At 37.6% G+C, this 115,343-nt stretch carries 120 protein-coding genes, 2 pseudogenes and 3 riboswitches (2 of these 125 cut by a window edge); of the genes and pseudogenes, 89 read left to right on the forward strand and 33 right to left on the reverse strand.

Annotation, left to right across the window (positions count from 1 at the left end):
• Positions 1-1,122, forward strand: partial view of a 23S rRNA (uracil(1939)-C(5))-methyltransferase RlmD gene (gene rlmD, locus C1A05_RS13545; protein WP_102028779.1) — the 3' portion only. It extends 255 nt beyond the left edge of the window; the window shows 1,122 of its 1,377 coding nt (coding positions 256-1,377); the start codon falls outside the window, past its left edge; the stop codon is at positions 1,120-1,122.
• Positions 1,123-1,377: 255 nt separating this feature from the next.
• Positions 1,378-2,178 carry a hypothetical protein gene (locus C1A05_RS13550; protein WP_102028780.1) on the forward strand — a complete coding sequence of 267 codons (801 nt, stop codon included), beginning with the start codon at positions 1,378-1,380 and terminating at the stop codon, positions 2,176-2,178.
• 52 nt (positions 2,179-2,230) lie between these two features.
• Here the strand turns inward: C1A05_RS13550 and C1A05_RS13555 are convergent, their stop codons facing one another.
• Both C1A05_RS13555 and C1A05_RS13560 read right to left on the reverse strand, forming a co-directional pair.
• On the reverse strand, positions 2,231-2,755 hold the full coding sequence (locus tag C1A05_RS13555; protein WP_102028781.1) for a hypothetical protein: 525 nt from the start codon (positions 2,753-2,755) through the stop codon (positions 2,231-2,233).
• Positions 2,756-3,358 (reverse strand): TetR/AcrR family transcriptional regulator, encoded by a 603-nt coding sequence (locus tag C1A05_RS13560; protein ID WP_102028782.1) that lies wholly within the window; start codon positions 3,356-3,358, stop codon positions 2,756-2,758.
• Between the two features lie 304 nt (positions 3,359-3,662).
• Here C1A05_RS13560 and C1A05_RS13565 point away from each other — a divergent pair, with 304 nt between their 5' ends.
• The 10 genes from C1A05_RS13565 (at position 3,663) to C1A05_RS13610 (ending at position 14,582) form a co-directional block, all read left to right on the forward strand.
• Positions 3,663-4,241 (forward strand): hypothetical protein, encoded by a 579-nt coding sequence (locus C1A05_RS13565; protein ID WP_102028783.1) that lies wholly within the window; start codon positions 3,663-3,665, stop codon positions 4,239-4,241.
• 26 nt (positions 4,242-4,267) lie between these two features.
• Positions 4,268-4,957, forward strand: a complete 690-nt coding sequence (locus C1A05_RS13570) for a response regulator transcription factor (protein ID WP_102028784.1) — start codon at positions 4,268-4,270, stop codon at positions 4,955-4,957.
• A 60-nt stretch (positions 4,958-5,017) separates the two neighbouring features.
• Positions 5,018-5,938, forward strand: a complete 921-nt coding sequence (locus C1A05_RS13575) for an ATP-binding cassette domain-containing protein (protein ID WP_102028785.1) — start codon at positions 5,018-5,020, stop codon at positions 5,936-5,938.
• Positions 5,935-6,702, forward strand: a complete 768-nt coding sequence (locus tag C1A05_RS13580) for an ABC transporter permease (RefSeq protein ID WP_102028786.1) — start codon at positions 5,935-5,937, stop codon at positions 6,700-6,702. The genes C1A05_RS13575 and C1A05_RS13580 overlap by 4 nt, the downstream gene beginning before the upstream one ends.
• 24 nt (positions 6,703-6,726) lie before the next feature.
• A complete protein-coding gene (locus C1A05_RS13585; protein WP_102028787.1) occupies positions 6,727-7,629 on the forward strand; it encodes a sensor histidine kinase in 903 nt (300 codons plus the stop codon).
• 137 nt (positions 7,630-7,766) lie between these two features.
• Positions 7,767-8,705, forward strand: coding sequence for an alpha/beta fold hydrolase (locus tag C1A05_RS13590; RefSeq protein ID WP_102028788.1), 939 nt, complete (start codon positions 7,767-7,769; stop codon positions 8,703-8,705).
• A 284-nt stretch (positions 8,706-8,989) separates the two neighbouring features.
• The gene (locus C1A05_RS13595; protein WP_234998546.1) at positions 8,990-11,083 is read left to right on the forward strand and encodes a tetratricopeptide repeat protein; all 2,094 of its coding nucleotides are present in this window, start codon (positions 8,990-8,992) and stop codon (positions 11,081-11,083) included.
• 167 nt (positions 11,084-11,250) lie between these two features.
• Complete coding sequence (locus C1A05_RS13600) at positions 11,251-12,243, forward strand: cation diffusion facilitator family transporter (RefSeq protein WP_102028789.1); 993 nt, start codon at positions 11,251-11,253, stop codon at positions 12,241-12,243.
• 118 nt (positions 12,244-12,361) lie between these two features.
• Positions 12,362-12,469: riboswitch (SAM riboswitch) on the forward strand.
• Between the two features lie 90 nt (positions 12,470-12,559).
• The gene (locus C1A05_RS13605; protein ID WP_102028790.1) at positions 12,560-13,612 is read left to right on the forward strand and encodes an LLM class flavin-dependent oxidoreductase; all 1,053 of its coding nucleotides are present in this window, start codon (positions 12,560-12,562) and stop codon (positions 13,610-13,612) included.
• A gap of 13 nt (positions 13,613-13,625) precedes the next feature.
• A complete protein-coding gene (locus C1A05_RS13610; protein ID WP_102028791.1) occupies positions 13,626-14,582 on the forward strand; it encodes an ATP-grasp domain-containing protein in 957 nt (318 codons plus the stop codon).
• A gap of 84 nt (positions 14,583-14,666) precedes the next feature.
• Here C1A05_RS13610 and C1A05_RS13615 read toward each other — a convergent pair whose 3' ends face one another.
• Together C1A05_RS13615 and C1A05_RS13620 are read right to left on the reverse strand one after the other, a co-directional pair.
• Positions 14,667-15,917: a polysaccharide deacetylase family protein gene (locus C1A05_RS13615; protein ID WP_102028792.1), complete on the reverse strand. Its 1,251-nt coding sequence runs from the start codon at positions 15,915-15,917 to the stop codon at positions 14,667-14,669.
• 34 nt (positions 15,918-15,951) lie between these two features.
• Positions 15,952-16,689, reverse strand: coding sequence for a hypothetical protein (locus tag C1A05_RS13620; RefSeq protein ID WP_102028793.1), 738 nt, complete (start codon positions 16,687-16,689; stop codon positions 15,952-15,954).
• A 299-nt stretch (positions 16,690-16,988) separates the two neighbouring features.
• On the opposite strand from C1A05_RS13620, the gene rlmD (C1A05_RS13625) reads away from it, so the two are divergent.
• The 13 genes from rlmD (C1A05_RS13625) to C1A05_RS13685 all read left to right on the forward strand — a co-directional run bounded on the left by rlmD (C1A05_RS13625) (position 16,989) and on the right by C1A05_RS13685 (position 28,661).
• Positions 16,989-18,380 (forward strand): 23S rRNA (uracil(1939)-C(5))-methyltransferase RlmD, encoded by a 1,392-nt coding sequence (rlmD, locus tag C1A05_RS13625; RefSeq protein ID WP_102028794.1) that lies wholly within the window; start codon positions 16,989-16,991, stop codon positions 18,378-18,380.
• Positions 18,381-18,771: 391 nt separating this feature from the next.
• A complete protein-coding gene (locus tag C1A05_RS13630; protein WP_102028795.1) occupies positions 18,772-19,503 on the forward strand; it encodes an RNA polymerase sigma factor in 732 nt (243 codons plus the stop codon).
• Between the two features lie 17 nt (positions 19,504-19,520).
• On the forward strand, positions 19,521-20,972 hold the full coding sequence (locus tag C1A05_RS13635; RefSeq protein ID WP_102028796.1) for a GyrI-like domain-containing protein: 1,452 nt from the start codon (positions 19,521-19,523) through the stop codon (positions 20,970-20,972).
• A gap of 32 nt (positions 20,973-21,004) precedes the next feature.
• The gene (locus C1A05_RS13640; protein ID WP_102028797.1) at positions 21,005-21,487 is read left to right on the forward strand and encodes a GyrI-like domain-containing protein; all 483 of its coding nucleotides are present in this window, start codon (positions 21,005-21,007) and stop codon (positions 21,485-21,487) included.
• Between the two features lie 34 nt (positions 21,488-21,521).
• A complete protein-coding gene (locus tag C1A05_RS13645) occupies positions 21,522-21,896 on the forward strand; it encodes a VOC family protein (RefSeq protein ID WP_102028798.1) in 375 nt (124 codons plus the stop codon).
• A 110-nt stretch (positions 21,897-22,006) separates the two neighbouring features.
• On the forward strand, positions 22,007-22,486 hold the full coding sequence (locus C1A05_RS13650; protein WP_102028799.1) for a GyrI-like domain-containing protein: 480 nt from the start codon (positions 22,007-22,009) through the stop codon (positions 22,484-22,486).
• A 54-nt stretch (positions 22,487-22,540) separates the two neighbouring features.
• Positions 22,541-22,909: a VOC family protein gene (locus tag C1A05_RS13655; RefSeq protein WP_102028800.1), complete on the forward strand. Its 369-nt coding sequence runs from the start codon at positions 22,541-22,543 to the stop codon at positions 22,907-22,909.
• 367 nt (positions 22,910-23,276) lie between these two features.
• Entirely contained in the window at positions 23,277-23,654 is a 378-nt protein-coding gene (locus C1A05_RS13660; RefSeq protein ID WP_102028801.1) for a hypothetical protein, read from the forward strand.
• On the forward strand, positions 23,641-24,177 hold the full coding sequence (locus C1A05_RS13665) for an RNA polymerase sigma factor (protein ID WP_102028802.1): 537 nt from the start codon (positions 23,641-23,643) through the stop codon (positions 24,175-24,177). The genes C1A05_RS13660 and C1A05_RS13665 overlap by 14 nt, the downstream gene beginning before the upstream one ends.
• The gene (locus tag C1A05_RS13670) at positions 24,170-24,412 is read left to right on the forward strand and encodes a hypothetical protein (RefSeq protein WP_102028803.1); all 243 of its coding nucleotides are present in this window, start codon (positions 24,170-24,172) and stop codon (positions 24,410-24,412) included. The genes C1A05_RS13665 and C1A05_RS13670 overlap by 8 nt, the downstream gene beginning before the upstream one ends.
• A 126-nt stretch (positions 24,413-24,538) precedes the next feature.
• A riboswitch (cobalamin riboswitch) is annotated at positions 24,539-24,732 on the forward strand.
• A gap of 121 nt (positions 24,733-24,853) precedes the next feature.
• Positions 24,854-27,142, forward strand: coding sequence for a ribonucleoside-diphosphate reductase subunit alpha (locus C1A05_RS13675; RefSeq protein ID WP_102028804.1), 2,289 nt, complete (start codon positions 24,854-24,856; stop codon positions 27,140-27,142).
• Positions 27,143-27,162: 20 nt separating this feature from the next.
• A complete protein-coding gene (locus tag C1A05_RS13680) occupies positions 27,163-28,206 on the forward strand; it encodes a ribonucleotide-diphosphate reductase subunit beta (RefSeq protein ID WP_102028805.1) in 1,044 nt (347 codons plus the stop codon).
• Positions 28,207-28,211: 5 nt separating this feature from the next.
• The gene (locus tag C1A05_RS13685) at positions 28,212-28,661 is read left to right on the forward strand and encodes a flavodoxin domain-containing protein (RefSeq protein WP_102028806.1); all 450 of its coding nucleotides are present in this window, start codon (positions 28,212-28,214) and stop codon (positions 28,659-28,661) included.
• 359 nt (positions 28,662-29,020) lie between these two features.
• Here the strand turns inward: C1A05_RS13685 and C1A05_RS13690 are convergent, their stop codons facing one another.
• Positions 29,021-29,497: a glutathione peroxidase gene (locus C1A05_RS13690; protein ID WP_102028807.1), complete on the reverse strand. Its 477-nt coding sequence runs from the start codon at positions 29,495-29,497 to the stop codon at positions 29,021-29,023.
• A 12-nt stretch (positions 29,498-29,509) separates the two neighbouring features.
• Positions 29,510-29,893, reverse strand: coding sequence for an SLAP domain-containing protein (locus C1A05_RS13695; protein WP_102028808.1), 384 nt, complete (start codon positions 29,891-29,893; stop codon positions 29,510-29,512).
• A 200-nt stretch (positions 29,894-30,093) separates the two neighbouring features.
• Between C1A05_RS13695 and C1A05_RS13700 the strand changes: the two genes are divergently transcribed.
• Positions 30,094-30,912, forward strand: a complete 819-nt coding sequence (locus tag C1A05_RS13700; RefSeq protein WP_102028809.1) for an alpha/beta fold hydrolase — start codon at positions 30,094-30,096, stop codon at positions 30,910-30,912.
• A gap of 64 nt (positions 30,913-30,976) precedes the next feature.
• Here the strand turns inward: C1A05_RS13700 and C1A05_RS13705 are convergent, their stop codons facing one another.
• From C1A05_RS13705 to C1A05_RS13715, 3 genes are all read right to left on the reverse strand, one after another.
• Complete coding sequence (locus tag C1A05_RS13705) at positions 30,977-31,843, reverse strand: Cof-type HAD-IIB family hydrolase (RefSeq protein ID WP_102028810.1); 867 nt, start codon at positions 31,841-31,843, stop codon at positions 30,977-30,979.
• Between the two features lie 23 nt (positions 31,844-31,866).
• A complete protein-coding gene (locus C1A05_RS13710; protein ID WP_234998547.1) occupies positions 31,867-32,544 on the reverse strand; it encodes a sensor histidine kinase in 678 nt (225 codons plus the stop codon).
• Between the two features lie 318 nt (positions 32,545-32,862).
• Positions 32,863-33,564 (reverse strand): LytR/AlgR family response regulator transcription factor, encoded by a 702-nt coding sequence (locus C1A05_RS13715; RefSeq protein WP_159462086.1) that lies wholly within the window; start codon positions 33,562-33,564, stop codon positions 32,863-32,865.
• A 178-nt stretch (positions 33,565-33,742) separates the two neighbouring features.
• Here C1A05_RS13715 and C1A05_RS13720 point away from each other — a divergent pair, with 178 nt between their 5' ends.
• The 7 genes from C1A05_RS13720 (at position 33,743) to C1A05_RS13750 (ending at position 40,004) form a co-directional block, all read left to right on the forward strand.
• Positions 33,743-34,483 carry an ABC transporter ATP-binding protein gene (locus C1A05_RS13720; protein WP_102028812.1) on the forward strand — a complete coding sequence of 247 codons (741 nt, stop codon included), beginning with the start codon at positions 33,743-33,745 and terminating at the stop codon, positions 34,481-34,483.
• Positions 34,483-35,637, forward strand: coding sequence for an ABC transporter permease (locus C1A05_RS13725; protein ID WP_234998549.1), 1,155 nt, complete (start codon positions 34,483-34,485; stop codon positions 35,635-35,637). Before C1A05_RS13720 ends, C1A05_RS13725 begins: the two co-directional genes overlap by 1 nt.
• A 100-nt stretch (positions 35,638-35,737) precedes the next feature.
• Positions 35,738-37,132 (forward strand): hypothetical protein, encoded by a 1,395-nt coding sequence (locus tag C1A05_RS13730; RefSeq protein ID WP_102028814.1) that lies wholly within the window; start codon positions 35,738-35,740, stop codon positions 37,130-37,132.
• Between the two features lie 74 nt (positions 37,133-37,206).
• Entirely contained in the window at positions 37,207-37,968 is a 762-nt protein-coding gene (locus C1A05_RS13735) for an SDR family NAD(P)-dependent oxidoreductase (RefSeq protein ID WP_102028815.1), read from the forward strand.
• 58 nt (positions 37,969-38,026) lie between these two features.
• Positions 38,027-38,302 carry a GNAT family N-acetyltransferase gene (locus C1A05_RS13740; RefSeq protein ID WP_102028816.1) on the forward strand — a complete coding sequence of 92 codons (276 nt, stop codon included), beginning with the start codon at positions 38,027-38,029 and terminating at the stop codon, positions 38,300-38,302.
• Positions 38,303-38,456: 154 nt separating this feature from the next.
• The gene (locus tag C1A05_RS13745) at positions 38,457-39,014 is read left to right on the forward strand and encodes a signal peptidase I (protein WP_102028817.1); all 558 of its coding nucleotides are present in this window, start codon (positions 38,457-38,459) and stop codon (positions 39,012-39,014) included.
• A 66-nt stretch (positions 39,015-39,080) separates the two neighbouring features.
• The gene (locus tag C1A05_RS13750) at positions 39,081-40,004 is read left to right on the forward strand and encodes a hypothetical protein (protein WP_102028818.1); all 924 of its coding nucleotides are present in this window, start codon (positions 39,081-39,083) and stop codon (positions 40,002-40,004) included.
• 40 nt (positions 40,005-40,044) lie between these two features.
• On the opposite strand, the gene C1A05_RS13755 is transcribed toward C1A05_RS13750, so the two are convergent.
• Positions 40,045-40,407, reverse strand: coding sequence for a DoxX family protein (locus tag C1A05_RS13755; protein ID WP_102028819.1), 363 nt, complete (start codon positions 40,405-40,407; stop codon positions 40,045-40,047).
• A 166-nt stretch (positions 40,408-40,573) separates the two neighbouring features.
• Here C1A05_RS13755 and C1A05_RS13760 point away from each other — a divergent pair, with 166 nt between their 5' ends.
• The 10 genes from C1A05_RS13760 (at position 40,574) to C1A05_RS13795 (ending at position 49,903) form a co-directional block, all read left to right on the forward strand.
• Entirely contained in the window at positions 40,574-41,503 is a 930-nt protein-coding gene (locus C1A05_RS13760; RefSeq protein WP_102028820.1) for an ABC transporter ATP-binding protein, read from the forward strand.
• Position 41,504: 1 nt separating this feature from the next.
• Positions 41,505-42,614, forward strand: a complete 1,110-nt coding sequence (locus C1A05_RS13765; RefSeq protein WP_234998551.1) for an ABC transporter permease — start codon at positions 41,505-41,507, stop codon at positions 42,612-42,614.
• 391 nt (positions 42,615-43,005) lie between these two features.
• The gene (locus C1A05_RS13770; RefSeq protein WP_102028821.1) at positions 43,006-44,121 is read left to right on the forward strand and encodes an NAD(P)/FAD-dependent oxidoreductase; all 1,116 of its coding nucleotides are present in this window, start codon (positions 43,006-43,008) and stop codon (positions 44,119-44,121) included.
• A gap of 69 nt (positions 44,122-44,190) precedes the next feature.
• Positions 44,191-44,769: a TetR/AcrR family transcriptional regulator gene (locus C1A05_RS13775; protein WP_159462075.1), complete on the forward strand. Its 579-nt coding sequence runs from the start codon at positions 44,191-44,193 to the stop codon at positions 44,767-44,769.
• Between the two features lie 167 nt (positions 44,770-44,936).
• The gene (locus tag C1A05_RS13780) at positions 44,937-47,042 is read left to right on the forward strand and encodes an MMPL family transporter (protein WP_102028823.1); all 2,106 of its coding nucleotides are present in this window, start codon (positions 44,937-44,939) and stop codon (positions 47,040-47,042) included.
• A gap of 118 nt (positions 47,043-47,160) precedes the next feature.
• On the forward strand, positions 47,161-47,307 hold the full coding sequence (locus C1A05_RS18070) for a hypothetical protein (protein ID WP_159462076.1): 147 nt from the start codon (positions 47,161-47,163) through the stop codon (positions 47,305-47,307).
• Positions 47,304-47,447 (forward strand): hypothetical protein, encoded by a 144-nt coding sequence (locus tag C1A05_RS18075; protein WP_159462077.1) that lies wholly within the window; start codon positions 47,304-47,306, stop codon positions 47,445-47,447. Before C1A05_RS18070 ends, C1A05_RS18075 begins: the two co-directional genes overlap by 4 nt.
• A gap of 91 nt (positions 47,448-47,538) precedes the next feature.
• A complete protein-coding gene (gene pepV / locus C1A05_RS13785; protein WP_102028824.1) occupies positions 47,539-48,942 on the forward strand; it encodes a dipeptidase PepV in 1,404 nt (467 codons plus the stop codon).
• 197 nt (positions 48,943-49,139) lie between these two features.
• Positions 49,140-49,433, forward strand: a complete 294-nt coding sequence (locus C1A05_RS13790; protein ID WP_102028825.1) for a hypothetical protein — start codon at positions 49,140-49,142, stop codon at positions 49,431-49,433.
• Positions 49,433-49,903, forward strand: coding sequence for a spore coat protein (locus C1A05_RS13795; RefSeq protein WP_102028826.1), 471 nt, complete (start codon positions 49,433-49,435; stop codon positions 49,901-49,903). Before C1A05_RS13790 ends, C1A05_RS13795 begins: the two co-directional genes overlap by 1 nt.
• Before the next feature lie 115 nt (positions 49,904-50,018).
• Here the strand turns inward: C1A05_RS13795 and C1A05_RS18080 are convergent, their stop codons facing one another.
• Both C1A05_RS18080 and C1A05_RS13800 read right to left on the reverse strand, forming a co-directional pair.
• Positions 50,019-50,192: a hypothetical protein gene (locus C1A05_RS18080; RefSeq protein ID WP_159462078.1), complete on the reverse strand. Its 174-nt coding sequence runs from the start codon at positions 50,190-50,192 to the stop codon at positions 50,019-50,021.
• Between the two features lie 2 nt (positions 50,193-50,194).
• On the reverse strand, positions 50,195-51,031 hold the full coding sequence (locus C1A05_RS13800; protein ID WP_102028827.1) for a hypothetical protein: 837 nt from the start codon (positions 51,029-51,031) through the stop codon (positions 50,195-50,197).
• A gap of 389 nt (positions 51,032-51,420) precedes the next feature.
• Here C1A05_RS13800 and C1A05_RS13805 point away from each other — a divergent pair, with 389 nt between their 5' ends.
• Entirely contained in the window at positions 51,421-51,864 is a 444-nt protein-coding gene (locus C1A05_RS13805) for a VanZ family protein (protein ID WP_159462079.1), read from the forward strand.
• A 29-nt stretch (positions 51,865-51,893) separates the two neighbouring features.
• On the opposite strand, the gene C1A05_RS13810 is transcribed toward C1A05_RS13805, so the two are convergent.
• Both C1A05_RS13810 and C1A05_RS13815 read right to left on the reverse strand, forming a co-directional pair.
• Entirely contained in the window at positions 51,894-52,223 is a 330-nt protein-coding gene (locus C1A05_RS13810) for a helix-turn-helix domain-containing protein (RefSeq protein WP_102028829.1), read from the reverse strand.
• Positions 52,224-52,347: 124 nt separating this feature from the next.
• Positions 52,348-52,479, reverse strand: a complete 132-nt coding sequence (locus C1A05_RS13815; protein WP_102028830.1) for an anti-repressor SinI family protein — start codon at positions 52,477-52,479, stop codon at positions 52,348-52,350.
• Positions 52,480-52,507: 28 nt separating this feature from the next.
• Positions 52,508-52,639: riboswitch (cyclic di-GMP riboswitch) on the reverse strand.
• Between the two features lie 370 nt (positions 52,640-53,009).
• Between C1A05_RS13815 and C1A05_RS13820 the strand changes: the two genes are divergently transcribed.
• Positions 53,010-53,933, forward strand: a complete 924-nt coding sequence (locus C1A05_RS13820; protein WP_102028831.1) for a DMT family transporter — start codon at positions 53,010-53,012, stop codon at positions 53,931-53,933.
• A gap of 104 nt (positions 53,934-54,037) precedes the next feature.
• On the opposite strand, the gene mreBH is transcribed toward C1A05_RS13820, so the two are convergent.
• Together mreBH and C1A05_RS13830 are read right to left on the reverse strand one after the other, a co-directional pair.
• Positions 54,038-55,045, reverse strand: a complete 1,008-nt coding sequence (gene mreBH, locus C1A05_RS13825; RefSeq protein ID WP_102028832.1) for a rod-share determining protein MreBH — start codon at positions 55,043-55,045, stop codon at positions 54,038-54,040.
• Between the two features lie 122 nt (positions 55,046-55,167).
• A complete protein-coding gene (locus tag C1A05_RS13830) occupies positions 55,168-55,299 on the reverse strand; it encodes a DUF2639 domain-containing protein (protein ID WP_102028833.1) in 132 nt (43 codons plus the stop codon).
• 278 nt (positions 55,300-55,577) lie between these two features.
• On the opposite strand from C1A05_RS13830, the gene C1A05_RS13835 reads away from it, so the two are divergent.
• The 10 genes from C1A05_RS13835 (at position 55,578) to C1A05_RS13880 (ending at position 63,405) form a co-directional block, all read left to right on the forward strand.
• On the forward strand, positions 55,578-56,297 hold the full coding sequence (locus C1A05_RS13835; RefSeq protein WP_102028834.1) for a YkgJ family cysteine cluster protein: 720 nt from the start codon (positions 55,578-55,580) through the stop codon (positions 56,295-56,297).
• A 45-nt stretch (positions 56,298-56,342) separates the two neighbouring features.
• The gene (locus C1A05_RS13840) at positions 56,343-56,717 is read left to right on the forward strand and encodes a J-domain-containing protein (RefSeq protein ID WP_102028962.1); all 375 of its coding nucleotides are present in this window, start codon (positions 56,343-56,345) and stop codon (positions 56,715-56,717) included.
• A 191-nt stretch (positions 56,718-56,908) separates the two neighbouring features.
• Positions 56,909-57,631, forward strand: coding sequence for an SDR family NAD(P)-dependent oxidoreductase (locus tag C1A05_RS13845; RefSeq protein ID WP_102028835.1), 723 nt, complete (start codon positions 56,909-56,911; stop codon positions 57,629-57,631).
• On the forward strand, positions 57,628-58,647 hold the full coding sequence (locus C1A05_RS13850) for an S-adenosylmethionine:tRNA ribosyltransferase-isomerase (protein ID WP_102028836.1): 1,020 nt from the start codon (positions 57,628-57,630) through the stop codon (positions 58,645-58,647). Before C1A05_RS13845 ends, C1A05_RS13850 begins: the two co-directional genes overlap by 4 nt.
• Positions 58,648-58,660: 13 nt before the next feature.
• Complete coding sequence (locus tag C1A05_RS13855) at positions 58,661-59,011, forward strand: VOC family protein (protein WP_102028837.1); 351 nt, start codon at positions 58,661-58,663, stop codon at positions 59,009-59,011.
• 29 nt (positions 59,012-59,040) lie between these two features.
• A complete protein-coding gene (locus C1A05_RS13860) occupies positions 59,041-60,171 on the forward strand; it encodes a GAF domain-containing sensor histidine kinase (protein WP_102028838.1) in 1,131 nt (376 codons plus the stop codon).
• 3 nt (positions 60,172-60,174) lie between these two features.
• Complete coding sequence (locus C1A05_RS13865; protein ID WP_102028839.1) at positions 60,175-60,813, forward strand: response regulator; 639 nt, start codon at positions 60,175-60,177, stop codon at positions 60,811-60,813.
• A 155-nt stretch (positions 60,814-60,968) separates the two neighbouring features.
• Positions 60,969-61,691: an ABC transporter ATP-binding protein gene (locus C1A05_RS13870; RefSeq protein ID WP_102028840.1), complete on the forward strand. Its 723-nt coding sequence runs from the start codon at positions 60,969-60,971 to the stop codon at positions 61,689-61,691.
• Complete coding sequence (locus tag C1A05_RS13875; RefSeq protein ID WP_102028841.1) at positions 61,688-62,713, forward strand: ABC transporter permease; 1,026 nt, start codon at positions 61,688-61,690, stop codon at positions 62,711-62,713. The genes C1A05_RS13870 and C1A05_RS13875 overlap by 4 nt, the downstream gene beginning before the upstream one ends.
• A gap of 32 nt (positions 62,714-62,745) precedes the next feature.
• On the forward strand, positions 62,746-63,405 hold the full coding sequence (locus C1A05_RS13880) for a TetR/AcrR family transcriptional regulator (RefSeq protein WP_102028842.1): 660 nt from the start codon (positions 62,746-62,748) through the stop codon (positions 63,403-63,405).
• A 720-nt stretch (positions 63,406-64,125) separates the two neighbouring features.
• Here the strand turns inward: C1A05_RS13880 and C1A05_RS13885 are convergent.
• Complete coding sequence (locus C1A05_RS13885) at positions 64,126-64,953, reverse strand: HAD family hydrolase (RefSeq protein ID WP_145997319.1); 828 nt, start codon at positions 64,951-64,953, stop codon at positions 64,126-64,128.
• A gap of 99 nt (positions 64,954-65,052) precedes the next feature.
• Between C1A05_RS13885 and C1A05_RS13890 the strand changes: the two genes are divergently transcribed.
• The 5 genes from C1A05_RS13890 to C1A05_RS13910 all read left to right on the forward strand — a co-directional run bounded on the left by C1A05_RS13890 (position 65,053) and on the right by C1A05_RS13910 (position 68,864).
• On the forward strand, positions 65,053-65,775 hold the full coding sequence (locus tag C1A05_RS13890; RefSeq protein WP_102028844.1) for a lysophospholipid acyltransferase family protein: 723 nt from the start codon (positions 65,053-65,055) through the stop codon (positions 65,773-65,775).
• Between the two features lie 19 nt (positions 65,776-65,794).
• Entirely contained in the window at positions 65,795-66,466 is a 672-nt protein-coding gene (locus C1A05_RS13895) for an SOS response-associated peptidase (protein ID WP_306373263.1), read from the forward strand.
• Positions 66,467-66,776: 310 nt separating this feature from the next.
• The gene (locus tag C1A05_RS13900; RefSeq protein WP_255398305.1) at positions 66,777-67,292 is read left to right on the forward strand and encodes an RNA polymerase sigma factor; all 516 of its coding nucleotides are present in this window, start codon (positions 66,777-66,779) and stop codon (positions 67,290-67,292) included.
• Positions 67,292-67,750 carry a hypothetical protein gene (locus tag C1A05_RS13905; protein ID WP_102028847.1) on the forward strand — a complete coding sequence of 153 codons (459 nt, stop codon included), beginning with the start codon at positions 67,292-67,294 and terminating at the stop codon, positions 67,748-67,750. The genes C1A05_RS13900 and C1A05_RS13905 overlap by 1 nt, the downstream gene beginning before the upstream one ends.
• The gene (locus tag C1A05_RS13910) at positions 67,743-68,864 is read left to right on the forward strand and encodes a DUF6677 family protein (protein WP_102028848.1); all 1,122 of its coding nucleotides are present in this window, start codon (positions 67,743-67,745) and stop codon (positions 68,862-68,864) included. Before C1A05_RS13905 ends, C1A05_RS13910 begins: the two co-directional genes overlap by 8 nt.
• 34 nt (positions 68,865-68,898) lie before the next feature.
• Here C1A05_RS13910 and C1A05_RS13915 read toward each other — a convergent pair whose 3' ends face one another.
• Positions 68,899-70,308: an alanine/glycine:cation symporter family protein gene (locus C1A05_RS13915; protein WP_102028849.1), complete on the reverse strand. Its 1,410-nt coding sequence runs from the start codon at positions 70,306-70,308 to the stop codon at positions 68,899-68,901.
• Positions 70,309-70,566: 258 nt separating this feature from the next.
• On the opposite strand from C1A05_RS13915, the gene C1A05_RS13920 reads away from it, so the two are divergent.
• Together C1A05_RS13920 and C1A05_RS13925 are read left to right on the forward strand one after the other, a co-directional pair.
• On the forward strand, positions 70,567-70,842 hold the full coding sequence (locus tag C1A05_RS13920) for a YtxH domain-containing protein (protein ID WP_102028850.1): 276 nt from the start codon (positions 70,567-70,569) through the stop codon (positions 70,840-70,842).
• Between the two features lie 27 nt (positions 70,843-70,869).
• Positions 70,870-71,694 carry a YihY/virulence factor BrkB family protein gene (locus C1A05_RS13925; RefSeq protein ID WP_234998552.1) on the forward strand — a complete coding sequence of 275 codons (825 nt, stop codon included), beginning with the start codon at positions 70,870-70,872 and terminating at the stop codon, positions 71,692-71,694.
• A gap of 34 nt (positions 71,695-71,728) precedes the next feature.
• On the opposite strand, the gene C1A05_RS13930 is transcribed toward C1A05_RS13925, so the two are convergent.
• Both C1A05_RS13930 and C1A05_RS13935 read right to left on the reverse strand, forming a co-directional pair.
• On the reverse strand, positions 71,729-73,654 hold the full coding sequence (locus C1A05_RS13930) for a heavy metal translocating P-type ATPase (RefSeq protein ID WP_373419481.1): 1,926 nt from the start codon (positions 73,652-73,654) through the stop codon (positions 71,729-71,731).
• 157 nt (positions 73,655-73,811) lie between these two features.
• Positions 73,812-74,984, reverse strand: coding sequence for an MFS transporter (locus C1A05_RS13935; protein ID WP_102028852.1), 1,173 nt, complete (start codon positions 74,982-74,984; stop codon positions 73,812-73,814).
• A 195-nt stretch (positions 74,985-75,179) separates the two neighbouring features.
• Here C1A05_RS13935 and C1A05_RS13940 point away from each other — a divergent pair, with 195 nt between their 5' ends.
• Positions 75,180-76,037, forward strand: coding sequence for a YfkD famly protein (locus tag C1A05_RS13940; RefSeq protein WP_234998576.1), 858 nt, complete (start codon positions 75,180-75,182; stop codon positions 76,035-76,037).
• A gap of 22 nt (positions 76,038-76,059) precedes the next feature.
• Here C1A05_RS13940 and C1A05_RS13945 read toward each other — a convergent pair whose 3' ends face one another.
• Entirely contained in the window at positions 76,060-76,926 is an 867-nt protein-coding gene (locus tag C1A05_RS13945; RefSeq protein WP_234998554.1) for a mechanosensitive ion channel family protein, read from the reverse strand.
• A 77-nt stretch (positions 76,927-77,003) separates the two neighbouring features.
• On the opposite strand from C1A05_RS13945, the gene C1A05_RS18190 reads away from it, so the two are divergent.
• The 9 genes from C1A05_RS18190 (at position 77,004) to C1A05_RS13985 (ending at position 88,049) form a co-directional block, all read left to right on the forward strand.
• Complete coding sequence (locus tag C1A05_RS18190; RefSeq protein ID WP_200816501.1) at positions 77,004-77,156, forward strand: SE1561 family protein; 153 nt, start codon at positions 77,004-77,006, stop codon at positions 77,154-77,156.
• Between the two features lie 120 nt (positions 77,157-77,276).
• The gene (locus C1A05_RS13950) at positions 77,277-78,575 is read left to right on the forward strand and encodes a Na+/H+ antiporter family protein (RefSeq protein ID WP_102028853.1); all 1,299 of its coding nucleotides are present in this window, start codon (positions 77,277-77,279) and stop codon (positions 78,573-78,575) included.
• 59 nt (positions 78,576-78,634) lie between these two features.
• On the forward strand, positions 78,635-79,903 hold the full coding sequence (hisD, locus tag C1A05_RS13955) for a histidinol dehydrogenase (protein ID WP_102028854.1): 1,269 nt from the start codon (positions 78,635-78,637) through the stop codon (positions 79,901-79,903).
• 61 nt (positions 79,904-79,964) lie between these two features.
• Positions 79,965-80,750, forward strand: coding sequence for a polysaccharide deacetylase family protein (locus tag C1A05_RS13960; RefSeq protein ID WP_102028855.1), 786 nt, complete (start codon positions 79,965-79,967; stop codon positions 80,748-80,750).
• A 153-nt stretch (positions 80,751-80,903) separates the two neighbouring features.
• Positions 80,904-81,773 carry a DNA-3-methyladenine glycosylase family protein gene (locus tag C1A05_RS13965; RefSeq protein ID WP_102028856.1) on the forward strand — a complete coding sequence of 290 codons (870 nt, stop codon included), beginning with the start codon at positions 80,904-80,906 and terminating at the stop codon, positions 81,771-81,773.
• A gap of 8 nt (positions 81,774-81,781) precedes the next feature.
• A complete protein-coding gene (gene rlmD, locus C1A05_RS13970) occupies positions 81,782-83,173 on the forward strand; it encodes a 23S rRNA (uracil(1939)-C(5))-methyltransferase RlmD (RefSeq protein WP_102028857.1) in 1,392 nt (463 codons plus the stop codon).
• Positions 83,174-83,515: 342 nt separating this feature from the next.
• Positions 83,516-83,764, forward strand: a complete 249-nt coding sequence (locus C1A05_RS18500) for a hypothetical protein (protein ID WP_306373264.1) — start codon at positions 83,516-83,518, stop codon at positions 83,762-83,764.
• Positions 83,765-84,217: 453 nt separating this feature from the next.
• Positions 84,218-85,303 carry a glycosyltransferase family 2 protein gene (locus C1A05_RS13980; RefSeq protein ID WP_200816502.1) on the forward strand — a complete coding sequence of 362 codons (1,086 nt, stop codon included), beginning with the start codon at positions 84,218-84,220 and terminating at the stop codon, positions 85,301-85,303.
• A 367-nt stretch (positions 85,304-85,670) separates the two neighbouring features.
• On the forward strand, positions 85,671-88,049 hold the full coding sequence (locus tag C1A05_RS13985) for a polyprenyl synthetase family protein (RefSeq protein ID WP_200816503.1): 2,379 nt from the start codon (positions 85,671-85,673) through the stop codon (positions 88,047-88,049).
• An 83-nt stretch (positions 88,050-88,132) separates the two neighbouring features.
• Here the strand turns inward: C1A05_RS13985 and C1A05_RS13990 are convergent, their stop codons facing one another.
• Together C1A05_RS13990 and C1A05_RS13995 are read right to left on the reverse strand one after the other, a co-directional pair.
• Complete coding sequence (locus tag C1A05_RS13990) at positions 88,133-89,365, reverse strand: EAL and HDOD domain-containing protein (RefSeq protein ID WP_102028858.1); 1,233 nt, start codon at positions 89,363-89,365, stop codon at positions 88,133-88,135.
• A 110-nt stretch (positions 89,366-89,475) separates the two neighbouring features.
• Positions 89,476-90,393 carry an SDR family oxidoreductase gene (locus C1A05_RS13995; protein WP_102028859.1) on the reverse strand — a complete coding sequence of 306 codons (918 nt, stop codon included), beginning with the start codon at positions 90,391-90,393 and terminating at the stop codon, positions 89,476-89,478.
• Positions 90,394-90,524: 131 nt separating this feature from the next.
• Between C1A05_RS13995 and C1A05_RS18195 the strand changes: the two genes are divergently transcribed.
• The 3 genes and pseudogenes from C1A05_RS18195 to C1A05_RS14005 form a co-directional block, all read left to right on the forward strand.
• Entirely contained in the window at positions 90,525-90,695 is a 171-nt protein-coding gene (locus C1A05_RS18195; RefSeq protein ID WP_200816504.1) for a hypothetical protein, read from the forward strand.
• A gap of 157 nt (positions 90,696-90,852) precedes the next feature.
• Positions 90,853-90,960, forward strand: a pseudogene (locus tag C1A05_RS14000) (GTP-binding protein); the annotation flags it as partial.
• Between the two features lie 15 nt (positions 90,961-90,975).
• Positions 90,976-91,371: pseudogene (locus C1A05_RS14005) on the forward strand (elongation factor G); the annotation flags it as partial.
• Between the two features lie 13 nt (positions 91,372-91,384).
• On the opposite strand, the gene C1A05_RS14010 reads toward C1A05_RS14005, so the two are convergent.
• Positions 91,385-91,867, reverse strand: a complete 483-nt coding sequence (locus tag C1A05_RS14010; RefSeq protein ID WP_102028861.1) for a hypothetical protein — start codon at positions 91,865-91,867, stop codon at positions 91,385-91,387.
• A gap of 97 nt (positions 91,868-91,964) precedes the next feature.
• Here C1A05_RS14010 and C1A05_RS14015 point away from each other — a divergent pair, with 97 nt between their 5' ends.
• Positions 91,965-92,540, forward strand: a complete 576-nt coding sequence (locus C1A05_RS14015; protein WP_102028862.1) for a vWA domain-containing protein — start codon at positions 91,965-91,967, stop codon at positions 92,538-92,540.
• Positions 92,541-92,625: 85 nt separating this feature from the next.
• Here the strand turns inward: C1A05_RS14015 and C1A05_RS14020 are convergent, their stop codons facing one another.
• Complete coding sequence (locus C1A05_RS14020; protein WP_102028863.1) at positions 92,626-92,967, reverse strand: winged helix-turn-helix transcriptional regulator; 342 nt, start codon at positions 92,965-92,967, stop codon at positions 92,626-92,628.
• A 173-nt stretch (positions 92,968-93,140) separates the two neighbouring features.
• Here C1A05_RS14020 and C1A05_RS14025 point away from each other — a divergent pair, with 173 nt between their 5' ends.
• The gene (locus tag C1A05_RS14025; protein ID WP_102028967.1) at positions 93,141-94,199 is read left to right on the forward strand and encodes an LLM class flavin-dependent oxidoreductase; all 1,059 of its coding nucleotides are present in this window, start codon (positions 93,141-93,143) and stop codon (positions 94,197-94,199) included.
• A 12-nt stretch (positions 94,200-94,211) separates the two neighbouring features.
• Entirely contained in the window at positions 94,212-94,778 is a 567-nt protein-coding gene (locus C1A05_RS14030) for an NADPH-dependent FMN reductase (protein WP_102028864.1), read from the forward strand.
• 12 nt (positions 94,779-94,790) lie between these two features.
• Here C1A05_RS14030 and C1A05_RS14035 read toward each other — a convergent pair whose 3' ends face one another.
• Positions 94,791-95,135, reverse strand: coding sequence for a hypothetical protein (locus C1A05_RS14035; protein ID WP_102028865.1), 345 nt, complete (start codon positions 95,133-95,135; stop codon positions 94,791-94,793).
• A gap of 290 nt (positions 95,136-95,425) precedes the next feature.
• On the opposite strand from C1A05_RS14035, the gene C1A05_RS14040 reads away from it, so the two are divergent.
• The 3 genes from C1A05_RS14040 to C1A05_RS14050 are packed head-to-tail and all read left to right on the forward strand — an operon-like array spanning position 95,426 to position 102,344.
• A complete protein-coding gene (locus tag C1A05_RS14040; RefSeq protein ID WP_102028866.1) occupies positions 95,426-96,898 on the forward strand; it encodes a hypothetical protein in 1,473 nt (490 codons plus the stop codon).
• Entirely contained in the window at positions 96,895-100,767 is a 3,873-nt protein-coding gene (locus tag C1A05_RS14045; protein ID WP_102028867.1) for a VWA domain-containing protein, read from the forward strand. Before C1A05_RS14040 ends, C1A05_RS14045 begins: the two co-directional genes overlap by 4 nt.
• A gap of 17 nt (positions 100,768-100,784) precedes the next feature.
• Positions 100,785-102,344, forward strand: a complete 1,560-nt coding sequence (locus tag C1A05_RS14050; RefSeq protein ID WP_102028868.1) for a hypothetical protein — start codon at positions 100,785-100,787, stop codon at positions 102,342-102,344.
• A 92-nt stretch (positions 102,345-102,436) separates the two neighbouring features.
• Here the strand turns inward: C1A05_RS14050 and C1A05_RS14055 are convergent, their stop codons facing one another.
• The 7 genes from C1A05_RS14055 to C1A05_RS14085 form a co-directional block, all read right to left on the reverse strand.
• Complete coding sequence (locus tag C1A05_RS14055) at positions 102,437-103,084, reverse strand: glycoside hydrolase domain-containing protein (RefSeq protein ID WP_102028869.1); 648 nt, start codon at positions 103,082-103,084, stop codon at positions 102,437-102,439.
• A gap of 100 nt (positions 103,085-103,184) precedes the next feature.
• Positions 103,185-103,649 carry a hypothetical protein gene (locus tag C1A05_RS14060; protein ID WP_102028870.1) on the reverse strand — a complete coding sequence of 155 codons (465 nt, stop codon included), beginning with the start codon at positions 103,647-103,649 and terminating at the stop codon, positions 103,185-103,187.
• A gap of 27 nt (positions 103,650-103,676) precedes the next feature.
• A complete protein-coding gene (locus C1A05_RS14065) occupies positions 103,677-103,952 on the reverse strand; it encodes a hypothetical protein (RefSeq protein ID WP_102028871.1) in 276 nt (91 codons plus the stop codon).
• A gap of 454 nt (positions 103,953-104,406) precedes the next feature.
• Positions 104,407-105,540 (reverse strand): zinc-dependent alcohol dehydrogenase, encoded by a 1,134-nt coding sequence (locus C1A05_RS14070; protein ID WP_102028872.1) that lies wholly within the window; start codon positions 105,538-105,540, stop codon positions 104,407-104,409.
• A 114-nt stretch (positions 105,541-105,654) separates the two neighbouring features.
• A complete protein-coding gene (locus C1A05_RS14075) occupies positions 105,655-107,025 on the reverse strand; it encodes a pilus assembly PilX N-terminal domain-containing protein (RefSeq protein ID WP_102028873.1) in 1,371 nt (456 codons plus the stop codon).
• Positions 107,018-107,449: a prepilin-type N-terminal cleavage/methylation domain-containing protein gene (locus tag C1A05_RS14080; RefSeq protein ID WP_102028874.1), complete on the reverse strand. Its 432-nt coding sequence runs from the start codon at positions 107,447-107,449 to the stop codon at positions 107,018-107,020. The genes C1A05_RS14075 and C1A05_RS14080 overlap by 8 nt, the downstream gene beginning before the upstream one ends.
• Positions 107,439-107,909 carry a type IV pilus modification PilV family protein gene (locus C1A05_RS14085; protein ID WP_159462080.1) on the reverse strand — a complete coding sequence of 157 codons (471 nt, stop codon included), beginning with the start codon at positions 107,907-107,909 and terminating at the stop codon, positions 107,439-107,441. Before C1A05_RS14085 ends, C1A05_RS14080 begins: the two co-directional genes overlap by 11 nt.
• Before the next feature lie 368 nt (positions 107,910-108,277).
• On the opposite strand from C1A05_RS14085, the gene C1A05_RS14090 reads away from it, so the two are divergent.
• The 8 genes from C1A05_RS14090 to C1A05_RS14125 form a co-directional block, all read left to right on the forward strand.
• Positions 108,278-109,936 carry a GspE/PulE family protein gene (locus C1A05_RS14090; RefSeq protein ID WP_102028876.1) on the forward strand — a complete coding sequence of 553 codons (1,659 nt, stop codon included), beginning with the start codon at positions 108,278-108,280 and terminating at the stop codon, positions 109,934-109,936.
• Between the two features lie 10 nt (positions 109,937-109,946).
• Positions 109,947-110,996 carry a type IV pilus twitching motility protein PilT gene (locus C1A05_RS14095; RefSeq protein WP_102028877.1) on the forward strand — a complete coding sequence of 350 codons (1,050 nt, stop codon included), beginning with the start codon at positions 109,947-109,949 and terminating at the stop codon, positions 110,994-110,996.
• Positions 110,983-112,191 (forward strand): type II secretion system F family protein, encoded by a 1,209-nt coding sequence (locus tag C1A05_RS14100; RefSeq protein WP_102028878.1) that lies wholly within the window; start codon positions 110,983-110,985, stop codon positions 112,189-112,191. Before C1A05_RS14095 ends, C1A05_RS14100 begins: the two co-directional genes overlap by 14 nt.
• A gap of 51 nt (positions 112,192-112,242) precedes the next feature.
• Complete coding sequence (locus C1A05_RS14105; RefSeq protein WP_102028879.1) at positions 112,243-112,674, forward strand: type II secretion system protein; 432 nt, start codon at positions 112,243-112,245, stop codon at positions 112,672-112,674.
• A 74-nt stretch (positions 112,675-112,748) separates the two neighbouring features.
• Positions 112,749-113,501, forward strand: a complete 753-nt coding sequence (locus C1A05_RS14110) for a prepilin peptidase (protein WP_102028880.1) — start codon at positions 112,749-112,751, stop codon at positions 113,499-113,501.
• Between the two features lie 18 nt (positions 113,502-113,519).
• Positions 113,520-114,509 carry a type IV pilus biogenesis protein PilM gene (gene pilM / locus C1A05_RS14115; RefSeq protein WP_102028881.1) on the forward strand — a complete coding sequence of 330 codons (990 nt, stop codon included), beginning with the start codon at positions 113,520-113,522 and terminating at the stop codon, positions 114,507-114,509.
• On the forward strand, positions 114,509-115,072 hold the full coding sequence (locus tag C1A05_RS14120) for a PilN domain-containing protein (RefSeq protein ID WP_102028882.1): 564 nt from the start codon (positions 114,509-114,511) through the stop codon (positions 115,070-115,072). Before pilM ends, C1A05_RS14120 begins: the two co-directional genes overlap by 1 nt.
• Positions 115,069-115,343, forward strand: partial view of a hypothetical protein gene (locus C1A05_RS14125; protein WP_102028883.1) — the beginning only. It continues 346 nt past the right edge of the window; the window shows 275 of its 621 coding nt (coding positions 1-275); it begins with the start codon at positions 115,069-115,071; its stop codon lies off the right edge, out of view. The genes C1A05_RS14120 and C1A05_RS14125 overlap by 4 nt, the downstream gene beginning before the upstream one ends.

Below are 115,343 nucleotides of genomic sequence, written 5' to 3' on the forward strand. Positions count from 1 at the left end.
GGCTGCCAATTGCAGCACATGAGCTATGAAATGCAGCTTGAGGTAAAGCAAAAGCAAGTGAAAGACGCGCTTCGAAAGCTTGGTCATATTGAGGGTATTCCAATTCATCCTACTATAGGTATGGAAGACCCATGGCGTTATCGGAACAAGGTTCAAATTCCTGTGCGTGGTGTTGAAGGTCGTTTAGAGACAGGCTTTTTTAAGAAGCGAAGCCATGACATTATTGACATGGATACGTGCCCGATAACAGATGAGCAAAATGATCGCATGGTAGAAGCAATTCGACGTATTGCGGAGGATGCAGGCATTGCCCCATACGATGAGGAGCATCACAAAGGGACACTAAGACATATAATGGTTCGAAACGGTAAAGCGACAAATGAAATTATGATTGTTCTCGTTACTAGAACGGAAAAGCTTGATTACGAAGAAAAAATTGTAAATGAAATTCATAAAGCATATCCAAATGTAAAATCCATCATCCAAAATGTGAATTCAAAACGGACAAACGTCATTTTAGGACACCAAACAAAAGTATTATGGGGTGAAGAATATATATACGATACGATTGGGGATGTGAAATTTGCGATTTCTGCAAAATCCTTCTATCAAATTAATCCAACTCAGACGAAGAAATTGTATGATCAAGCGTTAAAATATGCCAATTTAACCGGAAGTGAAACGGTAATTGATGCTTACTGTGGCATTGGAACGATTTCATTATTTTTAGCTAAAAATGCGAAGAAAGTATATGGTGTAGAGATTGTTCCAGAAGCAATTGAGGATGCGAAAAACAATGCAAAGTTGAACGGAATCGATAATGCAGAATTCTTCGTTGGCGCTGCAGAAAAAGTAATGACATGGTGGAAAGCCCAAGGACTAAAGCCAGATGTTATTGTAGTGGATCCACCACGAAAAGGCTGTGATGAAGCGTTATTGCAGGCAATGATTGACATGAAACCAAAGAAAATTGTTTATGTCTCCTGTAACCCATCTACTTTGGCGAGAGACCTACGAATTTTGGAGGATGGCGGCTTTAAGACTTTAGAAGTACAGCCAGTAGATATGTTTCCTCAGACTTCTCATATTGAGGCTGTTGCTAATGTTGTGTTAGATGTGTAAATCAAATATTAATTCTCGGGTTTGCCTTTAGAAGTACAAGTTTCATGTCTTATTCCTTTGTAAATTACAGAAACTTTCAGTTAGATTGAATAACGATTAAGATAGTAGGAGGTGCATATCTCCTACTCGATTATTACTCACGTGCAGTATGACTTTTTATTAATTGAAAAAGTTTGTCTGTAATATTCATCTGTAATATGGAGGATGATATTAGGTGATTGGAGTTCATTCATAATCCATTAAAGGAAGTTGCCTATGAATATCTTAAAAAGGTTCTTTACCAGCAGTACCCAAACAGCTAATAAGAATCTTGTTACGGTGTATGTCATATTTCGTGCAATTGCTATCTTTATGCTTATTAATCAGTTGTTTATGCAAAGGTGGGGCAATGCTTTTATTCTTGTTCTAACACTCGCTTTGTTTACGATACCATCTCTTGTGGAACGAGTGCTTAAAATGGAGGTGCCCAACTTGTTAGAACTGATTATAATTTTATTTATTTTTAGTTCGACTATTCTAGGTGAGCTGAGCGACTTTTACGGATATTTCAAGATGTGGGATACAGCATTACACACGCTTAATGGTTTTTTAGCTGCAGGTGTCGGTTTTTCGCTTGTCTTTCTATTACATAAGAATGCTGAGGGTATGAATTTGAGCCCGTTGTTTCTTGCAATCGTTACCTTCTGCTTTTCAATGACAGTTGGTGTCATATGGGAGTTCTTTGAATACTCGGCAGACCGTTGGATGAATCTCGACATGCAGAAGGATCGAATTGTTCAGCAAATTAACAGTGTACGTATTGGTGAAGAAAACGATGTCTATCAAATTGACAATATACAACGGACAGTAATTGACAGCAAAGACGATTCGGGAAATATAATTCAAACAATTATAGAACCGGGATATCTTGATATTGGTATTATGGATACAATGAAGGACTTATTTGTCAATCTACTTGGTGCCATTGTTTTCAGTGTGTTGGGCTATCTATATGCACAGAATGACCAAAATAAATATAGTTTTGTTCGGCATTTCATACCAACAAAAAAGGAGTAATCAAAAAACTCAGGTTATCATCAATAATAACCTGAGTTTTTTAATCATCCAATTAGCTTTTCAATTGCTCTTTAATAAAACGTGCTATTTCTGGATGTTTTTTGTATAAGGTAACACTGTATAGTACGGAAGACGCTGCAATTGTTGACCAGAGAATCCAATCTCCAGTCCCTGAAAGGAATTGAACTAGCTCATCTTTTGGAGATTCGCCACCATTCGTAAAGGCATTACTAATAGTAGTAATGTTAAATATTAGTAAAATGATAATCCTACCAATTAGGAGAACGAACAATCCTAAAATATACTTAATTCCACCCACTGTACTTAATTTACTGTTCTGATATACAACCTTTGTATTCACTGCCTGATAGTAACCAATTATGGCACCTAATAATAGTAGCATAATGAATTCAATCAACAATGTAGTACTCAATGTGTTTGGCAAACTTGAATATGTCTTATATAAAGCTAAGATTGGAAGTCCGATAAAATCAAATCGATTGACTTCCTTCGGCAAAAACTGTCGAAATATTAAGATGCCAATGACAACTAGTATTACTAATGAAAATTTATCCATTTACTTGTTCCCCTTCTTATTCATTAAGTAATGCTCAATTAATTGATCTACTTTTTTCTCCGTATAAAATTCTGGATTTTGAAGTGTATGGATAATCATACCATCTATAAAGGCGTATAAAATTTCGAGTTCAAATTGATTTTCTTCATTCTCTTCCAGATAGCCTAAATCAACCATGACTTCAATTATCATCTGTAGTATTTCTCTTGAATAACCATCCATCTTTTTTTGCAATGTTAATAGCTCAGAATTATTAAAAGAAATACCCATAAATGAAATCCATACCCTTGCTTCCATGATTTCTTCATAATCAGTTGGAATGAGAAATTTGATCAATCTTCTCAATGACGCTTCTTTTGTTCCGGAAAATGCTTCTAGCCTTGCTTTTGCACGCTCTTCCATTCGAGTTAGTACTAGGTTCATTGCATAATGAATGATCTTTTCCTTAGATGAAAAATAATGTTGTATCAAACCAACGGACATATTCGTTTCTTTTGCAATGCTTTGAATGGATGCTTTATCAATTCCTTGATTCAATATAACTCGCCAAGTAGCTGCAGCGATTTGATTTTTTCTTTTCGTAAGATCGACCTTTTTAGGCATAAAAAACACTCCTTTTACAATATGAGTATATTGTAAAAAATATAGTTTTGCAATATGAACATATTGTAAAAGGCTTGTGTTCTACAATATTCATGTAAACGGAGAAAACGGATTGAACGTTAAAAGTGTGTAATTTGAAAAAGTGAGTCTCTTGTTCGTAGTTGAACAGGAGACTTCTTTGCTTATCCGTTTAGATAAGTAAAACTTAAGATTTTCTTAAGAAATCCCTTAATCTCCTCTTAAGGCTTTCATCTTATAGTAAGAATACATTCATTACGTTGATAACAAGAAGAGGAGAGTGGGGATGAAAACACATACAATCTATATACTTTTAACCAATACAGGATCCGTCTTAACAAAGCTAATCAAGTTATATACGAAAAAGCCATATAATCATGCGTCCATTGCCTTAGACTCTCATTTGTCAGAGGTATATAGCTTTGGGCGGAAAAATGTGAATAATCCATTCCATGGTGGATTTGTGAAAGAGGATATAACGAAGGGCTTGTTTACACAAGCGGATTGTGCGATTTATTCTTTAACTGTATCAAAAGAAGAAATGCATAAAGTAAGAGAATATATGGAGGAATTAGCAGACAAAGAAGAGTGCTATCGTTACAATTTCTTAGGCTTATTTGGATTTCTCGTAAATAAACCGATTAAACGTAAAAACGCACTCTTTTGTTCGGAGTTTGTTGCAACCGTAATAAACAAATGTACAAACCTAAATTTCCGAAAGCCTACATCGCTAATTGCCCCATCTGATTTTCAAGACATGGCTCACTTTCAGCTTATGTATGAAGGAAAATTAAAGGATTACCATAATAAGTATGTAGGTAAAGAAAAAGGTGTTCCAGCTACACTCATCCCAGTTGGAATGTAAAACAATAGATAAGGGAGAGCTTAAATGTGCGTCAGACCATTCAAATCTTAGTTGTTGAAGATGACAATGATATTAACCAACTGCTATGTAAAATCATTGAAAGAAGTAACTATTATGCTCAGCCTGCCTATTCTGGGACGGAAGCATTGCTTTATTTAGAAAAACAGAAGTGGGATTTAGTATTACTTGATTTAATGCTGCCCGGTATGACAGGAGAGGAAATACTTGCAAAAATAAGCAAGCAAGGATCCACGCCAGTCATCATTATTTCAGCGAAAAGTGGGCAAGAAACGAAGATTAGTAGTCTGCGCTCTGGGGCAGATGACTTTATTTCAAAGCCTTTTGATGTGGAAGAAGTATCTGCGCGTATGGATTCCCTTCTAAGAAGATACCGACATCCTACAAAAACGCCACAACAGGTGCTAACACATAAGGATATTCAGTTAGATTGGGAAGCAAAGACGGTTTGTGTGAATGGGACAGAGCTTTCCTTAACAAGTCGTGAATACACGATACTAGAGCTTCTTATGAGGTCACCCAAAAAAGTTTTTTCCAAATCAAATCTATTTGAAAGTGTATGGAAGGAGCCTTTTCATGGGGATGACAATACGGTGAATGTTCATATGAGTAACTTGAGAAATAAGCTGTCAAAAGCAAATCCAAAGGAAGAGTATATTGAAACCATTTGGGGAATGGGCTATCGTCTTAAATCTTAAGGTTTACCTTTGATTGCCGTTCCATATACAGTTAAATCAAATAAGGGAGGAAATGCAGCTATGAGCAAGTCTATCCTAAGAACCAATCATCTCACTAAAAAATATGGAAATGCTATTGCTCTTGAAGATATAAATGTTTCCATTCAGAAGGGCGATATTTACGGATTTATTGGTCAAAATGGGGCGGGTAAGTCTACAATGCTACGAATGGTGACTGGCTTGTCCTTTCCAACAAAAGGGACGATAGAATTATTTGGTGAGGACAATCCCAATAAAATAACAGATGCTCAAAAACGAATGGGTGCTATTATTGAAAGTCCCGCACTTTTTTCAAACATGACTGCCTATGAAAATCTAGAGGTGCATCGCTTGCAGAAAGGAATTCCGGGTAGTGCTTGCATTCAAAAGACATTGGAGCTTGTTGGACTTACCAACACAGGTAAGAAAAAAGCGAAGAATTTATCGCTAGGGATGAAACAACGTCTTGGACTTGCGATTGCATTGCTAAGTGATCCAGAATTTTTAATTCTTGATGAGCCGACAAATGGACTAGACCCAATGGGGATTGTCGAGCTGAGAGAATTAATGAAGAAATTAAATCGAGAAAAAGGACTGACGATTTTAATATCGAGTCATATTTTAAGTGAACTACATCAATTAGCAACTCGTTACGGTATTATTCATAAAGGACGACTGTTAGAAGAAATATCAGCTAACGAGCTAAATGAAAAATGTAGACAGCATTTGCGGATTAAAGTGGATCAGCCAACAAAGGGAGCCACGGTCCTTGAATCGGTTATAGGGACAACAGATTTCGAGGTGATGCCAGATGGGACGATGAAGCTTTACGATTACTTGGGGCGTGTTCGAAGGGTTTCGAAGGCCCTAACGGAAGCTGGTCTCGTTATCGAACATCTGTCCCAAAATGGAGATAGTCTAGAAAGCTATTTTTCAAGTCTTGTTGGAGGTGCTGGGGAGTGATAAATCAAGTAAAGGCAGAATTATTCAAGCTACAAAGAAATAAAACGTTTTGGGTACTGTTATTTATCGCAACGCTTTTAAGTGCCTTGTTACATTACCTAATAATCATAGATTGGTGGAAGGTTAACGATAGTGTATTTGTTCGTGCAGGTTTAGATGAACTGAGTGGATTAACTGCTTTTACAACACCAATATTTTTTAATCTCTTTATCGGTACACTTGCAGGATTTTTTATTTCCACTGAATTTTCACAGAGTAGCGTGATAAAGAATCAAATCATGACTGGCGGCAAACGAAGCAGCATATTTATATCGAAGTACCTCATTTTTACTATAGGGGCTATTATGATTGCAATTCTCATTCCCTTACTAACTGGAATTTTCGAAGTTATTTTATTGGGCCATGGCGAGATACTGAACGTACACAATCTGGTTTATTTAAGCAGAGCTTTTGGGTTATATATACTTCAATTTATAGGATATACTGCTATTCTTGTTTTACTGGCGATTGCAACGGAAGATAGTGGGAAAACCATTATTTTCTCCATCCTAATAACCATCGTAATGTATGGAGTGGAAATGGTTCCGAATTTACCAATCATCAGTACGATTTACAAAAACTCCATCTTTTATCAATTTAGTGCGGTATTCCAAGCATCGATGACAAATGTAGATATATTAAAAGCTATTTTAATTGCTGGCATTACATTTTTTATCGTAACTATAATTGGAATCGTTGTGTTTAATAAAAAGGAAATCAAATAATCATAAACAGAGTGGGTGCAAAAAATGCTATATCTATTGATACTTGCCATCCTGCTAGTTGTTTACCAAACTATTCGTTTACTTTCTTTAAAAAGTGAGATGAAAAAATTAGGGAGACAGCTGCACGATTATAATAGCCAAATAACAAACAAGAAAATAGATATGGCCCTTTTAGACCAGCATTTTGAAAAGGTAGGAATGGAAATAAATAGACTTATCGACAAGTATGTAAAAGCAAATCGGGAAAGAATTCGTACTGAGGATGAGTTAAAACAGATGATCGCAAATATGTCACATGATTTGAGAACACCACTAACTTCAATCGTTGGATATATTCAGATGGCGGAGTCGGAGGCAATTTCAGAGGAAGAACGGAATCAATATATCTCGATTGCAAAGAAACGGGCAAATCGGCTTGAATCTCTACTACATGATTTTTTCGAGCTATCTGTGATTGAATCCGCGGAATATCAACTAAACATGGAACGAGTGAATTTGAAGAATGTGATTGTTGATGTGCTAATGACCTTTTATGATCGTTTTCAAGCTAAGCGTTTGGAGCCTGTTATGAATATACCGGATTGGGATGTCTTTATAATGGCGGATAAATCTGCCGTAACAAGAGTGATCGAAAACCTGATCGCAAACGCTAGTAAATATGCTACGAATAACAGTATCGTCATAAGCATGGAGGAGAAAAAGTCAGGGGTTCGATTTTGTATTCAAAATGAAGCGCATCATTTAACGGAGAAAGATGTTAAACTGCTTTTCGAACGATTTTATATTGCCGATCAATCTCGTACAGGTAAAAGCACGGGTTTAGGTTTGTCTATTGTTAGAAGTTTAATGGAAAAAATGGATGGACGTGTAGCAGGGGAGTTAAACAATGGTCAGTTGAGGATTATATGTGAGTGGAAGTGCTGCTAATCTGGTTTCACGCAAATTTAATAACAGGAAGTCACGCAGACCAGAAAAAGGAATTACTAAAAGTGGCTAAATTATGGAACTTTTGTGTTCTCATTTCGTAATCATAAGTAAATCTTGGTATGAAAGGGGAATACAAAATGTTCATTTATGTTCTTATTGTTGTAATAATACTAATTGGTGGATTAGCTCTTTATCATCATCTTCAATTTAAAAAGGCAGAAAAACAATATCCTCCTGTTGGGAAATTTGTTGTAGTAGATCATTGCAAAATACATTACATATCTGAAGGGCAAGGTCCGCCAGTCGTATTTCTTCATGGAGGAATACTTTCCAGTAGTGATTTTAAAGAAGCGGTTCATTTAGCCGCTAAACAAGGATATCATGCTATAGCCATTGATAGACCGGGGTATGGATATAGCGAAAGGCCGAAAAATAAAAAGGTTACCCCCATAACGCAAGCGAAAATCATTCATGAAGCATTACAGAAACTTGAAGTAGAGGAGCCAATTATCTTAGTGGGGCATTCGTGGAGCGGGACAATGACCCTTTCCTATGCAATCCATTATCCGGATAGCGTTGCTGGAATACTTTTATTGGGCGGTGCAATGTATAAGGAAGGGTATCCAGCAGAAAATGGTGATCTCTTATCGAAGCTTATTGCGACTCCCATTTTGGGTGACTTCATCTTATATACTTTACTTAAAACTCCACTTGCCAAAGGAATGGCTTCCTCGATGGTAAAGGCGACATATGCTCCTGAAAAAGCACCAGAAGGATATGTTGAAAAAGTGTATGCTTTAGGATTTCGACCGACGCATTTTAAAGCCAATCGGCAGGATGTACTAGCCTTTCCAAGAGCCTCCTATGAAATTTGCAATAGGTATAAGGAAATTAAAATTTTCGTTGGCGAGAAAGATCCGTTCTACACGATTGAGCAAGGGGAGCGATTGCGAAGGGACATTGCTCATGCTACCTATCACGTAATTCCTGATGTTGGTCACATGATTCCAGAGCTTCACCCGCAAAAAGTTGTGGAAGGTATAAAAGAGCTTACAACAAAAACAGCAATCATATAGCAACTAGCCAATGAAGCCCTGGATTCGATAAGTTCCTGTTCGAATATAGGGCTTTTTGAATGCAAATAGTTGGAAATCGCTAGCTTAGGAATTAGCCAGTTTCATATCCTCATAAATTCCGATTCCAATTCGATTACTATAGTAGTACTTGTGTTACATACATGTTAGTGAGAAGAAATTTATAACTCTATTCATGATGGGTAGTGTTTCATAATAATCTAGTTATAAACATATTGGTTTTGGAAGGAGCTTTTAAGATTAATAATATGGGGGATATGAAAACAATGGAGACGGAATTAATTAAGAAGTCCTATTATAAAACAATGATCGGTGAGAACGATAAAAGACACCCAATCGAGATTTTGGGGGAAATGTATGTAAATGAGATGGAAAAGGAAAGACCAAATCTTGGTTCCATTCGTTATGCGCAAGGCGAGGTTTATTTTGTCCATAATGATTTTGAAACGGCCATTTTTAAATGGGAAAATATAATGGATGAGGATTTTGTTCCATGGGCACAAAAGAATATTGGGGATACCCATTTTGAGATGGGCTTTCTAGAAACCGCCGAAGAGTTTTATAAAGCGGTTCAAACGGATTCGCTACAATTAAAAACAGAAGTCTTATTGCAGCTATTTTCGTTATACATTAAACAAGATAATCAGGAAAAAGCAATTGATGCGATTAAGGAAGCGGTTCGAATAAACCCAGATTATGCTTATGTAACGGAAATAGCTCGTCGATTTTTTGAGGATGGTAAAGATTGGCCAAATGCGATTGAACTTGCGGTGAACGAAGCAATCCGAACAGAGTCTCTCTTATGGTTTGAGGTTCTAGAGGGATATGTAGAGCGAGGGATTACTACAAATATAACGCCAAGCTATTTCCAAGAGGCTTTAGAGAAGCTTCTTCTTCTGGATAAGTCTCGATTTGAAAGCTTGACTCACGTATTATGGAACAGCTATAAGCAAAGTGATTTTTACTTCATATGGCTTCAAGAAGTGAATCAACTCCTGTTAAATAACAATTTGGATAAAGCTTTTGTATGGAAGAAGCTATCGAGTCTATACAAAGGAACATACTTTGAATTAATAAGTGGGGAATTTTTAATAAGCGACATTTCTGAGTTAATGAAAAGCCATTTAACGAATTGGTTCGAAATATCCTCTGTTTCCGATACAATCATCTGTTCATCCTCAATCCTTGCGTGGAATGATATTTTTCCATCTGAGCTTGATGCATCTTTCGTTAATGAGGCATCACTACAGCTTGCCAATTTTGATGGATATGAAAATGGTCGAAAAGATGGGGTGAAGCTTTATGAAGCAATTGAAAAATGGGCAGAAAACGAAGGCGTGTTACATGAGTTTTCCATGTTTATGCTGCCTTTGTTAGAAGAAAACAATCTGGAAGTGGCAAGCCCATCTAAACTTCGAGATATCATAAAAAGTGCAATTGAATTTTTGATTGGGAAACGAATCGAAGTGGAAAACAATATTCTAGAGGCTATTCAATGGAACGAAGAGCTACTATCTAAACTGAATGAAACACATCACCAGCTATTAGATATGGAAATGGAAGAAGCGAGAGTACTGAAACATGCTTTTGCAAATTTGAAGAATGAGTGGAAGCAGTACATGATGAATACCATACCGGAAATCCTTCGAAATTGCTCTGATATCGTTAAGGAAGACAGCGATTTTAGAAAACTACATGTGAATCTTAATGATGAAATGAATAGAAGAATAGCGGAATATATGGAGTCTACTGCTATATCGAACTTTAAAAGTGCCATTCAGGAATGGCTTGTGGATTGCGAAGCAGAATTCCATGACAGTCAAACGTATTTAGAGGAGATGAGCGAACAGATAAACCTCCATTATGGCGAAGAGTGGATTGGATTACATTGTGATTTTAAGGTATTAGAGGATTGGCAGCGCGATTTGGATCGGATAGCGAGAGGAATGGTTCATGTAGATAAAGTAAACATCATGATGCGGAATAATCCTTCCCAGCTCTTATTGAAAAGTGCAGGGAAAATATTTGGATCGATTTCGAAAAATAGTGGAAAACTTCATACGAGATATATAAACTTTATTGAAAGTGAAGATTACAGTGCGATTGCTAATGAAATGATCCATCCGTTTATACAGCAATTGGAATTATTTGAAGGTTCGTTAGAGTGGGATATAAGCAAGTTTTTCTCAGCTCCACTGGATGTGTTAAATAGTGTACGGGAAGAAGTAAAAACACATATAGAAGGGGAGAAGGATTCCTTAGACACTCTTCGAACAAATCCTGAAATATACCGTGATCCGCTTACGTTGTTCGAATTAAAACTTCGTCAATATGAGTTTATCAATAGCTTAAATAAATAGTATATGAAAAAGAAGCCCGAATCCAGTAAAGAAGGATACGGGCTTTCTTTGTGGGAAGGCTGTGATTTCTCTCGTGTTTAATTTATCTCTATTATTTATAAATGAAAGGTTTATACACATACTAGGAAAGTAGTATTTCTAATCTTTTATAAAAAATGGAGGTACTTATGGCACAGAAACAAGGTTTATTTAAACAAGGTAATAAATCCGCTCTTATTGCAGCCATTGTAAATACAATCATTGCTATTATTAAGGGTATTGCGTACTTTTTTACAGGGAATGTTGCGATGTTTGCGGAAACGATGCACTCTTTAGGGGATGCTGCAAACCAATTTTTCGTTTTTATTGGAAGTGCTTTAAGTAAAAAAGCGCCAACCGATAATTACCCAAATGGGTTTGGTCGACTTGTAAATTTAGTGTTACTAGGTGCAGTAATTATTGTTGGAATAATGAGTTATGAAACCATTAAAGAAGGATATCATCATATTCTTCACCCTACAGAATCAACTGGACTTGCTATTAATTTATCTGTTTTAGGATTAGCGGTTGTTTTGGAGGCATTTGTTCTTTATAAGGCGATGAAGGAGGTACTCCATGAAACTGGGATAAAGGCGACGGGATTTGGCATTTTAACGAATAGCTTCACAGGATTAAAACGAGCGAAGCCTGCTACGAAGCTGGTTTTTATGGAGGACCTAGTTGCAACTTTAGGTGGCATCATAGCCATTATCGGGATTTTGCTTTCCTATTTTGCAGAATTGCATGCTGCAGAAGGTGTCGCATCTATCATCATCGGCTTAATGATGTTTTATGTGGTAGGTCGAGTATTTCTAGATAATGCGAAGGGTGCTCTTGGTGAAACAGATCAAGAGCTAGAGGAAAAGATTGCGGAATATATTTTTACGAATCCTGAAATAAAAGATATCCAGACGTTATATGCAATAAAAGAGGGGGAAGATTTTCATATTGAAACAAAGCTTGAAATCGATCCTTCGATAACGGTAGCGCAAGCAGATGATATTAAGGACCGGATTGAAGGGAAACTAAGTGAAATAAAAGGTGTGACGGATGTAATCATTGAATTTGATGAGGATGATGGGGTTCAAACCTGGGGGAATACGATACATGGAGATAAGAAAAACGACTCAGAAGAAAAGTGATATACGACATGAATCGACAAATATCGGGTGGTGCCAGGCACTCAAAAACCCCCCCAGCGACCCACTTGACTAATTCAAAAAATTAAAGATATAATCATAAAAAACAAAATATTTTTTCTTCTTATCAAGAGAGGTGGAGGGACTGGCCCTGTGAAACCTCGGCAGCGGGCTTTTTTATTAAAGCACTGTGCCAATTCCAGCAAGTTTTAAACTTGAAAGATAAGAGCTGCGATTTGTTAACAAACCTCTCTTCTTATCTTTCTTTAGGTAAGTGGAGAGGTTTTTTATTTATTCGAAAGAGAAAGAAGGGGCTAACATGAAATATGGATTTTGGTTACCGATTTTCGGGGGATGGTTACGTAATGTGGAGGAAGAAGGGATGCCACCTTCATATGGATATGCGAAGAAGGTAGTACAGTCAGCAGAAAAATGGGGTTATGATACGACATTAATTGCGGAATTGTATTTAAATGATATTAAAGGCACAGATAAAGATTCTTTAGAAGCCTGGTCAACGGCAGCTGCACTGGCAGCAGTTACAGAAAAAATTGAGATTATGACGGCAGTAAGACCAATTTATCACAATCCAGCAGTTACTGCGAAGATGGCCGCCAACATTGATCATATTAGTAATGGTCGATTTACGTTAAACATTGTTTCCGGTTGGTGGGCGGAAGAAGCAAAGCAATATGGCGGAGATTTTACAAAGCATGACGAGCGATATGATCGAACCGAAGAATTTATCAAAGTCCTAAAGGGATTGTGGACAGAAGAAGCATTTTCTTTTGATGGTCAGTTTTATCAGCTTGAAAATACAAAGCTATCCCCAAAGCCAATACAACGTCCTAATCCTATCCTTTATGCTGGTGGGGAAAGCGAGAAAGGAAAACAGGTCATTTCCTCTCTATGTGACGCGTATGTTATTCATGGACACACTCCTCAGGAAGCAAGTTTTAAAATTGCTGATATGAAAGAGAGACGTAAAAACACAGGTTTAGAACCACTTCAAACCTTTGGAATGGCAGCTTACGTAATTTGTCGAGATACAGAGGAAGAAGCACAGGAGGAACTGGAACGGATTACAACCGTTGGCGACCTCAGCGGTTATGCAGGATTCAAGGATTTTACTTCAAAGTCCGAGCTAGAGCAAAAAATACAGCTTCAGGATTATTCCGTTTCCAATCGTGGTTTAAGACCGAACCTAATCGGAACCCCTGAGCAAATCGCGAAGCAAATTTTAGAATTTGAAAAAGCGGGAGTTGATTTATTGTTGTTGCAATGCTCCCCACAATTAGAGGAATTAGAACGTTTCGCAAAGCAAGTAATGCCGAAAGTAGAGGAATTAAGAGCATCACTAACCAACATTTAAGGAGCGATTTTGAATGAGTAAAGTATATGTATTGCACGAAAATCAGGAGTGGACAGAACATTTATTCACTAGATTAAAAGAATTAAATGTACCTTTTGAGGACTGGTTTATTGATAATGGTACAGTAGATCTTCAATCAGTGCCGCCAGAAGGAATATTCTATAATAGAATGAGTGCGTCTTCCCATACAAGAAATCATCGTTTTGCACCAGAATTAACGAGTGCTGTTTTACATTGGCTAGAGCACCATAATAGGACCGTAATTAACGGCAGCAGAGCGCTCCAGTTAGAGGTAAGTAAAGTATTGCAATATTTGGAGTTGGAGAAATATGGGGTGAAAACACCAAAAACAATTGCAGCAGTTGGAAAAGCGGAGATTTTAAAGGCAGCAGAGCAATTTGAGGGTCAAAAGTTTATTACGAAACATAATCGAGCAGGAAAAGGACTTGGTGTGCAATTATTCCAGTCTATCGAAGCATTAAAGGATTATGTGGAAGGAGATCATTTTGAAGAGCCTGTAGATGGTATTACATTGATTCAACAATATATTGAATCACCTGAGTCCTATATTACTCGCTGTGAGTTTGTTGGTGGAAAGTTTGTTTATGCTGTACGAGTTGATACTTCAGAAGGATTTGAGTTATGTCCAGCAGATGCATGTCGAATTGACGATTTATTCTGTCCTGCTGGGGAGGAAAATACAAAGCCTGCCATGTTTGAAATAATAGAGAATTTCCAAGATCCAATTTTAGAAAAATATGAAAAGGTTCTTGCTGCGAATGCTATAAAAATAGCAGGTATAGAGTTTATAAAAGATAAAGACGGAACGATTTACACGTATGATATTAATACAAATACGAATTACAATAGTGAAGCGGAAACGAAAAGTGGTACATTTGGTATGCTAGAGGTTGCGACGTTTTTAGGTGCGGAGCTTGAAAGGACAATTGGAAATATATCGGTGAAATAAGCGAATGTACTAATTGATGCTTGTCTATCTTTCAAAAAATGACGCGATTTCTAGAACTATATCGCGTCATTTTACATTCTATTTTTACTTTAGACTCACAATCTCTAAACCTTGTTCTTGCAAATATTCAATAATGGAAGGTAAAGCTTTTATCGTATTTTCTGTTTCATGGAGTAAAATAATGGTTCCCGATGGGTCTGTGCTTTTTATATAATTTAAAATTTGGCTTGAGCTCTTATTTTGCCAGTCCCTTGGGTCACTATTCCATAATACGGCTTTCGTACCCTCTTCTCGCATTAACTGCATTGTTTGGTCATTGAACGCCCCGTATGGTGGTCGGAATAACGTTATTTCTTTACCAGTTATTTCCTCAAGAAGTTGTTTGGAAGCATGATATTCCTGTTTTTGTTTTTCATAGGATAATGATGAAAGTTCAATATGATTGAATGTATGATTGCCAATAGAAAATCCATTTGTATGGACATATTTCACATTATCTTGATATTTGTTCATGTTCACACCGATAAAGAAAAAAGTTCCGCCTATATTATAATTCTTCAAGATGTCTACTATTTCATTCGTATAGGCTGATGGACCATCATCAAAGGTAATGGCTACTTTCCCTTTTGGTAAACTAAAATTTTTCACCGATGAAAGTTCGTAGTATGGATAGGAATGTTCGGCCTTTTTGTTAATCGGACTTTTCATTTCCTTCTCCTCCGTATTATTAGATACGAGTTCTACTTCATCCGGCTTTTCCGCCTTGTCTATTGAGGCATTTGGCTCTACAATTTCCTCAGCGTTTGCTCGTTCATCGGTCTGATTTGCGCTAGATTGATAGTACATTATACTAGAAAATCCTACTAATATTGCAAGCGCTAAGCTAGCAAAAATAATGGAGACCCATTTTACCTGTGAAGAACCCTTTTTATTAATCTCTTCCTTGGGTTCTAACGACTCCCTATGGTTATTAGAGACTTGATTATCGGATAAATAGGACAGCTGCGAAAGATCGTTTTGATGCTTTATCTCTGCTGCTTGGTTTTTAAAAACGTCAGAGCTAGGAAAATAGATTTTTTGACTACCTTCTTTATTGGTTTTATGTATACAACTCACTTGTTGTTGATTCGCTTTATCCCAATAGCTTACAAAAGACAAGCGATATTTATAGTGAGGATGAAAGTCTAGTTGAGCAAGAAGCTGTTTAGCTGTATAAGAATCTAGTTCCCAATAGAACTCTTTCTTTTCGTCTACTATCATTATTCTTAAATAAAATTGCGCTTCTTTTTCTTCAACACCTAGTATTTCTATGATTCTACTATGATACAACGACATCTTTTCCCCTCCCAACTTTACAATTCAACATCACTTATTCTGATTCTGATGTGGCTTTGCGAGAGAAGGAGAAAGACATTCTTTCGGTAAAATCATTAATTGTTTGCATAAGCTCTGCTTTTTCCTCTACTATCATTTGATACTGTTCTAGCGTTTTCTGGTTTTCGATTTCAAGATTTCTAACCTTTGTTTCTAGATCTTTTATCTTTAACATATTGATATATTCATTATTAGTAGACTCTTCATCTAGCTTATTATATCTACTAATCTCTTTTTCCAACTGATTTGAGATTTTTTCATATTCTTGGTTCGATTTGTTTTGAAACTCTTTATAGTCTTCTAATAATTGGTCATAGGCCATTTGCTTATTTGTTAGACCGCTTTCTAAATCTAGAATCTCTTTACTTTTTTCTTCTAGCAATTGCTCTTTTTTCAATTGGTCTTGTTTTAAGCGATTAATCGTTTCGTTCGCAGTTTGTAATTGGTTTTCAAGATCACTCTTTTTATAAAGAATTAACTGCCGATCCTTAAGCATATTTTCAAGAGATACAATTAGGTCTAACGATACTTTATCTTGATTTTCTTTCGTAAGTAGATTTGTAGTAGTATCTTCTTGTTGATGAATCTCAAACGCTTCTTCTAAAGTATTCGATTCTTCTAGAACGTCTGATTCCTTATTTTCCTCTACTAATGGTTCAGGTATTTCATCCTGGTTTGACCGTGTCCCTTTAAACCAGCCTAATGATTTTTTATCTGGATTATTTTTTGCCACGTAGACAACTCCTTTATATAAACGAACGTTCTGTTATTTCGTCTTATTTTTATTGTAAGATTTTGTTGAATAATGTCAACCAAATCGTGGAAATAAACGATATTTATAGAACTATTGAACTAGTACCATTTTAATTTAGCTTATCCAACAAACAAAAATTACCTTAGGGAACCTATAACGGAATGATTCCAAATTGAATATCATTTCGTTATAATAGGAAAGTATGTATGTAATACCGAATGTTTTAGGGCATCGATAATGCTTTTATATAGGAGAAGATTTTGAGAGGAGGAAGGCGTATGACAATGACAAAAGGTGAAACAATGGTAACCGAAATTCGTCAGTTAGATACAAAAGGATCTGGTCGCGCTGTTGTTTGGCGTGATACAGGAGAAGTGAATCCGAAAAAATTAAAGCTGACCATTCCGCAAACTCTTCCAGGTGAGAAGGTACGGGTAACGGTTGACCAACCAGAGCGCAAAAGAAGAAAAGTGATGCCAGAAGAAATAATAGAGGCTCATCCAGAGCGTGTAGCTCCACCTTGTCCACACTTTGTGCGTTGTGGTGGGTGTGTATGGCAGCATTGGCAATATACAGGCCAATTGAAGCAAAAAACAGAACATGTAAAGGCTGTCCTAGAAGAACAGGGATTTGATACAAGTTTAGTTCAAGACACCATAGGTATGGACAACCCTTGGCACTATCGTAATAAAATGGAATTTACCTTTTCGAAGGATGGAGAGCTTGGTCTTCATGAACAAGGAAATTTCCGTGCGATTATTTCCCTTGAAACGTGCTTAATTGCAGGTGAGGAGATGGTAAATGCTGCAATGGAAGTAGCTAAATGGGCCAAAGATCATGAGTTAAAGGGATATGACAAGGATGCTCATGAAGGGTTACTTCGTCATTTAATGGTGCGCCAATCCTTTGCAACAGGTGAAATTATGCTTGGTCTCTTTGCTACAGAAGCACCAGAAGGGCATTTAGAAGAGGCAGTTCGCGACTTAACCGCTAGAATTACGGAGAAGTTTTCACAAGTGAAAAGCTTACTTTGGTTAGAAAATAGAGATTGGGCTGACCGAACTCAATCGGAAAATACACATGTACTAGCTGGTCGTGATTTTATTTACGACGAAATGCTAGGCTATCGCTACCGCTTATGGTTCGATACATTCTTCCAAACGAATCCAACACAGGCTCAAAAGTTAGTGGAGCTTGCACTTGAAATGGGACAGCCTAAGGAAACGGAAAAAATGATCGATCTTTTCTGTGGAGTTGGAACCTTTTCGTTACCATTTGCTAGTCGAGTTGGAAAGCTTGCTGGTATTGAAATTGTGGAAACATCCATTGAATCTGCAAAACGTAATGCTACAGATAATGGCATCGACAACACTTACTTTTTAGCTAAAGATGCACGACGTGGAATTGATGAAGTGCTAGAAAGCTTTGGAACTCCAGAGTTATTGCTCCTGGATCCACCTCGCTCAGGAGCTGGTGGTAAAGTAATGCGTCGTATTGGTCGGGCAAAACCAGAACGAATTGTGTATGTTTCCTGTAATCCAGATACATTTGCGACGGATATTAAAGAGTTAGAACCATTTGGATATACGTTGAAAAAAGTGCAGCCTGTTGATTTGTTTCCACATACGGTACATGTGGAGTGTGTTGCATTACTTGAATTGAAAAATTGATGAAAAGAGCCCAAAAGGCTCTTTTTTTAATGCCCAATATTTTCACTATTAAAATGGCCTTTGTATGGGGATATCTCTTCTTTTACATAGGGGCTTTTATTTGAAATGCTTTTTAAACCTAGGCTTTACTATTTAAAAAAGTAGGGTAGTCATATTGGGATTTAGAAAACTACAATGAATTATCGGAATATTATGTTAACATTAACGTACGAGATAATTCACAAACGACGCTAGTCAGGACGGATTAATGATAACTTACATATGTATGCTATTTGGAGCTTTTAATATAAAAATAAATTTTTTGAATTTTTATATTAAAAGCTGTAAGGTTTTTTATTAAATTTGCATCTAAATAATAGAGGCTTAGGAATGAGGGGTGTTTGATTTAGTCATGGTGTTTGAGAGTGTAGAAAAGACAACAATTGAAGAGATGAATGATGAAACACTTTTAAATGTAGCAAGAACGGGTAATCAAGAAGCTTTTGGTGAATTAGTTAGGAGATATCGTGGAAAAGCTCTAGGGTGGGCCAATACCCTAGCAAGAGATAATGAGATGGCTGAGGATATTGTCCAAGAAGCATTGATTAAAGCATTTTTACATATGGGTAATCTCATTGATGTTAGTCGTTTCACACCATGGTTTAAAAAAATTGTTCAAAATCAAGCCCTCATGAAGCTCCGTAGTCATCATCCAAATAAAAATGAACAGTTATTTTCCCACCTAGAAACAAGAAATCAAGAAAATAAAACGGTCGATGTGTACGATGTTTTTGACATTATACATCATTTTACTCAAAACGTTTCGAGAGGGATTCAATCCTCTTATGGTAATCCGGAAGCATTAGTCCTCAAAAAGGAGACATTAGAGGGGATTCGTGATCTTCTTTATTGCTTATCAAAGAGAGAGAGAGAAGTGTTTGAAGCTTATTTTTTTCAAGAAATTACACCATCTGAGATCGCTAATCTCCTAAATGTGTCAGTAGGAAATGTTTATACCACCATTTCCAGACTACGTATTAAGCTAAGGCGTGAACGTACACAAATTTATATTTCTGGTTACATAAAAAGACAGATTGATAAAGGAATGACTACGCGAAAAGTTCTGGATAAGCCTCAAATATGATAAAGGAGGTTGTAACAATGAGCATGAAAACAAAGTTAGATTCAGAGAATTATACTTGGACTTCAGCTGCACAAGCTATTTATGCACTGCTGCAATACACAGATAAAAAATCATTAACCTTATCTGAGGTTATGGGCTATTCCACACATGCCTTTCGAATGAATATCCATCCAGAATCAGTGAGCCCTGCAGGCACAACGATGTTCGATCCACTCGACCTCGTACCAAGAGGTTTAAAAACACTCGGAATCCTAACATTAATTGAAAGCCTACAAACACCCCTACCAGACAAAAAGTTGGCGGATATGGTCCGTTTTATTCAAACACGTTTAGACAGAGGGTTTCCTGTTATTTCGTGGGATTTATTCGCACCTGAATTTGGGGTTATCTATGGATACGATAATGAAAAGCAGGTTTTTTTCGCAAAGGATGTAGAAAAGGACAGCACGATAAAATATAGTGAGCTAAATGAAAGACGCTTTAATCATCTTTTTCTTAATAGTTTCTTGCATTCTTATCCAAGAAGTATTCCAATTATGCTGAAAGAGGCTCTTCCAAGGGTGATAGAGTTTCTAAAGGGGAAATCTAAAGCTGCTATTTCTCGTGAATATAAACATGGTTTAGAAGGTTACGAGGCTTGGATTCAAGCTTTTAATGGGAGAAAAATAGATGCTGCCGGAAATGCATACAATGCTGCAGTAGTTGCGGATGCACGGAAATATGCATGTGATTTTTTCACTCAGTTGATTAACAAATGGGAAATGAACACCGATCTAGACCGCCAAGTCGCAAGCTATTTGCAGGAAGGGGAGCGTATTTACGGGAAGGTAGCAGAGATTATCGATGACTTACCTAGAATGTTCCCATTCCCCCATGGTGGTGAACCCAATGCTCCGATTAATGCCCAAAGAGCTATTGAACTCTTACAAGCAGCACATAAGTGGGAAAAGGAAGGCTTAAAGGTATTAACAGGATTGTTGGGGCTTGTTGAACAATATGAAGATGACACTTTCATGATTCCGTATAAGGTGGGATGTGACTTTGAATTTGTAGGTCAAGAATTTAAGGGGAGCCTTGCGAATCTTGATAAAGAAGTCTCTAAAAATATGAAAGCATTTCTAAAGCAAGATCAGGCTATAGAAACGAAAATTATTAATGTTCGTTTAATAGCTTATGAAACGAACAATAAGGAGGGTGAAAATACATGTACATATCTAGTTGCCCGTCCAGTATATTTTGAACCAGATGAAATCCCAATTGGAATGAAATTTATCCATTCCAAAAATGAATATGGCTATATACGGACGAAAACCTTCATGCTAAATAAAGGCTATGAAAAGCTCAGACAATGGATGGATGATAATGGGTACGAAGTTGATAATGATTCTTATACGATTGAAAGATTTCTTCCTATCCCTCATCCTACAGCTGATGAAGAAGTAGAGATTTATATACCACTTCATTCATAGTTTTATAATCTTTTATAAAAAAGGGTGATTAGATGTATCAATTTCATAAGACAGTTGCAACATTTGAATGCTCAGTAGTAACAAAAAAGTTTGATTTAGTAGGGCATAGCGTTACAACTAATTTTCCAGATGGCTTTCCGGAAGCGGCCATTCAAGTTCAAACAGAGCTTGAAAATCGAAAAGACGAAATTAAACATGTAAAGGATAAAGAGATTTTAATCAGTCCACATATGTGTAATGAGATTTTTGCCACCTATTTTGCTTGTCTTGAAGTTAAGAAAATGGAGGATGTACCAAAAGGGATGATTGGTTTTACACTTCCAGTAACGAGATATGCAAAAATTTCTTGTTCCAATCAAACGATTGGAGAGGGGTATACAAAACTCGTTGCTTGGATGAATGAGAAGGGTTACACGGAAAAAAGGTTCTATTATTCTTGTCCTATTGAAATTTATCACAACATTGAAAGTGGTAGTGAGGAAGTTGTTGAACTTTTAATCCCGATTGAGTATTGATTGTCGCAAAAGTGAAATAAAGGAGTGGTTGTAGATGAGTAATTCGTTTATTGATCAAGTTCATTATATCAGAATTCCTGTAAGAGATTTAGCGTTTTCTGCTGAATGGTATAGAGAAGTATTAGGGCTACAATTGTTAACCATTACAGAAGATCCATTTGCGATTATTAAAGTAAATGAAGGTCCGTTTTTACTTATTTTAGTTCCCACCGCTGATGAAACATTTGCACATTTTACAATTAATAATGAGTCAGCATTTAATATTGGATTTACTAGTCCAGAATTAATCAAATTTCATAAACACCTATTTGAAAATGGGGTTAAAGTAGAGGAGATAAAAGAAGACAAAGGGCATGCATATTTTCACTTTTATGACCCAAATGGTAATAAACTTCAAGCTCACTGGTAATCTTTTCGATGGCGTGCCTGATTACTTTTCTTTTTCAACTAAGTAGTCAGGAAAAGGATCCTTTAAAAAATAAGAATTATCCAATTATTTCATGAGAGGTGAATGAATAGATGGAAAAAGATATAGCCATTACAAAAAATGAGGTAATAGAAGTAGGCGAAAAGAAATTAGTAGGCTTTCGAGTCGTATGTGAAGATATGACCGGATATGGTCAAGAGATTCCTAAAGCTTCTATGACATTAAACCGACGGAAAGGTGAAATAAAGCAACTAGTTGAGCCAAATAAGCTCATTGGTGCGTTTAAACCTATGGAAACTTCTGAAGAAGACGAAGGCTACTGGGTTTGTTATGAAGTTCATGATTTTGAAGATATACCTAAAGGGATGGTCCGCCTTACTGTTCCTGCACAAAAGTATGCAGTCCTTCATTTTAAAGGTCACGCTTCCGAGATTTTTCAGGCATATCCTCATTTGCACCAATGGATAGAAGAGAATAGGTATAAAAGAACACCCGAAAAGTGGACGCTAGAAATTTACTCAAATTGGAAAGAAAATGAAGGTCATGTGGACCTGTGTGATCCGATTGATTAAGTGAATGTAAGTTAATTAAGAAGTATTACTATTTATGTTGAGGGAGGATTTCATATGGGAAGAAGCCCGATAAAAAACAGAGTGAATTTAGTCTTTATTCCAGTCAGTAATCTTAAAAAATCAAAGGAATGGTACGCAAGGATTTTAGGAATCAATGATGGGGAAATTCATTTTGATCATTTATTTGTTGCAGAAATGGAAGGAACAGGTTTAATACTTGACGAAATGCCAATGTGGAGAGATGAGAATGGAGAGCTACCCAGACTTAATGTTCCTGCAATCCAATTTGGTACAGAGGATGTTCATTCGTCCTATAAGTTTATGAAAGAGCAAGGTGTTGAACTTGTAACAGACGTTCAGCATGATCACTTTTTTGTGTTTAAAGACCCTGATGGTAATATGTTGATGGTATGTGAGGATTAGTATTTTACGAGTGGAAAATGGATTTACAGTAAGTCACAAAAGTTTGTTTGATAACTAATGGTAAAAAGGTAAACAAGTAGTACATCCTTTATATCTACCACAAACATTCTAGTTACGTGGAGTGTGCTGTTCTACTAAATACGAAATGAGAAAGCAGGGGACCAATAAGGTTCTCTGTTTTTTTATTGTCTAGGAATCTAACCTTTTGGAATCCGTTTATTGTCATAGCTTTATAGCGAAGTGAAAATAAGCTTTGGTGAAAAGGATGTAGCAGTAGAAAAAGAGAATAACTGTTATAAAAGGTGAACCATTTCCCGATTTCGTTTGTATAAGAGATAAAACAGTAAATTATTGGGGAGGTGCGAAGATGACCACAATGATTGGTTGGATCATCAGCACGATTTTTGCAGCGGTGCTAGGTACGGTATTTGCTGTCATAATTGGGACAATGAACAAAAAGGTTGTCCGTAATTCTAAGGGAGACATTGACTTTGAAAAATCCTCCATTTATTTTTATTGGACTAGATGGGATACCGTAATGGTTATCGCAGCAGTTTACACGTTTTTATGCATAACAGGATTATTAGTATTTCTTTTACGTGGCGATACGATTAACAGTCCATTTATTCAGTTCTTTATGCATCAAACCTTTGTATTTGCTCTTATTACCTTCATTTGGTTTATTACGAAATTAGCTTATGTATATAAAGGGATTAAAGAGCGGTGGTCCGATGAACTCTATTAGGGTGGAAGATGCGATCGTTCAAGTTCAACAAGGGAACAAAGAGGCATTAGAGGTAATCTATTCGATGTTTAAAGCACCACTTTATCAATTTGTTTTTCGCTATACGAATAATGAACAACTAAGTATTGATATTGTTCAAGATAGCTTTGAAAAGCTCCAAAGAAAAATTCATCAATACAATCCTGAAAAAGGGAAGCTGAAAACATACTTATTTCAAATAGCATATAACACGATGATTACGAAGGTGAAACGTCAAAACAGGCTTCGTTCGTTACTGCCTTTTCTTGCTGAGGATATCAAAGTAGCACATCGTGAGAATTACGAGGAAAAGTGGGCCGTGCAAGCTGCGATAGAGTCTTTGCCAGAGGATTTACGGGTGGTAGTGCTACTTATGTATTATCACGACTTAACACAAAAGGAAATTTCCTCTATATTAAACATCCCTGTAGGAACGGTGAAGTCAAGGCTGCATCGAGCGTTACAAAAACTAAAAATGGAATTAGAGGTGAATGAGGATGCATAATCCATTTGACGCGGAGGAAGAGCTAAAGCAAAAGCTGGATCAGTATACTGTCGAAGTGCCAGATTTCCCGGTAAAGAAAGCAAGAACAACACGGATTGCGAATTGGGTATTTGCCCCGACTTACATTCCGTTTCCTGAAGTTGGCTATAAGCAGGTATCGGCTAAGGTGATCGTTTCCTTGCCACTTTTCATAATTCCAGTTACGTTTATTCCAATTTTGTTTTTCATTAAGTAGGAATAGTATAGGGTTGAAATTTGTCTAATTTGGTAATATTTAACTTGCCAAAAATACTATTCTGTTTTACTATTAAACTATTCAATACAATATATTGTGTTGATTAATTGAATAATAACTATATTTAGTATCGCCTTAAAGGGAGATGCCAATAGGCTTAATAGGGAATCTGGTGAAATACCAGAACTGCCCCCGCAACTGTAAATGCTGACGAAATGAGTAGACCACTGTATAAGAAACTAGCAATGGTGCTTATATGGGAAGGACTCAAAGTAGAACGAAGCATAAGTCAGGAGACCTGTCTACCTTTAAGATGTTTCACTTCTTCGGGGACTGAGAAGATGAAACGGTGGCGCAGGTAGTAATAAGTACCTTTTTAAGCTGTCGTTTCATCCGCTCATTTACTGGAGCGGATTTTTTTATTTTATAGGGAGGAAAATCATGATTACACAAGTAGAAAAAGAAAGAATCGAAGCATTAGAGGTGATAGATTCTGCCTCAACGAAATTTCAATTAGATAGTGGACAACTAAAGGAGCACATCCTTCATCCGGATGTGAATCCATCTGAGATTAACGAACATATAATTAATTATGCACTCAACAATATTGCGATGGATAAGCCGGATTGGACGTATGTTGCAGCCTGGACTTACTTAAAGGAACTATATAAAAAAGCCTCCGAAAATCGGGGTTATGAAGCGGCATTGAAGTATGGAAATTTTTATTACTTAATTGATACGCTAACCAAGCGCGGTATATACTCGACGGCTATCTTAGAATCGTATTCCATCGAAGAAATTACGGAACTAGGAAAGGAAATAAATGCGAATCGGGACTTATTGTTTAATTACATAGGGCTATTTTTGTTAGCTGACCGTTATTTAGCGAAAGACCATGATGGGAATGTATTTGAACTGCCCCAGGAACGTTTCATGATTATTGCGATGACCCTTATGCAAAAGGAAGACAAAAAGAGCAGGCTGTCATTGGTGAAGGAAGCTTACTGGGGTTTAAGTAATTTATATATGACTGTTGCAACCCCGACTTTATCGAATGCAGGTAAGAGCTTTGGCCAACTTTCCTCCTGTTTTATTGATACAGTAGAAGATTCACTAGATGGTATTTATACGAACAATTGGGATATTGCTAGACTTAGTAAGGACGGAGGGGGAATTGGAGTTTATTACGGAAAGGTTCGGGCCCTTGGGTCTGATATTAAAAAGTTTAAAGGCAATTCCTCGGGAGTTATTCCTTGGATTCGATTGCTTAATGATACAGCTGTTAGTGTCGATCAACTCGGACAACGCCAAGGAGCAGTAGCGGTATATTTAGATGTGTTTCACAAAGATATTATGAATGGTTTTCTCGACTTGAAAACAAATAACGGGGATGAACGAAGAAAGGCACATGATATTTTTACAGGTGTTGCGATTCCAGATTTGTTTATGAAGAAGTTAGAGGAAAAGGATGAAAACGGTAAAAGCATTGGGGAATGGCATACGTTTTGTCCTCATGAAGTCAAACAATTTATGGGTTGGAAGGACGAGTTTGGAGATGCTCTTGGTTTAGAGGATTTCTATGATGAGGAAGACGAGAAAATGTTTTCACTCAAGTATTACGAAGCAGTAGAGCATCCACTTCTACCAAGAAAAACGTATCGGGCGATGGACATTATGACCCGAATCATGATTTCACAATTAGAAACTGGGACGCCTTATATGTTTTACCGGGATGAAGTAAATCGTCAGAACCCAAATAAGCACCTTTTAGGAGCAGGTAGAACAGCGATTTTCTGTAGTAACCTATGCACAGAAATAACACAAAACATGTCTGCAACTACAATAGAAAAAGAGTATATAGATGAACATCAAAATCTCCTCATTGTGCGGAAACCTGGTGACTTTGTAGTTTGTAATTTGTCCTCTATTCATTTGCCAAGAGCTGTACGAGCTGGTGTCTTGCAACGATTAATTCGTATTCAAATGCGGATGTTAGATAACGTAATCGATATAAATCCGCTAAAAGTGAAACAAGCGGAGATTACAAATAAACGATATCGTGCTGTTGGATTAGGTACTTTCGGATGGCACCATCTTCTAGCACTTGAAGGAATATACTGGGAGACGGATGAAGCTGTCGCTTATGCGAACCAGTTATACGAGGATATTGCATATTATACAATCAAGTCTTCGATGGAACTTGCTAAGGAGAAGGGCGCATATGCAGAAATAGAAGGATCCGAATGGCAAACGGGTCAATATTTTGAGCGAAAAGGCTATACGTCAGAACGATGGACAAAATTAAAGCAGGATGTTGGAGAATATGGTGTGCGAAATGGATGGATGATGGCGGTCGCACCAAATTCATCTACAGCAAAAATAGGTGGTTCCACAGATGGGATTGATCCTATCTATGCAGTGGAGTATGCGGAGGAAAAGAAAAATTTTAAATTTAAGGTTACACCGCCTGACCTTAATCATCGTACCTATGCATTTTATCGTCGAGCTCGTCACGAGTTAGACCAACAATGGAGCATTAAGCAAAATGCAGCACGTCAACGTCACATTGATCAGTCCATTAGTTTTAACATATATGTCCGCCATGATATTAAAGCGAAGGATTTACTTAATTTGCACCTTCAGGCATGGAAACAAGGATTAAAAACTACCTATTACGTTAGAAGTACTTCCCAAGCAGAAATAGAAGAATGTGAAGCTTGTCATAGCTAACAAGTAATGGAGGAATCGTAATGAATACTAAACCTTTAACACGTATAAAACTATTGAATTCAGATTTTCCAAACAAATCAACAGGAATCATTAATGGAAAATCTTCCGGGCTGTTAAATTGGAACGATATTGCCTATCCACAAATGTACACTTTATATCAAACGCTTTTATCAAACTTTTGGAAAGCACAAGAAATCAACATGCAGGATGATATAAAACAATGGGACCAGCTAACAGAGATTGAAAAGGATGTTTTTTTAACAATCAACACGCAGCTAGCATCCTTAGATAGCTTGCAAACCCCGACCATGAGCCAAGTTATGGATTATGTCACCGATTCTAGCTTTAAGGCAATATTCGCTGTTATTTCACAGCAGGAGGCTGTCCATAATGAATCGTATTCTTATATTTTGAGCTCATTGGTTCCTTTAAATGTCCAAAATGAACGATTCAATCAGGCGAAAAGGGATCCAATTGTGCAAAAACGCAATCAGCTTATATTAGATGCTTATGAAGCTTTCCGAGAAAAACCAACGCCACAAACCTTATTACAGCTAGCAGTTCATTCCATTAATCTAGAAGGAATATACTTCTATGCGGGCTTTGCTTTCTTTTATCATCTTGCTAGACAACAAAAAATGCTTAAAACAAGTACGATGATTAGTTATATCCAAAGGGACGAGATGCAGCATGCCTATTTTATCTCTCAGTTTATACGTATTTTATTAACTGAAAATGCGGAGCTGAATACAGAAGAAAATATGCAATACATTTACAATTCAATAAAAAAAGCAACAGAGCTCGAGAAGGAATGGGCACATTATATTTTGCAGAATATTAACGGAATAGACTTAACGGAATTTGGATTTTATCTAGAATATTTAGCGAACAAACGTCTACGTCAAATTGGACTAGATAACCTATTCACAGAACGAGACAATCCGATGCCATGGATACACGTCTTTAGTGATGAAATGATGAACGAAACAAAGTCTGACTTCTTTGAGCAAAAATCAAGAAGCTACTCAAAAGTTACCGAATCCAATGGGTTTGATGAGCTGTAGATATTATGAAAATAGCAATAGTGTATACTTCGGTAACTGGTAATACGAAAGAACTTGCAGAAATGCTCTTCAACATATTCAAAGCCGATTTTCCGAGCATCGAGTTCTATACTATTGATGAGTTTCCAATGGAGAGGCTGCATCAATATGATGGTATTATCATTGGAACGTATACGTGGGGGAATGGAAATCTACCAAGACAAATGCGAAGTCTTTATAGCGCCTTTGAGAATCAAGAGACAAAACATATTGTAACCGGAGTTTTTGGTACTGGAGATCGATTCTATCCAAACTTCTGTGGTGCTGTAGAGCATTTTCGAGACATGCTTTATGTTCAAACGGATTTAGCAGTAACCTTAAAAGTAGAACTACGCCCCCAATCTACTGATTATCATCGTTGTATAGCATTTTTACAGTCCTTTCGGAAAAAGGCATTGGAAAAATTGGTCAGGTAGGGGTTGTCTATTTGCCCGAAACAGAGCGGGAGAGTAAAAACCGGTGACATAGGGGCTGTCAACGTGCCCGAAACAGAGTGAAAGGGTAAAAACCGGTCACATAGGGTTGTCAACGTGCTCGAAAGCGAGTCAATAAGCGAAAAACGGTTACATAGCAATACTTACAACCCCCGCTCTCAAAAAAATATATATGCCAGCATTAATATTCATAAAAAAACTAAGCTGCGGAAATACAAGGAGACTCCTGTGGAAGGCAGAGTGTATTTCCGCAGCTTTATATAAGCATTTAGCTTGTACAAAAGGTCTATTAACTCACAATCATACTTCATTCAATCGAAACAAAATCTCAAAAAGAAATTCTAAAGGACGCTCTTTAGATCCTCTTCTATCTTTTCTGGATCGGTTGTAGGAGCGTAACGTTTTACTACTTGACCCTCTCGATTTACCAAAAACTTAGTGAAATTCCATTTGATGTTTTTCAGTAGCGCTCCTTTTTTCTGCTCCTTTAAATACACAAATAAAGGGTCAGCATTATCCCCATTCACATCAATTTTCGCGAACATCGGGAAGGTCACCCCGTAATTTGCTTGGCAAAATTGCGTCGTTTCCTCTATATCATCAAATTCTTGGTTGTTGAATTGGCTACATGGAAATCCCAACACTTCAAATCCTTGCTCTTTATAGGATTCATACAACTTTTGTAAGCCTTCAAACTGCGGTGTGAAACCACATTTACTCGCAGTATTGACAATGAGTAGGGCTTTTCCTTCATAATCTTTTAAATCCTTCATTTCGCCATTGGGCATTTTTACTTGAAAATCATATACACTTCCCACTCCAATTCCTCCTTATTCATTTTTCAGTCTTAAAATTCCTTCTTCAATCGTGTCTGGAAGCTCGAAGCTACTAGCTGGAAAGATAAAGGTCCAGGGCATGCTCGTTTTCGGTTCAATACGGAGAGGCTTGATTGTAAATGTATGTTCACCTAAGACTGTATTTCCATCAAGAAATTGTATCGCTGTTTGGTTGAAGGTAACATCGGTATTTGATTGATTATGTATTAATGCGGTAACTAATAATTCCTCTTTATAATTTTCCGCAATCCAAACCGTTGTAAATTGAAGCTCGTCTTCCAAGGATGGTATGGAATTAGTGAAGATTTCTTGTATCTCTTGCCGATCTTTATCTGCTAACGTTTTATCCCATGCTGCTTCAAATTTAAGCTTTTGCATGTTAACACCCCAATTATATTCGTATTCACTTCATTATACCTTCCTTTTCGAATTTCCAAAAATAATAGGTCATCTTTTAAAAGGCAGTACCATAAATTCAGGAATTTGCTTCTATTCCCATATGCTAGATACATAAAATAGGGTATTAAATATAATTCGCGTAAGTAGATTTCTTTTAAGTAAAAGAGGAGATGAGGAGCATGTCATTAGTAGGTGGAACATATGTGGAGGTAGCTTCTGGGGTAGAATTATTTGTGCAAGATGTTGGAAGTGGGGAGCCTATCGTTTTTATTCCAGGATTCACCTTTACAACAGAAGTGTTTGAAAAGCAAGTAGAGCATTTTTCCAAAACAAATCGTGTGATTGTAGTAGACCCTAGAAGTCACGGAAGATCAACTGTGGTACTCCACGGAAATGACTATGTCACACATGGAACAGATTTAGGAGTTGTTTTACAATCATTAGATATACAAAATCCAATCCTCGTTGGGTGGTCTTTTGGTTGCTTTACGGTTTGGGAATACGCGAAGCAGTTTGGTTATGATAAGGTAAAGGCTGCTATTTTAGTAGATATGCCACCAAAGTCTTTATCGACGAGCGCGGATGATTGGGTGGAAGGTTCCTTAGATGATATTGCAGCTATTTATAATGCTTATTTAATTCATTCAAAGGGCCAACGAGAATTTATTACCAGCTACATAACCTCTGTTATGGTACAAAGGGAGCTGGATCAGGAGGAGCTTACTTGGCTAGTGGAGCAATCATTAAAAACACCATACTACATTGCCGGGAACTTATTTGCATCGGGTATGTTTGCGGATTATCGCGAAGCAGCAAAGCTTGTAAGTGAAAGCATTCCGACATTAACGATTGTTGCAGAGCATTGGTCAGAAACAGCTATTGCCTATACGAATAAGCTAACACCTAAGTCAAAGGTGGAGGTGCTTGGAGGGCATATGATGTTTTGGGAGCATAGTGATATTTTTAACCAACTCGTAGGCGACTTCTTGTCCAAATAAAATGGTGCCAATCTACAAGTAGTTTTTCATAATGGAAAAGCTATTTGGGATTGGCACCTAAAAATTATGGATAGAACTCTTGCAGCATTTCTTCAATAGCATAGCCTACTCCATGCTCATTATTCGTCAAAGTGGAGTATTTACATACCTCTTTGATCTCTGGAGCGGCATTGCCCATTGCAACGCCTCGACCAACAGCTTCTAGCATGCTTTTGTCATTGAGGTTATCGCCAAGTGCCATTATATCCTTCATATCAATACCATATGCTTGTGCAACTTGCTTTAAAGCAATGCCTTTTTTGGCATATGGGTGATTGATTTCTACATTAATGTTTCCAGAAGAGGTGATGGTTACGCCTGGTTGTTTGATCAGCTGTGTATAGGCACCCTGCAGTTTCGCTTTTTCTAAAGAAAATCCGAGCATTTTGAACACCTCAATAGATGCGTCTTGAAAGATGACATCGTAATCCTCAAGGAAGTCCACATCCTCCTCTTGAAACCGCATCGATACTCTTTCTTCAACTTCCTCGTCGGTTACATGCGGATTCGCCGTTCTTAAAACATCCGCCATTACTTGCTTAAAATAAGCACGACTGCCAGAGTATGTTCCTTTATTAGTGAAAAATTCTACATACATATCAAATTCGTTACAAATAGAAAAGACATGTTCACAAGTTTCTTTATTTAAGGGCACACTCGTTATAATGTTTTGCTTTTCATCATAAACCTTTGCTCCGTTTAAACAAATGATTGGCGCGTTCAATCCTGCTGCCTGTAATGGCTTTTGCGCAGCTTTAAAGGATCTGCCCGTTGCTACGACAAACTTAATTCCAAGATTCATTGCTTTTTTAATTGCTTCCACGTTCTCTTTGCTTATTTCGCCTTCTTCGTTTAAAAGTGTGCCGTCTAAATCGGTTGCTATTAGTTTCATAATCTCGCCACCTTATGTAGTAGTTATTGAATTGCTGGTATCTTTATTTTTACTGTAAATTCTTCATTTTTATAGGTGAAGTCTAAATGACCATTATGTTTTTTGACCATTTCATCAATAAGCATTGTTCCGAGTCCTTGATGATCACCCTCTTTTGTAGTATTTCCATATGAGCGAAATAAATCATCTAATATATCATTTGGAATAGGGAGGCTGCTGTTTTTACATAGGAGTACATATAAGCCACTCCGCTTGTAAAATTGGAGTGAAAGGAATGGATTTTGATGGTGCTTTTTTCGCCATTCCATACAAGCCTCTATACTATTGGATAACAAATTTCCGATTAACGTGACAAGGTCTTTATCGTTTATCGGTAAAGTGGAAATGGGAACATCGATGTCATATACGGCATCTATGTTTTCCTTCTTTGCCAGTTGATACATATGATGAAGAACCCCAGCTATCGTACCCCGCTCTCCTTTTATGGACAAATTCGTTTCCTCGTATTGAGAAACTAATTCATCTAAGTATTGCTTTGCATCATCCGGGTTATTCTGTTCAAGTAGAAAATGAATAGCGGAAATATGCTTTAAAAACTCATGTCTTTCACTACGTACAATTCGAAAGGTTTCATTCATGTGCGCACGTTCTTTCGTAAAATCAGCTACGGTTTGGTTGAGATTATAAATGGTGTTGCACATTGAAATACGTACTACCTCTGTACCTATAAAAGAAAGGAAGAGGACCATATAAAACCAAGATGGATCCATAACGATATAGGTTAGTATAAATAGGATTTGCATACTATAGAAAAACAGATGCCAACCCTTTTTTAGTCCAGAGAATGGTAATAAAATCTTTTTCTGTAAAAGGGAAATAATCAATAAAACGAAAAGGATTGTTACATAGATTGGTATTTTAATTGATAGAATTTGAACCAATCCATAAAAATGAAAACTTGCTAATACGCTAATCGTACCCCAATAAAATAATGAGTTTCTAGAAATCTCTACCACCTCTTAGAAGTAATGATGTTGAAGGAAATCTACTTTTTCTTTTGTAATCATTGCTTTTTCCTCAATTCCTTCAAACGTTACAACATAGGAATTTTTCGCATACAGAGAAAAGTTTTTAATGTAATGAACGTTAATAATATACGAACGATGAGAGCGTAAAAAATCCCGCTCCCGTAGTTCTCCTTCTAACTCATTTAACGTTTGATATATTTTAATTTGCTCGGCTTTCGTATGTATTGTTGTGGAGCGACCTGTCCGCTCGATGAAAATGATGTCCTTTTTTTGAACGATGTGTATGTCATTTTTCTGTTTTACATAAAGTCTTCCTTTTATTTCTGCCGTTTTGGTTTTAGCGATAAGTCTTTCAATCGATTTTATTAATCGTTCTTTCGGATACGGCTTCATTATGTAATCATGCACGTTCAGCTCAAATGCATGGACAGCATACCCGCTATTACCAGTAACAAAAATAACGGCAATATTCAAAGCATGGGAATGGATAATATCCGCCAACTCATATCCGGATAGGTTTGGCATCTCAATGTCGGCGATTAGTAAATCAATTTCTTCTTTTTTAATGTGCTCATATGCTTCTTCTGCAGATTGAGTAGAAAAGACCAGCTCCAAATCAGCTAATTGAGAAACAATCCCTTCTAATTTATCTAAATCGATAAAGCGGTCATCTACAATACCAACTTTCATTATGGTCGCCTCACAAACTATAAGAAAAATTACTTTTCCAAATTATGCATTTATTATAGCATCTAAAAATGGAAAATTGCCCTTTTTACGACATGAAATGGAATTTTTACGACATAAGTGCTGATTATTTGATTTTTCCTTTGTAAGATAAAATCAAGAAATGACTTGGTGAGGTGAAGAAATGATTGAGATTAAAGAGGTAACAAAGAAATTTAAAGATAAAAAGGTGCATGTGACAGCGCTAAAACATATTTCTCTTACAGTAGAAAAAGGGCAAGTAGTAGGACTTTTAGGAGAAAATGGTGCAGGTAAGACGACACTGTTACGGTCGATTGCGACGCTTTTAACTCCAAGCGAAGGGTCTATAACAGTAGATGGTTTCGATACGGTGAAAAATACGAATGACATTAAGAAAAAAATTGGTGTATTGTTTGGAGGAGAAACGGGGCTTTATGACCGTTTAACAGCTAAGGAAAATTTAGAGTATTTTGCTACTTTATATGGATTAGGAAAACATGAGACAAAGGTTCGTATTAATGATCTATCAAAAATGTTCGGTATGAAGGACTATTTGGATCGAAAGGTTGGCGGATTTTCAAAAGGGATGCGTCAAAAGGTAGCCATTGCAAGAACACTCATCCATGACCCAAGCATCATCCTATTCGATGAGCCAACAACAGGTCTCGATATTACCTCTTCGAATGTGTTTCGTCAGCTTGTTCATCAATTAAAGCAAGAAGATAAGACGATTGTGTTTTCTAGCCACATAATGGAGGAAGTATCTATGCTTTGTGATAGTGTGGCAATGATGCATAAAGGGGAAGTCGTTTACAAAGGAAATTTAGAAGAGCTTTATGAAGAAGAGGGTAGCCGTGATTTGAACTATATATTCATGAGTAAGCTTGTAAGGGGTGACGTATAATGTTTAAAATCTTTTTAAAAGAAATGAAGGATTCGTTCCGTGATCGCCGTACGTTAGTTTTAACTGTACTTTTACCAGTAATTATGATGACCGGATTAACATTATTCTATGAAAATATGATTTCCGGTGATGAGGAGAAGACGTATACGTTAGCTGTAGAAACAGACATTGCTCCTGAAGAAGAGGGTATTCTTTCGTCCATTGAGAATATTGAAATGGTGAAAGTGGAGGATATAGAAGAAACGTTAGCCGAGGGCGATGCTCAAGCAGGTATCCGCTTTTCGGAAGCATTTGGAGAAAACGTTAGCAATGGGGAAGCTGCTACCGTTCAAATATATGGAGACTCTTTAAGTCAAAACTCTGCTAGTTTAATGAGTCTACTAAACAATATACTAAGTGAATACGAAAAAACGGTAATAGCAGATCGTTTACAACAAGAAGAGGTTGATTTAGCTCTCATCCAGCCATTTACAGTGGAGCAATTCGAAATATCGGAGGATGATATTGGGTTATCCATGCTAGCCATGTTGATTCCGCTTATGTTAGCCATTGCAATTGGGGTTGGTTCTGGACCTTCAGCTTCTGACTTGTTTTCAGGAGAAAAGGAAAAGAAAACAATGGAAGCCTTATTAATGTCACCAATTAAGCGTTCTACCTTAGTATTTGCAAAATGGTTAGCGATCTCTACAATCGGTGCAATTACAGGTATTATTACGTTAATTGTCGTATCACTTGAGATCGCCTTTTTAACGGAAAACCTAAAAAATGCAGTATCATTCGGTGATAATGCAGCAGTTATTATTGGAATCGGTGTTTTGATTACCATTGTTTATGCGATGTTTATTGCTTCGCTCCAAATGGTGACAAGTATTATAGCGAAGACAGTAAAAGAATCCCAAAGCTATAGTACACCAGTTATGATGCTGCCGGTATTTCCAGTTATGTTTGTAACCAACATCGGCATTAACGAATTAGCTTTTCATCATTTTGTCATTCCGTTTATGAATCTATTTAGTTTAATGAAAGAATTGTTATTCGGAATCGTGAACTATGAGCATATATTGCTTACAGTAGGTAGCAACATTGCTTTCATGATTGTATTCTTTATAATTGGTAGAATTCTATTTATGAAAGATAAGTGGGTCATGAATTAACGGATGAATCCCTAGGCCAAATCCTTAATGGTGGTCTAGGGATTTGTTTTTCTAATTCGCTATGTTATAGTTTAAGTACGATTAGGAGGTTGATGCGATTATGCAAAACCATACATTTGAAGTGCAGCATCATCAAAAGACCATTCAGCTTAAGGCGACAAAATTGTTTATCTATCACCAAGCGGAAATCATAGAGGCAAAAAGCAAGAAAAGGGAAGTTTATTATTTGATTTTTTATAAGTATCAATTTATAAATGCTGTAAAAGCTACGAAAATACGACTCAACTCCTTTCTAGCACGAGCTCTTCAAACAGACATGGCCTATACACCATCACACCCATTCTGCGAAAAATTGCTATCTTCTCACAAACCATATAATATGATGCCCTACCAAGCGCTACTGACAAAATTGAAAAAGCACTATACCCCACAAGAAATGGCATACATCTTAACCTTTTTTGAATCCTTTTACCCGAAGAAACAATTGTATCAGGAAATTAAATCCATTTTTTATGAATATCGACGCAATGGTCAGCTGTTCCTTGGCTATCGAATTTTGCGTGTTTTAATGGGATTTGCACCAGGAAGTAAGTTTGTAAAAGACGTAGCGAATGATCTGACTTTCCAAAAGTATGAAGCTCTGTATCGCGATATGTCTGATGAATTATACAAAAAGGATCTGCTTTTTACCGAAGTTTGGTTAAATCAACATCTCAATCATGACAAGAGCTTTCAGCAGTTGCTACATTTATTAAAGAATGAAGAAAGATGGATCGATGTTCTAGGCTTGTATGCTCATAAGCTAATGCAAAATCCATCTGAGTTTTTCTATTTACCCCTTATTAATCTTCTTCAGGAACATTTCAATGAAAAGGAAAGACTGCTCTTTTTAGAACAGCTATCTTCTAAAACCCCGACATTTTTACCTTTGTTACAAGACTTATTTGATCTATACGTAAAGATGGAATATATGGATCAAGTACTTACCTTGCTGTCGACAGGATCCTTTAAGCTTCATAAAGAGCAAATGGAAAAGTTAAGCGAAATGCTCGAAACCCAAAAAATGAACACGGATGTATTGGAACCGAAAAAACTCCAAATCGTCATCAAACATATTCTTCATAAATTTCCGGAAAAAGCAGAAGGTTTACTTCATAAATATGTGAAGGAATTACTTGAGATTAAGGAGCCAGCCTATATAAAAGAGTGGTTAACTCCCTTTTTAGAGCTTTGCAGCGATCAAACGATTTTTGAACAAATTGAAGTTATGGAAAAGGAGAGTAGGGAGCTTGAAAATATGCAAGCCCTAGGTGAGCTTTATTATGAATTTCAGCAATTTGATAAAGCGCTCGAATGTTTCAGCTGGGAGATGGAATTAAATCCAAGTGATCCAAAGCCTCTACAATGGCTATCCAAGGTTTATGCTGATATGGGAAATACAGATGAAGCCGATGCCTATCGGAAACTATGTATAGAACTACAGAGGTTCGCATGAGCTTTGCTTCTCCTCCTGTTTCTGTGTAAACTACAGGATAGATACGAAATCGATCTAATAGGAGAGGGATACACATGGATTTACAGTTAAAAGGTAAAAATGTCTTAATCACTGGTGGTTCAAAAGGTATAGGAAAAGCAATAGCTCAAGGCTTTGTTAAGGAAGGCGCCAATGTAGGTATAGCCTCCCGAGGTGTAGAAGCTTTAACAGAAGCAAAGAAAGAGCTTGGTGAACAGGTTTCCATTTTCCCAACAGATATTACAATCGCAACCGATCGAGAAAAATTAATGGAGACATTTGTTAGTGAGTTTGGAAGTATTGATATATTAATTAACAATGCTGGTGGTAGCAGTGGTACAACCGTAATGGAAACCGACATGGATTTATTTCACCAGGCACTGGAACTAAATTACTTTTCTGCTGTTCATTTAAGCAAATTAGCTGTAGAAGAGATGAAGAGAAAAGGAAATGGCGCCATTATTAATATTTCATCCATTTATGGTCGGGAAAGCGGCGGAAAGCCAACCTATAACAATGCGAAGGCTGCTTTAATTAGCTTTACGAAATCGTTAGCAGATGAAGTCAGAAAAGATGGGATTCGAGTAAATAGCGTTGCTCCAGGAAGCGTTTTACATGAATCTGGGAATTGGAAGAAACGATTAGAAGCAGATCCTGAGGGGATTGGTGCATTTGTGAAGCGAGATATTCCTGCAGGACGTTTTGGAAAGCCGGAAGAAATCGCTAACGTTGTCTTATTTTTAGCATCGGAAAAGGCTTCTTGGGTTGTAGGGACTAGTATTAATGTGGACGGTGGTCAATCTAAGATGAATTTTTAAGGATTACATTTTTTGAAAGTGAAAGGATAATAAGAAATGCTGTAAAGGGGGTGTTGTCATGCAAGAAATCAAAAAAGGACAAGGGCGTTTTTATGTTGGGGAAAGTGAAGATAACCTAAAGGCTGAGATTACATTTGTAGAATCTAAAAACAATGTTCTAACAGTGGACCATACATTTGTATCCGAAGAATTACGTGGCTCTGGAATGGCGGGGAAATTAGTAGATAAAATGGTGAACTTTGCGAGAGAAGAAGGCAAGAAGATTGAACCAATATGTGAATATGCAAAGAAAAAGATAGAGAAAACACCTGAGTATCAGGATGTTTTAGTATAGTAAATGAAAAGATTAAGTGGAAGGAACTTTCTGCTTAATCTTTTTTTTTGTTCTTATTTGTGAACGAAATCTGTTGAAGTTATGAAAAGTTTAAGTATAATAGAATTATAATGTTCTTAATTGAGAAAAATAATTCGTTGGAAAGGATAGCTGGATGAAAAAGAAAAGTATTACATTATTAGTAAATAGTATTACTACGATATGTATTCTCATTGGAATCATTTCTTTCATCGCAGTTCTCCAGTCAAAGTCCGGACAAGCACAACCACCTACACTATTAAACCATCAGTTCATGACAGTACTTTCTGGAAGTATGGAGCCTCTATTGGAGCCTGGTGACCTCATTATCATTAAACAAACAAATCAAGCAGAACGAAATGATGTTGTAACCTATCAAAAGTCTAATAATACCTATGTAACGCACCGTGTGACTGAAATTGTGAAGGGGAACGGAACAACAGCTTTGCGGACAAAAGGTGATGCAAATAATGTTGCCGATGCGAATCTTGTTCACTTGGATCAATTAGTGGGTACACTAGCGTTTACGATACCTAATGGTGGATATATCATTCAATTTCTAAAAAGTCCTATTGGAATCATAACAGTTATCTCAGCTTTTATTGTGGTAATAACCATTTGGAAAACAATCCAAAGACATAGGAATCTAACAAGGAAAGGTTCCTCATCATCGCTTTCAAATGGAAAAATATAACTCTATTATTTTGGAGGTGAACCATTTTTTGATGCAAATGAAGTACTTAATTTAGGAGGAGAAGAAATGATAGCTTATATGAAAAAGCATAAATTTTTATTTAGTGTTATAGGTTTGGTATTATTTGTGGCTGCCATTGCTGGAACTACAGCTTATTTTAGTAAAAGCTTTTCGAGTAAAAATACGGCAATTGCAGCAAGCTTTGATGTAGATGTTGTGAATGAGGATGGTACAAAAATTGGTGACGGACAGTTTAACTTAGATGAGGAGCTCTATCCTGGAATGGATACTTTGGAAGCGTACCATTTTGAGATAAGAAAAAATAATACAAGTCTTCCAACAGAGTATCATGTAAACCTAGAAGGTAGTGGAGGTTTATTCCCATCAAGCGGAGACTCACCAATTTCGTTAACACTAGAGAAGAAAATTGGTGATAAGTGGGAAGTAATCAATCATCAATCCTCTTTTAAGCTAGATCAAGACACCGAACAGTTCCGAATTTTAGTAGATTGGCCACATGGGGATAATGATATTCAATTCCAAGGAAAAAAAGGGAATATTAAGTTAGAAGTTATTGCTACACAAGTAGATGAGGAAGAGGAACCAGAAGGCCCACCATATTATACAGGAGCAATCGATTTTAAAGTGACACCGAATGGGAAAACATTTAAAACAGCAGATAAGGAAGTAAACTTTTATGTAGAGAATGGAATGAAAGTCATAGAGGTTTATATGGGAGAAGAAGATGAGGAATTCAAAGAAAAAGTAGGAGATCTTAGAATAGTAGAGTCTGTTGATGATAATGGAGAAACATGGTATCGAGTATATTCGGAAAATGAGTATTTTGCGAGTGAAAATCAAATGTGGCGAGTAAGAGAGTCTAGTGTGGATACTTCTACTAATGGCGTTCTTTTATTTGATAAAACGCTAGCACCATACTTATCTATTGAATCGCAAGTATTATACGATTGGTTTTTAGCGAATAAGTAAAAAGCAGGAAGACAATCATTAAAACGATTGTCTTCCTTTTTTAATGTGACTTATTTAATAGAATAAACAATAAAACCAATAGAACAATATCAAGTCTAGCTTGGAAGGCAAACTGTAAAAAGCCAGAATGTAGGATTGGAACTTTTGTAAATAAAATAGCACCAATCATAATAATCATTAAAGGAATTGTGGCGTATTTTACATATCTGTTTGTAAGGAGTAAAAGACCGCATCCGACTTCTAGAAAGGCGATTACATACAATGTTTGCTGAGGTAAAGGTAATCCTAAGCCCATAAAATGATTGGCAACTTCTGAGCTTAACACTTTCATAATACCTGAAACGATAAATACATAGGCAACAACATAACGAATGAAACGTAACGTTTGAACTGATGTATACATGTCCATCCCCTCCATAATCATTTGTATGCACCATTTCGGACAAACAGTATAAAAAACAGTTATGATTTTGTAAAATAATAATAAAATATTCTGAAAAAGTGTAGAAATTGGAAAAGATTCCTGTAAAATGGAAGAAGTGTATAATACGCTGAAAGTAGGGGAGAGCATGACCATATTAGAGGTTAAAGATTTACATAAATCCTTTGGGGAAGTTCATGCGGTACAAGGCATAAGCTTTACTGTTAAAAAGGGTGAAATTTTCACGATTATTGGACCGAATGGAGCCGGGAAAACGACAACATTAGAAATGATCGAAGGGCTAGTTCCACCTGACCAAGGAGAAATCATAGTTGATGAATTGAATTGGAAGGATCACGCAGAGCAAATAAAAATGAAGATTGGGGTTCAACCACAATCTAGCGCTATGTTTGACTTACTCTCACCAGAGGAGAATTTAAATCTCTTTGCATCCTTTTATGATAAGTCCCGCTCAACAGAAGAAATTTTGGAAATGGTTAGTTTAACAGAGCACCGAAATAAGCATGTGAAAAAATTATCTGGTGGCCAACGACAACGACTTGCAATCGGTTTAGCAATGATCAGTGATCCAGAAATTATTTTCCTTGATGAACCTACAACTGGCTTAGACCCGCAAGCACGCCGCAACATTTGGGATATTGTCCTCAAGCTTAAAGAATTAGGTAAAACCACAATATTAACAACCCATTACATGGAAGAAGCAGAACAATTAAGTGATCGAGTATGTGTAGTCGACCAAGGAAAAGTTGTTACATTAGATTCTCCTGCAGCTTTAATTGATAAACTAACGGAGGAAAGAGAAATTCGACTGTCTTTCCTTGATGGGGAAGAGGCAGCGATGGAAGGTGAACAATTCGCAAGCAATCTTAATACGGTTACGAAGACGGAGCGAGATGGAGCGGCCGTGAAGCTATGGACAATAAAACCGGAAGATACGTTATACGATTTGTTTGGTTTTACAAAAGAAAAAGCATACCAAGTAGAACAAGTGTCCATCCATGAAATGAGCCTGGAGGATGTCTTTATTGCCTATACAGGAAAGGAGTGGAGGGACTAAAATGAACCAGTTCAAGCAAATGTTTTTAGCACAATTAAAAATTACTTTACGGGAAAAGCAAGCATGGTTTTGGGGGATATTCTTTCCGGTCATTTTAATGGTCATCTTCATGGTGATTTTTAGTGGTAGCTCTGAGGAAGACTTCAAAGCTGAGGTTGCAATTGTTAATGAAAATCCAAATGCTACTTCAGAAATGATGCTCAGTCAATTAGAAGCAATTCCAGTATTAGAAATGGAAGAGGAATCGGTGAGCAGAGAAGAAGCAGAGGAGCTTGTAAAGGAACAAGAGATAAGCGCTGCAATCGTTTTACCAGAGTCAGAGGAAGCAACTGATATTCTGCTTATTGTCAATAAAGAAGATGAGCAAGGAACCACCACCCAAGCTGTGTCAGGAATTTTAAATAACTTCGTTCAACAAACAAATCTTTATGCTGCAGGGGCAACACCGGTTTATAGCCTAGACTTTGAATCTATCTCTGCAGGAAGCGATGACTTAGATTATCAAGATTTTCTTTTAACAGGTATGATTGCATTAGCCATTGCACAAGGCGGACTGTTTGGAATGGTGGACCTTGTTGAGATGCGAAGAAAAGGGCTTCTGAAACGACTACGAATGACACCTGCGAAAATGGGAATCTTCGGGTTTAGTGACATGGTAATGCGTGTGATTTTTAGCGTCGTTCAGATTCTATTGTTGTCTTTAATTGGGGTTTTTGTGTTTGGAGCCAATTTACATATTAACTTTTTAAGTTTAACGATAATCTTTTTAATTGGCGCTTTATCCTTTAATGCTTTAGGATATTTCTTTTCCTCCTTTAGTAAAACAACGGAAGCGTATATGGGCATGGCGAACATTGTGAGCTTTGTGATGATGTTTTTAAGCGGGGTTTTCTTCCCAATTGAACAAATGCCAGACTGGCTACAACCAATTTCTCAAGTTTTACCTCTAACATATTTTGTGGAAGGATTACGTGATAGCATGGTTTATGCAACAGGCATTGTTTCCGGCCCACTGTGGATTGGTGTCGGCGTACTAGTTGCATGGGGAGCGGTTTCCTATTTACTAGGCTCCTGGTTATATAAAACAAAATCGATCGTTTCTACTAGATAAGGATGAAGGCGGTTCCTATGGGGGACCGCCTTTGTTGTGGTTTTGTGAGCAGAGTTGGGGCTGTGGGGTAGCGTTGGGGCTGTGGAACATAAATGGGGCAGGTTGGTTGAATAAGGGCGTGATGTGAATCAATGACCCGGTGCGGTGGAACATAAAAACGGAAAGGTGGAACATAAGGGGTGGATGTTGGAACAGAGTTGTGACTGTGGAACATAAATGGGGCAGGTTGGTTGAATAAGGGCGTGATGTGAATCAATGACCCGGTGCGGTGGAACATAAAATCCAGATTATGAATCATAAACCACATCCCTTTAAGAAACCTTCCATTTTAGCAGTTAAAACTCCGTATGTTATCATTAAAGAAAATGTCAGTCAGAAAAGGTGTATAATGATGCAAAAAGTAATCGTGGTTGGAGCAGGAATCTTAGGGGCGTCTACAGCTTATCACCTTGCTAAATCAGGGGTAAATGTGACCATTGTTGATCGACAGGATAAAGGTCAAGCAACCGATGCTGCAGCTGGAATTGTATGTCCCTGGCTTTCGCAGCGGCGAAATAAAGCCTGGTATCAACTTGTAAAAGGTGGAGCGCGATATTATCCAGAATTAGTAAAAGAATTAGAGAGCGACGGCCAATTTGATACAGGATATCGAAAAGTTGGTGCTATTAGCCTACATTCTGATGAAGATAAAATAGAAAAAATGGTAGAGCGGGCGAAGAAACGAAGAGAAGATGCACCTGAGATTGGGGAAATTAAGCGATTGACACCTACTGAAACGAAAAAACTGTTTCCTGCTATTTCCGATGAATATGGTTCTGTTTTTGTTAGTGGTGGAGCCCGTGTGAATGGGAGAAAGCTTCGTAATGCCTTGATTAATGGAGCGATTAAACATGGCGCAACATTTATTAGAGGAAATGCGGGACTTGTTCAGGAAAACAATACAATAGTTGGTGTAACGGTTCGTAATGCAAAATATTTAGCGGATCAAGTCATTGTAACAGCAGGTGCTTGGGCACACGATTTGTTAAAGAGTATCCATGTACATTTCATGGTTACCCATCAGAAGGCGCAGATTTTACATTTAGAGTTAGAAAACCAACAAACAGAAAATTGGCCAGTTATCATGCCACCTAATGATCAATATATTTTGTCTTTTGAAAATGGGCGAATCATTGTAGGTGCGACACATGAGGATGAGGATGGGTTTGATCATAGGGTTACAGCTGGTGGATTGCAGGAAATATTACAAAAAGCATTATTGGTTGCACCAGGGCTAGCGGATGGTACAGTTGTCGAGACGAGAGTAGGGTTTCGACCATTTACTCCTGGCTTTTTACCTGTGTTTGGACCCATTCCTGGCATAAACGGAATGCTTGTTGCAAATGGTCTTGGCGCTTCAGGTTTAACAGCAGGACCTTATTTAGGTGCAGAGCTTGCTAAATTAGCCCTAGGGAAAGCGTTAGAATTGGAAATAGAGCGATACGATGTAGGACAAGCGATAGAATAATCGACAAAAATCAACAAAAATCGGGAAGTGACAGGCACCCAAAAACCCAAATCGACAGGAGGCAGGATGGTGGCTAGGGAGCGGAAGTTTTCAACGGGGGATTTGTTTCAGGTGGTAGAGCGTCTTCTACTTGAGCATGGATATGATGGTTTGAACTTTGGTTTATTGGCAGAGGAGCTGCATATTTCTAGAGGGGCATTGTATAAGTATTATGAGAATAAAGAGGATTTAGTGCTGGAATATATGATTCATAAAATGCATAAATTCTTTGATGATATTAAACAAATTAAGGAATACAAAAGCTTTCAAGAGCAGTTTGATTTCTTGTTTGATGTAATGTTCCAATATGCTACTATTGTTCAGTTATTGGCAAGAGCACATGAAAATCCGCAGACTAAAAAGGATCAGATTGCCAAGAACAAAAAAATAATGGATGAATACCATTTGGAGATTTACGGACATTTAGAAGATTTTATCGAGCTTGGTAAACAGGAAGGCGTGCTAAAGAAAGATATTCCAGATAAGGTTATGCTGGCTATGATTTTTCAAACCGTAATTATGCCAAACCATTTTGGCGTGCCAGAGGAGGAATGGGTCCGTTTTATAAAGGAAATATTAAGCAATGGTATGTTCGTTCATCCTAATTGACGCTTGTGTTACTTTACTACATACTGATGTAGTAAAGTACTCGATTCATCGTAAGCAAGATGATATTCAAGGATTGGGGGAAAAATATAAAACAAAAATCTACACGAGGTTGTAGATTTACTTTATATTCAAAGTGACACTACTGTCACTATAAAGGAGTGAATTAGATGAGAAAAGGAATTCGTATAATTACAGATGCTGTAACGACGAAAAAGGGAATGTGGATCACACTCGTATCCTGGTTAATGGTTATGACCTTACTGATGGTTTTTACACCGGGTGCAAGTGATTATAAGGTAGGAAGTGTAGATTCTTTGCCGGATGATGCGAAGTCGGTTATTGCACAAAATAAAATCGATCAATACTTTGAAGGGGCAGATTATTTGCCTGCACTACTTGTTTATCAATCTGATGAAGGTGAAATCAATCCAGAAGAGCTTTATAACAAGCTTGTAGAGCTTACGCCGGAAAAGGTAGAGGGGCTACAGCAAATTATACCGTTTGAACAAATTCCACCAGAAGCAGTGGCTAGCTTTTTATCGGAGGATAGAACAACGGGAGTGGTTCCGTTTGGCTTTGATTCCAATATGGAAATCGATGCCTTAGAGGTTAGTCTAGAACAAGTTACAAAAATATCGGAGCAAGGTAAGAATTTAAGCGTAACCATTACTGGTCCTGCCGGTATAGCAGTAGATACGGTAAATTTATTTAGTCGCGCTGATATTGTATTAATTTTATCTACAGTTGGCTTAATTTTAATATTATTAATTATCATTTATCGTTCCCCATTACTTGCGCTTATTCCGTTATTAGCAGCAGGGTTTGTGTATGGTGTCGTGAATCAAATACTTGGATTGTTTGGAGCAGCAGGGTTACCGCTCGCAAGTCAATCGTTATCCATTATGTCCATTTTGCTTTTTGCAGCTGTTATTGATTATTCTTTGTTTGTCTTCTCCCGATATCGAGAAGAATTGAAAAAGCATGAGAGTAAGTTTGAATCGATGAGATACGCAATGAGAGAGACTGGCACACCTGTATTTTATTCTGGTGGTACGGTGTTAGCTGCAATGCTTGTTTTATTTTTTGCCGAGTTTGGGGATTATCAAAACTTTGCCCCTATTTTTGGTACAACTATGTTTGTTGTGATGATTTCATCTATTACCCTAGTACCAGCGCTATTTACGCTATTTGGTAGAAAATCCTTCTGGCCGAAAATTCCAAAGGTTGGAGATGGAACGGAAGACAAAACTACAATTTGGCATAAGATTGGAAAATTTGTTGTTCGAAAGCCAGCTTTTTCTGCTATCGCAATGGGTATTATTTTACTTGTTTCCGCAAGTAATGTATTCCATATGACCTACTCCTTTGATACGATAAAGTCTTTCCCTGAAGATATGCCATCGAGAGAAGGCTATGAGGTTTTGGAGGAGCAGTTTGCAAAAGGGGACTTAGCTCCAACTACTGTTCTATTTGAGGCAAAATCAGAGGTGTCAGAGAAGGATCAACAAGCGATATTAACAACGTTACAAGCACAGCCACTTGTTCGTAATGTACAAATCAATGCTGTTTCGGGTAATGCTGTTCAATACAGTGTAACGTTTGAAGAAAGTCCATATGCAATCGAAACCATGGATGCGTTAGAAGGAATGATGGAGGATGCTGATAAACTAGTGGCAGAAAGCAGTTTAGAAGGGAAGCTTTACTTTGCAGGTGAAACAGCTACGCAAATCGATGACCGTTCTGTAAACAATCGAGATTTAATTGTCGTGGTTGTGTTAGAAACGATATTAATTCTCGCCATGCTATTCTTCTTAACTCGTTCTATTAAAATGCCGATTTATATGATGGGAACCATTTTACTTTCGTTCCTAGCTGCATTAGGACTAGGAATGTTCTTGACGGACGTATTCTTCGATATAGAGTCTATTAGTAATCGAGTACCTCTATATTCATTTGTGTTTCTCGTAGCGCTCGGAATAGACTATAATATTATTTTAATTTCTAGATACTTGGAAGAACGCAAAAAACATGCTGTTAAGGAAGCAGTAGAGATTGCAGTAGCAAAAACGGGGGGAGTTATTTCCTCAGCTGGTCTTATTCTTGCAGCAACATTTGCTGTTCTCATGACACAACCAATTCAAATTCTATTTGTATTTGGGTTTATTGTAGCCATTGGTATACTATTGGATACATTCTTAATTAGAGGCGTATTAATGCCGGCGTTAATTGTTATGCTAGAGAAGGATAAAGAAAATATAGAACAGGGCTCGTGAACCTTTTTGAAAAGATATCAACTTCTAGTAGTTGGTATCTTTTTTCCAATTTACACGTTTAAAAATTTGTAGAGTACGTATACTACACGTTAAACAATCATGAGGAGGAAATGGTAGAATGGATAAGAAAAACAATAATACTAAGCAGGAAAAGCCGTTTGATAGGGAGCAAATGAATTCTTTAAAAGGAGACGAAAGCTTAACCAATGTTTCTTTTGTTCCAGGTGAAAATACGTATTTAAACGATACAGGTGATGAAGAATGAGCAATAAGAAGAGCAGGCGTGATCCTGATAGACTATCAAAGGATAGAGAGTCACATCCGTTTTCCGAGGAGCTTTCCGATGGTGGCGAAAGAAATGAGAATATAAAAAAGTTATCTTCTTCTAATCACAATAAACCTTAAAAGAGACAGCTTAGTTAACTTTTCTTAAGTTGTCTTTTTCATTTTTTGTTAAGCTTAAGTCGTGACTATGAATCGATTATGAGGTGAGATAATGGTTAATTGGTATGAGGAAGTGCTAGCTAGAAAGGATCAGCTTTTAGATGATTTATTTGGTCTCTTAAAGATTGAGAGTGTCAAAGATGAAACAACAGCATCAAAACAAAGTCCAATGGGGGAAAAAGTTGGGGAGGCATTGGATTATGTGTTAGAGCTTTCGAAGCGAATCGGTCTAGATACAAAAGATGTAGATGGATATGCGGGGCATGGTCAATATGGTAACAACGAAAGTGCTGATACGATAGGAATTCTGTGTCATGTAGATGTTGTGCCAGCAACAGGGGATTGGACAAGTCCTCCATTTGAGCCAACTATGCGAGATGGGAAAATTTTTGCAAGAGGAGCCATTGATGATAAAGGACCGACAATGGCTGCCTTTTATGGATTGAAAATAGTGAAAGAGCTTGGACTACCGATTCGCAAAAATGTAAGAATCATTTTTGGTACAGATGAAGAAAGTGGCATGAGCTGTATGAGGTATTATCAAGAAAAGGAAACCATGCCGAAAGTAGGCTTTGCACCTGATGCAGATTTCCCCATTATCCATGCCGAAAAGGGTCAAATGAATGTGAAGGTTACCGTTCCAACTGTAGAAAAATCCAGAGCCTATGAGTATGAGCTAATCTCATTCCAAGCAGGGAGTCGGATCAATATGGTCCCCGAAAAGGCGACAGCGATTTTGTCTGGTAATTTTGGAAACGTAAAATCATCCTTTGAACGCTTTGGTGTTCAGGAAAAAGTAAATTACGAGTGGAAAGAAAACGGAGAAGCAATTGAACTAGTTGTCTTTGGTAAGTCTGCACACGGTATGGAACCACACGTGGGGAAAAATGCAGGAACGATTTTAGCTAGCTTTCTTAGAACCCTAAACGTACAAGAGGCTGCTAAAACGTTTCTCGGCTTTGTAGCGGAATTACATAATGATTTTGAAGGTGAAGGTCTAGGTATTTCCTATCGCGATGATATTACAGGTTCCTTAACAGTTAATCCAGGTAAAATCCAATTTGAAAAGGATGGAGAAGTGGGGGCATTTTTAAATATACGATGTCCAGTAACTACAAATTATGAAAGCACAAAAGATAAACTTTATAAGCGAGTTGAAGAACAAGGATTAGTAGTAGCGGAATATCGACAATCCAAGCCCCACCATGTTAGTGGTGAGGATCCTATGATACTTGCGCTGCAAAAGGCATATCAAGAGGAAACGGGTGACCATCCAACGCTTCTATCCACTGGTGGCGGAACATATGCTAGGTTTATGGAAAAAGGCGTGGCATATGGTGCTAGTTTCCCCGGAAAAGAAATGACAGCCCATCAACAGGATGAGTATATAGAGGTGGAAGACCTAGTTAAAGCAACCGCTATCTACGCGAGAGCTATATATGAATTAGCAAAATAGAGGTAAGGAAAAAGCTTACTATAAGCAGATAACGTTTATAGTAGGCTATTTCTATGTGTTTTACTAGTGTACGATCCTTCTAGTCTAGTATCTATCAACGTTTTTCGCCTATTTTTAATAGAATAGGGGACAGCCCACGCAATAATAGATTTATACAATATAGTAATAGTGTAGAAAGGTAAAAAGGAGTGAAGCAAATGAAAGATTTCAACAAAGAACTTTCCAACCTCTCCAAAAACCTAGCATCTGTAACAGTAGCTAGTGTGCTAAGAAAGCATCAAGTTAAGGATGATAAAACGAAGCTTAATAATCTACCAGAGGAGCAAAAAGAAGAATTGAGAAACATCGCTAAGAACCTAGAAGACTTAGTAAATCAATATTCTAGTGGAGAAGATATGGAAGGCTCTGAAGAACAAGTGAAACAGGTTTTATCTGAAGATAGTCCTCTTCGAATGCTATTAAATAAGAAAAAAAAGGAGCGTGATTCATAATGGCAAAAAGAAGAAATAATGTAGCGGGAGATTACTATGGCTACAGAGATGATTTTCGTAACGATTTGGGAAATAGATGCAGACGAGACAATCATAATGATGGAATTCAGCAAGATAACGCACAAGTAAATGACATCAATCAAGGATCCTTTGAAACAATTGAGGTAAGAGATTCTTGCAATGTTCATGTACGAACTTCTGATACGCAAGTAGGTGTATCCTTACAAGCAGCAATCCAGGTTGCGATTGCAATTGTTATCAATATTTCTATTGCAGATGGAGACCGAGCTGAATCTGTAACACACGAGTTGTTACAGCGTACTGGAATAGACCAAGTGAATAGACAGCATATCGTTATTGAAGGCAGCCAAGATGTAGAAGTACAAACAAGAGATACAGACGTTGCCGTTTCCCTGCAAGTATTGCTTCAAATTCTATTTGCTTTACTCATCCAGCTTGATATTCTATAAAGGTTAGTTTCTTTTGGAAATCGCAAACCCCAACCCTATGTACACTCCTTTTAATATAAATGCCAACTCCTATTAATAGGGAGTTGGCAATTTTTCTATACGATCTTATTATTTTTTATACGAATCGTCTAGCTCTTCCTCTAGTTTGTAAAATGAGCTTAGCCGACTTTGAATTAACCTTTTTAAAACCTGTTTCATATTTAGCTGGGGGTACTTTCGTATCCGTTTCTAGGGTGGTGACAGATATATTCTGGTTAACGTATGAGATTTGTTTCGCTTTCAACGACATCGTTATACCACCTTTTCTAGCAAGTATTGAATCATTTTTGTTGTAAGATTATCAATCTTTCCTAACAACATTAAATAGGAGGATGCACTTTCAAAGTGCTCTAGTTTTTGTTTGGTAATTTTACCCTCTTCTTTAAATAGTATAGCATATCCTAGTCTAAAATCACCATAATTTCGTACAAAAACAAACTCACGATGCTTCCCCTTAAAGTTTTCCTTAATTCGATCATCCCAAAATTGCGGATTTGGCTGCCGTAATGCCCACTGGATAATTCGTTTTTCTTCCTCTGAAGGTTCCGACTTCTCGTCTAAGTCTACAATCATTAAATAACTTTTTTCATCTTCCTCAACGGTATAGGCTGGGTCATTATCGAAATACAGGGCATATTCTTCACTCTTAAGTTGAAAAACCCATAAGCTTTTTAAGTCATCTGGATCTAGTTGGAATATGTTTGCAACTTCTTTATCAAACGTATTCATAAACTTTAGTATCTTTTCATTTATATCTAATTCGGAGCTTGCATCAATAGCATCTAACATTACAGCTATTTCTTCTTGGCATATTATATGTAGGTGTTGTTGTTTACCTCTTTTCATTAACAATTTCATCATTCCCGTAAAAAACAGAATATAAATAATTAGTGCTAAGGTAATTACCAGCCAATGAATGAAACGAGAGCCTTCTATACCTGGATTGAGTTTCTCGGTGAAGGGGAATAGTATGGTGCTTGTAACAAGATGTAGATGTTCTTTTGAAAGGGTAATTGCGGCGATAATAAAGCTAACAATTCCTAAAATGCTCGATATGTTACCAATACTAAGGTGCTTTCGAAATGCCATTCCACCACCCCATCTTGTCTTTAATTACATAAATATTAACAAAAGGTGGGGTGAAAAAATACATTTCTTTGTAAAAAGGGGAAATATTACCCCCTTTTTACCAACTTATTTCGTAGGCGGATGGATATACGGAATACGTTCATGAATCTCTACTATAGAAAATGTATGTGCTTTACCCTTAATTTTTACTTTGGCTTCTTGAACGGTCTTCGGAGAAATGCTTTCCCACTTACTTTTGGTGCTTGAATTAATTTTGTTAATAATGCAGAAAGCACCTCCTTCTTCATTTCCTACTCATCAGTATATTAAGTTTACAAAAAAATATCCTCACAAATTTGAAAAAATATTCAATATTTTACATGTTATAATGCATGAAGGGGGTGGTCCACTTGAAGAGAGTCTCCGGCTTTCTATTATATTTCTATACGCTGCTTTTGATCTACTCGATGTTTATTGGGTTCTCAGGCTTTTCTAGAATTCCATCTGAAGAGTATAAATATAATTTTATTCCGTTTCAGACAATTAGCTTATACTTTACCTATTATGACCACTTTCCATTATGGACTTGGCTTATTAACCTTGCTGGGAATATTGGTGTATTTGTGCCATTCGGACTTTTGCTACCTACTGTTTTTCCGAAACTGCAGCACCTACTTTCCTTCTTAGTCGTTTTTATGTTTTGTATTACCATTTTGGAATCATTACAGTTATTACTACGATTAGGAAGCTTTGATGTAGATGATATTTTACTTAACACGATTGGGGCATTGTTAGGATATCTAATTTTTAAGATCGTAAAGAAAAGGTCTAATCCTAGAGGTAGTGAATCGTAAAAAGGGCTTTCTAAACAAATAGAAGCCCATTACTGCTTATTTAATTTCCATTTCGTAAACGCTAAAAATTCCTTAAACTCTTCTTTTGATACGCCGGAGTTCATCGCTTCTTGTACAAGCCTTACCCAGTCAGCATCTAATTGTTCCATATCTGTTATGTTTGTTTCATCATGTAAAAAAGTATTAACGGAAACACCTAAAACAGATGAGACCTTTTCTAAGAACTGGATAGAAGGGTTTGATTGTAGGTTCCGCTCAATTGAACTTAAGTATGATTTTGCTACACCAGCTTGTTCCGCAAGCTCAGATAGAGACATTTTTTTCTGTAATCGAAGCTTTTTTATTCGTTCACCAATCAATACGAACCCTCCTTGCTTATTTTGATAGGCTAATTATAGCATATTGAGAAGGGGTTGTTAGTAATCATGAACACTTTAGAACAAAAAAACATGTGATTTCAAAAAAATCACATGTGAAATAACCTTATACTTTATTTTTTTGTGCTTTTTCTAATAAAAATACTTTGACTTCCTCTTTGCTCATTCCTAAATTTTTGGCCTCTTTAATAAGAAGTAACCATTCCTGATCCAAGGTATGCTCGACCTTTTTTTTCACCCGTATTCCCCTCCTAAATACTAGTGTATCAGGTAGTCCAGCCGTCCTAGCTTTTTTCGCCAGCTATCATTAGTTTTAATAGGGCGTTTTTTTATATTTCTAAAACCTTAGACCTGTGACTTTGCGTCCCCATTTTTCAATGAGTTTGCCTTTTTTCTTTTTCTTATGTATTTTGTTTCTTTATTTTAGAGGAAAAATTAGGAAAAGTCTGTTACAATATGTCGGCTTAAACTAGGAATTTTGCAACAAAATCTGCCCTTTTTATAGAAAAAGGGTGTAATGAAATAATCTCTGATTAAACGCGTAATTCCTTATGTGACAAGGAATTACACACATTTTGATGGAATAGGATTATAGGTAAATAGTAGGGTTAATATTGTCGATACATTTTTATTATTTTCGCTTGATAAGTATAAAGTAGTATAAGACTGTAGATTTCATCATTCTTACAATTAGAAAAATAAAGATATTTCTGTAATAATGGGAATACGCTCCATTAAAGATAAAGTGTATAAAAAGGTCGTGATTTCATGTTCGCTAAATCATATGTTTTATTACTCGTAACAGTCATAATTTATGCTGGAAATCTATTGGTAGGGAAGGCAATCAGTGACTTATCCCCAATCACCGTTACTTTTTGTAGGCTGCTTATTGCATTTGTTGTGCTTCTTCCACTCGGGCTTAGGCAGATAAGGGAAACACATGCTGTTTATAAAAAAGAGTGGAAACCATTAGTTGGAATGAGTATAACGGGTATCATTTTATTTAACTTTTTCGTGTACTTAGCATTAAATTATACATCCTCAACAAATGCCGGAATTGTAGAAGCGACAACTCCTATTTTTACGGTGCTTTTAGGGTTCTTCTTCTTAAAGGAACGATTACATAGGTTTCAATTGCTTGGGATGCTATTATCCTTGTTTGGCGCCATTTGGGTCATTTCGAAAGGGTCATGGGAAATGATACAAACGCTGCAAATGAACATTGGAGATATTTTTATGTTGATTGCGGTTCTATTATGGTCCATCTATACAATCATTGTGAAACAACATAATTCTAAGTTCCCTGTTTACGGTAGTTTATTGATTATGATGGGATTAGGTGTGCTCGTGTTATTTCCGTTTGCTTTGCTAGAATGGATTAATGGAGTGAATCCACCATTAACAATAAAAAGCTTTATCGGTTTATTGTATCTCGGGATATTTCCATCAATCATTGCGTTAATGTTTTGGAATCGGGCTGTTCAAGATATAGGAGCATCAACAGCATCGATCTTTTTAAATTTACTACCAGTGTTTACAACGGTTGGTGCCGTCCTATTTTTGGGAGAGAAAATTATTGTTTCACAGTTGGTCGGGGGAGCAATTGTTATAATTGGTGTACTACTAACAACGAAAAAGAAAAAGAAGTCACTGAAAAAGGTAGATGAGCAGAATATAGAAGCTGAGGTATAAGAAAAAGACGGATTCATAGAATCCGTCTTTGTTGTGGTTTAAGAAAAGATAATCATTAATCCTATAGTTAGCCCACTTCAACGATATAAAACTACTGGATAAGCTTACTTAGAAGCTTTTTGTAATTTGCTAATCATTTTTAATGATTTTCCAGTACCGATTGCCACACACTCTAATGGATCTTGTGCGATGTGAACAGGAACATCAAGTTCACTTGCTAACCAATCCTGCATACCTTTAAGTAGGGCGCCACCACCAGTAAGTGTAATACCTTGGTCTACGATGTCTCCACTTAATTCTGGAGGACAGCTTTCTAAGGTTTCTTGAATGGCTTCTAAAATTTGCTCTAACGATTCTTTTAGGGCAGATTTAATTTCTGTAGAAGATAAGGTAATGGTTTTCGGCAATCCTGTTACTAAATCCCGACCTCTTACTTCCATTGTTTCTTCTGCATGATCCACAAGTGCATGTCCAATTTGAATTTTCACCGTTTCAGCAGAGCGTTCCCCTATTAAAACGTTGTACTCTCTTCGAACATGTTGAATAATGGCTTGGTCCATTTTGTCCCCACCAACACGTGCGCTTCGAGCAGATACAATTCCACCGAAGGAAATGATGGCAACTTCACTTGTTCCACCACCGATATCTACTACCATGTTTGCTGTAGGCTCTTCTACGGGAAGACCAGCTCCAATAGCTGCTGCAATAGGTTCTTCAATTAAATGAACATACTTCGCTCCGTACTCTTTAATCGCATTATGAATGGCGCGTCGCTCTACTGATGTAGCACCTGTAGGAACACAAATGACAACAGAAGGCTTACGTAGGGAATGTCCTAATTTTTTGCTTACTTTTCGAAGCATTTCCTTCAACATTTGTGCGGTTACATCATAATCCGCAATTACGCCATCTTTTAATGGACGCACGGGGATAATGTTTTGAGGTGTCTTCCCAATCATTTGTTTTGCTTCTTCACCAACTGCAATTACATTTTTTGACGTTGTATCAATAGCAACAACAGATGGTTCATTATATACGATACCTTTATTTTTTGTATAAATTAATAAATTAGCAGTTCCGAGGTCTATGCCAATTTCTGCAGATGAGAACATATTTTACTTCCTCCATATCCAGTATTAACTCTTTGTTAGTTTACCACTATTTTAGTATATATAAAAATTAAATAATGTTAACAAAAAAATAACAGGAAGAAGTCTCCCTGTAATAAAGCTGGTTATTTTTTCTTTTCCTCAAGTAAATTGGCTAATACGTGTGCTTTGTAGACCTCAATTTTCTTTCCTTGATGATAGTGAATGCCAAGTTTTTTTAATTCATTTACGTACCATCCTTTACTACCAACGTACATGTTATTCATCCTTTCTTTCTAAAAATGAAGCACATTGTATAAATTCTTGGATGAGATTTTAATAAAATTTTATTCCTTGCAAATGGTTTATAGAACATAGAAATTGATACGCATGGAAATGACAATTTGAAAATGCAAAGATAGAGTGCATCTGCTTTAACCACCAGTTTCCATTGCTGAAATAGTGTGAACCCTGTAAAATAAATATTTTAAAAGGTTACTTAAAAATTTGCTTGCCTATACTGTTTACTAGAAAGCTAGAATAGAGGAGCTTAATAATGAATGCATTTTTAACATTTGATGAAATACAACAGAAATGCGAACAATTGAATGATAAATATGAAATAGATGAAGCGAAATTTTATCGGGTAGTCGAAAAATGGGCAAATGAAAATTTGACTGTTGATGAAAAACTGCTAGGAAGCTTCCAAGAGCTGCTAGAGGTTGTTAGTGAAGAAATTGTACAGATGGAAGAAGCAGTTCAACTGAAACCAACCTGTCAAATGGGCTGTGCTTTTTGCTGTTATTTCCCTATCATTATTAATGAGATGGAAGCAAAATTAATGAAAAATGCGATTGCTCGTATGCCAGAAGAACGTCAAACTAGGATTCATAAGCACCTACGCAACTATTTTGAACAGTATGGAAAAGAGCTTGAAGAACTAACAACATTGGACCATGAGGAGGATCCGGATTTTAAAAAGAAATATATTGCCAAGCAAATTCCTTGTCCAATGTTAAATACAGATACAAACCAGTGTATGGCATACGAAATTCGCCCTATTCCATGTCGGACGTATGTCAACTACACAAATCCATCTGTTTGTGCAGAAAATCAAATGCCCAAAGAGCCAATTAGCTATGAGTTTTTATATAATGAATATATGGGAGCACTAAACGAATTCCTACAATACCTGTACGAAGAAGGAGACACCGGATTCGTCGAGTACCCGAACGACATGTATGTATATCGCTATTTGCCTGAGTGGTTGGTTTAGGTGGGTGCCTGGCACCACCCGAATTTTGTCGAAGGAGTGGATGTCTTGGATATTGGTTGGATTCTTGCTGAAGAAAAGATTAAGTCCGCAATAAACAAGGGGGATTTAGATAATCTTCCTGGAAAAGGGAAGCCCCTACAGCTCGAGGATTTATCAGGCATTCCGGAAGAATTGCGAGCATCTTATAAAATCATGAAAAATGCTGGCATGCTTCCAGAGGAAATGAAGATCAAAAAAGAAATGGCTACCCTTGAAGAACTGCTATTGCAGTGTGCAGACGAAACCTTGAAGGCAGACTATAAACGACAGCTATCGGAGAAAAGCATTCGATTCCAAGCATTAATGGAAAAACGCAAAATATCCTCATCATCAGCTTTTGGAAATTACCAAGGAAAAATTAATAAACGAATAGGATTGTAAGAATACTAGGCTACCTTGTTAGTCTAGTTTTTTTTTGCACTTTGCTAACCTGCATCGTGAAAAAATGTGTTTTTAGCACTCAAACCGTTACCTCAGCCTAAAGTTGTAGAAAAACTTACTGCTTTTTCATGGCGAATTCGTTCTTTAAAATTTATAAGCTTTACATAAGAAATCAAGAAAGGAAGATGACCATGGAAGAGAAGGTAGTAATGATTACAGGAGCATCGAAAGGATTAGGGAAGGCACTCGCACTTGCCTTTGCTAAAGAAAAGGCAAAGCTTGCGATATGTGCAAGAGGATACGAAGCATTGCAAAAGGTGAAGGATGAGGCTGAAGCATTCGGTGCAACGGTTTTAGCAGTTGAAGCAGACCTTGCAAATCCTAATGATATAGAAAAATTTGTATCCATGACAAAATGGGAATTCGGCAAGATTGATGTGTTGATTAACAATGCCTCCATCCTCGGTCCTAGCCCGATTCCATTTTTATTAGACTATCCTGACGAAGATTTTGCAGAAGTCTTAAAAGTTAACACCATCAGTCCATTTATGGTTACAAAACAGGTTTTGCCTATAATGTTAGAACGAAATGAAGGTTCTATAATCAATGTTACTTCTGAAGCTGGAAATACAGGCTATGCAGGTTGGGGAGCTTATGGCATTTCAAAATTTGGCGTCGAAGGATTAACAGAAACGTGGGCAGATGAATTGAGCGACACGAACATTCGAATAAACATGGTGGACCCTGGTGAAATGGATACGGAAATGCATGCATTAGCTGTACCAGATTGTGATTATGAACTGGCAAATCCGGACGACTTAGTACATGTATTTTTATACCTTGCCTCAAAGCAATCAGAAGGAATCACAGGGCAACGGTTGGAAGCACAACGCTTTACGGAGGTGATCGAATGATTGCACAAGCGTTTGATTTTCACCTGCCAACCTACTTAAATGCGTCCCATCCTCCAGAAAAACGGGGCGTTCGTCGAGACCACGTGAAGATGATGGTCATAAACAGAGAAACAAATGACATTATTCATGATTGCTTTTATGCTATTGATCAATACGTAAAACCAGGAGACATGCTCGTTTTAAACAATAGTAGAACGATACCGGCAGTGTTAAAGGCAACCTTAAATCGAACGAATACAGAGTGCGAAGTGCGGCTTGCAGCAATGCGAAGGGATGATCAATGGGATGTACTCATTGTAACCCCAGAAAATGTGCAGGTTGGAGATGTGTTATCTTTTTCGGATCAACTGTACGGTGAAGTTATTAAGGAACAGGAGCAAACCCCGATTAAGACAATACGATTTTCGCAAAAAGGGACGTCTTTATTTGCATCTATTTATCAGCTAGGAGAGCCTATTCGATATGAATATATAGATGAAAAGTGGGGGCTTGACTATTATCAAACCGTTTTCGCCAATCATCCTGGTTCAGTAGAAATGCCCTCAGCTGGAAGGGCGCTTAGCTACGAGCTGTTATTCAAATTACAGAAAAAGGGTGTTAAGATTGCCTATTTACAATTGCATACAGGCTTAAGCTACCTGCTTGATGATAAATGGGACCACTCGCCGAAAAACCATCCCGAGCAATATAAAATAGCAAGGCAAACGATTCAAGATATTGAAAAAACGAAGGAAGCAAAAGGACGGGTCATTGCAGTAGGTACGACGGTTGTTCGAGCATTAGAAAGCTACGCCCAAACAAAAATCAATGCCGGCTGGACTAATTTACACATTTCAGGGGATTTTCAGCTGCAAATCGTAGATGGAATTTTAACAGGTCTACATGAACCAAAAGCAAGCCATCTCGAGCTCCTGTCTGCCTTTTTAGATCCGTCATCATTATTTCATGCTTATGAAGAGGCAATACGTAAGGAATATTTATGGCATGAATTTGGGGATATGAATTTAATTTTATAAGGAGGCGGACTTGTTGAAATTTCATCATTTCGGCTTGGAAGTCGCGGACTTATCAGCTGCAAAATCCTTTTATATACAACACCTCCATTTTCATGAGGAGATGTCGATGGAGGTTTTAGGGGAAAGGCTTGTCTTTTTACACAATGGAAAGATGCGATTAGAACTAGTGGAAGGTCAAGATAGCAAAAAGACACATATATGCTTTGAAGTAGTTGATTTCGAGTATCTTATGAAAATCGGAATGGAACAAATAGAAGGCCCCTATAGTCTTCCAAATGGTTGGAAAACCGTATTTTACAAAAGCCCTTCAGGTGAAACATTGGAGTTCTTACAAACAGAATGTTGCGAAAAATACATGATATAATAGAAGAAAGATAATAGAGGGGCGGTAAAATGGGGAATAGCTTTCGACAAGAAGAGATTCATATTTTAAAAGAAATCGCGGAGTTATTAAATGAAGGAATTGAAATCAAAACGGTCTTATCTGAGGTTCTAAAAAAGTTACTACATGTTACAGGTTTCCAGACAGGATGGATTTTTTTAGTGAATGAGGAAGGGAAGCATGAATTAGCAGCAAGTGAGTCACTACCAGCGGCCCTCTCTCAAAATGGATGTAAAAGAATGCGCCGCAAAAACTGCTGGTGTGTCGACCGATATCGTAATGGGAAATTAACGAAAGCATCCAATATTATTGAATGTCACCGGATTGAAAGAGCAATAGCAGAAAAGAGTGAGGACACAGGAGGAATCACACACCATGCGACAGTGCCACTTATGGCAGGTGAAGAGCGATTTGGTGTTCTAAATGTAGGCTCACCGTATAAAACGTTCTTTGAACCAGAAGAATTAGCACTTCTGGAATCGATTGCTTATCAAATTGGTACAGCGTTAAAACGGATAAAGCTCACACAATCCGAGCAAGAAATGGCATTAATTGCAGAACGTAACCGACTGGCAAGGGATTTGCATGATTCGGTTAATCAATTGCTCTTTTCCTTGAGTTTAACAGCAAGAGCAGGAAAAGAAATGGCAGAAAAAGAGACGGAAAAGGAAACCTTTCAATATATACAGGATTTGGCCCAGGATGCTCTCGGGGAAATGCGAGGATTAATCTGGCAGTTACGCCCTAGTGGATTGGAAAATGGTATTATCCATGGGCTAACCGAATACGCCAAAGTGCTAGGATTACAATTAAATCAGCACATAAAAGGCGTGATTCGATTATCTCAAAGGATAGAGGAAGCACTATGGAGAATAGGCCAAGAAGCAATGGCCAATTGCAAAAAGCATGCAGGTACCGATGAGATTTTTCTAGAGATGAAGAAAGATAACAAAATGGTAGAAATGAAGATTTATGATCACGGAGTAGGCTTTCACTATGATGCTACATTAGAGCTTCCTTCCTTAGGGTTAAAAAGTATGAAGCAAAGGGCAGAGCGTTTAGGTGGGAGTTTTGAATTGAAAAGCAGGAAAGGAAAAGGAACGTGGATTTCCATACAGATTCCTTTACAGATGGGGGATTAACCTATGGTACGAGTTTTAATTGCAGATGATCATCATGTTGTGCGACGAGGGCTTGTGTTTTTCCTGAAAACACAGGCTGACATTGAGATGGTAGGTGAAGCCTCCAATGGGGTGGAGGCGATTGAGCTTGCTGAAAAACTAATGCCAGATGTAATTTTAATGGACATCATGATGCCAGAATTAAATGGTATTGAAGCAACGAAGGTCATCGTCAAGAAATTTCCGCAAATAAAAGTTTTGGTGCTCACAAGTTTTTCCGATCAAGACCATGTAATACCTGCACTGGAAGCAGGTGCAACTGGGTATCAATTAAAAGATGTGCAACCAGATGAGCTTGTTAGATCTATAAAAGAAGTGATGAACGGTCAGAATTTGCTTCACCCAAAGGCAACGACACAAGTCCTATCAAATATGAATCGGGAACGGCAAAATACGATTTATTCCTTAACACGTCGAGAGCGGGATGTTTTGAAGGAAATCGCCAACGGAAAAAGCAATAAAGAGATTGCGAGTAGCTTATTTATAACAGAAAAGACCGTAAAAACGCATGTTTCAAATCTATTATCGAAATTAGGTGTAAGTGATCGCACCCAAGCAGCGTTGTATGCAGTAAAAAATGGGATGGTTGATGGAGAAAACTAGGTTGGTTTGGACCTAGTTTTTTATTGGTTTTGGGGAAGGTGGCGGCTGGATTAAAAAATATAAATTAATGAGTGATTACTCACTTTACATACATGGTTTTATATGCTTTACTTGAAGTGAGTAATCACTCACTATTGATGAGGGGAGCGACAAATATGACGACAATGATTGAAGTGAAAGGGGTTGCCCATACCTTTGGAAAGGAGCAGGTATTAAAAGATATTCATTTATCTGTTCAAAAAGGTGAAATTTTTGGTTTGTTAGGGCCATCTGGTGCTGGAAAAACAACACTGGTCAAAATGATAGTTGGAATTTTAGAAGCAGATCAAGGTGAAATCTTTGTGGATGGAGAGAAGGTTCCGTCGCTTGAGCTTATGAAATCAATTGGATATATGGCTCAGTCGGACGCTTTGTATCATGAGTTATCAGCAAATGAAAATCTTCATTTTTTTGGAACTATCTATGGATTAAGAAAGCAAGAACGGGTTCAAGCAATAGATAAAGTGCTCCGAATCGTCGATTTAACCGAGCATGTAAATAAGGAAGTCCAGAAATATTCTGGTGGTATGAAAAGAAGATTGTCGTTAGCGGCGTCACTGATGCACGACCCAAAACTATTAATCTTAGACGAACCTACAGTGGGTATCGACCCTGTACTTCGTCAATCGATTTGGGATGAGTTATACAAGCTAAAAAATGCTGGGATGACCATTGTCGTAACAACTCATGTGATGGATGAAGCAGAGAAGTGTGATCGTCTAGCAATGTTAAGAGATGGCTATGTCATTGCTTGCGATACGCCAGAAAAATTAAAGGTGAGTCAAGGCGTTTCTACAATTGAAAAAGCATTTTTGGCATATGGGGGGCGTGAACAATGAATGTAGGTGCAGTTGTAACGAGGATTATCAAGCAATTTTTACGAGATAAGCGTTCCTTAGCACTTCTCGTAATTGCACCAATCTTAGTGTTAACGCTTATTTGGCTCGTATTAGATGGGGATGATTATACGCCAATTGTAGCGATAGAAAACGTCCCACCTCCAATAGAGGAAGCTTTACATGCAGAACTAGAGGAAGATGTTGTCCAAATGTCAGAAGTGGAAGCAACGTCAGCCTTTCAAGCAGGGGAACTGGATGCATTTTTAACAGTAACCGGAATGGAGCCCAAAATAATTTTAGAAGGGAGTGATCCAACAGCAAATGCTGCAGTAATGAAAGCCATTCAGTCTGCATTTAGCACTATAACGAATCACCCTTCTGTAAAACCATCAGTGGAATATTATTATGGTTCGCAAAATTTAAATTTATTTGACCAAGTCGGTTCGGTTCTGATTGGATTTTTTGTCTTTTTCTTTGTGTTCATTATCGGTGGCATTTCCTTTTTAAGAGAACGGACGCAAGGAACCCTAGAAAAGCTATTATCCACACCGATAAAGCGTTGGCATATCGTAACCGGATATTTAGTTGGCTTTGGAATCTTTACAATTATTCAATCGCTTATTATTGTGGCGTATGCAGTTTATGTTCTAGACGTTTGGATGGTGGGGGACTTTTGGCAATTACTAATTGTTACGTTTTTATTAGCGATAACAGCCTTAACCCTTGCTACTCTTTTATCAGCCTTTGCAAATAACGAATTCCAAATGATGCAGTTTATTCCGTTGGTTATCCTCCCACAAGTATTCTTTTCAGGTATCTTTAATTTGGAAACAATGGCAGATTGGCTACAAATGCTAAGTAAGTTTATGCCTCTCACCTATGGAGCAGAAGCAATGCAGCAAGTGATGATAAAAGGAAAGGATTTATGGGATATTTGGTCTGAATTAGCAGTCATTATCGGGTTTGCAGCTTTATTCTTTGTCCTCAATATTCTTGCATTAAAGAAACATCGTAGGTTATAACAATAGATAGAGGCTTTGAGAGGAGATCGAAAATGGGTCAGCTCGATAAAGAATTTATAAAAGATTTAATGGAAGTTACAGAAAAGGAATTGACACCAAAGCAGGCGAAAATTGTTCAAGCAGCAATTGAAATATTTTCTGAAAAAGGCTTTGCGGCAACATCAACAAGTGAAATTGCAAAGCGAGCAGGGGTAGCTGAAGGAACCATTTTCCGGCATTACAAAACGAAAAAGGATTTGCTCATATCCATCGTGTTACCTGTAATATCTAAATTTGCTGTTCCATTTTTTGCAGAAAAGTTTTTAAATGAAGTATTTCATGATGAGAACCTTGAGGATATTGAAGGCTTATTAAAAATTTTAATAAAAAATCGCTTTGAATTTGTGAAAAGTAATGCTCCTCTAATTAAAATATTACTTCAGGAAATGGCGTACCATTCCGAAATTCGGGAAAGCTTTAAAACGGTATTCGTGACTAAAGTTCTACCAAAATTCCAAGCGGCAGTAGAACATTTTCAAAAGCAAAATCAGATAGCTGATTTTCCAGCCGCCACGGTACTACGACTTACGATGACTACCATAATCGGTTTTTTAGTAACACGCTTTATCATAATGCCAGATTATCCGTGGGATGATGAGAAGGAAATTGAATATACAATCCAATTTGTTCGAAATGGATTAAAAGAGATTTGATGAAGCATGTGGGCTTGGGCCCATGTGCTTTTTTTGGGTGATTGGGAGTGCTTGGGTTGCGACAAGGAGGATGTTGGGACAAGAGGGTAGTGCTGGTACAAGAGGATAGTGCTGGGACATAAAACTGGGTTTGTGAAACATAAAGCGGGTGCGGTGGAACAAAAACGGAGGAACATGATGAATAAAGTGCGTGAGCTGGAACAAAGGGGTAGTGCTGGGACATAAAACTGGGTTTGTGAAACATAAAGTGGGTGCGGTGGAACAAAAACGGAGGATTATGATGCATAAAGTGCATGCGGTGGAACAAAGGGGTAGTGCTGGGACATAAAACTGGGTTTGTGAAACATAAATCGCGTGCGGTGGAACAAAAACGGAGGATTATGATGCATAAAGTGCGTGCGGTGGAACAAAGGGGTAGTGCTGGGACATAAAACTGGGTTTGTGAAACATAAAGTAGATGCGGTGGAACAAAAACGGAGGAACATGATGCATAAAAGCTATTCAATGAAACATAAAATGAACACTGGAACATAAACGTAAATTCATGAAACATAAAGCCAACCAGATGAAACATATCCGAGTTCTGATGATACATAAGAAACAAGATTTGAAACAAAAAAATCACCGGCAAATAAAAAAACAGCCCTCAGCACAAGGACTGTTTTTATTCGACAAAATTCAACAAAAATCGGGAAGTGACAGGCACCCAAAACCCAATCTCTACATATTCGCCAAGGTGCGGATCTTTGCGAATTTTTCATCTTGAATGGGTTCGTCTTTTGCAGTTGTTAGCCATACGCCGTACATACCTAGTTGTAGTGCTGGTGCTACTTCGTTCATAAAGTTATCTCCAATAGATAGTACTTTATCTGGCTCTACATTGTAGCGTTTCAATACATCCTGAAAGTGCTTGTTTGTATTGGTTGGCTTTAAAGCGCTTGGAACGATATCTGTAAAAATGTGGTCTAAGCCTAAAAACTGCAATAGACGCTCTACATCATCTGCTTCACTGTTTGTGATCAATACTAGCTTTTTCTTATCCTTTAATTTGGTTAAATATTCTTTTAACCCAGGTGTTGCCTCTAGCATCCCGTCTAAGTTTGCCATTTGCTCTTTTGTGCGGTGGTATGCCCATTGTGTATCTTCTACCTGTAATCCGAAGTGGCGAGCGATGGAATACGGTGGCCACCATCCATCCCCGATTGGTACCCATCTTTGGTAGTCAAATTCGGATACAGCGAGTGTTTTCGGTGCGTCGTTTATCGTAACTTCTTCATTATTCCAGTCATGCGCAACCGTAAGTTCGGTTGTGAATGGATCCCAAGTCCAAATAACATCCTCCTGAACATCGTATACTTTTCCGATTGTAAGGCTATGCTCCCCTGCAAGAGATTGCTGATAAAGTCTATCAAATTCTTCGTGATGTTCTTCTGGTAGACGCTTTTTAATGTTTTGTACCATTAAAGCAAAGTGTTGATCTCCTTCATATAGAGTGCCATCTAAATCAAAGATAACCACTTCTGCTTTATCAATAAAAGAATGTAACATGTGCAAAATCCTTTCTTCCTTCTTCTCTTTTTATTGTAGAATATAATTTAGTAGATAAATCATATTTTAACATAAAGAAGAAATAAAGGGAGAGGCGTTATGAGAACGTTGTGGACATATCTTTTCACCATTAGTTATGCCTTATATAGTATATTTCCGTTGCAAAAGGTTAAAAAAGCTATTAAGAACAATTTAGTAGAACAAGAGGAGTATAAGGATTTACCGTATGCGTTTCCAAGAAAGTGGGCAAGAAAGTCCATGGAACAAACGGGCTCAACGATCAACGTGATGGGAAATGAAAAATTCCCTGATGGTCCTGTGCTTGTGGTCGCAAATCACCAAGGAAACTTTGATATTTTTGCGGTTTTAGGCTTCTTAGATAAACCACTTGGATTCATATCGAAAATGGAAGTGAAAAAGGTACCTCTTGCCCGTACCTGGATGGAATACATGCATTGCGTGTTCTTAGATCGCAAGGATAAACGCCAATCTGTAAAAGCGTTTCGAGACGGTATTCAATATTTGCAGGATGGATATTCTTTAGTAATTTTTCCAGAAGGGACGAGAAGTAAGGGGAAGCATACGAATCCGTTCAAGTCTGGTAGCTTTCGCTTAGCAACAAAAGCGGGTGTGCCGATTGTGCCGGTAGCGATAAATGGAACGTATAAGATAATGGAAGCAAATAAAAACCGAATCAAAGCTGCAAATGTAGACATTCATGTTTGCGACCCCATTACCCCAGAGGAGTATGAAGGGCTAAGTTTAGACGCATTAGCAGAGTTAACACAATCGAGAATCGTAGAAAAAATACAAAACAATTAAATTTCGATAGACTAGGAGGATGAATGTGTGCGGTCGTTATACATTGTTGGCAGAAGAACTAGACATCCTAGAAGCATTTGGTATTAGCAATCCCATTGAAGAATATCAACCACGCTACAATATTGCACCAGGTCAAAACATATTGGCGATTGTATCAGACGGGCAAAAGAAAAAAGCAGATTATTTAAAATGGGGCCTCGTTCCGAACTGGGCGAAAGATCCAAAAATCGGTTATAAGATGATTAATGCCAGGACGGAATCTGCTGCAGATAAGCCGAGCTTTAAACGATTAATGGAGCAAAGACGTTGTTTAATTGTGGCAGACAGCTTTTACGAATGGAAGCGGAATGGAAAGGAGAAGCAGCCTCTACGCATTTCCCTTCAGGATCGAAAGCTTTTTGCCTTTGCGGGTCTTTGGGATAGGTGGAAGGTAGGAGATCAAGAGTTGGTTACGTGCACTATATTAACGAAAGAGCCAAACGACTTTATGTCTGAAATTCATAATCGAATGCCTGTTATTTTACCAAAAGATAAAGAGCTAGATTGGATTGAGAAGGAAAAGAAGGATCCTTATGAAATGAGGGATTTCCTTTTAGGGTTGCCTGATGAAGCCTTAACGGCATATGAGGTGAGCTCCTATGTGAATAATGCGAAAAATGATGGTGCTGACTGTGTCTTGCCTTTAGCATAAAAACTAGGCTAATATATCTTTTTAAAGAAAAATCCAAACGATGAAACGAAATTTTTTTCATTTCCGTTTGGATTTTTTTGTTTATTTAGTGGACACGCACTTTGTGGGATTGCCTCCAGCCAGTCCGCAAATGCTCTTTCTATAATCCAAAAAATGTAGAATAATAAAGAAAATAAAACGAGCCTACCCCACAATTCATTAATTTTAGACCGACGTGTAGGGCAATCCTTTTTATGTAACGTCTATACAATGTGAAGCTCGAGAAGAAGGGAGGGGGAGCATCATTCAGGAAGATCTCTTAATACGGAAAATTAAAGAAGGCAATGAACAAGCATTGCGCGTGCTTATTGAAAAGTACAAACAACACGTATTTAAAGTTACATACAGTGTTGCGAAGGACGTACAAGAAGCTGAGGATTTGACACAAGAAGCATTTATAAAGATGGTTGATGCTCTCCCTTCCTATCAATCACAAGGATTTAAAACATGGATTAGCCGAATTGCTTTTAACACTGCAATTGATTTCTATCGAAAAAAGAAGCGGCGTAAAGAGGAACTGACTTCATATGATGAGCCAATGCTCAGATATCCGCAAGAGGAAAGTGCGGAGAAAGCAATGCTAAAGGAAGAACGTCTAGTAAAAGTCCGCCAAGCAATTCAGGATATGCCGGAAAATTATCGAGCGGTTGTATATGCCTATTATATAAAGGAACAATCTTATGCAGATATTGCCTCAGAACTCGGTCTTGCGGAGAAAACGGTTGAGATGAGATTGTATCGTGCAAGAAAATGGATGCGGGAAAATTGGAAGGAGGACGAATTTTAATGGGACAGCATGTTGAAATAGATGTATTGAGAAGGTATACAAGCAATCAATTGAATGAACAAGAGCAAGTTGCGATTGAATCCCATTTGGATCATTGTGATGTCTGTTTTGAAACGTATTTACATGTAATTGATGAATGGTCTATACCTCATTCATTATCCGAAACGTTCACGGATGATACGGTGGAACGAATCAAATCTAGCCAACCGAATATGTCTCCGGACAGCTCCTTGCCAACGAAAACCGACTACCATAAGAAAACGATTACGAACTATTTTCTTGCAGCTGGTTTAACTGTCGTGTTGATGTTTACAGGGGCATTTAAGCTAGTGACAAATGTTTCAGATAAAATAAATGTATACGATGAACCAATTTCGGATGAGTTAGTAGATAAAGCAACTGGCTTTTTAACGATTCAAACTACCAATATGGGAGAGGAGGAGAGTAAAAATGAATAAATCCAAGTTATTAGCATTTATGTTGGCTTTTATTCCGGGATTGGGACATATCTATTTGCAACGTAAGGTAAGAGGTATTTTATATGGTTTAGCTTTTGCTGGTACAGTTGGTCTAGGAATTGTATTAGCAATTGTTGCTCCATCTGTTCTGGTGCCGTATGGTAGTCATTATGATCAAATGCTTATTGGTTTATTACTTTTGGCCATTGCAATATGGGGAATTAATATGATTGATATGATCATGACGCTATTATCCTTAGCTGGCAATGGTCAACGGAATGTCGGTACAGAAGCAAACAACGAACTTATAAAAGCGGATATTGAACAACAAGAGCGCTTCTTTACAATCGTCTTATCCTTTATCCCTGGTGTTGGTCATTTTCACTTAGGATTAAATTATAGAGGGCTAACCTTTTTAGTAGGATTTTTTGGCTTAGCAACAATGATTTTATTTGTCACGATTTTAACAGGTCAGGGAGGCTTCCTCATTTTCGTGCTTGGATTACCAATTATTTGGATTTACAGTTTATTTGATACGATTCAACTGTTAAATCGCAAGCAAAATGGGGAAGTGTTAGTCGATCAATCCATTATGGATGATTTAGAAATTTACAAGGAAAATGGACGGAAAAGCAAAGGAATTACAACCGTGCTCGCGATTTTTCCAGGTGCGGGTCATATGTACCTAGGACTACAGCAACGTGGTTTGCAATTAATGATCGGCTTTGTCCTTTCTATTTATATATTGGATATTTTACGTATGTCCCTGTTTCTATTTTTAATTCCTGTTATTTGGTTTTATAGCTTTTTCGATGCCCTTCAGCAGCAAGCGAAGCACGAAATGGGAACAGCAAAGGATGTCCCTGTATTTAAATACTTTATCAATCACAAGCGTTGGCTTGGTGTTGCATTCATATTATTGGGCTTGTTTTTTATCGTGGATTCTATTTTAGTGCCAGCTTTTGCAGATAATCTATATGGGGTATTTGGTGTAGATATTTTGTATTATTATCACCGATATTTACAAATTGGGATTGTCAGCATTCTGTTATTAGGAGTTGGTGTTCGCTTACTAATGGGAATCAAAAAACACGATAAAGTGGAAGGGAAATAAAGAAAGGTGTCAGCATGGTAGCTGACACCTTTTATTATGCGTCTGTTGAAATACTGCTTGATTTTCGTTCTAGCTTTTCTTGTTTTGCCACTTTCATAAAGCTTCGGGTCTCTGCAACGACGATTCCAGACAATGCTAGTAATCCGACTAAGTTTGGAAATGCCATTAGCCCATTCATCACGTCAGAGAAGTTAAAGACAACATCAATGGTTACAACAGATCCGACAAAAATGAATACGACGAAAATTAGACGATAATAACGTACACTATTTTCACCAAATAGGTAGGAAATTGCTCTTTCTCCGTAATAGGACCATCCTAAAATAGTGGAGAACGTAAAGAATAATACCCCTAATCCTACAACATAGGTTCCAAAGCTACCTAAGAATTGCTCGAATGATGCGCTTGTTAATACAGAACCATTTAATCCGCTTCCCCATTGATCTGCCATTACGATGGTAATACCAGTGATAGAGCAGATAATAATGGTATCAATAAGTACTTGTGTCATAGAAACTAGAGCCTGTCGAGCAGGATAATCTGTTTTCGCAGCCGCAGCAGCGATTGGAGCAGAACCTAGACCAGCTTCGTTGGAGAATACCCCACGTGCTACCCCGTAACGAATAGCAGAACCTAATAAACCACCAAGACCTGCCTGTAAATTGAATGCTTCACTAAAAATAAGTGAAATAGCATTTCCGACAAGATCTAAGTTCATAACAATTAAAATAAGTCCACCAATAATGTAAAATGCTGCCATGATAGGAACAAAGAAGGCTGTTACTTTACCGATGCTTTTAATCCCACCGACGATAACTAAAGCAGCTACTACGGTGAAAACTAATCCGGTAATCCAAGGAGAGATATTAAATGTACTTTTTAATGTAAGGGCTGCGGTGTTGGATTGAGTCATATTCCCAATTCCGAAGGCTGCAAGAGCGGCAAAAACAGCAAACATAATACCTAAGGTTTTCCCAGCTTTATTTGGGATCCCTTTTTCTAAGTAATACATTGGACCACCAGACATGGTTCCTCTTTCATTCTTTTCACGGAATCGAACCGCAAGCAATGCCTCTGCATATTTGGTTGCCATCCCGACTAATGCAGTAATCCACATCCAAAATACGGCACCTGGTCCCCCGGCTACAACGGCTGTTGCAACACCGGCAATATTACCAGTACCTACAGTTGCGGCTAGCTGAGTGGTCAATGCTTGGTAATGGGGGATATCTCCTTCAGACTTTTTGTCTTGCTTACCGAATGCGAGCTTTAATGCATAAGGTAAAGCTCTAAATTGTAAAAATACTAATCGAAAACTTAAATAAAGTCCTGTTCCTACGAGAAGAATTAATAACGGTGGCCCCCAAATCCAACCGCCAATCTCTCCAAGTAGTTCTCCACCTTTTTCGTTAAAGGTTTTTAAAAATGATACAAAACCATCCAAAACTTGTTCCCCCCTTCTTTTAATACTTTATATATTAGTAGAAATATTCTAATAATTCAATAAAATTTCAGAATATATTTTTTCAGAAAATATGAAATTATGTATTTATACGTAAATCATTGATATATATAATAGAAGTAAAGAAGTATGTGTTGATGGACAACCTATGCATATATTGTACATGCGTAGGAGTAAACTAAACGTGCATCAGTTAAGACTTTATAAATACAGAGAGAGTAGCGTAAAGGAGGATTCACAATGAGTTGGAAGAAACGTATGTTAATTGGAGCTTCTATTGGAGCCCTTGCCTCTTTATTAAATCGAGAAACACGACAAGGTGCAAAGGAGTGGGGACAATCCATTGTATATGAGTTAAAAGAGTATCGCAAGCAACCATCTAAGGCTGTACAAGACCTGCGCTTTGCGGTTGAAAGAGTAGATCGTATAGCAGATACCTTTGTGCATGAATTACAATCAGCTGAAAACTTATTTCAAGAAGAAAAACAGCGCAGCCAACAACAACAGCTGCATTAAGAAATAATGTTTAAGGTGGCAAGCATTTTGGAGAAAATCAAACTTTTTTTCTATCGAATGTACAAACGATTTTATCGTGATGATGTAACAGGTCGATCAGCTCAGCTTGCTTACTTTTTTTTATTATCGCTTTTTCCGTTTATCATTTTCCTATTAACCTTGGCTGCTTTCTTACCAATAACGGTTCCAGATGTGTTAGATGTTGTGGAACACTATGCACCAGGGGAAACGATGGTATATATAGAGGAAAATGTGACAAAGCTTTTAGACAATCATAATGGTAAGCTGTTGTCTTTAGGTTTAATTGGTACGTTATTTGCGGCATCGAATGGGATTAATGCTTTTGTAAGGGTCATCAATATATCATACGAGATTGAACAAAAACGAACCTTTATTACAGCGAGATTAATCTCCATTGTATTAACCATCGCTATGTTTTTAGTAATCATTGTAGCATTGCTATTACCCGTATTCGGTAAAATCATTGGAACCTACGTGTTTTCCTTTCTCGGGTTCTCCGATGAGTTTGTGCAAATATGGGGAGCATTGAGGTTGGTCATTTCATTTTTAATTATGTTGATTGTCTTTTTGTTTTTATTTAAGCTGGCTCCAGAAAAACGAGTGAAGTTTTTAGAAGCATTTCCAGGGGCTTTATTTACAACGGTCGGCTGGCAAGTAGCATCCTTAATATTTGCTTTTTATGTAGAGCGATTTGGTCATTATGCAACTACCTATGGAAGCTTAGGGGTAGTTATTGTCTTAATGATTTGGCTATATATTTCGGCAATGATCATTATACTTGGTGGCGAGATGAATGCGACATTATATCGAATGAGCTTAGGAAAATTGTAAGCCGGGTAGTTAAAGAGCTACCCGGCTTCATCTGTTATTTTAACAAACGTAGCCCGTTTAAAATAACGAAAATGGTACTTCCTTCATGACCAATAACACCAAGTGGCAAATTGAGTGCTTGCACGAAGTTGGAAAGAAGCAAAATACCGATTATGGAGATGGAGAAAACAACATTTTGCTTCACAATGCGATTCATTTTCTTTGATAGACTTATTGCAGTCGGAATCTTCGCTAAATCATTTTTCATTAATACGACATCGGCTGTTTCAAGAGCGACATCTGTCCCTTCCCCCATCGCAATACCTAAATTAGCTGTAGCCAAGGCGGGGGCATCGTTAATTCCATCCCCTATCATTGCGACTCTTTTTTGATTTTGTTGGAGGTTTTTTAATATGGTTACTTTATCCTCTGGTAAGCAATTCGCATAGTACTCTTTAATCCCACATTCTTCTGCGATAACCTTAGCCGTTTTCTCATGGTCTCCTGTTATCATTACGGTTTTAATTCCTGCTTTATTTAGCTTTTGAATCACTTGTATGGCAATTTTTCGAACAGTATCTTGTAAAGCAAATAATGCTACGATTTCGTCATCCTTTGATACAAATACAATCGTTTTTCCTTGAGCAACGTATGCTTGATAAATGCCGTTTTGAAAAGCTTCTGCCTTTTCTAAACCGACAAAATCAGGTTTGCCTATTTTCCAGGTTGAGCCAGTAGCAGTCGCTTGAACACCGTTACCAGAAGTCGTTATCATATCATCTATTGGCGTGTTGTGTAGAATGTTCTGTTTTTCAATGTAGTGAACAATTGCATTCGCCAAGGGATGGCTGGACGCTTTTTCAATAGAACCAATAATTGATAAAATCTCTTTATTTGAATACTGTTCGTTAATGAAAACATCTGTTACCTCTGGCTTTCCATTCGTAATCGTTCCCGTTTTATCGAAAGCAATCGCGTCTATATTTGCAAGATTCTCTAAATGAACGCCACCTTTAAACAAAATTCCACCTCTTGCTCCTTTTGATATTGCAGCAAGTGTGGCAGGCATAATCGATGCGACCAATGCACAAGGAGATGCAACCACTAGAAAAATCATAGCTCGATAAAACGTATCCTCAAAGCTCCAACTGAATAGGTAATGTGGGACAACCATCATCAATACAGCACCAATTAATACTACTTTTACGTAAGTTCCTTCAAAACGTTCAATAAATAATTGAGACGGGGAGCGTTCACTTTTCGCATTATTGACTAAATGGATAATCTTCTGAAACAGACTATCGGTTGATGTTTTCGTTACTTCGATGGTTAGTGTGCCATTGATGTTAACTGTACCTGCCAACACATTGTCACCTGTACGTTTATCCACTGGAATGGATTCCCCAGTAATAGCAGCCTCATCGATACTTGTCATTCCTTTTAAAATCACCCCGTCAGCAGGAATGCGATCACCTGCCTTAACGAGAATGTGATCCCCTATTTCTAACACCTCCACAGGGACAATTTGCTCCTCCCCATTTTGAACTCTTACAGCGTGTTCAGGCTGCAGCTTCATAAGTGATGAAATTTCTTTTTCGCTTTTATTCATGGTGTATGTTTCGAGAGCGCCACTTAAAGCGAAAATAAAAATAAGTATGGCGCCTTCCATCCAGTAGCCGATTATGGCTGAACCGATAGCGGCGAGAACCATTAGTAATTCTACATTTAAGTTCTTGTTTTTAATCGTTTCTTCCATTCCCTCTTTTGCTTTGGCAAAACCACCGATGAGGTAAGCAAGCAAGAATAATCCAACTGTAATGGACTCGGATAGATAGGATTCCGTCAGCCATGCAACTAGTATTAAAAACCCACTAAACAAAGCAGCGATTAGTTCTATATGTTGTAAAAATGTTTTTGCCTTTGAAGAGGACCTATTTGTTTCCTGGGTGTTCTGCATTTCAAGTGAAAGTTCGGTGCCCATTATCTCAACTCCTTAAAGTTAAAATGATTATTAGTTTATAATAATTATAATTTAGTTATTATTATAATAACATAACCAGAGGAGTTTTCAACAGAAATGAAAAAAACTTTTGCCGAAGGATTCGACAAAAGCTTTTATGGTTGTGTTGTCATACGCATTACGCTGGGACAGACATTTTATCTGGCTGCTCCTTCTTTGCATAGATCGCAATAAAAATGATACACAACATTGCTGTTATAACGTGGAAGAAGGAGATAGAAGGAAAATGCTCGATGACTACACCACCTATTAATGGCCCGAGTATACTTCCTAAGCTAAATGCAATTCCACATAGGATATTACCTGCAGGAAGCAAGCCTTTCGGTAATAAATCTGTCATATAGGATAAACCTAAAGAGAAGATGGAACCGACAAGCATGCCTGCAAGTGCAAAAAAGCAAATTAACCAAGTAGCAGAATGCTCGAAAAATGCCGTTATAAAGAAAACAAGCATTCCACCGCCAATTACACTTAACAACACATTTTTCCGACCAATCCGATCGCTTAAAATCCCAAGAGGAATTTGGGAGAGTAAGCTGCCAGCCGCAAAGAATGGGATAATGAGCGAAATCATATTTACATCAAGCCCAACCCTAATACCGTATACAGGGAAGTTACCATGTAGGGTTGCTTCTAAAAACCCATACCCGAATGGTGGTAAGAAGGCAACCCAGGCAATTTTAGCAGCCTGTATAAATCGCTTCATAGATCCCCCGGATGTCTCAAGAGATACCTCTTCTTGTGGCAATTCATTACGTACAAAAAACATGGTCGACCACACAAGCATGCAGAGGATGGAGCTAACGATAAACGGGAGTGCTGTATTGTATTCCAATAAACGTGTCATTAACGGTCCGAAAGTAAACCCTAACCCAAAAAACAAACCGTAGATTGATATATCCCGACCACGCTTTTCTGGTTTACTAGAAGCGGTAATCCATGTTTGGGTTCCAAAGTGTAAAATGTGATCCCCGATTCCGACCATCATTCTTAAAATGAACCAAAACCATAAAGCTTCCCATAATGTAAAGAAAAATAACGATATAAATACCAAAGCTCCACCGATTAAAATCATTGGCTTATATCCAATTTTACGAATTGGCTTTTCCATAAAGGGTGAAGCGAGTAAGACTCCGATATAAAGCCCTGTTGCATGCAGGCCATTTATCGAGGAGGATACCCCATTTTGTTCTAAAATAATTGCAATTAAAGGCAACAGCATGCCTTGTGAAAATCCAGAAACCATTACTAAAGATACAAGAATCCAAAAACGACCTCTTACCGAAACCATTATGTTCACCTCTAAAATTAAGTCAAATACTATTTTAACGTAACTGTTTCGGGTTGAATATGAAAAAGTTTTTATAGTATGTGATTCGTTCTTTTAGAAATAATGTGATCCGATATTGAGAAGTTCGCTTCTAGATGCATAGTTTTCAAACCGTAGATAAAAATAAGAAAAAATTGAAGAAAGGCTGTGAATAAAGTGAGAAGGCTCTCCTTTTTATTTGTGGCAATAACGTTACTATTCACGCTTTCTCTTCCGAATCAAATGCTAGCAAAGGAAGAAAAGGCCGAGGATAAAGCAGAAGAAAAGACAGAAAATGAGGAAGAAAACAAGAAGGAAAAGAAACCAAACAACGACATTCCTAGTCATGTACTAAACATTTCTAAAGAGAATACCTATCCAAATACGACTAGAGACCAAACTGTACTAGAACCAAATGAACTTGCTGAAGAACTGATTGAGAGCGCAGATGAGGAAATTACGAATCCAGAACTAATTAAAATGTTGAATGAGTCTACCTTAAAACCATCGAAGCTTGCATTTGGTTATCGTGGGGAAATCTATTTAGGATATTGGCCAATTCACTATAAATCGAAAGAATCCAATGTGAACTGGGAATACCAGCAAATTAATACAAACATATCTAATAACTTAGGTGGTACAGAAAAAGCTACGCTTAATTATGTACAAGAATCGGAAAAACGCATAAAAGGTGGCTTAACATCAAAAACAGAAAAAGCTTCGGATGTTATGAAAATGATGTTACTAAGTGCACAGGACAAGACGGACTTACCATTAGCTTTTGAAACGGTTTTTGGTAGTGGTACGAAAAAGACACAAACGTACGGTGTACCACCGAAAAAGGTAGGTTATTTATATTCTTATGCACCAGCGTTAAATGAAAAAGGTGTTGTTACCTTTGGAGAGGTTTATCTAGTACTAAAAGGATCCAAAAAGTCCTTAGAGGTTAAAAATGTTACGAAACAAGGCATAGGGGCTTGGATTCCGATTCAGGATCATGTATCCTTCTCGTTCCAGCTGAAAAATACACCTTAATGGAAATAATTCACCATATCCTTTAAGGACTGGATATGGTGGATTTCATTCCTATTTGTTGCATCGCCATTTCGATGTTATGTTCAAATAAAGTTCTAGCAATAATATACCGTGCTTCTTTGACGGCCGAAAAATAATCGTTGTCTCGAACAACACCGATAATGGTAAACGTATATCCGCGGTATTGATTGTTCAAGGACGTCATTCCATATAATTGATACGCTTCAATTGGTGAATGCGAATCGTCTGTTTTTAAATAACAACCGATTTCATTGTTCAGCCGTTTGCAGGCAATATTTAATACCTCTTGAACCTTGCTTGGGTCTTCAGAAAAGCTTGTTGTAACATGCTCAACGATTCGCATATGTTCCTTATTATAATTTTGAATCGTTTGGATTTGGCCGTTATTAATGATAATTAATTTACCGTTCCACTCTCTTAACATTAAAGAACGAAGCCCGATCGCTTCAACGGTTCCTGTAAAAGCTTGATTGATAGTCACGAAATCTCCTTTCATCAACTGCTTTTCATAAAGTAACAAAAGACCTGATAGGGTGTCGGACACAATGCTTTTGGCACCAAAACCAACAATAATACTTAAGATACCTGCTCCAGCTAATAGCTGACCAACATGTACACCAAAGGAGATAAGAATAAAGATTAGATAGCCAAACAGAGCGGCATAATGAATAAGCGAACGAATCATAGATAGTAACGTTTTTTCAATCTGTTTATCAATAAAATTAGTTCGTTTAAAAAAGATCGTTAGAAGACGATTGACGAGTTTTGCCAGCGAAAAAGTAAGGATAGCTCCTAAGATAAGCATAAGGAAAGTATTTTGATAAATGATTTCCCAAAAGCCACTTATTTCGTTTAACATAGAAGACATGTCTATTCCTCCCTTAGTATCTCCTTGGTGTTGGATGACACATACGTTGTAGCAGGAAAGGAAGAGTGAACACCATTATGAGTGAACAAGAAGATAAAATTGCAAAACTAAGAAAACGTTTGGAAGAAGTAATGACTAGAATTGAAGGGATATCTCCTGATCAAATGACTGTAGAGGACATTGATCATTTTATTCACTTATTAGATGAATTAGAAGAGAAATGCCGATAATTCTTAATTCAAGCAATTATTAAAAATTTCCCTTTATGGTTGCAATTTTAACTGTAATCCTTTATCATATTAAATCATTACCATATTAGAGAAATAAAACATGATTTAGGGGGGAATTGTATGGCTATGGCCGTTATTATATCTGTACTTTTGATGATGATTTTAAGCTTATTACGAGTAAATGTGATGATTTCCATCATAATTGCAACAGTTGTTGCTGGATTTATTGCAGGAGAATCCTTAACAGACACGATAACACTTATGGTTGAAGGGATGTCTGCTGGAGGGAATACTGCCTTAAGTTATGTATTACTCGGTGCATTTGCTGTTGCGATTACGTATTCCGGGATTACTTCCATCTTGGTTAGGTCACTGCTGAAGGTAATTGAAGGTAAAAGAAGTGTGATGCTGCTCATTATCGCTGCTGTTGCTTCTTTATCTCAAAATGTAATTCCCGTACACATTGCTTTTATTCCAATTTTAATTCCACCATTACTGGGATTATTTGACAAAATGAACATTGATCGCCGAGGTGTTGCCACTGCTTTAACATTTGGCTTAAAAGCACCATATGTGATGATTCCCGTTGGCTTCGGTTATATCTTTCAAGAAATCATTATGACAAATATGAATGATAATGGAATATCGTTAGGAATTTATGATGTTACAAAAGCAATGCTTCTTCCAGGTTTAGGGATGATTGTTGGTTTGCTGATTGCGATTTTCTTTAGTTACCGTAAGGATCGAATCTATGAAACTACCAACAAACAAGAAATTGATCTTGAAACGGAAAATATAACGTTTGAGAAGAAACATGCTTTTACCATAATTGCAATAGTGGCTGCTTTAGTCGTTCAAATATTCACAGAGAACTTAATTTTATCTGCTTTAACTGGTTTATTCTTAATGTTTCTATTTTTTGTTGTACCCTTTAAGAAAGGGGAAGAGGTCGTTAGTGAAGGTATGAAAATGATGGCAATGATTGCCTTTATTATGCTTGTTGCCAATGGCTTTGCCAATGTATTAAAAACGACAGGATCTGTTGAAGCATTAGTGGAAGCTACATCTGGAATTTTAGGAGATAACAAAGCGATTATTGCGTTTGTGTTATTGCTTGTAGGTTTAATTGTTACGATGGGAATTGGAACTTCTTTCGGTACGATTCCAATATTAGCTGCATTGTATGTACCGCTTGCTAGTGCTGCTGGTTTCTCACCACTTGCGATTGCAGCTTTAATTGGTACAGCTGGTGCATTAGGGGATGCTGGCTCACCTGCTTCAGACAGTACATTAGGACCTACATCTGGTTTGAATGCAGATGGGAAGCATAATCACATTTGGGATACATGTGTACCAACCTTTATCCACTTTAACATCCCGTTATTTATCTTTGGATGGGTTGCATCTTTAATCTTATAAATTGTACATCGAATGAGTAGGGGGCTTCCTCTACTCATTTTCAGGAAGGGGAGAATAAAATGAAACAATTTCAAGGGGACGATGTAAAAATAGCAAGAACCATTTTTGATAATGGCGAGGAATATTATAGTGCTGTGAATGCTATTTTAGCGAACGTGCGGACAGCAGGAGATCAAGCCTTATTCGAATATACGAAAAGGTTTGACCGTGTAGAGCTTCAGGATTTGCTCGTGAAAAAAGAGGAAGTAGAGGAAGCCTATACCCTTGTATCGAAAGAATGGCTCGTGGCAATCAAGCAAGCGATTGAGAACATCATGCGATTTCATGAAAAGCAATTAAAACAGAGTTGGATTGATACAAGTGAAAATGGAACCATATTAGGACAATTAATTCGACCACTAGCTCGTGTTGGGATATATGTGCCTGGTGGAAGAGCGGCCTATCCTTCCTCTGTTATTATGAATGCTGCCCCAGCTAAAGTTGCAGGTGTAGAGGAGATTGTGATGGTTACGCCTCCAAATGAGGATGGAAAAGTGAACCCTGGTGTTCTCGTTGCTGCAGATCAATTAGGAATTGAAGCGGTTTATAAGGTTGGGGGTGCTCAGGCAATCGGTGCTTTAGCCTATGGTACTGAAACGATACGGAAGGTAGATAAAATAACAGGACCTGGTAATATTTATGTTGCCTTAGCCAAAAAAGAGGTTTTTGGGTTAGTGGATATTGATATGATTGCAGGCCCTAGTGAAATTGTTGTACTAGCAGATAAAACAGCAAACCCAGCCTATGTTGCTGCAGACCTCTTATCTCAGGCAGAGCACGATCCACTATCAGCTGCTGTTCTAATTACAGATTCCAATCAGCTAGCTGAAGAAGTTCAAGAAGAATTGCAACAGCAGCTACAAGTTTTAGAAAGAAAATCAATTGCTACCGAATCCCTTCAAAACAATGGTGCTATTTATGTCGTGTCCAATTTGCAGAAGGGAATAGACATGATTAACGATTATGCACCGGAGCACCTAGAAATAATGGTTAAGGATGCTTTTTCGTATATTGGTAAAATAAAAAATGCTGGCGCGATTTTTATTGGCGAAAACAGTGCAGAGGTTGTAGGAGACTATTTTGCTGGTCCAAATCATATTCTCCCAACTGGTGGGACAGCTAAGTTTTCATCCCCTTTACATGTTGATGACTTTTTAAAGAAAACGAGTTTGATATCCTATAGTAAAACCGATTTACGTGCCAATGCAGAGGCGATTCAAGCGTTAGCAAACTTTGAGGAACTTCAAGGACATGCCAATGCGATAAGGGTTCGAGTTAAGAAAGATTAAAAAAAGTGAATGTGTAGCTTGCTTCCTGCAAAAGATAGTAAAAAACAAAGCAGGTGAGTGCATGCGTTTCACATATTTACTTTCGACAATCACATTCTTACTTGTAAGCCTTCTAATACCAGTTTCAACTGCTTCTGCTTTTGATCAAACCACATTTGGTTGGGGCTATAAGAAAAATAAAGAGCAGAACCCACCGGATGCTGGTGAATATGGTCCAATATTAGATAAGTACAACAGCTTTTACGTAGATAAATCCGGAGAAAAAGTTGTGTATTTCACGTTTGATATGGGATATGAATCTGGATATACGGAGCAAATCTTAGACATATTAAAAAAACAACAGGTTCCTGCAACCTTCTTTCTAGCAGGTCACTATTTCAATAGCGCACCGGAACTAGTAGAGAGAATGGTTGAAGAGGGTCATAATATTGGCAATCACTCGTTTAACCATAAAGACTTTACAACCCTATCTGAGGAAAAGATTAAGGAAGAACTGGAAACGATTGAAGATAAGCTTTATGAAGTAACCGGCATTAAACATACGCAATATGTTCGCCCACCACGTGGGGACTTTAGTGAACGAACATTAGAAATTACAGAAAAACTAGGATATACAACGGTGTTTTGGTCTTCGGCTTTTGTAGACTGGGGTACGGAGAAAGGCACCGATACCGCGTTTCGGAGTATTATTGAACACATTCACCCCGGAGCTATCATTTTACTTCACTCCACTCAAAGTAATGCAGACGCTTTAGAACCACTTATCGACGAACTGCGGAAGCGGGGCTATGTGTTCAAAAGCTTAGACTATCTACTATGGAAAGAAACACTGCCATTTACATTCTAGAGAATTTGTCAATTCAGGAAAACCCAAACCATAAACAATACTCTGTCACGAGTAATTGTATTGGTATGGGTTTTCGTTTTATGTTTTCTTTAGAGATTTCATTACTATAATTGTGCTACAATGAAGGGTATCAAAGGGAAGGGGAGAAGGAATGTGTGGAAGGAAATCATTACGTTAGATGGCATGTTTGATTTTGATTACTCCCTAAGTCGGTTAAGCTTTGATCCTTTAATCAAAGTAAATCAGCAGGATAGAACGGTTTACGTACCTGTAAAGCTTATGGAGGAGGATAAGCATATCGTAAAAATACAAGCACTTGGCACAACGGAAAGGCCAAAATTTGCTTTAGAAGGCGAAAATGAAGAGCAGGAGACTTTAGTACATAAAATTAAAGAAATATTTCAATGGGACAAACCGTTAGAAGCGATACAACATCATTTCCAAAAGACGGAATTAGCTCCTTTGTTTCGTAAATATCCGGGAACACCGATTGTGAAGGATTTCGGATACTACGAAGCTTTAATGAAGACCATTATCCATCAACAGCTTAATATGAAATTTGCCTACACATTATCTACTAGATTTGTTCAAAAGTATGGAGAAGAAGTAGATGGCGTATGGTTTTACCCAAGTCCAGATGTAGTAGCAGACATACCATATGAAGATTTGCGGGAGCTTCAATTTAGTCAACGAAAAGCAGAATACATAATTGATACATCAAGAGCGATTGTGGAAGGTAAACTAAATTTAAATGAACTTGCTTCCAAAAGTGATGATGAGGTTATTCAAAGCCTTGTAAAAATTCGTGGCATCGGTCATTGGACAGCTGAAAATTGGCTGTTATTTGGTGTTGGACGGAATAACTTATTGCCTGCAGCGGATATAGGAATACAAAATGCATTGAAAAAATTTTTACACTTGGAGAGTAAGCCACATAAAGATGATATTTACAAAATGGGAGAAGCATGGTCTCCTTATCGAAGTTATGCATCGATTGTACTGTGGAGAAGTATTGAAGGATAGGTGGAAATATGGCGAGAACAAGGCAATCAACTCATGAAAAACAGAAAAGAAGTCAGGAAATACCATTAACGATCAAACGGATGGGAATTAATGGGGAAGGTATCGGCTATTTCAAGCGTAAAGCTGTGTTTGTTCAAGGGGCACTTCCCGGTGAAGAAGTAGTGGCAGTAGTGGAAAAGGAATATCCGAAATACATTCGGGCTGAACTGAAGAAAATACGAAAAAAATCCAATGACAGAATACAGCCACCTTGTGACATTTATGAAGCATGTGGGGGATGTCAGCTTCAGCATTTACGATATGACAAACAGCTAGAGTTTAAGAGAGATTTGATCTTACAAGCTTTTGACCGATATGTGAAGAAAAAAATAGATCCAGCAATCGTAAAATCTACTTTAGGTATGGAGCATCCTTGGGACTATCGTAATAAAAGTCAATTACAGGTCGGAATGTTAAAAGGGAATGTAATCGCAGGGATGTATGGACAAGGCTCCCATCGCCTAATTGATATTACGGGCTGCCTCGTTCAGCATCCAACAATCAATAAAGTTGCAGAGACAGTAAAAAATATTATTACAGACCTAAACATACCAATTTATGACGAGCGAAAGCATTCCGGTTTTATTCGTACCATCGTAACCCGCTTAGGTTTTGCTACAGATGAAATACAGCTCGTACTCGTAACTGCAAAAAAAGAGTTCCCGAAAAAAGAGCTATTCGTAAAAGAAGTGCAGAAAAGACTTCCAAAAGTAACTTCTCTTATGCAAAATGTGAATGGGAAAAAAACATCGTTGATTTTCGGGGAAGAAACAAGGCATCTTTTTGGTGAAGAATACATGGAAGAGCGCCTGGAAGACATCGGTTTTGAATTATCTGCAAGAGCCTTCTTCCAACTCAATCCCGCTCAAACGGTGAAGCTTTACAATGAGGTTAAACGTGTCGCAGCTCTTACTGGTGAAGAAAAAATAGTAGATGCCTATTGTGGTGTTGGTACGATTGGATTATGGCTTGCAGAGGGTGCGAAGGAAATAAGAGGTATTGAAATTATTGACGAAGCAGTCCAGGATGCGCGACGGAATGCCGAAAAGCAGGGTGTTTCTAATGCTAAATACGTAACTGGAAAAGCAGAGGAATGGTTACCAAAGTGGCAAAAGGAAGGATTCCAACCAGATATTATTGTAGTCGACCCGCCACGCACCGGCTTAGATCACACCTTTATTGAAACCGTGAAGAAAATCAAACCAAAGAAATTTATATACGCCTCCTGTAATCCATCCACATTAGCGAAAGATATTGATGCCTTATCTAGTGTTTATGAAGTAAAGTCCATTCAGCCTGTGGATATGTTTCCACAAACAAGTCAGGTGGAAAGTGTGACATTACTTACATTGAAAAAATAAACATTTCCAATTTTCAAATGTGATAAAAATCATCCCAGTTTTTCCTTATTAGGAAGCTGGGACTTTTTATATAAAAACTAGGGGGCGAAAGAGAAAGCGTGAATAAGAAAAATTGGGCACGGCCGGCCACATAGGGATAGTCAATGAAAGTAATTTCCAATCAAATAGTTGATGTCCAATTGATAAGGATACGGATGAAGCCGCTAGAATCGATGGTCATTTTACCCTGTTTTTTAAAAAAATTAAGAGCTTAACCCTTATATATAATCGTATGTTTGGTTTGTGTCTGGATAAGTTAATTAATATATGAAATTATTGTAAAAGGGTAAGGAGTGAAAGGGAATGACTTCCAAGAGGCACTTCGTATTTAATATTGCTTTAATATTGCTTCCTTGGTTTTCGATATTATTTTTAGGAAAGCAAAATGTAAAGCGTTTTTCACTAGCAGGACTAGTCGTTGTATTATGTGAAGTGATAACGCAAATAATTGGCCATAAACGTAAATGGTGGGTGTTTTATGACAGATCAGACTCATTTATAAGAGATTTACTTCCTTTTAGCGCCGGCCCATATTTGCCGATGTCCTTGTAGATGTTGAAATTGTCGTATGGTAATTTTAAAAAATTTCTGATGCTAAATGCAGTTGCAGATGGACTTTTTGCTTTCGTGGGAATTAAATTTCTAAAAAAATTTAAAATAGCTAATTTGTTTAGACTGAATGGAATTCAATTTTTTCTATATTTATTTTCTAAAGCATTTTTATTATACGGTGTTCAAGAATTTATTGAGAGTAAAAGTGCTTCAAAGTAAATGATATTACAACGAACAAAGAAAGAATGCTTATAAAAGCCTTTACACGTGGTAAAGGCTTCTTTTTATACCCATTTACAATCCCGAAATATATCTTTATCTTTTCTTAACGTGGCGTTAACCAAACATGTTGTTTCCTTTTATATACTTAGCTTCTAAGAGAGAGTGTTCAAGGTTCCATAAAGAGAAAGATGTGGGTAAGAGAGAAAAACGATATTTTTTGGGGGTGTCATGTTGGACTCACCTTTTTTAACGTTTATCACGTATTTTAACCTCATCATGTTTCTACTGTTCGCTGTACTGTACTCGTATAAATTTGTCTATATATACATAGCGTTTAGGGCGAAACGGAAGAAGGAAGCTGTTAAAAGAAAGGTACGGATACATAACTATGCGGCTATTATTGCAGCGAGGAACGAAGAGCTTGTTATTGGAGAATTGATCAAAAGTATCAAAAATCAAAATTATCCAGAAGATTGTGTAGATATTTTTGTTGTAGCGGACAATTGTACGGATCAAACAGCTAAAGTTGCCAAGCGAGCTGGAGCTATTGTTCGTGAGCGGTTTAATAAGCTGCTTGTTGGGAAAGGTTACGCACTCGATTACATGATAAAAATTATTGAGCAGGAATATGCGGCTAATCAGTACGACGGGTATCTTATATTTGATGCGGATAATTTACTGGATGAAAATTATATAGCAGAGATGAATAAGACGTTTAATCGTGGTTATCGCGTCGTGACAAGTTACCGTAATTCAAAAAACTATGGACAAAACTGGATTACAGCGGGTTACTCGCTCTGGTTTCTACACGAAGCGGAGTACCTTAATTTACCGAGAATGGTTTTGAAAACGAGCTGTGCTATTTCGGGAACCGGGTTTCTTGTGCATGCGAATTTAATTAAACAAAATGGTGGGTGGATTCATCACCTTTTAACTGAGGACATTGAATTTTCAGTTCATCAAATATTAAAGGGAGAAACCATTGGTTATTGCAAGCATGCTATTTTTTACGACGAACAACCGGCTACCCTTCCACAATCCTGGAATCAGAGATTACGTTGGGCAAAAGGCTTTTATCAAGTGCTTGGAAAGTATGGAAGAGACTTAATTAAAAGCATCTTTTTTGGCAAGAGTAATCGCTTTTCTTGTTATGACATGACCATGACGATTATGCCTGCCCTGCTCATTTCCCTTTTTAGTCTTTTCGTAAATGGTGTTTTTTACGTTAACGCCGTTTTTGAAGTCATTGATGAGAAGGGATTTGTCCAAGCAATGAATATCGTGATGTTAAAATCCCTTATTGGTTATTATGGATAACTATTCATGATTGGTTTCATCACAACTTTGACAGAATGGAAGAGGATCCATTGTTCTAGTTGGAAAAAAATCTGGTTTACCTTCACATTTCCCTTTTTTATGTTTACGTATATACCCATTGCAGTCGTAGCATTATTTAAAAATGTGGAGTGGAAACCAATTGCGCACACAGAAGTGAAATCCCTTGATGATGTAAGGTGAAAAAAGAATGTGCTATAGGCAATATTCCATTGGGATATTGCCTATTTTCTTTTAATAAGCGTCTGCTATTTCGATATTTTGAATATATTGGGATAGGATAAAAGAAAAAAGCAGAAGAACGTGCTAAAATAAAGTCACTACGATAAATAAGTTCATAAGCAGAGGTATGATGGAGATGAATGAGGAATATATGATAAATGCCAAGCACATCTATGATAAGGCAGAGCGAAAGGCATCGAATTATTTTCGTTCCTTGTATAATCAGGTTCAACAAAAATCGTATATAACGAATCTCACAAAAGATATAAATCATTGGAAACAAAACCATATTCGGCATCCTTTTTTATCTTTATTTCATAAGGGAAAAGAAGCGAATGAGATTCGAGGTTATCACAGTTATATACAGTGGCTAAATTATACGGGTAAACTAGATGGATATTTAACACGCAGCATATCCTATCTTTATATGCGTGACTTAGGGAAGGCATTGCATGATAGTACTACTCAAAACAGTATACAATCCGTAGTGAAAAAATTAAAAAAGCAATTGCTACGTTCAAATAAAGAACATATGGAGCCTTTTCGTCTGCCGGGCTTATATCGAATGGCACAAAAGGAAAACATTGAGGACACTTTTATTTGGCTAATAAACAAACTAAAGGCAGTTACGAGTCAGATTCCAGAGGGCATGGATGCGGAACACGCGAAACGAAAAATTATTAAAATCGTTGCAGGTACGCTAATGCATGAGTTAGAGGAAATGGATGAAAGTACACCAAGTGAAATACGAGAAAGGAATCTCCAACGAGCAATTCAATTAGGATATGCATATGGTCTAACCTACCCCTTCATTGATGACCTTCTTGATGCAAATATATTGTCTGCTGAAGAGGAAAAAAATTATTCCCAAATGATACGTAAAACCCTTCTCACTGGTACAGTACCTAATTTAGATTATTGGAATGGTGAAAATAAAGCATTTGTATACTTTGTGCATTCTGAATTACGAGAAGCATTTGAACGAATCCTTAGTCATCAAACAGAAGTTTCTAGAAATAAGTTTTTAGAGGAGTCGTATATCTTTTTTAATTCTCAAGAAATCGATCGGAATAAGGATTTGGCAAATGAACAGTACACAAATGAAGAATTATATATCCCTGTGATTCTAAAGTCTTCTTCCTCCCGTTTAATTGTTCGTACGCTATTAAATACACCAGAGGATGAACATATCGATGATCGTACCTTTTATTATGGAATCTATAATCAGCTAGCAGATGACTTTGCGGATATGTTTGAGGATTTGGAGGAGGGGGCTGTAACTCCCTATACGTATTATTTAACATACTATAAGCAGCGTAATGATTTGATTAATCCATTTGAGCTATATTGGACGGTTATTTCAAATTTGATTCATCACGTGTATCAAAACGATCCAATGTCTATTGAAGTAATTTTAGATCGAGCGATAAATGGGTTAAAGCGAAATAAGAAACGGCTAGGTACTAAAAGATACAATGAAATAATTGGAATTTTTGCTGCCGATATGCCAAAATTTAATAAATTAATTCAACGTCTCGTCCAAAAGGCAAGCGACGTAGACTTTTTTGATAAATTACTACGAGACCATATGCTATCGAATTTTAAGAAAGAACGTAAGGAACGTGAGGAATTTCAACAAACGATTGAAACGATTCGAAAACAAGTTAATTCCGATTTAACGTTAGAAAGTGTACAGGAAAATAAAAATTTAAAAGAGCAGATTACAGAGGCGGCAAACTATAGTTTAGCGACTGATGGAAAACGGCTCAGACCAATTGTCTCCTGGTTTATAGGTGTTCATGAATATGGGCTAAATCGTAATGCTTTAACGCCACTTTTAAAATCATTAGAGTATATGCACACAGCTTCACTTATTTTCGATGATTTACCAGCGCAGGATAACGCAGATACGCGCAGGGGAAATCTAGCTTTACACAAAGTGTATAATACTGCAGTAGCTGAATTGACAGGACTTTATTTAACTCAAAAGGCGGTACAGGAACAAGCATCATTACAGGCAGCTCATCCTGAGACGGTTCTTCGTTTAATACAGTATTCTTCAGAAAAAACGATGGAAATGTGTAAGGGGCAAGCGATGGACTTAGCTTCAAAAGGGAAGACGTTGACGTTAGAACAGCTAAATACAATGAGTTTTTACAAAACGGGCCTTGGCTTTGAAGCATCTCTTCTTATGCCAGCAATACTAGCGCATGTAGAAGAAAAGGAAATGCAAGGTTTAAAACAATACGCCTACCATGCGGGAATTGCGTTTCAAATCAAGGATGATTTACTAGATATTGAAGGAGATTCGGATTTGTTAGGAAAGCAAGTTGGTATTGATGTGACAAATAATAACTCTACCTTTGTATCCATTCTAGGGCTGGATGGTGCTAGAATGGCCATGTGGGATCATTACTGTAATGCACTAGAAGCCTTACAAGAAGTGCCACACAAAACAAACTTTTTAAAGCATTTACTAGATTACTTTGTTCATCGTGATCATTAGAAGAGAGGGTATAAATATACCCTCTTTCATTCAACAACCTCAATTTGCCAATTGATTATGAACGACCCTCACCCATCTTCAGCTTATATAGTTCCCTCCATAATTTCTTTCGTCCATTTCACTGCTTCTACATGTATTTGATAAACGCACTCTCTTGATATTCGAAGTTCATAAGCCAATTTTTCGATTGTGTCCCAATTTGATTTTTCTAGTGAAAGAACAAGTTGATAGATTGGAACGTATTTTGTTTGCTGTCCCATTAGTGTGTGTTTTATTTCGGGATCTAAAGGTAATTGCTTAAGTAGCTTTTCCAATGGTTGCTGCATTAATGTATCCATTAAGGAAAGTAACCCTACTAAAAAATAACTGGATGCCTCATGGCGAAATCCTTTCTCTAGCGCAATGAGTTCACTTGCCTTTGCGCGTATGAAACTCATTTTTATTACTTCGTCTATATATTTTTCCTTTTTCTTTGATTTTTCTCGCAAAGAAAGAAGGAATATCCATTTTTTTAATTCTTTAAATCCTAAGTACACAATTGCTTGCTGTATGGATTTAATTTGATAGCTAATCCCTATAATAGGGGAGTTGATTAACTTCAATAGCTTATAAGAAAGGGAAATATCAGCTTCTATAAATCTTGCAAGCATTAGAACATCTGGTTCCTCTTTCGATAATTCATTCATCATAACGAGAAAATTTTGGTGCTGGGCAGGTACATCCTTCGTCGATAAGATGGTAGGCTTACTGAAAAAGTATCCTTGAAAATAGGTATATCCATCCTGTAAGCATTGTTCATATTCTTCCATTGTTTCGACTTTCTCAGCTAAAAATTGAACGTTATATTTTTTTAATAACTGCATGAATACAATTTGTTTGGGGCGTGGTGTTAAACGAGTATCTATTTTAATGATATCTGCTAGCTCTAATAGCTTAATAAAATTGTGCTGATCCCCTCTCCATTCAAAGTCATCCAAAGCAATCTTGTACCCCATTTTCTTTAGCTCTTTGCAACTATTTATGATGTGGTCTGTAGGATTAACCGTCTCTAGTATTTCCACAACAATCATATGTGGTGGGAAGACAGTAGGTGTTAAATACTCTAATAGATTTTCTGTGAAGTTAATAAAGCAAGGTTTTCCCTCTGATAATTCTTTAATCCCAATTTCCATAAAGCTCGTAATAACACTAGAGGTAGCTTGATCACCATCAATATTCGCAAACTTATTTTGCATACTGTTCCGATATAATAATTCATAGCCAAAGACATCTTGTTTTGTGTTTAAAATTGGTTGTCTTCCTACATATACCTCCACTAATTCCACCTCTGCTATAGATAAAACGTTAAAATAGTAAAAAATTTCAATTATATAAGACTATTTTACTATTAAGGAAATAAAAGTAAATATTTTTTTGTGAAAGATTGTCAACCAAAAATTTGTCCGCCATTTACATGCAACGTTTGACCTGTTACAAATCTAGAATCATCGGATGCAAGATAGACAAAGGTTGGTGCGACCTCAAACGGCTGTCCTTGGCGGTCCATTGGATTTCCAGCAAGAGGTACTTGATCAGCAGAAAAGCTAGCTGGAATGAGCGGTGTCCAAATACGTCCAGGTGCTATCGCATTGACACGAATTCCTTTCGTTACTAAGTTTCTGGCCAATGCCCGGGTGAAGCCTACGTTTGCTGCTTTTGTAGCAGTATAATCGATTAATTGGTCGTTTCCATCAAAGGCAACCACAGAAGCCGTATTAATAATGGAGCTTCCTGCTTTTAAGTGCTTCAATGCTGCCCTTGTAGTGTAAAAGTGAGAGTATATATTAACCTTAAAGGTGTCATCAAATTGTTCGTCGGTGATATCGGTTAAGCTTAGCTGTTGAAATTGAATGCCAACATGATTGCACAACACATCAAGCTGCTTAAAGGCGTCTATTGTCTTTTCTACAATATGAACACAGTGCGCTTTTTCACGTAGATCACCTGGTAAAAGCAAGCATTGTTGTCCTAGTTCTTCGATGCGTTTTTTCGTTCTTTCTGCATCCTCATGCTCATCTAAATAGGCAATAGCTATATTTGCACCCTCTTTTGCAAAAGCAATCGCAGCTGCTGCCCCCATTCCACTATCACCACCAGTAATCAGGGCAACTTTTCCTTTTAATTTATCTGTACCTGTATAATTTGGATTTTCAATAATTGGTTTTGGCACCATTAGCTTTTCTACGCCAGGCTGACGATATTGCCGTTGTTCAGGTACAGTAAGGGCTACATCCTCATATTGGGTGATTTTACCGTAGTTTGGATATAGCGGATATTGCATCTCATTTTTCTGTTCATCCGACATAATTGGTCATCCTCCTAATCCATTGTTCGTGTTGTGGTTACTTTATGAAAAATAGGCACTAACCGTGCATGTGAAGAATGTATCCCATAAGTAACGAAAGCGAATAGGATAGGAGTATAGGAGGGATAACATTGAAATATTATTATAATCCAGAGGTAGAGAGGCTACTTATTAACGTTACGAAAGATACAGAAAAAATGAGATATAACGATAATAAGAAGAAGCTGAAGGTTCCGAAAATAGGACCAAGACCACCGTATTACAAAGATCCTAAATATGATCATTATTATCCAGTGATTTAGATTAGGGAGATACTGGTGTAAAGCGTTTAGACATCTAAACCAAGCAAAGGGACCCAATAGGTATTTTCTTGGTTTGGATTTTCTGATTTCTTCAAGTATTTACAGACTACCTGTTATAATAAAATCAGAAAATATGAACTAGGAGTATAACGGAAAAATGGAAAAGACAATTGGAATATTAGCACATGTGGACGCGGGGAAAACTACTTTTTCGGAGCAGCTACTCTTTCATACAAAAAGCATTCAAAAACGAGGTCGAGTGGATCATAAAAATGCCTAGAAAGCAAAAAACATACTGCTGGAGCCCTACTATCACTTTAAAATTACAGTAGATGTTAATCAAATGGGACGCCTATTAACGGATATTCAGCATGCATACGGACAGTGTGAGCCTCCAGTGACGGAAGGGGAGCGGGTGATTATAGTAGGGAAGGCTCCCGTAGCAACGTTTATGGATTACAGTACAGCATTGGCATCTTTTACCCGTGGAAAAGGGCGTATTCATTTAACCTTTGCTGGCTATGATCGTTGCCATAATGAGCAAGAAGTGATGGAAAGGATTGCTTATAACAAAGAAGCGGACCCTGAATACACGTCTTCCTCCATTTTTTGTGCGAAAGGCTCCGGATATTCGGTGAAATGGGATGAAGCAGAAAAGATGATGCATTGTTTATAGAGCCCGAAGAGTATTATAGCAATGGTTTTAATTGAAATTGATCCAACGCCAGATTCACTTCATGGATGTTATACATCTTCTTTTCAATGCAAAACTCGATAATTAAATCAAACAAGTCACTTTGGGATAACGTATATCCAGCAGTATGCAACAGCTCCGTTGTATCCTCTTTATTTAGTTCTAATGCAAGGGCGAGAGCGATAACGGTAGATTTGCTTGGATGGTAGTCGGGGTTTGAACGTAGCTTTGAGAAAAGGCGACGGTCGATCCCGGCTTTTTTATAGATTTCTGGATCCGTTGCTCCTGATACATCGATGTAGTGGAATAGCGTTTGCTGAAAGCTTGGATTACGATGTTTCTCAATGAAATCTACTAATTCGGTTTGATTTTCTACTAGATGATAACTAGTATGTACGCTTGGGCTTTCTAAAGGCACCACTTCCAGGTTACGTTCAACAAAATCTTTTAGTTCCTTCAGCAGGTTTGGGTCAAGCAACTTAACTCCTCCTCGAGATGTCGCCTTAGAAGCGACCTAAATAACGATTTATTTCGTTACTATTATACCATCAAGAGTTTTTAGGAGGATGATGGATATGAAACAAGGTGTAACGGAAATTATATTTTTACTAGATCGAAGCGGCTCCATGGCAGGATTAGAGCAGGATACAATAGGTGGATTTAATGCGTTATTGGATAGGCAGTGTGACATTCCTGGAGAAATAAAAGTAACAACCGTGCTTTTTGACAACGAATATGAAGTGTTATGGAATGGGGCTAATGCAAGAGAGGTTCGATTAACAGACCGGGACTATTATGTAAGAGGAACTACGGCATTATTGGATGCTATTGGCAAAACGATTGTAGATGTACAGTATCGGCATTCCACTAGTAATGAAAGTCCTGAACATGTTCTTTTTGTTATTACGACAGATGGGATGGAGAATGCTAGTCGGGAATTCACGTATCCAAAAGTACAAGAAATGATAACGAAGCAGCAGGAAAAGCAAGGCTGGGAATTTATCTTTCTAGGAGCCAACATCGACGTCGCAAAGGAAGCTGAGAACATCGGTATCCATGTAGAGCGAGCCTATTCTTTCGAAGCAACGGAGGATGGTGTACAACATATGTATGACATGGTGAGTGAGGAATTGACAAGCAAGCGAAAATAAATAGAGGACGTCCTTCAAACGATAGGAAGGACGTCCTTTTTATTATCCACGTACGAAATTTGGCTTCCATCTTTAGGTGGAACAGTTAACTACTTTGCTTTTTCTGCATTTTATGCAAGGTATGTTTCGTGCCCCATTCATGCATGCTTCTTAAGATTGGCTCTAACGTTTTGCCGTATTCCGTAATGGAGTATTCTACTTTTGGGGGGACTTGAGGATAAACGGTCCGCTCAACAATATCTTCTTCCTCTAATTCTCGTAATTGTTTCGTTAACATTTTTTGTGTAATGCCAGGCATGCTTCGTCTCAATTCACTGAAGCGTTGGGTACCTTCTTTTAACAGGTGTAAAAGAATAATCGGCTTCCATTTCCCTACGAGTATGCCTAATGCATCCTCTACTTTACATAAATCTGGTTCAATGTTCATCTCCATACTCTCCTTTAGTATCTTTTGGGATACTATGTCACTTCGAAGTGCGTACTTCTACTTTTGTCCTATATGTTACATAATATCATTATAAACAGGAAAGTTGATTCTTGTACACATAAAAGGATACATTTCTTTTAGACAAAGGAAGGGATAACAGAATGAAAAGTACAATGGAAAAATATCGGATCAATCCAAATAAAGGATTAGAATTTGGTTTATATACATTAGGGGATCACATTCCAGATCCACATACAAAGGAGCGAATTCCTGCACAACAACGTTTAAAGGAGATTATTGAATTGGCTAAGCTTGCTGAGCAGGCTGGCATTGACTTTTTTAGTGTGGGGGAAAGTCATCAGGAATACTTTACGACTCAGGCACATTCCGTTGTTTTATCTGCGGTTGCACAGGCGACGGAAAAGATAAAAGTAGCGAGCTCGTCGACGATTATAAGCACGTCAGATCCTGTTCGTGTATTTGAGGATTTTGCGACAATTGACTTAATTTCCGATGGCCGTGCAGAAATTATTGCAGGCCGTGCGTCAAGAGTAGGTCTTTTTGAATTGTTAGGCTATGATCTACATGATTATGAAGAGTTGTTTGAGGAAAAATTTGAGCTTCTTCGAAAAATTAACGAAGAGGAGGTTGTCAATTGGAGCGGTCAATACCGAGCGCCATTACGAAATGCCAAGGTATTACCACGCCCGAAGGATGGCTTCTTGCCAATTTGGCGTGCGGTTGGAGGAACGCCTACGAGTGCTATAAAAGCAGGTCTTGCTGGCGTTCCAATGTTTCTAGCTCATCTCGGTGGTCCCGCAACCGTATTCAAACGCTCCATCGATGCTTATCGAGCAGCTGCAAGTCAAAATGGTCATAATCCAGAAGATTTGCCAATCGCAACAGCAGGATTTTTCTATGCTGCGGAAACCACACAGCAAGCACAACGAGAGACATATCCTTTTATTAATGAAGGAATGAAGCTAACAAATGGAAGAGGATTTGCGAAGCAGCTTTTTGCACAAGGTGCAGACCCACGTGATATTATGAATATTGGAAGTCCACAACAGATTATCGAAAAAATCCTATATCAGCATGAGCTTTTTGGCCATCAACGTTATATTGCTCAAATGGATTTTGGTGGGGTTTCCTTTGACAAGCTTAAACGAAATATAGATTATATTGGTACAGAAATACTACCAGCTATTAAAAAACATACTGCACAAAAGTAGGAGGCGCACTAGATGAATATCGTACTACTCTCCGGCTCTATCGTTGGTTCCAAAACAAGAACGGCAATGAATTATACTTCTACTAAAATTCAGGAAAAATACCCTGATGCAGAAGTTACATTACTGGATTTAGCAGATTATCAAATTCAGTTTAGTGATGGACGGAACTATATGGAGTATGAAGGGGATACAAAATATATAACAGAAAAAATAATGGAAGCAGATGCAATTATATTCGGGACTCCTATCTTCCAAGCGTCCATTCCAGCTACATTGAAAAATGTGTTTGACTTGCTACCTGTTAATGCTTTTCAAGATAAAATTGTAAGCATGATTGTTACGGCGGGATCTTCCAAGCATTATTTAATCGCGGAGCAGCAGTTGAAGCCCATTTTAGCCTATATGAAAGCACAAATTGTCCAAACCTATGTGTTTATTGAGGAAAAAGACTTTCATCGGAAAGAAATTGTGAATGACGATGTGTTATTTCGCATCGATCGCTTAATTGAAGATACGGTGATGTTAACGGAAACCTATGAAAAAATCCGTGAAGCAAAGGATGCAGAATACGGTTTTTAAAGGAGATTCAATTTATGCAAGGAAATCAGTATATTCCTGTATCAGTCTAAATATGGCAATAGCAAAACCTAATAAACTAGCCTTTATTTTGGAAGCATGAAAATCTTTGTTTGCCACTATATAAAGCAGGATGAGTGTAAATCCAATTGGAAACCATAGCTCAAAGGAACGCTCGTCTGAGTAGTAAGAATACAGTGGTGCAACAAACGTACTGATAAGAAAATAGAAGAAGAGTGTAGCATAGCGATTGTTCAATTCTTTTCCCCATTTTCGAATGAAAGAAAAGCCAATTAAAATGAGAATGAAGATAAAAAGAGCCAGCAAATTTATGGTTACATTTCCAAATTCTAATTTCATATACTTCTCTCCTTAATTCGTACTACTAAGTTATAATCATTATATCGTAAGTGGTGTAAAAAATAACCATCCCCTTGGAAATTTAGGGGATGGTTATTTTCGTATGGTTCCAATTTCATAATAATGAGTCTTTCGTTGGATATACGATGTATCCAGGTTTTTCCTGAAGAAAAGGACCTATTTCCAAATATCTATTTCATCGTCCTTTTTCGAGATTTTATAATGTTTTTTGTAATAATATAGTAATATATGTAGTAGCAATAGTAACCAAAAGTTAGGAGGTACAAGACTTGATATGTCCCAGCTGTCATACCGAGCAACACAGTAATAAATTTTGTAATACATGTGGGGAAAATTTACAAACGGTTCAGCAAGCACAGTCAAAAGATAGAGAAAACACACAGGAGAACAATGAAAGAATAGAGCAAAAAACTACGAATCTCGTAAATAAACAAAAGAAAAAAGAAAAGAATAAACCACCCATCCAATTCACATGGAATTTGGATAATGTGACATTGGCAAAGGGAGTCGGGATTCCAGTTGGATCCTTAGTTGTTTTTGTTCTGTTGTCGGCTATTTTAGCTCCACTTCTGAATGGATCGCGCGTAATTAAGGATTACATATTTTTGTTTTTTACATCCACCCTTCAATTAGGGGAGCAAGTAGCAATATCTCTTTTATCTACGATGAAGCTGACTATGTTTGATGTTTTGCTTGCGATGCATGGAGGCACAATGAAGGGAACCGTTTGGGAGGACGGCGGTAGGGATCCTCTAACAGAGTTTACTTTTCAGTTCCCTGTAATTCTAGCCATTATCGCAACAATTACATTACTTGCAGTTGCTTTTTACTTTTTGAAACGATTTATAAAGGCAACTCCAATGCAAAAGCTTGCAATTGTTGGTATTTCTGCACTCATTTATAGTTTCGTACTTATACTTGTTTTACAAATTATGAAACCAACCTATGTTAGCAATGAGCATGCATTGGAAGTCTCCTTCTCTGGATTTGGTGTACTCGTAAAGGCATTTCTAATTGTTTGTATGGCTGGATTGATAGGGTTTGGTCCATGGAAGCTGAAAGATAGCGAGAAAGGTAAATGGTTCACTGTGCTACAGCCTTTGAAAACCTTTTTCATTACCTTGCTTTTTTTAGAGGCTTTTATTTGTATTCTAATGATTGTAACGTGGTTGTTTACAAATCCTGCCACATTAATGGCACAGCCTATCTCGAGTCCTGGAACCATGTGGTTTATTTATCGTAATGACCCATTATTTTACTTATTATTGCCTAACATTGTTTTAGCTGAACAGCTTTATGCAATAGGTGGCACATGGCAGATTACAACACCACTATTAGGAGAGCTGATACAAGTATCCAATCCATTTTCCATTAATATCCTGACTGGTAGCAATGCAATCGGAATGGAAAATGCTGCCTCATGGACGGACGGTGTGAATTCGGCTCGTTTTGTTTGGCATCCATTTGCATTATTGATTGCGTTTATTTATGCGGCTACAAAATTGCCACAAAATGTACCAGTTATGACTAAGGTTTATCATGGAGTCGGAGTAGCAGCAGTTGTTACATTACTCGCCAACTGGTTAACAATTTCTTTCAAAAATCGTAGCACAGAGGGAATTGCTGGATTTAATGCATTCCAAGTATTCCTATGTGCTGCAATTGTCATTGGATTGGTATATGTCGCATACGTTTACCTTCCAAATGTAATATCGAAAAAGAGAGTAGGTGAAGAGACATGAATCAACTGTTATATATTGGCGTTATAGCAACATGCATCGTATTTTTTATCGCCATTCTCTCTCTTTTCATCGCCTTAAAAAAGTATCGTCCGGATTGGAAAATAATGAAGTTTTTCCCCTTAGGTGTGGTCATGATTGGCATTATGGGGCTTGCTAGCTTTCAGGTCTTAACGGATAACCATGAAGCAAAGGTACCTTATGATCCTGCTGTTGACTTATACAAAAATGCAGATTGGGTATTAACGGAGGATGCAGGACTAAGTCAGTTAAGCATAAAGCATAAATGGGAAGAAACCCCAACTATTGAAAATAAATTCTTGTTTTCTTTAACACTACTAAAAAATAACGATATAAATCGTGCAGTAAAGCTATTAGAAGAAGTGAAACGATCTGTTGAGGCCTCAGAATATTTAACTGTGAATATGGTAGAGGATGCCTTAAGCATCGCAGAGGCACTACCTGAAGAAGTCAATGAACAAACAGGAGAGATAGAAGAAAGTGCGCTTGAACCAATTCATGATATTTTAGCTGAAATAAAAGAGTCCGTTGAAAAGAATTCGAAATTTGACGAGACAGAGCTAAGCTTTTTAGCGACAATCGATCGGGAGCGATTAATCTTTTTAACGAGTATAAATGGAGATACTAGTGAAGCACGGGAAAAGCTTGACACTGTATTAAATACGGAGGATGTGACAATCCGTAATCCTGTAATCAAAAAGGAAATCGCAAAATCAAGCATGTTTTTCCAAAATAATAGTGCCGCAGAAAAATACTTAATCGACGTGATTCAGGATTACCCGAGTGACCATGAAGCTATCACAATGTTAAGTGAAATTTATTTAAATGGAGAATATGTCCCATCGGAGGCTGCACAAACACTTCCGCAATATAACTTTGCGAAGCTCGGTGCGGTTCAAAGTGCAATTGAAACGTATGAAAAGATGCAAGTAGAGGATGTTTTGAAGGACGAGAAAGACGATTCAAATAACGAAGAATTTGCATTTGATTACTCCAAACAGCTTTCGAATGAATTGGCTTTTGCGCTTGTAGATTCGATAGAAGGACAATCGGATGAAAATCCAACGATTGATGTTCGAATGTCTCGCTATTATTTTAATAAAGGAGATAACGAAACAGCAAAAGCGTATATTCAAGAAATGTTAAATCATAAGGATGAGCTCGGGGTTTTCGAGCAAATGGTCATCAATACGATACAATACAACGATGAAAAGTCGAAGGATTTAACGAATACTTCGTCCTTTACAGAGCGTAGGCCCTATATGGAGGAAATGTATCAAATGAAGGAAGACCTTTATGCAAGCTTCCATACGCCAACGATTTATGGGGATGAGCGTACCGTTTCGGAGGAGAGTTATGAATATTTTCTAACGGAGACGATAAAAGAGCCAACAAACGAGCGTATTTCCATTATGAACATAGAGCCAAATGACGATGGGGAAATTACGTTATATTTAGGCGCTGAAAACATGGAAGACTTATCGAAAGGAAAGCTCTCGATTACCGATAATGGAAAACCGATAGAGGACTTTACCTTTGAGCGATTAAGTGATTTAGATGATGGGAATAGTCTCCGTTCAATCGGGTTAGTGCTTGATGTTAGTGGAAGTATGGATGGTAGTCGGATTGAAATGGCAAAAAGTGCTGGCGCATCCTTCCTCCAACAAATCAAAGATTATGAACAAGCAGAGCTCGTTTCCTTTAATTCGGCTCCAACCCTTGTACAATCCTTTACGAAGGATAAAGGAGCATTAGTAAGTAGTGTTATGGGGCTAAGTGCTGGAGGAAATACGAATATAACCGATTCCCTTATTTATGAGCTTGAGCGCTTAAAAAATGAGGATGGACATAAAGTGCTCTTTATTTTCTCAGATGGAGAAGATGATGTATTTTCTCAAGTAGAGTCTCGTGCTAAAGTAATAGATTTAGCAAACCAATATGGGATATCTATTTTTGCAGTAGGATTCGGTGCTGGTTATGAAACATTGTCTGAGGTTGCTGTCGAAACAGGTGGTGCGTACATTGCTACACCAAATGAAGCAACAATATTCTCTGGCTTTGATTCGGTTTCAGAGATGCTAGACAATGTCTATCGTGTAACATATCAATTAGATCCAGTGGAATACGGAACTCATATCGTAAAAGCGCAATATGATCAAGTTTCAGATAAGAAAGAGTATGAGCTAGCTGCACCAGCTGCTGGACCTGGAGATGATGAAGAAGACGAGGAAAATGTTCATTTTGACATTTATCAAATGATTCCAAGCACCATCTATCAATCTAAAGGGGATACAGTAGCCATCCTTTCAGGTAAAGGATTAAAGGATGTGGAGCTTCTATCCATCAATGGAGAAGAAATAGAAGATTACAAGATTTTAAGTGATGAGGAAATCGAAATAACGATACCAGATAGCATTTCTTATGGATTACACTTAATCGTAGCAGTAAACAATAAAGGGGAAGAAGCACAAACGGAATTCGTTGTATCAAAACCTGGCATGCAGGATAATTACGATTTTGGCTGGGCAACCCTTTATGCGGACTTCTGTCAAGCTCAAGGGACAACAATTGAATGTATCGGAAATCCAAGTGTTGATAAATTCTTATATCCGAGCGGTGCGAAGATGACGTTAAAGAATGATGAAGAGCTGACATTTAATGGCTTGGCATTTGATGTGCAGGATTCAAAGCTTAGTTTCTTCAAGAGTACGCTAGGTGGTCGAAATGAATTTATAAATGAACAAATTACCATGAAGAAAAAGGATTATGGGGAATTTTTCGATCTATCGAATGGATCCTTTAGTGGCATCACATTTAATAAATTGGGCTTTGACATCGCCTTAACGAATATGGGTTATCAGGCGAAGCTAGAAAAGGCACCAGGAAGCTTTACCGCAGAAACGAAATTTAATGGCTCTGATGCGAAGTCGTTAATTGGTAAAACAACCTTGACGAATTTACGACTGATTGAAAAAATATCACAGCTACTGGATTATAGCATGGAAGCCACAGCTGAAATTTCACCAGACCAGGCGAATATTACAGGGAAAATAAATTATTCAGGTTTTGATGCTGGGCTAATTGGCTTCTCCGATGTTGGCGGTGGATTCCAGTATGATGATATACGGAAACGATTTGTGTTTGATGCTAATGTAGGAGGATTCGAAATTGCGAACCGAAAACTAAAAGGGGTATTTGAAGCAGCAGATCTTTCCATCGGTGTAGAGTATCCGTTTAAAACACGATTTGGATTAACGTTAGAGGGAAATGTACCAATTGGAGCTACTGGCCTTACGTTAAATAAAGCGGGATTATTAGTTGACGCTACTTCTTATCGAGAGGGCGGATTTGACGTCGGCGTCGGAACCGTTGCAGACCCAGTAATTCAAATGGCCATTCAGGAAATCAACAACTTTGAGATTATGAATATTAAACTATTTGAACTTGATGAAAATACGCAATTACTTGGTCTAGACATTTCTGGACTGCTAAAAAACGCCTTTACCAGTGATTGGGAAGGGACCGGAAAGGCAACAGGTCAAGTAATCGGATTTAACGTAGTAGAAGCAAATAGTAGATATACCAAAAATCTCATTGAGTCGGAATTAAAACAAAATGACAAAACGTTTAAAACGACAATCGTATTTAACGATCCAGCTTACTGGAACGACCTTGTTATCTATCATGAATCAGGGATCGAGAAAAATTTACCATTCGATCTGAAAGTGATGGCAAAAGCCAACTTTGAAATTGTTCCATCAGACCTTGGGCGATCCGATGTAAAAATAAGTGGCCAAGTAGGTTGGACGAAGTTTGAATTTGATAAAGATGATTTGAATATCTTTAATTAAGGAAAGTGGGGATTAACGTGAAAAACAGATGGATACCATTGCTTATTATACTAGTATTAATAGCAACATTCTCCCCGCTTTCTATTCAAGCTGAAACCTATACAAAAACGTATGAGCTAGATGAAAAACAGGAGAATTTTCAGTTTGTAATTGAGGGAGAACAGAACAATTTTGACGTAAATATGACATTGCCAAATGGAACAAAAGTGAATTTTGAAGAATTTGACCTTGATCAGTATATGTATTTTTCGATGACGAATAAACGTATCTGGGCTTTAAAAAGTGCTCCTGCTGGTACCTATACATTTGAAATAGTAGGAGCAAGCGAAGATAATTTTTCAGTGGATACAGAGGAAGCGGTAGATCAACCAGTTGTAAACTGGACGTCACCTAGTGAGGAAACGATCACAGTTCGAAATGATGAGCCTGTTACATTGTCGTGGAAGGCAAGCGGGGACTTTCAATATGATGATGATTTGAACTTCATTCTCCAGCAAGAAGGCGGATGGCATGAGTTTGTTGTCGACGATGCGAACGCAGATGATGGGGAAATGGAAGTCACTTTACCGGAAACGATTCCATCAGGGACCTATCGGTTGTTTATCGAAGCAGATAATCCAAATGTAGAGCCGCAGCGTGTGAATCCGAATGTCGTGATTGACTATACGAACGATCGGTATGAAATGGGTACGGTCGAGATTGTCGATCAGTTTGTAGAAAATGGCATACTTTATTTGAATGTACAAGTTCCAAATGGATTGTATTTTGACTATATGGAAGCTCAACTAGTGGATGAGTCAGGAGAGAATACTCGAATTGCAGCCGGCGAAGAGGACGACCTTATTCGAATCGAAGAAACCGACGAATATGAGGTTTGGAACTGGTCGGTAATGGAATTGGAGGATGGTACATATTCCGGGAATATGATTGTTTTGGAAGATGATGATGAATTCACGCCGTTATTGGAAATAGAGCCATTTGATATTAAACAAACCGATTTCACTGAAGATATGGTGGAGTGGTCCATTACGGAAGAAGAAACGAATGCGACGTCATTAGATATTACCGTTCGTTTTCCAAAAGGTACACAAGTGGAAGTGCTTGTAGAAGAAAAGTCTGCATTAACGACCACGGTGGAAGAGGAAGAAGAAGTATTGTCGGTTGGGTTAGAAGAAGGGTTCCCATATATTATGGTTCGTGCAACCGATGAACATAACAATACACAAACCTATACAAAGCAATACAAAGTAGACCATACTCCACCACAATTAGAGTTGATTCAGCCATTACCTACACATAGCAAATTGGAGGATGACTTTGCCAGTGGATATGTGGAAATTGGTAGTAAACTGATGATAAATGGTGAAGAAGTGAAGTACGACGAGGACGGATATTTTCTAGTAGAGAATATCGGGAATGACCTTGAGTTAGTGGTTTCCGATTCGTTCGGAAACAAGGCAGAATATCAATGGGAAGCAGAACAAAAATCTGTGAGCCTGGCTTGGATTTGGATTGTCGTACTTAATGTTGGGATTGTTGGAGGAACTGGATTTACGATTTGGAGATTGCGGAAGTAGTAGGGAGCGCCATGACGAGGTCATGGCGCTTGTTTGTTATTGTACTTAAAAACTTCTCAGCCTCATAATCATAAGGAGATGCGCACGATACGTTACCACATCATATTAAACATACGTTCATCCACTAGGTTTGTATCAATCGGGCATGACTCTGCATCTCGACCGTATTGCCATCCCCATACGTTCGCATTGCAAGGCACTTTTCTTGGATTAAAGGTTGGGGCTTCACGACGCCTAGTTACACCTGGTTCTGGCTCTGCACTCCATAATACCGATTGCTGAGACACTTTTTCGTTGTTGGCAACGGCATCACAATAGGCCTTACTAAAATTACCTTCTACAGGGTCATGATAGAATCCAGGTTTATAGTCGGTTGTAAACATCGCATCTACATATCCGCGGATCCATGCCTCATCAACAGAAAAGAATCTTTCCACATTTGCATAAAGAACAGTCCCCTTAGGGAAGCCAAGACGTTTTGCGTGAAAGGCTGCATTTTGAGCAATTACTCGCCCTGCTCGGTAACCTCTGGATTCCGTAAACTTATTGTAAATAGGCAGTATCCTTGTTCCGCTATTATGAAGCAATTCCATTTCTTCTTGTGTTAGACCCTCAGAAGCGTTTGGTACAGTCGTTAAGTAACGTCCCCAAAATTCAGGCTTTCCGAAATTATTTAAAACACAATTATATAGCTCTGTTGTAACATTTGTTGAAGAATCAACTCCCCATATATATGGCAAATTACTCACTCCCGAATCGTTTTTACCTTAATATGTATATGGTAAAAACAACTAAAGGGTACTATGAGAAGACAAGAAAAAAGTCAGTGGTATCACTGACTTATAAGGATGGTTGGTCTTTCGTTTGGATTCGAATGTTTTTTAAATAAAATATTTGATTCTCCGCTTCACTTGTTAAAAATAATATCTGAATATGCTTTGACTTTGGAACGAGCTTCGTATCTGCTTGCTTCCTATCCCAAGTTGATGATAAGATAATGGGCTTACTCGTGGATTCCTTTAACAGCTTACCCGATTCATCAAACTGGGCAATCTTAACGATAATTTCGCCTTTTCCTTTAAAATTTGATTGGAAACTAATATTCTGGTTACCAGTTACATCAATGGAGGATATCCCAAACCCTTCGTTTGGCTGCTTTCCATTTGTTTTAATTTGAAAGGTAGTTCGGTCAATTTTTTTAATATCTGCCCCAATTCCATAATATTCAACTTCCCCTGCTAAAACAGGGCTTGTCCAAATAATAAAAAGAAAAATGGATAAAAAGATAAGTGCGATTTTCCTCATGTGTACATCTCCTTAAAGGGAAGTCCCTTATTTATTATTTTTCCGACTCGATGACGTTCTCGCTAAAGGAAAGGAGGCAATTAGTAAGGAATCCACCATAATGAATACTCTTGCTATTTTTAACTTCGGAAAAATGCTGCGGATATACTGCTCAGCCTCCTGCTGTAAGTTCACTTTCGGTTTTGCATTTATCGTTCCAAGCTCTGTGGAAAATTCCTCATTCATTGTATTAAGGTCTAATATTACCGTTAATTCCTCGTCCATCTCTTTTACTTCATACCCTTGAAATAAATCACGAGCCATGCATGCATTCCCTCCTCTTTATTAGTATGGTTATTTTCAAAAAATCCATGTAGATGAGAGTATGTAATATTTTATTTGATTGGGGGGAGAATGTGATTTTTTTTGTTGGTGGAAATGAGAGGGGGCTTTTAGAGCCGAATCAGAGTGGAGTCATATAGGAGTAGTTTATGACCCCGAACCAGAGTAAATGGGTAAAAACTGGAAACATAGGGGTAGGCTATGGACCCGAAAAAGAGTGAAATAGGAAAACCCGGTCACATAGGAGATTCTATGACCCCGAACCAGAGTGAAAAAGCAAAACCCGGTCACATAGAGGTTAGCTATAAACCCGAAAACCGGAGGGTAAGCAAAAAAACGATTACATAGCCCCACAGGAATACACTCCGGCTGGAAAAACGGAGTGTATTCCTGCAGCGGCTGCCCAATTACTTATCAGTTATCATCTTTTATCCGATCATGGTTGCAAAACAACTTTTATACAGTCATCTTCTTTATTGTTAAAGATTTTATATCCATGGGCTGCTTGGTCTAACGGGAGCTTGTGGGTGATGATGGATTTTGGATCAAACTCTTCGTTAATGATTTTTTCGTACAGCTCCTGCATGTAGGTTCTTGCATGAGCCTGTCCCATCTTTAAGGAAACGTTACGTGAAAAAAATGCACCAAGTGGGAACATGTTATAAAGCCCGCCATAAACTCCGGTAATTTGCACTGTTCCAGCTTTTTTTACAGCTTTGGTGGCAATTTGAATTGGACCAAGTGTGCCACCTTGAAGCTTTAATTTCTGTTCAATGAATTCCAGTGGAGATTTTTTCCCATCCATTCCAACGCAGTCGATTACGACATCTGCTCCGCCTTTGGTAATTTCTTTTAAGGTTTCCCCCATATCTGGGTCTTCTTCAAAGTTGAATACTTCGGTTTTGTTTACTTTTCGAGCGTGTTCCAATCGGTATGGGATATAATCAACTGCAATTACGCGCTCTGCTCCTTTCATCCATGCAAACTGTTGGGCCATTAAGCCTACTGGTCCGCAGCCGAGCACAATTACAGTGTCACCTTCTTTCATCCCGGAGTTCTCGACACTCCAATAGGCTGTAGGGAGTACATCGGAAAGAAATAGTAAGGAATCGTCCTCTAGCTCACAATCCTCTGGTACAACGAAAGGAGTAAAGTTACCAAAAGGAACACGTAAATATTCTGCTTGCCCTCCAGGGTAGTTACCAAACTTTTCGGAATAGCCAAAGTATCCGCCTGAATCATAGTGAGGATTTGCGTTATCACATTGGCTCACCAAACCATCGTGACAATAAGGGCAGTGTCCACACGCAACTGTAAAAGGTATAACGACTCGATCCCCTTTTTTTACTTTTGTAACATCAGGTCCAACTTCTTCCACAATGCCCATAGGCTCATGCCCGATTATGTAGCCTTTAGGCATAGGCATGTTTTCCTGATACAAGTGTAAATCCGATCCGCAAATCGCGGTAGATGTAATGCGAACAATAATGTCATCGCTTTTTTCGATATTTGGTGTTGGCTCTTCGGTAACATCAACTTTGTATCTTCCTTGATAGGTTACGGCTTTCATGAGGTACCTCCAGTGTTTTTGAGGTTAGTATTTGAAACTCTTATGGATGGTATGCAGTTTGAACCCAAATAAATAAGCTAGAAGGATGTATATTCCTTCTAGCTTCGTACAGAATTACTTCATTTCTTTGATGGGCCCAATCGTTAGAATTTCATCTAATGAAGGAGAATCGTTTGGTGCTTCAATAGGTAAATTTGTAATAGGCTTATATGTTACGATGGATCCGCCTGAACCATCGAAGGATTTCGCGACGATCGAGCCATTTACAGTTGCTCCTCCACTTAGTTCAAAATCTGCATTTGGTGCATAGAACAAGGTTGGATTTCCCCACGAGCCACCATTCATTTTAATGCTCGACCCACCAGTTATTATATGTCCCTTGAATCCGGCTCCACCATTAATGTGAATATTAGCCTTTTCAGCAATTAAAGATCCGTAAATTTCTTGTGAGCTATTAAGTCTTATGGTTTTTTCTCCCTGTAAGTAGATGTTTAATTGCTCGATACTACCATTCTTATTTATCCTGCTACTTGATACCATGTTCATTTCATTTCGTACATAAATCGTTAATTTTCCTGTACCCAGGATATTTATATGTCCCTTTTGTACGTCTAATGTATTTACTACGATACTTCTATCGAAATCCCCTACATCTATATTTAGAGTGTTATTTTTCACTTTAATCTTATTAAAAGATACATTGTCATCTAAAGTGAGTGTATATCCATCTGAAATCTTATTGTCTATGCGGAGATCACCGTTTAGAATCACATAATACTGATTGTGTGCATTTTTTTCTAATCGGAGGTTTTCAGGTGTATTGTAATTTGGAATCTCAGGAAAGGGTGGGATTTCGTATGTTTTATTTAAATTTCTCGTAATGTCACCAGTAATGCCTGCTCCGCCTTTGGTATTTACATTATTGGAATTGGTGCTTACATCCCCATCAATTGTAGAACCACCTTTTAAATTTATTGCACCTTGTGTAAATAAGGCTACATCAGGGATTTCAATTGAGGAACCACTTTCCTGTGCCGTTAACATAAAGGATGTCTCGACTGTTCTTGAACGATCACCAATAACCCCCTCAGAGATTACTCGATACACTTGGGGGTTGTCCATATCGTTAATCGTTTCTACCCTTACTTGCACTATTGGTTGCTCTCCGAAAACTTCTTCGAATGTATTTAATTCGACTGGCTCTAATAGTTCATCTAGCTCCACACCTGTAGGGGATTGATAAGCGTCCAATACAGCGTTGCGAATTTCGTTTAGCTTATAATTCGCACCAGCTTCTGCAATATAGTAGGCCGATTGGGTGTCTCTTTCTATCGAGCTTAAGTTGGCATTATTAATTGTGGTCGATAACAACGAAATACCTAGGACAGAAAAAACGGTTAACACCATTAAGACGATAGCTAAAGCCATACCTTGTTCATTATTTATTACCTTAGTAAACTTAACAGAACGTCTCAGTTCAACCACCCTCTCCCCTTAAATATATCGTTGTAGAAAGACTCACTTGTTCTCCGTTTTCAGTAGGCACACTTTGAATTTCTATTTGAACTTTATTATTGATATAGTGATATGTAAATGCACTTATATGCGAAGCCAAAATAGTGTTATCTTTTTTCAACTGGTTATTTTCAATTCGATATGTGGAGCCATTAACGATAAATTGTTTTTCGGGCTCATTCTCTATGGTTACACGATTAGGATAAGTTCGTAAATCCTTTGTTATGCTTTTCATTGCCAGTCTTACATTAGATTGTAATTGAGCTTCTGTTGCTTGATTGTGATATTGTTTAACCCCGAATAAGTGAATCGAACTAATTAACAGAACAAACACAGATAATATTGTAAATGTGGCAAGAACTTCAACTAAGGTTAATCCCTTTTCATTCTTCATCCTCTATATTACCTTTCAACCAAAATTTCGTTTCCATTTGTGCTTCCAAATCTTTATTTACCTTATTGTCATAGATCTTTACTAATAGTTTAAAAAGGTTGTCCACTTCTTCCTCTTCCTTTATTGAGAGTTCAAAGTAAAATTCGTTGCTGACCCCTTCTATTTTAAGTGGGGAATTACTTATTATGTTACTGTTTGTGTTTTCAGTATTATTAAGTGTTGTAACGGCTGCATCATCTAACTCCGTTTTAGAAAGAGGCGTCCCACTTAAACTTAGCATATTTTCCATAAGAGACTGTGCTACATAAGAAGCATCAATGATTTTTTCGGATGTTTGATTTGATTTTGCGGATAAACGAAAAAAGGATAAAAATGAAAGTAAAATAATAGAAAGAATCACAATAGCTGCAAGTATTTCTATTAATGTTAATCCCTTGTCAGATTTTAATGGTTTAATCATGGATAACTCCTTTTTAATAACATTAAGCATATTTTATCATGAACATTGTAATATATATAATTATGATTTACTGGTAAAAAAGTACTAATATATACTTAGAAAGATTGTTTTCAGATGATAATTATAGTAAAATTGTGACAAATTAAAGCAAAAACTTCTATTCCTTTTGAACTATTCTACTTCTAATTGACTATTAACCTTCATAGTAAGTTACATTTCGCAATAAAATTCATGATTATTTCACATTTCCTAGGAAATATGTACTGTTTCGATACTTGTTAATTGTAGAAATATGCATAATAATGAATGGGTAGACTTTTATGCATTCTAAATGTCTTAGGTAATTTTAGCTAGTTGGAGGTAATTTAATGCCTATCGGAAAAAATATGCGCCTTGGGGATTTACTAGTTGAAAGTGGGATTATCACAAGTGAGCAACTAGCACAAACATTAGAAGAAAAAAGCCCTGATCAAAAGCTAGGGGATCTCCTAGTACAAAAGGGTTATGTAACGGAACTTCAACTAATTGAAGTATTGGAATTTCAATTAGGTATTCCACGGGTAACTTTATTTAATTATCCAATTGATTCAGCACTTTTAAAAATTGTTTCGAAAGAGTTTGCGAAACGACATTTAGTTTTACCTTTACGTAAAGAGGGGAATAAACTTTATGTTGCGATGGCAGACCCAATGGATTACTTTGTTATAAATGATTTGCGATTATCGACTGGATTTCAAATTGAGCCCATGATAGCTGCAAAGGATGAAATCATTCGTACAATTAGCCGATTTTACGATGTAGATGAATTTGGTTTTGAATTTACAAATAATAATGAGCCAGAAAACGTAAATGACCCAACTATAGAAGATGATGATTCACCTGTAGTAACGCTAGTGAATCAAATTTTAAGACAAGCTGTTATTCAAAAAGCAAGTGATATTCATATCGATAGCATGGAAACAAAGGTTTTAGTTCGATTCCGTGTGGACGGTCGGTTGAGAAATGAACGGAATTTACCGAAGAATGTCCAGGGTTCCCTAATAACGAGGGTTAAAATTATGGCGAATCTCGATATCACAGAGCACCGTGTTCCACAGGATGGTCGAATTAAATTGAGTATGGAAAATCGCCAAATGGATTTACGGATTAGCACATTGCCTACGATATTTGGTGAAAAGATTGTGATTCGTTTATTAGATTTAACAATGGCACAAAACGACATTAGCCGTCTAGGTTTTGAAGAAGAGAATCTAGAAAAATTTAAAAGATTAATTAAACGGCCACATGGAATCGTACTTCTAACAGGTCCAACAGGGTCAGGGAAATCCTCTACCATGTATTCCGCGTTAAGCCGTTTAAATAATGAAGACGTGAATATTATTACGATTGAGGATCCGGTAGAATACCAGGTGGAAGGAATCAATCAAATTCAAGTGAACCCTAATGTTGGTTTGACATTTGCGGCTGGGTTAAGATCTATTTTACGTCAAGACCCAAACATCATCATGGTTGGAGAAATACGTGACCGTGAAACAGCAGATATGGCAGTTCGCGCATCCATCACAGGTCATTTAGTATTTAGCACGCTTCATACGAATAATTCATTAGGAACGATCAATCGTTTAAAGGATATGGGCGTGGAGATATTTTTAATTGCCTCTTCTCTAAATGGAGTTGTTTCACAACGACTAGTACGCCAAATCTGTCGCGATTGTAAAGAAGAAAGAGAAGCAACAGAACGGGAAAAGGAGATCTTTTCAAATTATGGAATGAATGTAGATACGGTTTATCACGGGAAAGGGTGTTCTACTTGTGATATGACAGGCTATAAAGGAAGAACTGCTTTACATGAAGTGCTTGTCATGGACGATGAAATCAAGCAAGCTCTATTAAACAATAAATCGATGATGGAGATTCGGGATATTGCGGTTAAAAATGGTTTGACATTTTTGATTGAAGATGGACTGAAAAAAGTAGAAAAGGGTATCACGACTACAGAAGAAATACTACGTGTGGCGTTAGATTAGGAGGTAGACGATGAGAGAAAAAATAGACGAACTACTACATGCTGCCTATCAGGACTATGCGTCTGATGTTCATTTAACTGTTGGTTTACCACCTGTCTTTCGTGTTCATGGAAAATTGAAAAGGCTGGAACTAGAGCCTTATTCTAACGGTGAATTAGAAAGTATCGCTTCCTCTTTACTGTCGGAGCGTTTAAAGGAAACGTTTGAGAAGGAGGGAGAGGTGGATTTTTCCTATGAGCTACGAGATATTTCAAGGTTTCGAATAAATGTATATCGGCAACGTGAGGGAATATCCATTGCGATACGACTTATCCCAACAGCTATCCCTACCATCGAACAATTGCAGCTCCCACCGATTTTAACGAAAATAGCCTCCAAGCCACAGGGATTAGTTTTAGTGACTGGGCCGACTGGAAGTGGGAAGTCGACTACATTAGCAGCAATGATCGATTATATAAATGAAACATCGAGTAAACACATTATTACCTTGGAAGACCCAATTGAATACATTCACCATCACAAAAAATCGTTGATCGACCAACGTGAAGTGGGGAGAGATACGAAACAGTTTGCAACAGGACTTAGAGCATCACTTCGTCAAGATCCCGATGTCATTTTAGTTGGGGAGCTAAGGGATTTAGAAACCATTTCAACCGCAGTTACAGCAGCAGAAACTGGACATTTAGTGTTTGGAACACTACATACTGTAAGTGCCCCAGCAACGATTGAACGTATTGTAGACGTATTCCCAGCGGAGCAACAAGCTCAAATTCGTTACCAGTTGGCGTCCGTCTTAGTAGGGGTTATATCCCAACGACTTTTCCCGGTGAAGTCTGGCAAAGGACGAGTTGCAGCTACGGAGATACTGGTACAAAACAGTGCAGTAAGCAGTTTGATTCGTAATCAAAAGATTCATCAGCTGCCGAATATTATGCAAACATCAAAAGAAGCTGGCATGCACACTTTAGAAATGAATATTCGTACTTTATTGCAACAACAGCTAGTAGATCGTGCGTCTGTACAAGGCTATATAGGAGATAGTTACTATGGCTCAATTTAGTTATGTTGCTCGTGATCGCCAAGGAAACAAAAAGAAGGGTGTCATACAGGCGGATACAAAGCAAGCCGTTCGTTCTATATTGCGTGAGCGAGGCTTACGTGCTCTAGAAGTGGAGCAAAAGAAACAGACAATATGGAATCAAGATATCTATTTTGGACAGCCTGTGAAGCTCGAGGACTTTGTGATTTTCTTAAGACAGTTTTCTACATTGATTAAAGCTGGTGTCACGATTGTAGATGCAACACGAATACTGACGGAGCAAACCGAAAGCAAGGCATTGAAAAAGACACTTGCTCAAGTGGAAGTCGATTTACGTGAAGGAAACTCCTTATCCAGCTCCTTAAATAAACATCCAAGAATTTTCTCGCCCTTGTTTACGAATATGGTTTACGCAGGGGAAGTAAGTGGCTCTTTGGAAGAAACACTTGAGGATATGGCTGATTACTATGAAAAGCATAATAAAACGAGGCAAAAGGTAAAGTCGGCAATGACCTATCCAGTGGTAATTGCGGTACTTGCAATTGGTGTTACCATCTTCTTGTTACTCAGTGTTGTACCAACCTTTGTCGATATGTTTGCTCAATTCGGTGGGGAAGTACCTGGTATTACGAGGTTCGTCATGGGTGCAAGTGATTGGATGACAAGCTATTGGTATGTAGTGGTTATTATGATATTCGCTCTTTTTGTTATTTTTTACCTGTTGCGCCAACGACGCGAAACAAAGTATTATCTTGATTTGATGATGCTTCGGTTACCGGTATTCGGGAAGCTGTTTCGTAAATCGTTGCTTGCTCGAATGACGAGGACCCTAAGCTCTCTTTTAAGTAATTCTGTCCCTGTGCTACAAGCCATTACATTAACGGAAAAGGTCATTGAAAATGAAGTGCTGGCACGGGTGCTAAGAGAGTCGCGGAACACATTAGAGCAAGGTAGATCCATGTCAGAACCAATGCTTAAACATTGGGCGTTCCCACCATTGGTTACCCAAATGATTACAATAGGGGAACAGACTGGTGCTTTAGATCGAATGCTTGACCGTATTGCCGATTTTTATGAGTCCGAGGTGGACACTGCAACAGATCAGCTCAAGTCTTTGATTGAGCCATTAATGATTGTGTTTTTGGCAGGAATTGTTGGCGTCATCGTTATGTCCATAATGGTTCCGATGTTTGAAATCTATAATAATGTTAACTGATCCGGTTAACTTATTAATAAATTAAAAATTAATTATAAGGGGGAAATAAAAGTGAGAAAACAGTTGAAGCGCTTAAAGGATGAACGTGGTTTAACGCTTGTGGAATTATTAGCAGTACTAGTTATTTTAGGTATTATTGCGGCGATTGCGATTCCTTCGATTGGTGGGATAATTCAAAATTCGAAGGAAGATGCGGTTAAGGCGGATGCAATTGCGATCTTAGAGGCGGCTAAATTATATAAAATACAAAAGCCAGATGAAACTTCTACCAACTTTAGTGTTGCCAATTTAGATGATTATGTTGATTTACCTTCTAAGTCAAGTCTAAATGATGCTACAGTGGATTTTTCAAAAGACACTGTAGAAATTAGTACTGCGGAAGCTGTTAAAGCTGGAAATAGAACTCTTAAATTTTCAGGGGCAACTATTGAAGATATAAATGAACATGAAAGTGGCTCTGACGATACCACAATAGGTGAGTAATAAAAATAGTATATAAAATAAAAGCGTGGCAAACCCGCCACGCTTTTTAAAAAACGTAAGAGGACTGAAATACATTGGCCTTTCTATACATATATTTATTCATTCTAGGTATAATCCTAGGCTCCTTCTATAATGTAGTGGGACTTCGTATTCCGAAAAAGCAATCAATTGTAAAACCGAGGTCAGCTTGTCCGAATTGTCATCATACTCTTACATGGAAAGAACTCATCCCTGTTTTCTCCTATATGATCCAAGGTGGCAAATGCAAAAATTGTAGGCAAAAGATATCGCTAATTTATCCGTTAATGGAGCTATCTTGTGGTATTTTGTTTGTACTTTCCTTTCATGTCATAGGACTTCAAGCGGAATTGATTGTTGCACTTACACTTGTTTCTTTGCTTCAAATCATAACAGTAAGCGATTTAGCGTATATGATTATTCCAAATAAAGTGCTACTTCTATTTTTATTTATTATCGTAATGGAGCGCACTTTTATTCCTTTAACTCCCTGGTATGATCCAATTCTAGGTGCGATAACAGGTTTTGTGCTGCTATATGTAATTGCGATTGTAAGTAAAGGTGGAATGGGTGGAGGAGACATTAAGTTGTTCGCTGTTTTAGGTTTCTTTTTAGGGCTATCCAATCTCCTATTAGCGTTTTTCTTAGCAACTTTTGTTGGTACGGTTATCGGTGTTTTTGGTATGATAGCAGGGCAAGTAAAAAGGAAAAAACCGATGCCATTTGGGCCATCTATTGCAATCGGTAGTTTAATTGCTTATTTTTATGGCACAGATTTAGTCGATTGGTATTTGGCCTTGCTACAATAAGGAAATTAGGTGAAGAGTATGGCGTTAATTGGTGGCAAAAAGTTTGCAAATATAGAAATACAAGATTATGTCATTCGCTATGCGGAAATGAAAAATAACAAAAAGTCTGCTGTTGTTACACATTGCGATGAGTACTATATTCCAAAAGGCGTTGTAGAAAATGGACATGTAGTAGATGAAGAATTGTTTGTGAAAACATTAAAGTATTGTGTTCGTAAGTGGAAACTGAGAGGGAAAAAAATACGATTTATTGTCCCAGACTCCTCTGTTATTATCCGAACCATTGATGTTCCAGCAGATACGGCTGATGAAGAATTAACGGGCTACATCTATTTTGAATTGGGTCATAGTGTTCATTTGCCTTTTGAGAATCCAATTGTAGACGCGATTTCCTTAGGTGTAATAGAAGATAAAAAGCAGGCGCTAGTAGTAGCATCCTCTGAAGAAGTGGTAGATAGCTATTACGACTTCTTTAAAGGAGAAAGAGCACTGCCTGTAGTTGCAGATGTCTCAGCGTTATGCCAATATCGTCTTTTCCATCATTATGGAATAACAAACGAAAATGATATTTATATGCTAGCACAATTCGATGTGAAATCGGCATCTATAAGTGTATTTGAACAGCACAAGCCAATTTTCATGCAGGAAGTAACCATTCCCTATGTACCTGATACGTGGAAGGTTGCTGCATTATCTCAAGGTGGAATTTTATCAAAAGAACAGTTTAATCGAGATAACGTCTTGAGTGCCATATCGGATATTTATACAGAAATGGAGCGCATCCTCCGTTTTTATCAATATACGTTACGTAGTGGTGAAAAACAGGTTACCAAAATATTGTTAACGGGTGATCACCCATTTATGGATGAGATTTTTGAAGGGATGCAGATGAGATTGGAAACACCAGTTCAAACCCTTGCACCAGATAAAATTCAGGTAGCACAAGATATGGAAGTCGATACGAAATACTACAATGTCTTAGGTCTAGCGTTGAAAGAGGGAGTCTAATGTTAGCAGATGTTAATTTGCTTCAAAAACACGAAAATAATAATAAATTATTTTATTGGCTACTCCTTACAATTGGTATACTTATTTGTGCTCTCATTGCCGGTGCTTTTTATTATTCCTCTGTTTTAGAAAAGAATATAGAAAATAAACAAATGACCTTGCAAGCTACTGAATTACAACGGGCGAAGCTACAGGGGGATTTGACTACCTCTGGTTATACAGATTTGCAAAGCTTACAGAAGTCTGTAAATACACTACAACAGCATCCAATAGATTCAGATGTTTTGATTACGAATTTTTCAAGGCTTCTTCCTGCTGATGGTTATTTTCAAACATTTGAGTACAGCGGAGAAACGGTTTATATGGAAGTATTACTTAGTGATGATTTAGACGCTTCGCATTATTTACATCATTTAAACGAACAAAATTGGATTACTACGGTGGGGCTGTTGAGTGTATCTAGTGGCGTTGAGATAAGGGAATCACCGACATATATCGCTCAATACGAGATTGTAATAGACCAAGTGCTATTGAGGGGGAAACTGGGTGGTGATGTGAAATGAAAAAAATGACAAAGCTACAGAAAATCATATTGCTCAGTCTAACAGGTGTCTTTTTATTCGGAATCGTTGGAGTTTACTTTTTACAGATAAAACCCCTATACGACGAACTAGCCAAAGTGGAACGGTCTATTTCGACAGAAAAGAAGCAGTTGGCAGCCATTCAAAAGCGACATGATACAGAATTGGGTATGGATATTTCGGGGGAAGCAATCGCCTTGCAAAATCAGTTACCACTTCATCCATATTACGAGCAATTATTTTATCTATTAAA

This window comes from Salirhabdus sp. Marseille-P4669, assembly GCF_900240405.1.
GTDB lineage: Bacteria > Bacillota > Bacilli > Bacillales > Alkalibacillaceae > OEQK01.

What these genes read in the sequence shown, in the direction of transcription:
- mreBH (WP_102028832.1), bottom strand. Translation starts at nt 55,045, where the DNA reads ATGTTCTCATCTGCAGAAATTGGCATAGACCTCGGAACTGCTAATTTA.
- rlmD (WP_102028857.1), top strand. Translation starts at nt 81,782, where the DNA reads ATGGCGAGAACAAGGCAATCAACTCATGAAAAACAGAAAAGAAGTCAG.
- C1A05_RS18190 (WP_200816501.1), top strand. Translation starts at nt 77,004, where the DNA reads ATGAGTGAACAAGAAGATAAAATTGCAAAACTAAGAAAACGTTTGGAA.
- C1A05_RS13725 (WP_234998549.1), top strand. Translation starts at nt 34,483, where the DNA reads ATGTTTAAAATCTTTTTAAAAGAAATGAAGGATTCGTTCCGTGATCGC.
- C1A05_RS14015 (WP_102028862.1), top strand. Translation starts at nt 91,965, where the DNA reads ATGAAACAAGGTGTAACGGAAATTATATTTTTACTAGATCGAAGCGGC.
- C1A05_RS14080 (WP_102028874.1), bottom strand. Translation starts at nt 107,449, where the DNA reads ATGAAGAATGAAAAGGGATTAACCTTAGTTGAAGTTCTTGCCACATTT.
- pepV (WP_102028824.1), top strand. Translation starts at nt 47,539, where the DNA reads ATGGTTAATTGGTATGAGGAAGTGCTAGCTAGAAAGGATCAGCTTTTA.
- C1A05_RS13735 (WP_102028815.1), top strand. Translation starts at nt 37,207, where the DNA reads ATGGATTTACAGTTAAAAGGTAAAAATGTCTTAATCACTGGTGGTTCA.
- C1A05_RS13910 (WP_102028848.1), top strand. Translation starts at nt 67,743, where the DNA reads ATGAATAAATCCAAGTTATTAGCATTTATGTTGGCTTTTATTCCGGGA.
- C1A05_RS13880 (WP_102028842.1), top strand. Translation starts at nt 62,746, where the DNA reads ATGGGTCAGCTCGATAAAGAATTTATAAAAGATTTAATGGAAGTTACA.
- C1A05_RS13870 (WP_102028840.1), top strand. Translation starts at nt 60,969, where the DNA reads ATGACGACAATGATTGAAGTGAAAGGGGTTGCCCATACCTTTGGAAAG.
- C1A05_RS13745 (WP_102028817.1), top strand. Translation starts at nt 38,457, where the DNA reads ATGAAAAAGAAAAGTATTACATTATTAGTAAATAGTATTACTACGATA.
- C1A05_RS13595 (WP_234998546.1), top strand. Translation starts at nt 8,990, where the DNA reads ATGGAGACGGAATTAATTAAGAAGTCCTATTATAAAACAATGATCGGT.
- C1A05_RS18070 (WP_159462076.1), top strand. Translation starts at nt 47,161, where the DNA reads ATGGATAAGAAAAACAATAATACTAAGCAGGAAAAGCCGTTTGATAGG.
- C1A05_RS14100 (WP_102028878.1), top strand. Translation starts at nt 110,983, where the DNA reads ATGGCTCAATTTAGTTATGTTGCTCGTGATCGCCAAGGAAACAAAAAG.
- C1A05_RS13590 (WP_102028788.1), top strand. Translation starts at nt 7,767, where the DNA reads ATGTTCATTTATGTTCTTATTGTTGTAATAATACTAATTGGTGGATTA.
- C1A05_RS14090 (WP_102028876.1), top strand. Translation starts at nt 108,278, where the DNA reads ATGCCTATCGGAAAAAATATGCGCCTTGGGGATTTACTAGTTGAAAGT.
- C1A05_RS13655 (WP_102028800.1), top strand. Translation starts at nt 22,541, where the DNA reads ATGGGAAGAAGCCCGATAAAAAACAGAGTGAATTTAGTCTTTATTCCA.
- C1A05_RS13800 (WP_102028827.1), bottom strand. Translation starts at nt 51,031, where the DNA reads ATGGCATTTCGAAAGCACCTTAGTATTGGTAACATATCGAGCATTTTA.
- C1A05_RS13930 (WP_373419481.1), bottom strand. Translation starts at nt 73,654, where the DNA reads ATGGGCACCGAACTTTCACTTGAAATGCAGAACACCCAGGAAACAAAT.
- C1A05_RS13555 (WP_102028781.1), bottom strand. Translation starts at nt 2,755, where the DNA reads ATGGATAAATTTTCATTAGTAATACTAGTTGTCATTGGCATCTTAATA.
- C1A05_RS14085 (WP_159462080.1), bottom strand. Translation starts at nt 107,909, where the DNA reads ATGATTAAACCATTAAAATCTGACAAGGGATTAACATTAATAGAAATA.
- C1A05_RS13700 (WP_102028809.1), top strand. Translation starts at nt 30,094, where the DNA reads ATGTCATTAGTAGGTGGAACATATGTGGAGGTAGCTTCTGGGGTAGAA.
- C1A05_RS18500 (WP_306373264.1), top strand. Translation starts at nt 83,516, where the DNA reads ATGACTTCCAAGAGGCACTTCGTATTTAATATTGCTTTAATATTGCTT.
- C1A05_RS13685 (WP_102028806.1), top strand. Translation starts at nt 28,212, where the DNA reads ATGAAAATAGCAATAGTGTATACTTCGGTAACTGGTAATACGAAAGAA.
- C1A05_RS13905 (WP_102028847.1), top strand. Translation starts at nt 67,292, where the DNA reads ATGGGACAGCATGTTGAAATAGATGTATTGAGAAGGTATACAAGCAAT.
- C1A05_RS13920 (WP_102028850.1), top strand. Translation starts at nt 70,567, where the DNA reads ATGAGTTGGAAGAAACGTATGTTAATTGGAGCTTCTATTGGAGCCCTT.
- C1A05_RS13895 (WP_306373263.1), top strand. Translation starts at nt 65,795, where the DNA reads ATGAATGTGTGCGGTCGTTATACATTGTTGGCAGAAGAACTAGACATC.
- C1A05_RS13600 (WP_102028789.1), top strand. Translation starts at nt 11,251, where the DNA reads ATGGCACAGAAACAAGGTTTATTTAAACAAGGTAATAAATCCGCTCTT.
- C1A05_RS13665 (WP_102028802.1), top strand. Translation starts at nt 23,641, where the DNA reads ATGAACTCTATTAGGGTGGAAGATGCGATCGTTCAAGTTCAACAAGGG.
- C1A05_RS13845 (WP_102028835.1), top strand. Translation starts at nt 56,909, where the DNA reads ATGGAAGAGAAGGTAGTAATGATTACAGGAGCATCGAAAGGATTAGGG.
- C1A05_RS13705 (WP_102028810.1), bottom strand. Translation starts at nt 31,843, where the DNA reads ATGAAACTAATAGCAACCGATTTAGACGGCACACTTTTAAACGAAGAA.
- C1A05_RS13645 (WP_102028798.1), top strand. Translation starts at nt 21,522, where the DNA reads ATGAGTAATTCGTTTATTGATCAAGTTCATTATATCAGAATTCCTGTA.
- C1A05_RS13615 (WP_102028792.1), bottom strand. Translation starts at nt 15,917, where the DNA reads ATGTCGTTGTATCATAGTAGAATCATAGAAATACTAGGTGTTGAAGAA.
- C1A05_RS13945 (WP_234998554.1), bottom strand. Translation starts at nt 76,926, where the DNA reads ATGTCTTCTATGTTAAACGAAATAAGTGGCTTTTGGGAAATCATTTAT.
- C1A05_RS13680 (WP_102028805.1), top strand. Translation starts at nt 27,163, where the DNA reads ATGAATACTAAACCTTTAACACGTATAAAACTATTGAATTCAGATTTT.
- C1A05_RS13640 (WP_102028797.1), top strand. Translation starts at nt 21,005, where the DNA reads ATGTATCAATTTCATAAGACAGTTGCAACATTTGAATGCTCAGTAGTA.
- C1A05_RS13890 (WP_102028844.1), top strand. Translation starts at nt 65,053, where the DNA reads ATGAGAACGTTGTGGACATATCTTTTCACCATTAGTTATGCCTTATAT.
- C1A05_RS14065 (WP_102028871.1), bottom strand. Translation starts at nt 103,952, where the DNA reads ATGGCTCGTGATTTATTTCAAGGGTATGAAGTAAAAGAGATGGACGAG.
- C1A05_RS13710 (WP_234998547.1), bottom strand. Translation starts at nt 32,544, where the DNA reads ATGTGCAACACCATTTATAATCTCAACCAAACCGTAGCTGATTTTACG.
- C1A05_RS13790 (WP_102028825.1), top strand. Translation starts at nt 49,140, where the DNA reads ATGAAAGATTTCAACAAAGAACTTTCCAACCTCTCCAAAAACCTAGCA.
- C1A05_RS13750 (WP_102028818.1), top strand. Translation starts at nt 39,081, where the DNA reads ATGATAGCTTATATGAAAAAGCATAAATTTTTATTTAGTGTTATAGGT.
- C1A05_RS18080 (WP_159462078.1), bottom strand. Translation starts at nt 50,192, where the DNA reads ATGTCGTTGAAAGCGAAACAAATCTCATACGTTAACCAGAATATATCT.
- C1A05_RS14120 (WP_102028882.1), top strand. Translation starts at nt 114,509, where the DNA reads ATGTTAGCAGATGTTAATTTGCTTCAAAAACACGAAAATAATAATAAA.
- C1A05_RS13560 (WP_102028782.1), bottom strand. Translation starts at nt 3,358, where the DNA reads ATGCCTAAAAAGGTCGATCTTACGAAAAGAAAAAATCAAATCGCTGCA.
- C1A05_RS13830 (WP_102028833.1), bottom strand. Translation starts at nt 55,299, where the DNA reads ATGTACGTTGGTAGTAAAGGATGGTACGTAAATGAATTAAAAAAACTT.
- C1A05_RS13565 (WP_102028783.1), top strand. Translation starts at nt 3,663, where the DNA reads ATGAAAACACATACAATCTATATACTTTTAACCAATACAGGATCCGTC.
- C1A05_RS13630 (WP_102028795.1), top strand. Translation starts at nt 18,772, where the DNA reads ATGGTGTTTGAGAGTGTAGAAAAGACAACAATTGAAGAGATGAATGAT.
- pilM (WP_102028881.1), top strand. Translation starts at nt 113,520, where the DNA reads ATGGCGTTAATTGGTGGCAAAAAGTTTGCAAATATAGAAATACAAGAT.
- C1A05_RS13740 (WP_102028816.1), top strand. Translation starts at nt 38,027, where the DNA reads ATGCAAGAAATCAAAAAAGGACAAGGGCGTTTTTATGTTGGGGAAAGT.
- C1A05_RS13875 (WP_102028841.1), top strand. Translation starts at nt 61,688, where the DNA reads ATGAATGTAGGTGCAGTTGTAACGAGGATTATCAAGCAATTTTTACGA.
- C1A05_RS14095 (WP_102028877.1), top strand. Translation starts at nt 109,947, where the DNA reads ATGAGAGAAAAAATAGACGAACTACTACATGCTGCCTATCAGGACTAT.
- hisD (WP_102028854.1), top strand. Translation starts at nt 78,635, where the DNA reads ATGAAACAATTTCAAGGGGACGATGTAAAAATAGCAAGAACCATTTTT.
- C1A05_RS13610 (WP_102028791.1), top strand. Translation starts at nt 13,626, where the DNA reads ATGAGTAAAGTATATGTATTGCACGAAAATCAGGAGTGGACAGAACAT.
- C1A05_RS13780 (WP_102028823.1), top strand. Translation starts at nt 44,937, where the DNA reads ATGAGAAAAGGAATTCGTATAATTACAGATGCTGTAACGACGAAAAAG.
- C1A05_RS13695 (WP_102028808.1), bottom strand. Translation starts at nt 29,893, where the DNA reads ATGCAAAAGCTTAAATTTGAAGCAGCATGGGATAAAACGTTAGCAGAT.
- C1A05_RS13770 (WP_102028821.1), top strand. Translation starts at nt 43,006, where the DNA reads ATGCAAAAAGTAATCGTGGTTGGAGCAGGAATCTTAGGGGCGTCTACA.
- C1A05_RS13950 (WP_102028853.1), top strand. Translation starts at nt 77,277, where the DNA reads ATGGCTATGGCCGTTATTATATCTGTACTTTTGATGATGATTTTAAGC.
- C1A05_RS13765 (WP_234998551.1), top strand. Translation starts at nt 41,505, where the DNA reads ATGAACCAGTTCAAGCAAATGTTTTTAGCACAATTAAAAATTACTTTA.
- C1A05_RS13585 (WP_102028787.1), top strand. Translation starts at nt 6,727, where the DNA reads ATGCTATATCTATTGATACTTGCCATCCTGCTAGTTGTTTACCAAACT.
- C1A05_RS13660 (WP_102028801.1), top strand. Translation starts at nt 23,277, where the DNA reads ATGACCACAATGATTGGTTGGATCATCAGCACGATTTTTGCAGCGGTG.
- C1A05_RS13575 (WP_102028785.1), top strand. Translation starts at nt 5,018, where the DNA reads ATGAGCAAGTCTATCCTAAGAACCAATCATCTCACTAAAAAATATGGA.
- C1A05_RS13605 (WP_102028790.1), top strand. Translation starts at nt 12,560, where the DNA reads ATGAAATATGGATTTTGGTTACCGATTTTCGGGGGATGGTTACGTAAT.
- C1A05_RS13860 (WP_102028838.1), top strand. Translation starts at nt 59,041, where the DNA reads ATGGGGAATAGCTTTCGACAAGAAGAGATTCATATTTTAAAAGAAATC.
- C1A05_RS13935 (WP_102028852.1), bottom strand. Translation starts at nt 74,984, where the DNA reads ATGGTTTCGGTAAGAGGTCGTTTTTGGATTCTTGTATCTTTAGTAATG.
- C1A05_RS13865 (WP_102028839.1), top strand. Translation starts at nt 60,175, where the DNA reads ATGGTACGAGTTTTAATTGCAGATGATCATCATGTTGTGCGACGAGGG.
- C1A05_RS14035 (WP_102028865.1), bottom strand. Translation starts at nt 95,135, where the DNA reads ATGAAATTAGAATTTGGAAATGTAACCATAAATTTGCTGGCTCTTTTT.
- C1A05_RS13675 (WP_102028804.1), top strand. Translation starts at nt 24,854, where the DNA reads ATGATTACACAAGTAGAAAAAGAAAGAATCGAAGCATTAGAGGTGATA.
- rlmD (WP_102028794.1), top strand. Translation starts at nt 16,989, where the DNA reads ATGACAATGACAAAAGGTGAAACAATGGTAACCGAAATTCGTCAGTTA.
- C1A05_RS13550 (WP_102028780.1), top strand. Translation starts at nt 1,378, where the DNA reads ATGAATATCTTAAAAAGGTTCTTTACCAGCAGTACCCAAACAGCTAAT.
- C1A05_RS13835 (WP_102028834.1), top strand. Translation starts at nt 55,578, where the DNA reads ATGAATGCATTTTTAACATTTGATGAAATACAACAGAAATGCGAACAA.
- C1A05_RS13885 (WP_145997319.1), bottom strand. Translation starts at nt 64,953, where the DNA reads ATGTTACATTCTTTTATTGATAAAGCAGAAGTGGTTATCTTTGATTTA.
- C1A05_RS13720 (WP_102028812.1), top strand. Translation starts at nt 33,743, where the DNA reads ATGATTGAGATTAAAGAGGTAACAAAGAAATTTAAAGATAAAAAGGTG.
- C1A05_RS13960 (WP_102028855.1), top strand. Translation starts at nt 79,965, where the DNA reads ATGCGTTTCACATATTTACTTTCGACAATCACATTCTTACTTGTAAGC.
- C1A05_RS14045 (WP_102028867.1), top strand. Translation starts at nt 96,895, where the DNA reads ATGAATCAACTGTTATATATTGGCGTTATAGCAACATGCATCGTATTT.
- C1A05_RS13985 (WP_200816503.1), top strand. Translation starts at nt 85,671, where the DNA reads ATGATGGAGATGAATGAGGAATATATGATAAATGCCAAGCACATCTAT.
- C1A05_RS14060 (WP_102028870.1), bottom strand. Translation starts at nt 103,649, where the DNA reads ATGAGGAAAATCGCACTTATCTTTTTATCCATTTTTCTTTTTATTATT.
- C1A05_RS14030 (WP_102028864.1), top strand. Translation starts at nt 94,212, where the DNA reads ATGAATATCGTACTACTCTCCGGCTCTATCGTTGGTTCCAAAACAAGA.
- C1A05_RS13650 (WP_102028799.1), top strand. Translation starts at nt 22,007, where the DNA reads ATGGAAAAAGATATAGCCATTACAAAAAATGAGGTAATAGAAGTAGGC.
- C1A05_RS13795 (WP_102028826.1), top strand. Translation starts at nt 49,433, where the DNA reads ATGGCAAAAAGAAGAAATAATGTAGCGGGAGATTACTATGGCTACAGA.
- C1A05_RS18075 (WP_159462077.1), top strand. Translation starts at nt 47,304, where the DNA reads ATGAGCAATAAGAAGAGCAGGCGTGATCCTGATAGACTATCAAAGGAT.
- C1A05_RS13820 (WP_102028831.1), top strand. Translation starts at nt 53,010, where the DNA reads ATGTTCGCTAAATCATATGTTTTATTACTCGTAACAGTCATAATTTAT.
- C1A05_RS13995 (WP_102028859.1), bottom strand. Translation starts at nt 90,393, where the DNA reads ATGTCGGATGAACAGAAAAATGAGATGCAATATCCGCTATATCCAAAC.
- C1A05_RS14070 (WP_102028872.1), bottom strand. Translation starts at nt 105,540, where the DNA reads ATGAAAGCCGTAACCTATCAAGGAAGATACAAAGTTGATGTTACCGAA.
- C1A05_RS13730 (WP_102028814.1), top strand. Translation starts at nt 35,738, where the DNA reads ATGCAAAACCATACATTTGAAGTGCAGCATCATCAAAAGACCATTCAG.
- C1A05_RS13760 (WP_102028820.1), top strand. Translation starts at nt 40,574, where the DNA reads ATGACCATATTAGAGGTTAAAGATTTACATAAATCCTTTGGGGAAGTT.
- C1A05_RS13850 (WP_102028836.1), top strand. Translation starts at nt 57,628, where the DNA reads ATGATTGCACAAGCGTTTGATTTTCACCTGCCAACCTACTTAAATGCG.
- C1A05_RS14020 (WP_102028863.1), bottom strand. Translation starts at nt 92,967, where the DNA reads ATGAACATTGAACCAGATTTATGTAAAGTAGAGGATGCATTAGGCATA.
- C1A05_RS14025 (WP_102028967.1), top strand. Translation starts at nt 93,141, where the DNA reads ATGGAAAAATATCGGATCAATCCAAATAAAGGATTAGAATTTGGTTTA.
- C1A05_RS13635 (WP_102028796.1), top strand. Translation starts at nt 19,521, where the DNA reads ATGAGCATGAAAACAAAGTTAGATTCAGAGAATTATACTTGGACTTCA.
- C1A05_RS13755 (WP_102028819.1), bottom strand. Translation starts at nt 40,407, where the DNA reads ATGTATACATCAGTTCAAACGTTACGTTTCATTCGTTATGTTGTTGCC.
- C1A05_RS13670 (WP_102028803.1), top strand. Translation starts at nt 24,170, where the DNA reads ATGCATAATCCATTTGACGCGGAGGAAGAGCTAAAGCAAAAGCTGGAT.